This is a genomic window from Microbacterium sp. GXS0129 (assembly GCF_044769785.1).
Lineage (GTDB): Bacteria > Actinomycetota > Actinomycetes > Actinomycetales > Microbacteriaceae > Microbacterium > Microbacterium nymphoidis.
In genome coordinates this window covers 56980-167532 of sequence record NZ_JBIZVZ010000003.1, presented here as the reverse complement: position 1 = coordinate 167532, position 110553 = coordinate 56980, and the positions used below count along the sequence as shown (strand labels likewise).

At 67.2% G+C, this 110553-nt stretch carries 115 protein-coding genes, 2 tRNA genes and 1 pseudogene (2 of these 118 cut by a window edge); 44 read left to right on the top strand and 74 right to left on the bottom strand.

Translation table 11 applies throughout. The features are described 5' to 3' along the window. The 21 genes from ACIQJ5_RS11025 to ACIQJ5_RS10925 form a co-directional block, all read right to left on the bottom strand. Positions 1-283: the 5' end (the start) of a DUF859 family phage minor structural protein gene (locus tag ACIQJ5_RS11025; RefSeq protein WP_402843808.1), read on the bottom strand. It extends 1742 nt beyond the left edge of the window; the window shows 283 of its 2025 coding nt (coding positions 1-283); it begins with the start codon at positions 281-283; the stop codon falls past the left edge of the window. Further along, positions 276-2822, bottom strand: coding sequence for a hypothetical protein (locus ACIQJ5_RS11020; protein ID WP_402843805.1), 2547 nt, complete (start codon positions 2820-2822; stop codon positions 276-278). Before ACIQJ5_RS11020 ends, ACIQJ5_RS11025 begins: the two co-directional genes overlap by 8 nt. Positions 2823-2863: 41 nt before the next feature. Continuing rightward, positions 2864-3658 (bottom strand): hypothetical protein, encoded by a 795-nt coding sequence (locus ACIQJ5_RS11015; protein ID WP_402843802.1) that lies wholly within the window; start codon positions 3656-3658, stop codon positions 2864-2866. After that, positions 3658-6591, bottom strand: a complete 2934-nt coding sequence (locus ACIQJ5_RS11010; RefSeq protein ID WP_402843799.1) for a phage tail tape measure protein — start codon at positions 6589-6591, stop codon at positions 3658-3660. The genes ACIQJ5_RS11015 and ACIQJ5_RS11010 overlap by 1 nt, the downstream gene beginning before the upstream one ends. Before the next feature lie 285 nt (positions 6592-6876). After that, entirely contained in the window at positions 6877-7332 is a 456-nt protein-coding gene (locus ACIQJ5_RS11005; protein ID WP_402843797.1) for a hypothetical protein, read from the bottom strand. Next, positions 7329-7790, bottom strand: coding sequence for an HNH endonuclease signature motif containing protein (locus ACIQJ5_RS11000; RefSeq protein ID WP_402844370.1), 462 nt, complete (start codon positions 7788-7790; stop codon positions 7329-7331). Before ACIQJ5_RS11000 ends, ACIQJ5_RS11005 begins: the two co-directional genes overlap by 4 nt. 77 nt (positions 7791-7867) lie before the next feature. Continuing rightward, positions 7868-8623, bottom strand: a complete 756-nt coding sequence (locus ACIQJ5_RS10995; protein ID WP_402843794.1) for an IPT/TIG domain-containing protein — start codon at positions 8621-8623, stop codon at positions 7868-7870. Between the two features lie 83 nt (positions 8624-8706). Continuing rightward, on the bottom strand, positions 8707-9126 hold the full coding sequence (locus tag ACIQJ5_RS10990) for a hypothetical protein (protein WP_402843791.1): 420 nt from the start codon (positions 9124-9126) through the stop codon (positions 8707-8709). Further along, entirely contained in the window at positions 9116-9301 is a 186-nt protein-coding gene (locus ACIQJ5_RS10985) for a hypothetical protein (protein WP_402843788.1), read from the bottom strand. The genes ACIQJ5_RS10990 and ACIQJ5_RS10985 overlap by 11 nt, the downstream gene beginning before the upstream one ends. Then, positions 9294-9644, bottom strand: coding sequence for a hypothetical protein (locus tag ACIQJ5_RS10980; protein ID WP_402843785.1), 351 nt, complete (start codon positions 9642-9644; stop codon positions 9294-9296). Before ACIQJ5_RS10980 ends, ACIQJ5_RS10985 begins: the two co-directional genes overlap by 8 nt. A gap of 121 nt (positions 9645-9765) precedes the next feature. Then, positions 9766-10110, bottom strand: a complete 345-nt coding sequence (locus tag ACIQJ5_RS10975) for a hypothetical protein (protein WP_402843783.1) — start codon at positions 10108-10110, stop codon at positions 9766-9768. Positions 10111-10124: 14 nt separating this feature from the next. Next, a complete protein-coding gene (locus ACIQJ5_RS10970; protein WP_402843780.1) occupies positions 10125-10538 on the bottom strand; it encodes a hypothetical protein in 414 nt (137 codons plus the stop codon). Between the two features lie 2 nt (positions 10539-10540). Then, a complete protein-coding gene (locus tag ACIQJ5_RS10965; RefSeq protein ID WP_402843777.1) occupies positions 10541-10837 on the bottom strand; it encodes a hypothetical protein in 297 nt (98 codons plus the stop codon). Positions 10838-10906: 69 nt separating this feature from the next. Continuing rightward, positions 10907-11269 carry a hypothetical protein gene (locus ACIQJ5_RS10960; RefSeq protein WP_402843774.1) on the bottom strand — a complete coding sequence of 121 codons (363 nt, stop codon included), beginning with the start codon at positions 11267-11269 and terminating at the stop codon, positions 10907-10909. A gap of 3 nt (positions 11270-11272) precedes the next feature. Beyond that, entirely contained in the window at positions 11273-12250 is a 978-nt protein-coding gene (locus ACIQJ5_RS10955; protein WP_402843771.1) for a major capsid protein, read from the bottom strand. Between the two features lie 20 nt (positions 12251-12270). Then, positions 12271-12939 carry a hypothetical protein gene (locus ACIQJ5_RS10950; RefSeq protein WP_402843768.1) on the bottom strand — a complete coding sequence of 223 codons (669 nt, stop codon included), beginning with the start codon at positions 12937-12939 and terminating at the stop codon, positions 12271-12273. A 306-nt stretch (positions 12940-13245) separates the two neighbouring features. Beyond that, the gene (locus tag ACIQJ5_RS10945) at positions 13246-14985 is read right to left on the bottom strand and encodes a phage minor capsid protein (protein ID WP_402843765.1); all 1740 of its coding nucleotides are present in this window, start codon (positions 14983-14985) and stop codon (positions 13246-13248) included. Positions 14986-14995: 10 nt separating this feature from the next. Continuing rightward, positions 14996-15130: a hypothetical protein gene (locus ACIQJ5_RS10940; protein WP_402843762.1), complete on the bottom strand. Its 135-nt coding sequence runs from the start codon at positions 15128-15130 to the stop codon at positions 14996-14998. After that, positions 15130-16686 (bottom strand): hypothetical protein, encoded by a 1557-nt coding sequence (locus ACIQJ5_RS10935; RefSeq protein WP_402843759.1) that lies wholly within the window; start codon positions 16684-16686, stop codon positions 15130-15132. Before ACIQJ5_RS10935 ends, ACIQJ5_RS10940 begins: the two co-directional genes overlap by 1 nt. A 10-nt stretch (positions 16687-16696) precedes the next feature. Continuing rightward, entirely contained in the window at positions 16697-17992 is a 1296-nt protein-coding gene (locus ACIQJ5_RS10930) for a PBSX family phage terminase large subunit (RefSeq protein WP_402843756.1), read from the bottom strand. Beyond that, positions 17979-18503, bottom strand: a complete 525-nt coding sequence (locus ACIQJ5_RS10925; protein ID WP_402843753.1) for a hypothetical protein — start codon at positions 18501-18503, stop codon at positions 17979-17981. The genes ACIQJ5_RS10930 and ACIQJ5_RS10925 overlap by 14 nt, the downstream gene beginning before the upstream one ends. 403 nt (positions 18504-18906) lie before the next feature. On the opposite strand from ACIQJ5_RS10925, the gene ACIQJ5_RS10920 reads away from it, so the two are divergent. From ACIQJ5_RS10920 to ACIQJ5_RS10910, 3 genes are all read left to right on the top strand, one after another. Further along, positions 18907-19533, top strand: coding sequence for a hypothetical protein (locus ACIQJ5_RS10920; RefSeq protein WP_402843750.1), 627 nt, complete (start codon positions 18907-18909; stop codon positions 19531-19533). Between the two features lie 96 nt (positions 19534-19629). Beyond that, positions 19630-20328 (top strand): hypothetical protein, encoded by a 699-nt coding sequence (locus ACIQJ5_RS10915; RefSeq protein WP_402843747.1) that lies wholly within the window; start codon positions 19630-19632, stop codon positions 20326-20328. 56 nt (positions 20329-20384) lie between these two features. Next, a complete protein-coding gene (locus tag ACIQJ5_RS10910; protein WP_402843744.1) occupies positions 20385-20915 on the top strand; it encodes a hypothetical protein in 531 nt (176 codons plus the stop codon). 350 nt (positions 20916-21265) lie between these two features. Here ACIQJ5_RS10910 and ACIQJ5_RS10905 read toward each other — a convergent pair whose 3' ends face one another. From ACIQJ5_RS10905 to ACIQJ5_RS10875, 7 genes are all read right to left on the bottom strand, one after another. Further along, the gene (locus ACIQJ5_RS10905) at positions 21266-21733 is read right to left on the bottom strand and encodes a hypothetical protein (protein WP_402843741.1); all 468 of its coding nucleotides are present in this window, start codon (positions 21731-21733) and stop codon (positions 21266-21268) included. After that, complete coding sequence (locus tag ACIQJ5_RS10900; protein ID WP_402843738.1) at positions 21730-21939, bottom strand: hypothetical protein; 210 nt, start codon at positions 21937-21939, stop codon at positions 21730-21732. The genes ACIQJ5_RS10905 and ACIQJ5_RS10900 overlap by 4 nt, the downstream gene beginning before the upstream one ends. 62 nt (positions 21940-22001) lie before the next feature. Further along, complete coding sequence (locus ACIQJ5_RS10895) at positions 22002-22433, bottom strand: hypothetical protein (protein WP_402843735.1); 432 nt, start codon at positions 22431-22433, stop codon at positions 22002-22004. After that, positions 22430-23203 carry a hypothetical protein gene (locus ACIQJ5_RS10890; RefSeq protein WP_402843733.1) on the bottom strand — a complete coding sequence of 258 codons (774 nt, stop codon included), beginning with the start codon at positions 23201-23203 and terminating at the stop codon, positions 22430-22432. Before ACIQJ5_RS10890 ends, ACIQJ5_RS10895 begins: the two co-directional genes overlap by 4 nt. After that, positions 23200-23604, bottom strand: a complete 405-nt coding sequence (locus tag ACIQJ5_RS10885; RefSeq protein ID WP_402843730.1) for a helix-turn-helix domain-containing protein — start codon at positions 23602-23604, stop codon at positions 23200-23202. Before ACIQJ5_RS10885 ends, ACIQJ5_RS10890 begins: the two co-directional genes overlap by 4 nt. 238 nt (positions 23605-23842) lie before the next feature. Continuing rightward, the gene (locus tag ACIQJ5_RS10880; RefSeq protein ID WP_402843727.1) at positions 23843-24094 is read right to left on the bottom strand and encodes a DUF3039 domain-containing protein; all 252 of its coding nucleotides are present in this window, start codon (positions 24092-24094) and stop codon (positions 23843-23845) included. Between the two features lie 77 nt (positions 24095-24171). Continuing rightward, positions 24172-24366: a helix-turn-helix domain-containing protein gene (locus ACIQJ5_RS10875; protein ID WP_402843724.1), complete on the bottom strand. Its 195-nt coding sequence runs from the start codon at positions 24364-24366 to the stop codon at positions 24172-24174. 89 nt (positions 24367-24455) lie between these two features. Between ACIQJ5_RS10875 and ACIQJ5_RS10870 the strand changes: the two genes are divergently transcribed. Both ACIQJ5_RS10870 and ACIQJ5_RS10865 read left to right on the top strand, forming a co-directional pair. Beyond that, the gene (locus ACIQJ5_RS10870; protein WP_402843721.1) at positions 24456-25076 is read left to right on the top strand and encodes a helix-turn-helix domain-containing protein; all 621 of its coding nucleotides are present in this window, start codon (positions 24456-24458) and stop codon (positions 25074-25076) included. Then, entirely contained in the window at positions 25063-26151 is a 1089-nt protein-coding gene (locus ACIQJ5_RS10865; protein ID WP_402843719.1) for a tyrosine-type recombinase/integrase, read from the top strand. The genes ACIQJ5_RS10870 and ACIQJ5_RS10865 overlap by 14 nt, the downstream gene beginning before the upstream one ends. Positions 26152-26355: 204 nt before the next feature. Here ACIQJ5_RS10865 and ACIQJ5_RS10860 read toward each other — a convergent pair whose 3' ends face one another. The 5 genes from ACIQJ5_RS10860 to ACIQJ5_RS10840 form a co-directional block, all read right to left on the bottom strand. Further along, positions 26356-28041 carry a cell wall metabolism sensor histidine kinase WalK gene (locus ACIQJ5_RS10860; RefSeq protein WP_231092196.1) on the bottom strand — a complete coding sequence of 562 codons (1686 nt, stop codon included), beginning with the start codon at positions 28039-28041 and terminating at the stop codon, positions 26356-26358. Positions 28042-28171: 130 nt separating this feature from the next. Then, positions 28172-28858: a response regulator transcription factor gene (locus ACIQJ5_RS10855; protein ID WP_231092197.1), complete on the bottom strand. Its 687-nt coding sequence runs from the start codon at positions 28856-28858 to the stop codon at positions 28172-28174. Between the two features lie 107 nt (positions 28859-28965). Continuing rightward, the gene (locus ACIQJ5_RS10850; protein ID WP_402843715.1) at positions 28966-30609 is read right to left on the bottom strand and encodes a DNA repair helicase XPB; all 1644 of its coding nucleotides are present in this window, start codon (positions 30607-30609) and stop codon (positions 28966-28968) included. A gap of 51 nt (positions 30610-30660) precedes the next feature. After that, positions 30661-32349: a helicase-associated domain-containing protein gene (locus tag ACIQJ5_RS10845; RefSeq protein ID WP_402843713.1), complete on the bottom strand. Its 1689-nt coding sequence runs from the start codon at positions 32347-32349 to the stop codon at positions 30661-30663. Between the two features lie 8 nt (positions 32350-32357). Further along, on the bottom strand, positions 32358-32633 hold the full coding sequence (locus tag ACIQJ5_RS10840) for a multidrug ABC transporter ATPase (protein ID WP_231092200.1): 276 nt from the start codon (positions 32631-32633) through the stop codon (positions 32358-32360). Positions 32634-32749: 116 nt separating this feature from the next. Between ACIQJ5_RS10840 and ACIQJ5_RS10835 the strand changes: the two genes are divergently transcribed. Together ACIQJ5_RS10835 and ACIQJ5_RS10830 are read left to right on the top strand one after the other, a co-directional pair. Beyond that, positions 32750-33133: a cold-shock protein gene (locus ACIQJ5_RS10835; protein WP_231092201.1), complete on the top strand. Its 384-nt coding sequence runs from the start codon at positions 32750-32752 to the stop codon at positions 33131-33133. Further along, a complete protein-coding gene (locus ACIQJ5_RS10830; RefSeq protein ID WP_402843709.1) occupies positions 33126-33974 on the top strand; it encodes a DUF3027 domain-containing protein in 849 nt (282 codons plus the stop codon). The genes ACIQJ5_RS10835 and ACIQJ5_RS10830 overlap by 8 nt, the downstream gene beginning before the upstream one ends. Positions 33975-34040: 66 nt before the next feature. Here ACIQJ5_RS10830 and serC read toward each other — a convergent pair whose 3' ends face one another. After that, positions 34041-35153: a phosphoserine transaminase gene (serC, locus tag ACIQJ5_RS10825; RefSeq protein ID WP_231092202.1), complete on the bottom strand. Its 1113-nt coding sequence runs from the start codon at positions 35151-35153 to the stop codon at positions 34041-34043. Between the two features lie 97 nt (positions 35154-35250). Here serC and ACIQJ5_RS10820 point away from each other — a divergent pair, with 97 nt between their 5' ends. From ACIQJ5_RS10820 to ACIQJ5_RS10805, 4 genes are all read left to right on the top strand, one after another. Further along, positions 35251-35952 (top strand): metal-dependent transcriptional regulator, encoded by a 702-nt coding sequence (locus ACIQJ5_RS10820; protein WP_231092203.1) that lies wholly within the window; start codon positions 35251-35253, stop codon positions 35950-35952. Positions 35953-35996: 44 nt separating this feature from the next. After that, positions 35997-37214 (top strand): hypothetical protein, encoded by a 1218-nt coding sequence (locus ACIQJ5_RS10815; protein WP_402843705.1) that lies wholly within the window; start codon positions 35997-35999, stop codon positions 37212-37214. Positions 37215-37464: 250 nt separating this feature from the next. Next, positions 37465-38331: a M23 family metallopeptidase gene (locus ACIQJ5_RS10810; RefSeq protein WP_231092363.1), complete on the top strand. Its 867-nt coding sequence runs from the start codon at positions 37465-37467 to the stop codon at positions 38329-38331. 356 nt (positions 38332-38687) lie between these two features. Continuing rightward, positions 38688-39185, top strand: coding sequence for an HNH endonuclease (locus ACIQJ5_RS10805; RefSeq protein ID WP_231092205.1), 498 nt, complete (start codon positions 38688-38690; stop codon positions 39183-39185). A gap of 6 nt (positions 39186-39191) precedes the next feature. Here ACIQJ5_RS10805 and ACIQJ5_RS10800 read toward each other — a convergent pair whose 3' ends face one another. Beyond that, positions 39192-39698 (bottom strand): MarR family winged helix-turn-helix transcriptional regulator, encoded by a 507-nt coding sequence (locus ACIQJ5_RS10800; protein WP_231092206.1) that lies wholly within the window; start codon positions 39696-39698, stop codon positions 39192-39194. 41 nt (positions 39699-39739) lie between these two features. Between ACIQJ5_RS10800 and ACIQJ5_RS10795 the strand changes: the two genes are divergently transcribed. The 3 genes from ACIQJ5_RS10795 to ACIQJ5_RS10785 all read left to right on the top strand — a co-directional run bounded on the left by ACIQJ5_RS10795 (position 39740) and on the right by ACIQJ5_RS10785 (position 42261). Next, the gene (locus ACIQJ5_RS10795; protein WP_231092207.1) at positions 39740-40621 is read left to right on the top strand and encodes an EamA family transporter; all 882 of its coding nucleotides are present in this window, start codon (positions 39740-39742) and stop codon (positions 40619-40621) included. A gap of 119 nt (positions 40622-40740) precedes the next feature. After that, entirely contained in the window at positions 40741-41643 is a 903-nt protein-coding gene (locus ACIQJ5_RS10790) for a formylglycine-generating enzyme family protein (protein ID WP_231092208.1), read from the top strand. A gap of 21 nt (positions 41644-41664) precedes the next feature. Continuing rightward, positions 41665-42261: a hypothetical protein gene (locus tag ACIQJ5_RS10785; protein ID WP_231092209.1), complete on the top strand. Its 597-nt coding sequence runs from the start codon at positions 41665-41667 to the stop codon at positions 42259-42261. 36 nt (positions 42262-42297) lie between these two features. Here ACIQJ5_RS10785 and ACIQJ5_RS10780 read toward each other — a convergent pair. After that, a tRNA-Arg gene (locus tag ACIQJ5_RS10780) sits at positions 42298-42370 on the bottom strand. A 170-nt stretch (positions 42371-42540) separates the two neighbouring features. Between ACIQJ5_RS10780 and ACIQJ5_RS10775 the strand changes: the two genes are divergently transcribed. Further along, complete coding sequence (locus ACIQJ5_RS10775) at positions 42541-43803, top strand: ammonium transporter (protein ID WP_231092210.1); 1263 nt, start codon at positions 42541-42543, stop codon at positions 43801-43803. Between the two features lie 77 nt (positions 43804-43880). Further along, positions 43881-44438, top strand: a complete 558-nt coding sequence (locus tag ACIQJ5_RS10770; protein WP_231092211.1) for a hypothetical protein — start codon at positions 43881-43883, stop codon at positions 44436-44438. Positions 44439-44494: 56 nt separating this feature from the next. Here ACIQJ5_RS10770 and ACIQJ5_RS10765 read toward each other — a convergent pair whose 3' ends face one another. From ACIQJ5_RS10765 to ACIQJ5_RS10755, 3 genes are all read right to left on the bottom strand, one after another. After that, complete coding sequence (locus tag ACIQJ5_RS10765; RefSeq protein WP_231092212.1) at positions 44495-44836, bottom strand: Lsr2 family protein; 342 nt, start codon at positions 44834-44836, stop codon at positions 44495-44497. Between the two features lie 102 nt (positions 44837-44938). Next, the gene (locus ACIQJ5_RS10760) at positions 44939-45766 is read right to left on the bottom strand and encodes a LuxR C-terminal-related transcriptional regulator (RefSeq protein ID WP_402843696.1); all 828 of its coding nucleotides are present in this window, start codon (positions 45764-45766) and stop codon (positions 44939-44941) included. 117 nt (positions 45767-45883) lie between these two features. Beyond that, on the bottom strand, positions 45884-46465 hold the full coding sequence (locus ACIQJ5_RS10755) for a methylated-DNA--[protein]-cysteine S-methyltransferase (RefSeq protein WP_402843693.1): 582 nt from the start codon (positions 46463-46465) through the stop codon (positions 45884-45886). 158 nt (positions 46466-46623) lie between these two features. On the opposite strand from ACIQJ5_RS10755, the gene ACIQJ5_RS10750 reads away from it, so the two are divergent. After that, positions 46624-50346 carry an AAA family ATPase gene (locus ACIQJ5_RS10750; protein ID WP_402843690.1) on the top strand — a complete coding sequence of 1241 codons (3723 nt, stop codon included), beginning with the start codon at positions 46624-46626 and terminating at the stop codon, positions 50344-50346. Beyond that, entirely contained in the window at positions 50336-50524 is a 189-nt protein-coding gene (locus ACIQJ5_RS10745; RefSeq protein WP_402843687.1) for a hypothetical protein, read from the top strand. The genes ACIQJ5_RS10750 and ACIQJ5_RS10745 overlap by 11 nt, the downstream gene beginning before the upstream one ends. Positions 50525-50573: 49 nt before the next feature. Here the strand turns inward: ACIQJ5_RS10745 and mscL are convergent, their stop codons facing one another. The 3 genes from mscL to ACIQJ5_RS10730 are packed head-to-tail and all read right to left on the bottom strand — an operon-like array spanning position 50574 to position 51905. Further along, on the bottom strand, positions 50574-50984 hold the full coding sequence (gene mscL / locus ACIQJ5_RS10740; RefSeq protein ID WP_402843684.1) for a large conductance mechanosensitive channel protein MscL: 411 nt from the start codon (positions 50982-50984) through the stop codon (positions 50574-50576). Positions 50985-51018: 34 nt separating this feature from the next. Next, on the bottom strand, positions 51019-51273 hold the full coding sequence (locus ACIQJ5_RS10735) for an FmdB family zinc ribbon protein (protein WP_402843681.1): 255 nt from the start codon (positions 51271-51273) through the stop codon (positions 51019-51021). A 35-nt stretch (positions 51274-51308) separates the two neighbouring features. Continuing rightward, positions 51309-51905, bottom strand: a complete 597-nt coding sequence (locus ACIQJ5_RS10730; protein WP_402843678.1) for a 5-formyltetrahydrofolate cyclo-ligase — start codon at positions 51903-51905, stop codon at positions 51309-51311. 47 nt (positions 51906-51952) lie between these two features. Here ACIQJ5_RS10730 and galU point away from each other — a divergent pair, with 47 nt between their 5' ends. Genes galU through ACIQJ5_RS10715 form a run of 3 tightly spaced genes read left to right on the top strand, consistent with a single transcriptional unit; the run spans position 51953 to position 54572 of the window. Next, positions 51953-52840, top strand: coding sequence for a UTP--glucose-1-phosphate uridylyltransferase GalU (gene galU / locus ACIQJ5_RS10725; protein ID WP_231092219.1), 888 nt, complete (start codon positions 51953-51955; stop codon positions 52838-52840). 17 nt (positions 52841-52857) lie between these two features. Beyond that, positions 52858-53490 carry a GNAT family N-acetyltransferase gene (locus ACIQJ5_RS10720; RefSeq protein WP_402843675.1) on the top strand — a complete coding sequence of 211 codons (633 nt, stop codon included), beginning with the start codon at positions 52858-52860 and terminating at the stop codon, positions 53488-53490. Between the two features lie 56 nt (positions 53491-53546). Beyond that, complete coding sequence (locus ACIQJ5_RS10715; protein ID WP_402843672.1) at positions 53547-54572, top strand: large exoprotein; 1026 nt, start codon at positions 53547-53549, stop codon at positions 54570-54572. A 231-nt stretch (positions 54573-54803) separates the two neighbouring features. On the opposite strand, the gene ACIQJ5_RS10710 is transcribed toward ACIQJ5_RS10715, so the two are convergent. Then, positions 54804-55994: an amidohydrolase family protein gene (locus ACIQJ5_RS10710; protein WP_402843669.1), complete on the bottom strand. Its 1191-nt coding sequence runs from the start codon at positions 55992-55994 to the stop codon at positions 54804-54806. Between the two features lie 59 nt (positions 55995-56053). On the opposite strand from ACIQJ5_RS10710, the gene ACIQJ5_RS10705 reads away from it, so the two are divergent. Next, a tRNA-Ala gene (locus tag ACIQJ5_RS10705) sits at positions 56054-56129 on the top strand. 688 nt (positions 56130-56817) lie between these two features. Here the strand turns inward: ACIQJ5_RS10705 and ACIQJ5_RS10700 are convergent. From ACIQJ5_RS10700 to ACIQJ5_RS10665, 8 genes and pseudogenes are all read right to left on the bottom strand, one after another. Further along, positions 56818-57876: pseudogene (locus ACIQJ5_RS10700) on the bottom strand (recombinase family protein); the annotation flags it as partial. Between the two features lie 97 nt (positions 57877-57973). After that, positions 57974-58204: a hypothetical protein gene (locus ACIQJ5_RS10695; RefSeq protein WP_402843667.1), complete on the bottom strand. Its 231-nt coding sequence runs from the start codon at positions 58202-58204 to the stop codon at positions 57974-57976. Positions 58205-58394: 190 nt separating this feature from the next. Beyond that, positions 58395-59207 carry a replication-relaxation family protein gene (locus ACIQJ5_RS10690; RefSeq protein ID WP_402843664.1) on the bottom strand — a complete coding sequence of 271 codons (813 nt, stop codon included), beginning with the start codon at positions 59205-59207 and terminating at the stop codon, positions 58395-58397. A gap of 157 nt (positions 59208-59364) precedes the next feature. Then, on the bottom strand, positions 59365-61494 hold the full coding sequence (locus tag ACIQJ5_RS10685) for a type IV secretory system conjugative DNA transfer family protein (RefSeq protein WP_402843662.1): 2130 nt from the start codon (positions 61492-61494) through the stop codon (positions 59365-59367). Beyond that, positions 61484-61681, bottom strand: coding sequence for a hypothetical protein (locus tag ACIQJ5_RS10680; protein WP_402843659.1), 198 nt, complete (start codon positions 61679-61681; stop codon positions 61484-61486). Before ACIQJ5_RS10680 ends, ACIQJ5_RS10685 begins: the two co-directional genes overlap by 11 nt. Beyond that, entirely contained in the window at positions 61678-62565 is an 888-nt protein-coding gene (locus tag ACIQJ5_RS10675; RefSeq protein ID WP_402843658.1) for an MT-A70 family methyltransferase, read from the bottom strand. Before ACIQJ5_RS10675 ends, ACIQJ5_RS10680 begins: the two co-directional genes overlap by 4 nt. 229 nt (positions 62566-62794) lie before the next feature. Next, complete coding sequence (locus ACIQJ5_RS10670; protein ID WP_402843655.1) at positions 62795-63082, bottom strand: hypothetical protein; 288 nt, start codon at positions 63080-63082, stop codon at positions 62795-62797. Continuing rightward, positions 63082-63387 carry a hypothetical protein gene (locus ACIQJ5_RS10665; protein ID WP_188589013.1) on the bottom strand — a complete coding sequence of 102 codons (306 nt, stop codon included), beginning with the start codon at positions 63385-63387 and terminating at the stop codon, positions 63082-63084. The genes ACIQJ5_RS10670 and ACIQJ5_RS10665 overlap by 1 nt, the downstream gene beginning before the upstream one ends. Before the next feature lie 134 nt (positions 63388-63521). On the opposite strand from ACIQJ5_RS10665, the gene ACIQJ5_RS10660 reads away from it, so the two are divergent. The 5 genes from ACIQJ5_RS10660 (at position 63522) to ACIQJ5_RS10640 (ending at position 71836) form a co-directional block, all read left to right on the top strand. Further along, positions 63522-64493: a hypothetical protein gene (locus tag ACIQJ5_RS10660; protein WP_402843654.1), complete on the top strand. Its 972-nt coding sequence runs from the start codon at positions 63522-63524 to the stop codon at positions 64491-64493. 212 nt (positions 64494-64705) lie between these two features. Then, positions 64706-66274, top strand: coding sequence for a type I restriction-modification system subunit M (locus tag ACIQJ5_RS10655; RefSeq protein ID WP_402843651.1), 1569 nt, complete (start codon positions 64706-64708; stop codon positions 66272-66274). Further along, on the top strand, positions 66271-67461 hold the full coding sequence (locus ACIQJ5_RS10650) for a restriction endonuclease subunit S (RefSeq protein ID WP_402843648.1): 1191 nt from the start codon (positions 66271-66273) through the stop codon (positions 67459-67461). Before ACIQJ5_RS10655 ends, ACIQJ5_RS10650 begins: the two co-directional genes overlap by 4 nt. Continuing rightward, a complete protein-coding gene (locus ACIQJ5_RS10645; RefSeq protein ID WP_402843645.1) occupies positions 67458-70499 on the top strand; it encodes a type I restriction endonuclease subunit R in 3042 nt (1013 codons plus the stop codon). Before ACIQJ5_RS10650 ends, ACIQJ5_RS10645 begins: the two co-directional genes overlap by 4 nt. Next, positions 70499-71836 carry an ATP-binding protein gene (locus ACIQJ5_RS10640; protein ID WP_402843642.1) on the top strand — a complete coding sequence of 446 codons (1338 nt, stop codon included), beginning with the start codon at positions 70499-70501 and terminating at the stop codon, positions 71834-71836. The genes ACIQJ5_RS10645 and ACIQJ5_RS10640 overlap by 1 nt, the downstream gene beginning before the upstream one ends. Before the next feature lie 27 nt (positions 71837-71863). On the opposite strand, the gene ACIQJ5_RS10635 is transcribed toward ACIQJ5_RS10640, so the two are convergent. After that, positions 71864-72610: a hypothetical protein gene (locus ACIQJ5_RS10635; RefSeq protein WP_402843639.1), complete on the bottom strand. Its 747-nt coding sequence runs from the start codon at positions 72608-72610 to the stop codon at positions 71864-71866. A gap of 149 nt (positions 72611-72759) precedes the next feature. Between ACIQJ5_RS10635 and ACIQJ5_RS10630 the strand changes: the two genes are divergently transcribed. After that, positions 72760-73356, top strand: coding sequence for a DUF3846 domain-containing protein (locus tag ACIQJ5_RS10630; protein WP_402843636.1), 597 nt, complete (start codon positions 72760-72762; stop codon positions 73354-73356). A gap of 210 nt (positions 73357-73566) precedes the next feature. Next, positions 73567-74874: a hypothetical protein gene (locus tag ACIQJ5_RS10625; RefSeq protein ID WP_402843634.1), complete on the top strand. Its 1308-nt coding sequence runs from the start codon at positions 73567-73569 to the stop codon at positions 74872-74874. A gap of 55 nt (positions 74875-74929) precedes the next feature. Here ACIQJ5_RS10625 and ACIQJ5_RS10620 read toward each other — a convergent pair whose 3' ends face one another. The 5 genes from ACIQJ5_RS10620 to ACIQJ5_RS10600 all read right to left on the bottom strand — a co-directional run bounded on the left by ACIQJ5_RS10620 (position 74930) and on the right by ACIQJ5_RS10600 (position 80545). Further along, the gene (locus ACIQJ5_RS10620; RefSeq protein WP_402843631.1) at positions 74930-75607 is read right to left on the bottom strand and encodes a hypothetical protein; all 678 of its coding nucleotides are present in this window, start codon (positions 75605-75607) and stop codon (positions 74930-74932) included. A gap of 296 nt (positions 75608-75903) precedes the next feature. Then, the gene (locus ACIQJ5_RS10615) at positions 75904-78033 is read right to left on the bottom strand and encodes an FtsX-like permease family protein (RefSeq protein WP_402843628.1); all 2130 of its coding nucleotides are present in this window, start codon (positions 78031-78033) and stop codon (positions 75904-75906) included. 8 nt (positions 78034-78041) lie between these two features. Next, the gene (locus ACIQJ5_RS10610; RefSeq protein WP_402843625.1) at positions 78042-78752 is read right to left on the bottom strand and encodes an ABC transporter ATP-binding protein; all 711 of its coding nucleotides are present in this window, start codon (positions 78750-78752) and stop codon (positions 78042-78044) included. Then, complete coding sequence (locus ACIQJ5_RS10605) at positions 78749-79267, bottom strand: PadR family transcriptional regulator (protein ID WP_402843622.1); 519 nt, start codon at positions 79265-79267, stop codon at positions 78749-78751. The genes ACIQJ5_RS10610 and ACIQJ5_RS10605 overlap by 4 nt, the downstream gene beginning before the upstream one ends. Before the next feature lie 66 nt (positions 79268-79333). Beyond that, complete coding sequence (locus tag ACIQJ5_RS10600; protein ID WP_402843619.1) at positions 79334-80545, bottom strand: MFS transporter; 1212 nt, start codon at positions 80543-80545, stop codon at positions 79334-79336. 82 nt (positions 80546-80627) lie between these two features. Here ACIQJ5_RS10600 and ACIQJ5_RS10595 point away from each other — a divergent pair, with 82 nt between their 5' ends. Further along, positions 80628-81509 (top strand): LysR family transcriptional regulator, encoded by an 882-nt coding sequence (locus tag ACIQJ5_RS10595; RefSeq protein ID WP_402843616.1) that lies wholly within the window; start codon positions 80628-80630, stop codon positions 81507-81509. Positions 81510-81513: 4 nt separating this feature from the next. Here ACIQJ5_RS10595 and ACIQJ5_RS10590 read toward each other — a convergent pair whose 3' ends face one another. Further along, complete coding sequence (locus ACIQJ5_RS10590) at positions 81514-82938, bottom strand: MFS transporter (protein WP_402843613.1); 1425 nt, start codon at positions 82936-82938, stop codon at positions 81514-81516. Between the two features lie 81 nt (positions 82939-83019). Between ACIQJ5_RS10590 and ACIQJ5_RS10585 the strand changes: the two genes are divergently transcribed. After that, complete coding sequence (locus tag ACIQJ5_RS10585) at positions 83020-83658, top strand: TetR/AcrR family transcriptional regulator (protein WP_402843610.1); 639 nt, start codon at positions 83020-83022, stop codon at positions 83656-83658. After that, positions 83655-84554, top strand: coding sequence for an alpha/beta fold hydrolase (locus ACIQJ5_RS10580; protein WP_231092232.1), 900 nt, complete (start codon positions 83655-83657; stop codon positions 84552-84554). The genes ACIQJ5_RS10585 and ACIQJ5_RS10580 overlap by 4 nt, the downstream gene beginning before the upstream one ends. A gap of 52 nt (positions 84555-84606) precedes the next feature. Here ACIQJ5_RS10580 and ACIQJ5_RS10575 read toward each other — a convergent pair whose 3' ends face one another. Next, positions 84607-84960 (bottom strand): zinc ribbon domain-containing protein YjdM, encoded by a 354-nt coding sequence (locus ACIQJ5_RS10575; RefSeq protein ID WP_231092233.1) that lies wholly within the window; start codon positions 84958-84960, stop codon positions 84607-84609. Between the two features lie 53 nt (positions 84961-85013). Between ACIQJ5_RS10575 and ACIQJ5_RS10570 the strand changes: the two genes are divergently transcribed. Together ACIQJ5_RS10570 and ACIQJ5_RS10565 are read left to right on the top strand one after the other, a co-directional pair. Further along, positions 85014-85391, top strand: a complete 378-nt coding sequence (locus ACIQJ5_RS10570; RefSeq protein ID WP_402843605.1) for an ArsR/SmtB family transcription factor — start codon at positions 85014-85016, stop codon at positions 85389-85391. Further along, a complete protein-coding gene (locus tag ACIQJ5_RS10565; RefSeq protein WP_402843602.1) occupies positions 85391-87022 on the top strand; it encodes a SulP family inorganic anion transporter in 1632 nt (543 codons plus the stop codon). The genes ACIQJ5_RS10570 and ACIQJ5_RS10565 overlap by 1 nt, the downstream gene beginning before the upstream one ends. On the opposite strand, the gene ACIQJ5_RS10560 is transcribed toward ACIQJ5_RS10565, so the two are convergent. Continuing rightward, positions 87019-87303 (bottom strand): helix-turn-helix domain-containing protein, encoded by a 285-nt coding sequence (locus ACIQJ5_RS10560; RefSeq protein WP_231092236.1) that lies wholly within the window; start codon positions 87301-87303, stop codon positions 87019-87021. The genes ACIQJ5_RS10565 and ACIQJ5_RS10560 overlap by 4 nt on opposite strands. Before the next feature lie 188 nt (positions 87304-87491). On the opposite strand from ACIQJ5_RS10560, the gene ACIQJ5_RS10555 reads away from it, so the two are divergent. Beyond that, positions 87492-87836 carry a DUF6907 domain-containing protein gene (locus ACIQJ5_RS10555; RefSeq protein ID WP_402843598.1) on the top strand — a complete coding sequence of 115 codons (345 nt, stop codon included), beginning with the start codon at positions 87492-87494 and terminating at the stop codon, positions 87834-87836. Positions 87837-87864: 28 nt separating this feature from the next. Here the strand turns inward: ACIQJ5_RS10555 and ACIQJ5_RS10550 are convergent, their stop codons facing one another. Further along, a complete protein-coding gene (locus tag ACIQJ5_RS10550; protein WP_402843595.1) occupies positions 87865-89070 on the bottom strand; it encodes an MFS transporter in 1206 nt (401 codons plus the stop codon). A gap of 111 nt (positions 89071-89181) precedes the next feature. Here ACIQJ5_RS10550 and ACIQJ5_RS10545 point away from each other — a divergent pair, with 111 nt between their 5' ends. Together ACIQJ5_RS10545 and ACIQJ5_RS10540 are read left to right on the top strand one after the other, a co-directional pair. Then, entirely contained in the window at positions 89182-89751 is a 570-nt protein-coding gene (locus ACIQJ5_RS10545; protein ID WP_231092239.1) for a TetR/AcrR family transcriptional regulator, read from the top strand. 39 nt (positions 89752-89790) lie between these two features. Next, complete coding sequence (locus tag ACIQJ5_RS10540; RefSeq protein ID WP_402843591.1) at positions 89791-90285, top strand: YbaK/EbsC family protein; 495 nt, start codon at positions 89791-89793, stop codon at positions 90283-90285. Positions 90286-90344: 59 nt separating this feature from the next. Here ACIQJ5_RS10540 and ACIQJ5_RS10535 read toward each other — a convergent pair whose 3' ends face one another. Both ACIQJ5_RS10535 and ACIQJ5_RS10530 read right to left on the bottom strand, forming a co-directional pair. Continuing rightward, on the bottom strand, positions 90345-91025 hold the full coding sequence (locus tag ACIQJ5_RS10535) for a hypothetical protein (RefSeq protein WP_402843589.1): 681 nt from the start codon (positions 91023-91025) through the stop codon (positions 90345-90347). A gap of 52 nt (positions 91026-91077) precedes the next feature. Further along, positions 91078-91833 carry an IclR family transcriptional regulator gene (locus ACIQJ5_RS10530; protein ID WP_231092242.1) on the bottom strand — a complete coding sequence of 252 codons (756 nt, stop codon included), beginning with the start codon at positions 91831-91833 and terminating at the stop codon, positions 91078-91080. A gap of 62 nt (positions 91834-91895) precedes the next feature. Here ACIQJ5_RS10530 and hutH point away from each other — a divergent pair, with 62 nt between their 5' ends. The 3 genes from hutH to hutI are packed head-to-tail and all read left to right on the top strand — an operon-like array spanning position 91896 to position 96284. Continuing rightward, entirely contained in the window at positions 91896-93437 is a 1542-nt protein-coding gene (gene hutH / locus ACIQJ5_RS10525; protein ID WP_402843584.1) for a histidine ammonia-lyase, read from the top strand. A 31-nt stretch (positions 93438-93468) separates the two neighbouring features. Next, entirely contained in the window at positions 93469-95133 is a 1665-nt protein-coding gene (locus ACIQJ5_RS10520; protein WP_402843581.1) for a urocanate hydratase, read from the top strand. Continuing rightward, positions 95130-96284: an imidazolonepropionase gene (gene hutI, locus ACIQJ5_RS10515; RefSeq protein WP_402843578.1), complete on the top strand. Its 1155-nt coding sequence runs from the start codon at positions 95130-95132 to the stop codon at positions 96282-96284. The genes ACIQJ5_RS10520 and hutI overlap by 4 nt, the downstream gene beginning before the upstream one ends. A 68-nt stretch (positions 96285-96352) precedes the next feature. Here hutI and ACIQJ5_RS10510 read toward each other — a convergent pair whose 3' ends face one another. From ACIQJ5_RS10510 to ACIQJ5_RS10475, 8 genes are all read right to left on the bottom strand, one after another. Next, positions 96353-96733 (bottom strand): MerR family transcriptional regulator, encoded by a 381-nt coding sequence (locus ACIQJ5_RS10510; RefSeq protein ID WP_402843575.1) that lies wholly within the window; start codon positions 96731-96733, stop codon positions 96353-96355. Then, positions 96730-97692: an aldo/keto reductase gene (locus ACIQJ5_RS10505; RefSeq protein ID WP_402843572.1), complete on the bottom strand. Its 963-nt coding sequence runs from the start codon at positions 97690-97692 to the stop codon at positions 96730-96732. Before ACIQJ5_RS10505 ends, ACIQJ5_RS10510 begins: the two co-directional genes overlap by 4 nt. Before the next feature lie 65 nt (positions 97693-97757). Then, the gene (locus ACIQJ5_RS10500) at positions 97758-98234 is read right to left on the bottom strand and encodes a SixA phosphatase family protein (protein ID WP_402843569.1); all 477 of its coding nucleotides are present in this window, start codon (positions 98232-98234) and stop codon (positions 97758-97760) included. A gap of 75 nt (positions 98235-98309) precedes the next feature. Continuing rightward, positions 98310-99182, bottom strand: a complete 873-nt coding sequence (locus ACIQJ5_RS10495) for an arginase family protein (RefSeq protein WP_402843566.1) — start codon at positions 99180-99182, stop codon at positions 98310-98312. Positions 99183-99290: 108 nt separating this feature from the next. Beyond that, positions 99291-101195 carry a glycogen debranching N-terminal domain-containing protein gene (locus ACIQJ5_RS10490; protein ID WP_402843563.1) on the bottom strand — a complete coding sequence of 635 codons (1905 nt, stop codon included), beginning with the start codon at positions 101193-101195 and terminating at the stop codon, positions 99291-99293. 43 nt (positions 101196-101238) lie between these two features. Continuing rightward, positions 101239-102072: a carbohydrate ABC transporter permease gene (locus tag ACIQJ5_RS10485; protein WP_402844366.1), complete on the bottom strand. Its 834-nt coding sequence runs from the start codon at positions 102070-102072 to the stop codon at positions 101239-101241. Between the two features lie 47 nt (positions 102073-102119). Further along, positions 102120-103229 (bottom strand): carbohydrate ABC transporter permease, encoded by a 1110-nt coding sequence (locus ACIQJ5_RS10480; RefSeq protein WP_231092251.1) that lies wholly within the window; start codon positions 103227-103229, stop codon positions 102120-102122. 5 nt (positions 103230-103234) lie between these two features. After that, positions 103235-104503, bottom strand: coding sequence for an extracellular solute-binding protein (locus tag ACIQJ5_RS10475; protein ID WP_402843560.1), 1269 nt, complete (start codon positions 104501-104503; stop codon positions 103235-103237). Between the two features lie 182 nt (positions 104504-104685). Here ACIQJ5_RS10475 and ACIQJ5_RS10470 point away from each other — a divergent pair, with 182 nt between their 5' ends. From ACIQJ5_RS10470 to ACIQJ5_RS10460, 3 genes are read left to right on the top strand one after another with little or no spacing between them, the layout of a single operon-like run. Beyond that, complete coding sequence (locus tag ACIQJ5_RS10470) at positions 104686-105684, top strand: LacI family DNA-binding transcriptional regulator (RefSeq protein WP_402843557.1); 999 nt, start codon at positions 104686-104688, stop codon at positions 105682-105684. A gap of 34 nt (positions 105685-105718) precedes the next feature. Next, the gene (locus ACIQJ5_RS10465) at positions 105719-106525 is read left to right on the top strand and encodes a thymidylate synthase (RefSeq protein ID WP_402843554.1); all 807 of its coding nucleotides are present in this window, start codon (positions 105719-105721) and stop codon (positions 106523-106525) included. Between the two features lies 1 nt (position 106526). Then, positions 106527-107057, top strand: a complete 531-nt coding sequence (locus tag ACIQJ5_RS10460) for a dihydrofolate reductase (RefSeq protein ID WP_402843551.1) — start codon at positions 106527-106529, stop codon at positions 107055-107057. Here ACIQJ5_RS10460 and ACIQJ5_RS10455 read toward each other — a convergent pair whose 3' ends face one another. Then, positions 107058-108338 carry a DUF445 domain-containing protein gene (locus ACIQJ5_RS10455; protein ID WP_402843549.1) on the bottom strand — a complete coding sequence of 427 codons (1281 nt, stop codon included), beginning with the start codon at positions 108336-108338 and terminating at the stop codon, positions 107058-107060. A 62-nt stretch (positions 108339-108400) separates the two neighbouring features. On the opposite strand from ACIQJ5_RS10455, the gene ACIQJ5_RS10450 reads away from it, so the two are divergent. After that, positions 108401-108673, top strand: a complete 273-nt coding sequence (locus ACIQJ5_RS10450) for a metal-sensitive transcriptional regulator (protein WP_231092257.1) — start codon at positions 108401-108403, stop codon at positions 108671-108673. Between the two features lie 73 nt (positions 108674-108746). Here the strand turns inward: ACIQJ5_RS10450 and ACIQJ5_RS10445 are convergent, their stop codons facing one another. Further along, positions 108747-109331 (bottom strand): DUF1992 domain-containing protein, encoded by a 585-nt coding sequence (locus ACIQJ5_RS10445; protein WP_231092258.1) that lies wholly within the window; start codon positions 109329-109331, stop codon positions 108747-108749. 109 nt (positions 109332-109440) lie between these two features. After that, a protein-coding gene (locus ACIQJ5_RS10440; protein ID WP_231092259.1) for an acyl-CoA dehydrogenase family protein crosses the window boundary here: on the bottom strand, positions 109441-110553 show its 3' portion. The gene runs 48 nt beyond the window's last position; the window shows 1113 of its 1161 coding nt (coding positions 49-1161); its start codon lies off the right edge, out of view; its stop codon occupies positions 109441-109443.

Here is a 110553-nt window from a genome sequence, read left to right as displayed (position 1 = left end):
CGACACCATCGCTGGCGTGGGTGAGGGTCGAATCCACCTGGAGGATCAGCCACGGCCCGTCACCGGTGAAGTTGAAGCCGCTCGCGTTGGTCTGCCCGATGACGGTGCCGTTGACCCGGATCTCCCGGTTCGCGACGCCGTCCGACATGGTGGGCGAGTAGCTCAGCTTGTCGATGTACAGCCAGAACCGCATCTTGGACTGGTTCGCCGCGATGTTCTGGCTGAGGAGCTGCCATTCGAGCCGAAGCCTGAATGGCCGGTTGGGGAATGCTGCTTCAACCAACTGCCCGCACCACCGTTCCTGTTCCGTACGCCTCGACCTTGTGGTTGGCGAGGACGATCGTGTCTACGACCATCGAGGGGACGACCATCTGCCCGGCCGACCAGTAGGAGACCTCGACTCCGTTCTCCGTGATGGAGAACCGGTCGTTGAGGACGTGGGACTGGAATGGGGAGTCGGACCGGCCGACATGCGCGCCGGCTTGATCGACTCGGAACCATGTCTGGATCCGGTCGACGTCTCCCTTGGTTGCGTCAGCGGCGTCGATGATCTGCGTGATGCTGCTGTTCGCGGTCAGGTCGAGCGCGCCGCCGATGCCCGCTTCCAGGTGGGACACATTGACCACGCCTGCACCGATGTGGTTCGCTTCGACGCTGTTCGCCTCGATGTCAGGGCCAGTGATTCCGACGACCACGATCCGTTCGACGTCGGAGTATTGCCCGGGCCGCCCGAGCGTATCGAGCGCCCGGAAACGCACCGCGACCTCGGATCCGATCTCCGCGAGGATGCTCGTAGATCCACCAGATGCGAGGGGCACCCCGACCCGATACCAGTCCGATCCATCCGTGGACGACTCCACAATCACGAACTGGAACCCCGCCGCCGGCACGCCCGTGACGAGCTGCCCGTCCCACGTGGCCGCGACGATGCCGCGGGCAGAGTCCAGAATCGGCGCGGAAGGGGGAGTCGTGACCTGCGGGGCCAGCGCTGTTCGCACCGACACCAGCACGGAGAAATCGGACCACACGCGAAGGTCGGACTGCGCCCGTACCCGGAGCACATGGTCCGTGTTCGACGGCCACGTATACCTGGCCTCCGGGGCAGTGCTCGCGGCGATCATGATGCCCGGATCAGTGGTCGTACCCTCCCAGAGCTCGTAACCGCGGATCTCAATGAGAGCCCCGGTCGTGTCCTGCGTGACCGCGTCCCACGCGAAGCCGACGGTCGCCGCCGATGACCCGTCCTGCAAGAACTGGCCCACATTCGACACGACGCGCAGGTTCGCGGGTGGCTTCGGCACGATGTTCAACGGTGCCGCCGGCGTCACACTGATTTCTGCGGACAGCTCCGACCATTTCCCGCCCACCGACCGCACGCGCGCGCTCACCAGTCGCGGCACGCCAGGGCGCCATGTCCGGATCGTGGCTTGCAGGTCCTTCGTTGCCGTCACCAGCGATGCGAGCTCCCACGGCTCCCGGGACCACACCTCGTACAGATCCACGTCCAGCGGTGTGAGGTCCGTGGAGGTGGTGACCGCGTTCCAGCCGATCCCGACTGTCGATCGTGCCGATCCGTCCCGGTTCCACTCACCTGTGTTCGACAGCACCCGCACGTTCTCCGGAGCGGACGGCGTGAGTGCCGGCATGCCCGGGTTCGAGGGGAGCGGGGATCCGGTGCCGCCGATGATGGTGCCCGACGAGCCGCCGCTGACCTGCTTGCGCAGCCGCGCGGCTGAACCGATGAGCTTCGTCCCGACGACGGTGCGGACCTTCACTTCGTCGTTGTCCTTCGTGACGATGACGCCCACGACGCGCTGCGGCTGCTTCCCAGAGCGGCGGACAGCGGAGACCGTGTCACCGATCGTGAAGTCCAGGTACGGGCGGGGGAGCCCGGCGTCCGGAGTCCAGTCGTACGACATCTCGCGCTGCTTCGCGCGGCCGGCGGTGAGGATGGGCTGCGCGTTGCGTTCCGCGACCGCCCGCTTGTCCACACCCGACTGGGACATCGACGTTTCCAGCGACCCGAACCGGGCGTCCGCGCCGGGGTTCTGGAGACCGAACGCCACCATGCCGTCGGGGATGACCACCAGGCGTGTGAACACGTTCGAGAAGTCCGACTTGGCGGGGGACCGGTCGAAGCGGGGGCCGCCGAGCGTCACGTTCCGCCGGTCGTCACCGACCGTTGAGCGTGCGATCCGGAACTTGGTGCCCTCGGTCCACCACTCGAAGTAACCCTGCTCCGACCACGTCGCGACGAGGTTCGAGTACGGCTTCCACAGGTCCACGACCATGTCGATGTTGTCGTCCGCGGTCCAGGCGTTCCCGTACGAGTCCTTGGCGGCGCTGAAGTCCCAGGTAACCAGCGGTCCCCACCCGCGCGGTACGGGCGGGGTAGTGGCGGGCACGTTGCCGTGCGCCTCCGCCAGTAGCCCGCCGAGCACCTTGCCAGGGGATCCGGCCCACCGCCGCGTCCGGTTGTCCTTCGAGTCGGTGTTCCACCAGTGAAGCGCCCATTGCATCAGCCACGGCACGAACCCCGCCGCGGTGAAAGCGACCGTCTCCGAGAAGTCGGAGGAGTCGGAGTCATCCACCACGGCGATGAACAGGTCGTTGCGGGGGCTGATCCACCGCTTCGTGTCGTCGTTGTATACCTCGACGCCCACGAGGAACGGGGAGTCGAGGTAGCCGGCGACGCGCTGCGACACAGCGAACGTGAGTCGCGCGGTGGCGGATTCCGCGTCCGTGAGCGAGATCGTCGTGGTCTTGAGGACACGGCCACGGACCGCGTTCTCCGAGTACAGGCGCAGACGAATATCGAACACCCGTCACCTCCTGGTGGTTGGCCCGGGTGGGCGATGGGGGGTTAGAGCTGGTGGGCGGAGCGGCCGCGAACCTCGATGGTCGCGCCAGGCCAGGTGACAGCGGTCACGGTGATGCGGGCTTCCCGGTCGGACGGGTCACCAGAAGCGAGCCGGGGTGTGAACTCGAACCCGCCGCGGATGCCGCCGAAGTCCACGAGCCCGGACGCGTCGGTGCCGCCCGTCCAGGTGTTCGAGGTGGTGATGAAGCACTCGCCCGTGTCGAGGTGGAATCGGCCGTACTGTGACGCGGTGAGTGCAGGCATCGACACCCAGGAGCCACCAGAGTCCACGATGCGAACACCGGAGGACTCACCCTTCACCCGCACGATCGCATCCGTGACGGGCGCCGACAGTCCCGGGAACAGGCCCGTCACCGTCACGGAAGCATCGAGCGGGGTCGCAGGAGAAGTGACCGTGCCCGTCGCACGCCAGAACGCGCGCGGCAACTGGATCATGTACTGCATATCCACGATCTCGTCGCCGTCAACGTTCAACGGCAACGGCGTCGAAGACAGCGTCTCGTACGCCACGCTCCGGTTCGCGAGACCCACCTGCGTGAGAGTGCCGGCATCCCCGAACAGGGCATTCAGCGTCTCCAGGTTCTCCCGCGGAGTCTGCACCACGAACCGCAGCACCACCGCTTCCATCGTGGAACCGAGCCCCGGCACCACACCGTCCACACCGGACACCTGCATCGTCCGCCGACGACGCACCAGCGCCGACAGCGGCTCAGTCGGAGCACGCTCGATCCACCCGAAAGTCGCGTTCTGCAACGGCACGTTGTTGATCGCGTACATCACTCCACCTCCCCGGCATCGAGGATCTGCGCCGCACGCCACGCGTCCGACATCAGGTCACGAACGACCGGATTCACGAGAACAACCTGGCTGCCACCACGCGGAACCGGAGGAATCGAATGCGCGATCGTCGGCTCCCCGACGGACCCGCCATCAGCGAAGCTTCGTGAGCCCCGCGGGACGAGGTCGTACCCGAATCGACCCGCGACGTTCTCCAGAATCGCGGTCGAGCGGGCCCGCTTCGACTCAGCCAGAGGGATGTATGCCTCACCACCGGTCTCGGGCTCGGCCCACACCCGCCACGACCCCGCGCGAGCAATCTGCGCGACATGGTGCTCACGGGTGCCACCCTGCGCGTAGTAGTCCACGACCGCGCCATTCGCATATCTGCCGCCCGGATCCTCGATGTTCAGTCCGGCATAGAGCATGAGCGATCGACCGTTGTTGAGGTAGATGAATCGGTCGATGTTCGACTGCGCTGACGACGTGTCCGCGAGCACGGTCACCTCTCGCTCGGTCGGGATCGAGTAGATCGCATCCGCGAGTGCTGTCGCCTGCTCGCTGGTGTACCCCAGATCCATCGCCCTCTGGATCAACGCCTCCCGGCCGGCCTGCAACGTACCGATGTATGACTGGGTGTTGCTGTCCAGCTCGAACTGCTTTTCCGCGGCAATCTGTGACTTGCCAGCGAGGTCGAGCAGCATCTTCATGTTGTCGCTGCCCACCTGTGTATTGGTGTCGAGGCTGATCGAGTAGCCCTCGACCCCCTCGCGGGCCTTGGCGATGTACTCGTCCACTTCACGCAGCGTGTCCGTGTAGGTGAGGTTCGCACCGATCGCGGTCTGGTTCGCGACGTTGCTCTCCTGGATACTGTCGATCAGGTCCCGGAGCTGCCGGTTCAGATCCTCGACCCGACTCGCCTCCTCGAGGTAGGCGTCCGCGGCGGACTTCGATGCGTCCGCCGAAGCCTGGGACGATGCGGCGCTCTCCGCGTTGGCCTTGTCCTTGAGTCGCTGCGACTCGATGGCCTTCTCGATCGACTCAGACTCGCCCGCGACGGCCTGCTTCACGTCATGGATCTTCACCGCGAGGTCTGCGCTGCCGATACCGAGCTCTTCGGCCTTCTTCCTCGCGCCTTCGGACCCGTACTCGAACTTCGCGAGCTCGGTCTGGAGCTCCTCGAGCTTGCCGGGCACCCGAGCGGCAGCGTCGGCGACCAGCCCAAGATTGAGGCCGAGCTGGTCCGCAACTTCGAGCGCGGAGTCCATCTCGCCGAAGCCCATGAAGGAGCGCTTGGCGGCGAGGTTCTCTCGTGCCATGTCCTTCGTGGCCTGGGTGATGCGGAACGTCCCGGACTCCAGCGTGTCGGCGTACGCCTTGGCCTTGGCCGCGGCTTCGGCTTGCGCAGACGCCACGAGCGTGACGACCGTGAGAATCCCGGTGAGTGCGAGACCGACCGCGCCACCAATGAGCGCGGTCGAGCGCATCGAAGTGTTCGTGAGATCCATCTGGACCTTCAGCTCAGCGAACTTCGCTCGCGCGACGACAGCACCGCCCGCGAGCAGCGCCACAGCGCCGGCCGCAATGCCGATCAGAAGCCCGAACTGCTGAACACCGTCGGGTGCGTCTGCGAACAGGTCCACCAAGCCGGTGAGCCCCTGCACCATCGTGCGAAGCACCTCATTCGCGCCGGATCCGGTCTTGATCAGCGCGGTGTCGAACGCCCCGCCGAGCTTCTCGATGTCGCCAGCGAGGTTGTTCTGCCGTTCAGCGGCCTGGAGCGCTGCATACCCAGAGTCGTTGACCTCGTCGGTCCACTCCCGAACGGCCTTCGCGCCGCCCTCCATGAGGACGTTGGCAGCCGTGATCTGCTCGTTCCCGAAGATGCGACCGAGAGCGGCCTGGCGTTCCGCATCGGTCAGACCACCCAGCTTGGTGCGCAGAATCTCGGAGATCTGCGCCATCGACTTCATCTTGCCGTCGGCATCGAAGATCTCGATGCCGTACTGGTTCATCGTCTTGGCGGCGAGCTGCGACGGTGCGGTGAGCGACATGAGAACGCCGCGGAGGCCCGTGCCCGCTCGCTCTCCGAGCTGGCCCTTCGACGCGAACAGCGCGAGCGTGCCGGTCGTTTCCTCCAGGGTGAGCCCTAGTCCGGCTGCAACGGGACCGACGTACTGGAGCGCGAGCGCAAGGTCATCAACGGAGCCTTGCGCCTTGCCCGCGCCAGCCGCGAGAAGGTCCGACACGTGTGCAGACTTGTCACCCGTGAGGTTGAACTGCTTCAGGGTGGTCGCCATGATCTCGGCGGATCGTGCGACCTGGAGCTGTCCGGCGGCGGCGAGCGAGAGGGCGCCGTTGAGGGAACCACCCACGATCTCCGAGACCGAGAGACCGGCCTTCGCCAGCTCCTCCTCGGCATCCGCGGCTTCACGCGCCGAGTACGCGGTGTCGGCACCGGCGTCCATGGCTGCCTCGGCGAGCTTCTTCTGCTCGCTCGTGGTTGCCATGGTCGCCGCGGACACGTTCGACATGGCCTGGTCGAAGTCCGCATATTTGGCGACGGCGAGACCGACCATCGCGCCGACCGCGACACCAGCGGCGAGGAGTGCGGTGCCCAGCTTGGTTGCTGCGGCCCGCTGCTCCTCGATGCTGGCGGTCGCCTTCTTGACCTTCGGCGCGGCGTTGTCGTTCTCGTTGCCGGTCTGGCGAGTCGCGTCGCCCTGCTCCCGGATCTTCGGGGCAGCGTCCTTGGCCTTCTTCCCGGCCTGCTCGGTCGCATCTCCGGACTTCGCGACCTTCTCGCCGCTCGCCTGCGCCGCGGCACCGGTCTTCCCGAGCTCAGCCTGCGCCGAAGCGAGGTCACGGGTGAGGAGTTCCCGCCCGACCGTCTTGATCTGGAAGACCAGCGCGCCCGCGTTGAAGTCGCTCATCGGTCACCGCCTTACGCACCCATGTGCTGTCGATGTCGAGGAGCCGGAGAACAGCGGCTCGAATGAAGTGCCATGGGCGTGTGCGAAGCGCATGATCGAGATCCGGGATGAGCCCGTACTGCGCTAGGTCGAGTTCGACCTCGCCGAATATCTCCGGGAGAATCCGGGACCAGAGCTCGTTTGCTGTCAGGGGGTGCCGGGTGGGGGCGGTGTCACCGCGTGCGGCGGCGCGTGCCGCGGCCCACCCGGCAGGGAAGACGTACTCGTCGTAGTAGCCGTTCGGATTCAGCCGGCCGATGCCGTACTCGGCGATGTCCGCCGCGCCAAGGTCCCCAAGCGGGATGTCAGCGCGGCCGACGCTTTTAGGGTGCCGGCGAGTCCTTCACCGCCCTCGATGTAGGCAGTGACGCCGTCGATGCCGAGGATCGTCTGCCAGAAGAACGCGGGCATGAGGACGGTCTCTGCCTCAGACTGCGACAGTTCCCGGCCCATGCGTCGGTAATTCGACTGCTCGGCTTCCGGCAGCGGTTCCCAACGCCCGGTGATCGCGTTTTCGCGAGCACCGTCGAACGCGATCTGCAACGCCTCGGCCATGCCGATCGTGTCGCCGCCCATGCTGTTCAGGTATGTGTCGGTGATCTGGAGCCCCGCCGCACCAGGCAGGGGACGGACGACGTACGGTTCGTCGATGCCCTCCACGGTGAGGTGCAGATTCCGGCCGACCTTCTCTGCGGTGATCATGAGGCCTTCCTTCGGTGACGTGCGGCGATGACTTCGCGGTGGCATGTCTTGCACCGTCGACTGATGGTCCCGCCTGAGTTGGTGAATGAGTAGGTGTTGCTGGCGGTCAGCTCATGGCCTCGCTTGCAGTGGGTTCGGTATCTACCGGTGAACGTTCCGGCGCCTCCGCCGAAGCGTCCTTTGTCGATCGCGTCTGCCACGTTGTCTCGCTGGGTGCCGGCGCGCAGATGGTCGGGGTTGCAGCATGGTGGGTTGTCGCAGGTGTGCATGACCACTGCGCCATCGGGTATGGGGCCGTGCGCGAGCTCGTAGGCCACTCGGTGAGTTCGTGCGTGTCGACCGGCGTGCTTGAAGTAGCCGTAGCCGTCCCAATGGCGTGGCCCGATCCAGACGAGACAGTCGTTCTCCGTGCGCACTAGGCGCGACTCGAGGCGCTCGCGCAAACTGCTGTAGTTCATTCGAGGGGGCATGTCATCTTCTCGCCATCGGAGCGAAGGGCATCGGACGCAGCATGTGGCCCGATGCCCTCCTGATCTCAGGCCGCGGTGTACGCGAACGCGGTGGATGCGCCCTTGGCGTTGGTGACGACGACAGGCGCGGCGCCCGCGGTCACCCCGGTCGGGATCTGGATCACGAGCGTCGAGTCATCGACCACGCGCGCGAGCGTCACGGGCTTCGCCTGGACGGTCGCGGACACGTACGAGGCGAGACCGGAACCGCGGACCGCGACCATCACACCCGCGGCCTGCGCCGTGGGCTGCACGGTCTCGATCGTCGCGACACCCGTACCGGCGACCGGGGACGTGATGCGACGCACGACGCCGTCGTTGTTGAGCGTGAAGCGGATCACGGCCTTATCGGCGTATCCGGACGTGCCGCGCGCGAATGCGACCGAGAAGCTGCCCTCGAACGCCGGCATGCGCGGGTCGAGAGCGTCCGTGATGATCTGGAACTCGCGCTTGTTCAGCCCACCCTCGGACACGGCGGCGGACATGAGGTCGATGAGCCACGACTGCGCTGCGACGATCTGCTGCGTGACGGGGTCACGGATCACCTCGACATCGAACGTCGGCGCGAAGTTGTAGCCCGTGATGTCCTGCGACGTGCGGCCCTTCGTGCCGTACGCCTCACGCTGCACCGTGATCGGGGACGGGGCCGGGTCGAGGTTGTTCACGTCGCCCGTGATGTTGATCCACGCGCCAGCGACCTTCTGGCGGATGAGCCACTGGTGGGCGAGGGCGAGAGAGCCCTGGCTGATCGTGGTGGTCTCGTAGAGAGTGGGGTCCGGCATGATGTTCTCCTTGTTCTGGATGGGGATGTCGGCGCACGCCGACGACCCCTTCACTCACGAAGGGGTGGCTTTGGTGGGAGCGGTTACCGCTGGCGGCGACCGCGGAAGTGGTAGGTGAGCGCGGTCGATACACGCCCCTGGGTGTCGGCGTCGAAGTCGGTGCCGCTGAACTCGGTGGCGTAGCTGATGCCGAGGATGTTCGGCGTGTACTCGGCCTGATCGAGCACGGCGCGCAGGTCTGCCGCCCAGGCGCGGATCGTCGCGGGCGAGCCCTTCCGGGCGGTGTAGAACTGCGTCCGGTAGGTCATGTTCGCGCGGCCGTCCGGGATCGGGCGCAGCGGCGTGAGCAGCGTGAACTCAGTCACGCTGGTCGGCATCTTCCCGTCCAACCGGATGCCGCGCTCAGAGAGCGGCTGGCCGGGGTCGTACACGGCGAGGTCGTGATCGTGGAGGAACTGAGCGAGCGCCCGGTTCAGGATCATCTCGGGGGCATCAGCAGTCATCGTCCGTTTCCCCTTCCTGCGCGAGGCCGAGCCGCATAGCCGTCTCGCGCAGGAGCGCGCGGTTACGCGCCGTCACGGACGGATGGAGCGGGATGTACGAGCCACGCAAGTCGAGTTCTGCGAACCGTCTGATCGAGCCGTCGCTGGGGATGATGCCGCCCCGGATGTCAGGCACGGTTCACCTCCGCGGCGATGATCGCGCCGAGCTCGTCGGCATGCGTGAGCAGGGGCTCCTCGACGTACTTGCCCTGCCGACCGTTCTGGAAGTTGTACTCGGGGTGCTCGTGCAGGCGCACGGCATACGGCGTGTTGTAGGTGATCGCCGCACCGTCCTCGGGGCTGCTGGCGGGCTCCACCGCGCCGGACCCGACGAGCGTGCCCAGATCAAGCGGGACACGTTCAGCGGTGAGGGCGAGGCCACGCTCAGCCGCCAGGTTCAGCCCTTGAACTGTCGCCGCGCTGATCTCACCGTCGAGGCCGGGATTCACATCGACCGTGACGGTGACGGTTACTCCCATGACAGCTCCCTTCGGTACACGCGGCCGGCGTTGCGGTCGCGTTCGTCAGAGGTGTCCTGGTCAGCGCACGCCGCGGCGGCGAGCGGGGACGGCCACAGGGCGCCGCACTTCTCGCACTCGGTCATTCGAGGAACGCCTCAATGTGGTTCGGGGTGCGCTTGTAGTCGAACTTCGCGGAGTCGATGACTTCGGATGTGCGCTCGCGCGGGGTTCCCGGCCACACGGTGATGCGGTAGCGGGGGAGGACATCGTGCTCGGGCAGGAGCACCACGAACGTCGATGAGGTGATCTCCTGCCCCGACGTGGGGGAGGATGCGCGCCGGTCGACCCGGAGGCGCGCCTTCTGCTCGACGTACGCCGGGACGTCCGGGATCGGGGTGCCGGTGCTGTCGCCCTCGTCGGTGTCCGCGGTGAACGGGGTGATGATCACCCGGTGCGGGAGGTGCTTCTTCCGGAGCCGCGGCATGACCTACCCCCTTGTCAGGTGTGCGCGATCGCGGAACCCATGAGGCCCGCGTTGCGAAGGATCGTGACGGCGAGCTCACCGATACGACGGGTGAGGCGTTGCAGGTCGGTGAGGTTCTCCTGCGACGCGGACGTGGTGCCGAGTGACACGGATCCGATCTTCACGGCACCGGCGGCGATGTCTGCACCGTTCGGGTCGTCGGTCTCACCCCAGTAGGACACGATCGCCATGGTCGCGTCGCGGAACGCCTCACGGATCACGGGGTCCGTCGGCATGCCGTCTACGTCCGTGGCGTACACAGCGGTGCGGGTGAGGCCCTCGACCTCGTGCGACGCGTCCCGCAGCCGTTTCACGATGACATCGGACTCGTTCTCGTCGCTCTTGTCGTAGTCCTTGTACTCGGCCTCGGTGGCGTACACGCGCGCCATGGTCACGCCTCCGGGACCTCGGTGAGCACCGGGACGGGCGCCGCGTTGATGGCGTCGATGATCTGTGCCTTCGTGGCCTTCGCCGGCAAGTCGATGCCCTCGGTCTCCGCGATGTCGAGGAGCACGGCCTTCGTGAGGTCTTCGAGCCGTGTGCCTTCGGCCACGACCGTCGCGCCGTGCTGGATGAGCGCCGCGACCCGCTCGGGGTGAACGTCGTCCACGATGGCGGTGCCGTCCTGGAACTCGATCCCAAGGAACTCGACACGGCCGGGTTCCGGGGCGGGGTGGTTGATCTTCATGATGATGCTCCCTGCTGTGTGGTGGCGTGCCCGCGACCGGGTGAGGGTCGCGGGCACGCCGGTCACGGCCTACTGCGCCGGGGTGGCTCCGGCAGCCGCGGCAGCCTTCTCATCCGCGATGCGCTTCTGTTCTGCCTCGGCGGTCGCCGTACGCTCGGCGAGCGCGTCGGTGATCGCCTTGAGGACGTCGGCCTTCTTGCCGTCGGTGACGGTAATCTCCTTCGCCGCGGCGAACGCCTTGAGCTGGTCGCCGGTCCACTTCTCCGTCGGGTCACCGTCGGGGAACGCGGGAGCCGTGTCCTCGATGGTGTAGCCCTGGCGGGCGAAGTAGGCCAGCGCGGCGGGGTTGTCGGTCTCGCCGTGGCCGTCCACGAACGAGACACCGACGACGACGCCGGTGTAGCCCTCCACGGGTGTGGTGATGCCGGCCATGGGTCAGCGCACCTTGATCTGGCGGAAGACGGCGGCGGCCTTCGTGGCGCGCAGCTCGACGCCGACCGGGCCGAGCTCGACCTCGCCGCGCTTCACAGCGCCCGCGGTGTCGAACTTCGGCAGCCATGCCTTCGCGATGCTGCCGCCGATGGTGGAGACACCGCAGAAGCCGTCGAGGCCGACGCGGTAGGCGTACAGGCTCGTGGTGCCGTCCGCCGCAACCGGGATGATCTCGTCGTTCGATCCGGCCTTCGCGCCGGCATCGCCGAACACGATGCCGCCGTACATCTCACGCTCGATCGGGCGGCCGTTCGCGCCGATCAGGCCCTCGACGGGGTCCTTCGTGTACATGCCAGCGCGGCGAGCCGCGGCGCGCACGCGTGCGAGGGAGAACTTGTTGCCGAGGATGATCGTCGGCGCCCCGTCGAGCAGCGACAGGAACTCGTCGATCGCGTCGAGCGCCTTGTGCTCGGCGCGCGGATTCGTGTCGAAGTCGGTCCAGTCAGTGACTGCGCCGGTGCCGTACTCGGTGCTCGTGCCGACGAGTGCCTTGTCCAGACCGTCGAAGCTGTTCGCATCGGTCGCGACGTCGCCGTTGACCACGAGGTCCGCGAACTTCGCGTTCGTAGCCTTGATCTTCTGCGTCATGTTGAGCGCGATGCCACCGGACGCGGACGGGCCGAGCTCGGCGGTGACGCGGTCGATGGAGAACGAGCCACCCATGACGGCGAGCTGGCTGTACTTCAGCTCGGTCGTCACATTCTGGTCGGTGTACTCCTTGTTGATCTCGCGGGTGGCGGCGGTCGCCTGGGTCACCAGACGGCGGTAGCCGTGCGCGAGGACACCGCCGCCAGCGGCGGAAACGATGTCGTCGTAGATGAGCGTGTCGGGGATGACGCCGGTCTTCCGGTACTCGTCGATCACCTGCACGTCGAGAGGGGTCGGGGCGTTCTTCTTCGCCTCGTCCAGAGTGATGGGCATGATGCCTCCTTGGTTCGAGTTCAGCCAGCGAGGGCCGCGGCGATCGCGCCCTCAAGGGTTGTGGGTGTGGCGGTGCTGCCGCCCCGTGCGCCGCCGCCATTCGTGGCGGGCAGCGTGGGTGCGGCCTTGAGCGCCGAGTTCTTCTCGAGCGCGTCCGTGATCGCGGCCTTGACGGCGTCCTCGTTCTGGAGGTCGACGTTGGCAATTGCGGTCAGGAAGGTGGTGGAGTCGAGCAGCGCGGCGGGGTTCGCACCGACGGCGGGCGCGATGCGCAGCACCGCGAGCTCGCGGCGGGCGGCGTCACGCTCGGACTCCGCCGTGGCGAGTGCCGTCTTCGACGCTTCGTGCGCCTGCCGCTCCGTGGTGAGCGCCTCGCGGCGTTCCTTGTTCTCGTCGCGGAGCTGGCGCACGTATGCGTCGGGGTCGCCGTGGTACGCGACCGGCGCGGATGACTGCGCCGCGGGGGGCGGGGCCGGTGCGCTGGGGGCAGCAGGCGCCGGGGGTGTGGGCGCCGCAGCGGCGGGAGCCGCAGGCGCGGACGGCGCTGCGGGGGCCAAGGGCGCAGCCGGGGCCGAACCAGCTTCGCCCTCCACAAGACGAATGCCGCGCATCTGGAAGCGAGACGGGCCGATCTGCGCCAAGCCGCCCGGGTCGATGGCGACGGCGGGGCGCTTCTGGGTGGTGGACATGCGTGAGCCTCCTGCTCATTGGTGGATCCGCACCCTGCGTGCGGGTCGTGTAGGCCGCGCCGCCGCCGTGCAGGGCCGTCGGCGGCGCGGAGTGTGAGGGGAGCGGCGGCGGTGTTCCAGGTCGCCGCCGCTCCAGGGGTGCAGGTCTGCCTCGCGCGGAAAGGTGCGCGCGTCGTGAGCAGCCTTCGCGGGTAGCAAGAGACCGCGTTGACACCCGGCTTGTGGACGCCGCGACACGCGCGGCGGTATGATGGGCGGTGAGAGCGCGGCAGTCGGTTCACTCGGACCTTCCAGCCGCGCTTTCACTCATTCCCGCGTGTAGAGAGTCACCGAGCCGTCACGGCCGATGAACAGCACCGCGTCCAGCCACCCACTCGCGGCGAACCGGCGACGTACCTCGGCGCGCACGGTCTCCTCATCGAGGGGTGTGCGGGCCATGTCGAACACGAAGTGCCGGACGCCCTGTTCTTTCGCGGCTCGGAACTGGTTCGAGACCGTGCTGCCGCCGCTGCCTCGGGGGCTCTTGATGTCCCAAGGGGCGGGGTCGCCGTTCAGGAACACGTCGGGGTTCTTCACCCGGTGCCCGTGGGTGAGCTCGCGCCACACGACGCTGTACCCGCCGGCGGCGAGACGTTCGCCCGCCGTGATCTCGTGCGGTTCGATGCGTAGCCCTGGCGGGATGTACTGGGGCGTGCGCTCGCTGGCCGGAATGGTCGGGACACGCGTTGTCGTGACGCCGTCCGTGCGGATCGCGGGCGGGGCGGCCGGTGTCGGCGGCTGCGGTCCGGGGCGAGCTGCGGTGCCGCGTCCGTCTGCGAAGTGCAGCTGTTCACGGTAGGACTGGCGGTGCCGGCCGGTGTCGCGGATGAAGTCACGCATCGTGGCCTGAGCGTCACGGACATCGGCGCGGGCGCGGGCCCGGTCGGTGTCGTTCATCGCGGACGCCTCACGGCGCTTCGCCGCCCGGATGTCACGTTCGAGTTCGCGCTGCTTGGCACGTTCCTTCTCGGCGGCCTCGTCGTACGTGGTGTCTTCCTGCGGGATCGTGAGCCCGGGGGAGTACGCGACGAGCCGGCACCGGCAGTTCGGATGTCCCCACCCGGCGGCGCGCGCCTGATCTACGGTCGCTCGTACGAAGACGGGCACGGATTCGCCGTTGATGGTCGCGTGCGGGAGGTTCACCCATCCGGTGGTGCCGTCGGTGGAGAGGATCGCACCGGCCCAGTCCGCGCACTTTCGGCACGAGTCGAGACCACGCACGACGGTGACGAGGTTGATACCCGCCTGTTGCATGCGCCAGATCCCGGCGTCCGTGAACGCCCGGTTGACGGACGTGCGTCCGGCCATCTCGGCGTAGGCGCCGATCGTCCACCGGCGCCCGGCACGGTCCACGAACCCGGGGATTCCTTCAGCGAGGAACCGCTGCACGGCGCGCGCCTGCTGCACCCGCGAGGTGGTGACACCGAGGAGCGTGCCCGGGGTGTAGATCGACACGATCCGCTGGTACGCGTCCTGCGGGTAGCGGGTGATGCGCTGCTCAAGTGCTTCGAGCCGCGACTGGAGCGACAGGGCCACCATGGCGACGGCCTGCGCGGAGCCGGGGACCGCGGCAACCGTGCGGATCATGCCCGCACCGTCACGGACCGGGACGACACCGGGGCCGGACCCGAAGCCCATCGCCGCAGCCGCCGCGGCCTCGCCCTGCTCGGCAGCGATGCGGATGACCTCTTGCACGAGATCCGCGGTCCGCAGCCGCTCCACGAGCCCAGCGGCGATGCCCTGGAGCTCCTGCACCATGCGGCGGCGCTCGATCGCGAGCAGCGCCAGGATCCGGTTCTGCTCGGCACGCTGCGCCGCAGTGAGCCCACCACCCACCGGAGTGTCCGGCAGCATCGCGAGAAGCCGCTGCTGACGCACGAACCGCTCCGCGACCTCCTGGATCAGCGTGTCCTCGACATCACGGAACCGGGCCGCGAGCTCACGGGACAGCTCCTCGATGATGTCCTCAGGGGATGGGCTGTCGGGGTCGAGAGCGAACAGCGCCACAGCGTCCCCCCTACTCGTCGGAGTCGTTGATGTCCTCGGCGCGTGCCAGCATCCGAAGGACGATGACCGCGAACGTCACGCAGGCCACGCCGTACAGCGCCAGCGCCGACAGGATGCCGACCAGCACCACGACGAGGGGATTCATCACACCTCGGAGTCAGGCTCGGCGGGGTCGGCGACAGGGCCACCGTCGAACGTGGTCGGGTCTACGAGGGTGCCGCGGTCCTTGCGGATCTTCGCGACTTCTTGCTTCACCTGCTCGTCGTCCCAGTCGGGGTTGACGCGGCGGACCTTCTGCTCGGTGCTGATCGCGTCGGCAGCTTCGAGGAGCGACAGGGTTTGCGCGAGCACGAGCGGATCCTCCTGCGAGACGTCCACGAACGTGACCGTCGGCGCGTCGTACAGTCCGCCGCCCTTCCCTGGGAACACCTTCCCGTCGAGTTCGAGCGCGACGGACGACTGGCGGGCGATCGCGCCACGGTCGTGGAGCAGCTTCTTGTCACGGGTGCGCTCGGACGCGGACTTCCGGTCGGTGACTTCCGTTGCGGTCATCGCGCCCTGCTGCCCGTCGTAGTCGCCCCAGGATGAGGACGACAGACCCGACTTCCGGAGGATCTCCTTGTAGATGCCGCTCATCGTGCGCTCGTGCTCTTCGACACGGATCGCGAACTGCACCTGATCCAGCGGGCGGTCGGGATTGCCCGGGATGTTCAGCCCCGCGAAAAGCTCCCGGTTCATGTCGAACGATGCGCCCTGACCGCGTGCACCGAGGTTCAACGCGGCCTCGGGGACGATCAGGCGGCCCGCGCCCTGACGCAGGTCACGAATCCAGGAGGAAAACGTCTCATCGAGCGCGTCGAACAGTTGGTGGAGCTGCGCGAAGTCGGATCGGCCCGTCGCGGACAGCGTGCCCTTCTTGCGCCAAGCGGTCGTGGGGACGTTCGGGTTGTACGTCGCGGTGAGGCGAGTGATACCCGTCTCGATCACCGATGCGGAGTTCACAAGCCCGGCGTACTGACGAGTCTCGGGGTGCGCGTCGAGGGGAACGCGGCGGCCGAGGTTCGCGGCGGTGCCCTCGAACAGGGCGTGCTCGATGTACCCGGGTGCGTGGTGCTCAAGGTGGCGGAAGTAGGTCGAGTTCTCCACATACTCGGTCCACAGGGTGACTTCGGTCATCCGGCCGCTGACGAACGTGGGGATGATGACATCCGCGCCGGACGCTTCGAGCCACACGTGATCTTCGACGGCCGTGTTCCAGCGGGACACGAGCACGGTCGCGCCGAGAGCGGACTTCATCTCGCCCATCTGGTTGAACGTGACGTGCGCCATGTCGCTGTTCGCGATGAGGTCGAGACGCGCCTGCGCCTTCTCGTTGCTCTGGGTCAGGCGCACCTCGGGGGGCTCCGCGAACACCAGATCGGACGCCAGTGTGGCGAGATCAGCCGGTGCCGGGACATGCAGGCGGGTGCGGTTCTCGTTCGCCACGACGGGGCGGCCCCAGAATCCCCGGTACAGGGCGCCCACAACGCCGCCGCGGTGCGGGATACCGGCGTGCATGTGCGTAGCCTGCTGTTCGCCGCCGTACATGGCTTGCAGCTTCGCGACGTCCCCGAGCCACCATGCTTCGTTCTCGGCGTATGCGGCGTAGGCGGTGTCCCAGGGCTTCGGCAGCCACGGGGTGTTCGCTTCGGGAATCGGCATGGCGCTCCCTTCAAGCGGCGGCGAGCTCGTGCTGCCAGTAGTGGCGTGTGCTGTGGGTGATGTACCGGCCGGCGTCGAGGTAGTGATCGGCTTCCTTCATGGGCTTGTCCTCGCCCTTGTCGGTCGCTTTCTCGTCCCACTGGTATTCGGTGACCTCGGCCATCCAGCCTTCGCACCGGTCGGTGACGATCATCCGGTCTGTGTCGAGCAGGTTCGCGACGGTCGCGATGCCCTTGAGGACGTCGTGATCCGCAGGCCATGGGGCGATGCCCTCGCCGATCAGGTCGTTGCGCAGTTGCTCGTGGAAGGACGCAGCGGCCGGGTCGAGCATGATGAAGTTCGGGTGCCGGGTGAGCGGGAACGGTGCGTGCTGGCCCCTATGCCACGTGATGAACCGGCGCGACAGCTCGGAGTCGGTGAGCCGCTGGCCGTTGTTCTTCTCGGCTTTCGAGTCGTAGCCCCACTCATCCATGAACACGAGCCGTGGCTTCGGTTCCTCGGTGAGCCCGAGCAGCAGTGCCGTGGTTGCGTTCGTGGTGCCGTAGTCCATCCCGTACCCGTAGACCTCACGGATCGGGGGCATCGACGCGAACGGGATCACGTGCCGGTCGGGATCCCACATCGGGTAGATCGCGCCGGCCGCGTTCGTCCACTCGCCCTTGATCATGCGCTGGTAGAAGACGCCGCTGAACGACCGCTCCATGTCGGCGATGTAGTCGGCATCGAGACCGGGGTTGTCGCGCATCGTGAAGTGGAACGAGATGAGGTTCTTCGCCGCGCCCGGGACGATCCACTTCTTCCGGAGCCAGTGGTTCCGTGACGCGGGGTTCATCGTCGCGAGGAGCCGGGCGCCGGGAAGCCGGAGACGGCTGATCAGCATGTTCCAGAACTCCTCGGGCAGCAGCGCCGCCTCGTCCACGTAGGCGAGCGCAACAGTGGAGCCCTGGATGCGTCCGACGGCTTTCGCATCGTTCGCGCCGACGATCATGACCTCACGGCCCAGGATCCGCGCCGACGACGCCCCAGGCGTGTACGCGACCTGAGCGGCAATCTTCGACCCGAACAGGTCTGTGCGCTGAAACTGCACGAACACGTTCTGGTACACCGTCGTCATCGTGCGGCCCACGATCAGGATGATCCCGCCACGCGGCGCGAGAGGGATCGCGAGCAGCAACGCGAACAGTGTGATGATCGTCTTCCCCGACGACACCGCCCCGTACCAGAGCGCCAGCTTGAACCGCATCGCATCCACAAGCGACAGGATCTGAGCCCGGGACGCCAGCTTCTCGACGTCACTCAGGATCATCGGCCAGCGTCTCGTCAGCACGGTACTGAGCCGCGGCAGCCTTGAACCCGGCCGCGAGCTGATCCAGCATGCCGATCGCTTCCTCAGTGCCCGTGTTGGCACGCTCCACGATCCGCGTCAGCTTGTCGAACGTGATGCCCGCCGTGACGATTATGTTGCGGCGCACCTCGACCGGGGCCGACTCCAACGTGTGCTCGTTGTAGTCGTTGTCCTTGCCGCCGAAGTTGTACACCAGGTACTCGTCATCGATCCGGTCCAGCATGTCCTCGGACGCCGCGAGCATCTTCTCCGCGAGACGGACTCGGCCCGCGGCGAGATCCACCGTCCGCGCCTCGGTCGCCTGTTTCGTCTCTGACCGGTCAAACGAGCGGTCGGCGGCGCGGCAGATATTGGTGACGGATCCGGCGCTGATCCCGAGGGTGCGTGCGATGTGGTTTCGGGAGTGACCTTCGGCGTGGAGGCGAAGGACTTCGGCTTTCACGTCGTCGCTGATGGGTGTGGTGTTCGCCATGGGGGATCACCTCGCGTGTGGGCCTCTTGCCCGTGCGTGGCGCTGTGCGCGCTGTCGATGTCGAACGGGGTGTGTAGGGTTGCCAGTTCCGGGGCAGGGTGCTCCGGGTTACTCGATGGGAGATCGGTTATGGCAACTCGGGATGAGGCGCAGGTGGCGCTCTACAGTGCGGCGGCGACGTTGTCGGAATTCGCGCAGCGGGCGAACCCGTCCCATGCGGCGCAGCTGTTGATTGCCGCGTCGGTTGCTTATCGTGCGGCCGAGGGGGGCCCGCAGGTAGGGAATATCACGCTCGGGTAGTAGTCGAAGCGCAGCGGCCCCGGTGCTCATGGTGAGGTCCGGGGCCGCCGTGTAGGCGCTCCGCTCCCTTCGGCCGGCAGCGGTCATTGCTAGGCTCCCCGGCATGCGTGTCAGGGGGCTCAGCGGGTACGTGCAGGCAGCGACGATCGGCGCTCTCGCGTTCGCGAAGGGATCTCGTCTGAAGGCTGTGATGCTGTGGCTGGGGATGTTTCTCAGCACTGTGATGATCGCGACGCACGGCAAGGTCTACGTCTCGGAGGACGGGAACGGGACTGTTGCGATCCGACGTCTCGGGCTCTGGGCCTACCTGATCATGCTGTCCGTTGTCCCGATGGTTCTTGTCGTCGTGTTCGGCGTGACGTTCTTCATCGCGCTGGTGTGGCCTATCGGCGCGATCTATGTCCCTCTGGTCGCGTCCGCGATGCTCCTGCTACTCACCGCATGGGTGCTCGCGGGACTCATCATCACACTGCAAGGGCGGCCAACGGGGGCCAGCATTCGCGAAGTCGGGCGGGAGACCCCGAAGGGATGCAGGTACGGAATCGGTAACCTCGCGCAGCGCCCGGGTACCAGGTGGTCCGCGCTCTTCCTCGTGCGCGACGCGATCGCCGAAATGCCGGCAGGATCGGTGCTGTGCGCAGTCGCCGGATCGGCGGAGCTCCAAGACGTGTACGTGCGGCGTGGTGGCCTTAGCGCGGGGAAGCGGCTGCGGGTCTACCGCGTGATCTGAGCCAAGATCACAGGTCGTGATGGACGCGTTCACGCCGTGCTCTGGCTCGGTTGATGTGAGAGCAGGTCTGTCCGTGGGCGTGGATAGCATGAGCGCATGGGAAACTCTGCGGAGGAGCTTCATGCCCTCTACACGGAATGGCGCGGCCGGATGCCGGCGCGCCAGGGCAGCACTGTCAACGACGCACTCAAACCGAACACGGCGGAGGGAATCGCTGAGATCATCCGTGCGTATGGCTTGCTGTCCACGATTGATCAGCAGCTTAAGTACCTAGCGTCGCGGAAACACCGGGTCAGCGTGTATCAGCGCCAACTTGGAAGGTGGGCGCGCGTGCCGTTGTCGTTGAACGCGGGTTGGGGCAACTCAACCATGCCCGAGATGCTGGTGTCAGACGAGATCCTCGAGCAGATTGAAGGGCTGTCGTACTACCTAGACGGCAAGGTGCTTGCCTACGACGAGCATGACGTTGAGCAGTTGCGCCCGTTGATCGATCGGGCGGATTCGCTTCTGACTGATGACGACGACATGGACCCGCGCCTCAAGATGTACTTGCGCCGACTAATCGGCGAGATCCGCCTGGCGCTCGATGACGAGCACGCCGGACGAGTGTTCGACTTCACGACTGCGACGGAACGACTGTGGGTGGCGTTCACTGCCGCGGCCGACCAAGCGAAGCCAGAAGCGAAGGGATTCTGGCGGGAACTTGCCGGCCAGATTGTCCCGACCGTCGTTGGAGGGGCCGCCGTCGAAGCGGCCCGGATCGCGCTGGAGATCACCACAGGACTCGGGGCATAACGACGATGCGATACGCGATCCCGGTCACGTTTGGTCCACACGAAGCAGATTGGTGGATGGTCGGGGTGACGGCGGCGTCGGTTCTTGTCTCCGGCGTGCTTGCGTACTTGGCGTACCGCAACGGTGTGAAAGCAACCATGATTGCCGAGGAAGCGGCGGCGAGGGACGCTGACCAGCGGACGCGCGAGTCGAATCGGCTCGCGCGGGAAGAGCGCTCTACGGTTGCACTCGCGATGATGCGCGCGGTCGCCGCGGCTGATCAAATGGTACGGGTGCGGGACGAGGACACGGCTACCTACGCATTGACACTCTCCGACGTGGAGACGGAGATGAACATCCGGCGCGCTGAGGCCTTGGCGCATGTGGACCTCTATGCGATAGCACCGGAGGACGATGAACTGCGCGTTTGGCTCGAAAGCACCCTTGACCGTCTTACTGAACTTCCCACAGACGGGATGGATCGGCTCGAGCGGTTGAGCTTCGTGTACGATGCTCGCCGTGGAATCGCCCTATGGAACCAACGGGCCGTGACCTCGGGCCAACTGATGGTTGGGGAGCTGCCGCCGGAGTTTCCGGAGAGAGGCTGATGATGGTGGAAGCCCCGGTCCTCGCGTGAGGTCCGGGGCTTCCACCTGGGGGCTCCGCGTTGCTTCGCATCTGGGGACACATGTCCACCTGTTATCACTCTATGGCGGACACATTGGCCACATTCAAATCGGATCTTCGTGTCCGACGTTCGCGCGTCCGAATGTCGGCGTCATACGGTACTTGGTTTTCTCAGCTTCGACGCGACGGAGGTCGGTGTAGCTGATCGTGAGGCCCTGGTTGTCGCTGTAGCGGACGCCGATGTTGTTCCGTGGGTCGTGTACCCAACGACGGATGGTCCGTTTCGAGCGTCCGCAGGCCATGGCCGCCTGCGCGTATGTCAGCCAAGCGTTCACCTCACTTCCAGACCCAGCAGGCGGCGCTTGACGGCTCGGGTAGCGGACCGCGTGGCGTCGTTCGGGTACTCCATGGCGGCTCGAAGCTGACGGATCCACGTCTTGAGCTCTTGGTCGCTGCGTTCCAACCAGGTGACGGTGATGCGGGCTCCGGAGAACTGTGCCCGGCGCTGTCGTGCGAGATGGTAACCGCCGAACTCGAACGCTACGAACTCGTCGTACGGGAGTGCCTTCATACGGCCGGCGAGGTCGGTCGTGGTGCCAATCCTGATTCGGTTGCCGAACGCGACGTAGTACACGACAGCGCAGTCCCGCATCATCTGTTCGCGAGTGATGACCTCGCGGGGGTTGCGGATTCGCTCGGCGTCTTCGGCGCAGGTGTCGTTGTGGCATTGGAACGCCGCTCCGTCGGGCACCGAGGACTTCTGGTTGCAGAGTGGGCATCTAGCGACGACATGGCTCATGCTGCCTCCGGACGATCAGGCGAGTCCACGAATGCCTCAGCGATCGTGTCGTAGATCTCGTCAACGAGGTCCTCAACCGTCGTGTGCGGCTGACCGATGAGGGTGACGATCACGGCGAGCACGTGGTGGTTCCCGAGGTCGTCGCCCCCGAGCGCGTCCGTTTTGGCGTCGATGAGTGCTTCCAGAACGTCGAACTTGGTTGCCATTTGGTGCCTCCTAGGCCTGGATGTTTCCGACTTGCGTGGTTGGTGACTGGCCGGACGCGCGCTCATTGCTCGGCTCTCAGCGGGCCGTGCAGCTCGCCGTCGCGCCACGGGTACGAGGCTTCGATCCGCTTCTCCTCGGCGCGCACACCGGCACGGTGAGCGGAGAGACGGCCCGCAGCCTCCACCGGCAGCGGCTCCCGCGCGGGCCAATCGCGGCGGATGAACCCGAGCGCCTTCGCGACCCGCACATCCGCTTCCACATCCGCGAACCGTGCCCGATTGATCGACTCGACTCGGTCCAGCACGTGCGCGACGGTCAGGTACTCGTGACGAGTCGCCGGGTCGCGGTGGTGCGCGATGATCGCGGCCTCCACCTCCGGGTAGTGATACCCGTCGAGTGCTGCCGCCCAAGCGGTCGCGGTGAGCTCGTCAACCTGGCGGCGGTCGAATCCGGACGCGACCGCCAGGGCCTTCGCAGCCTCCGTGCGGTTCATGATGTGATCCCTCTCTGCTCTGCGGCCTCACGTGCCGCGATCTCGGCCACGACAGCCAGGTTCTGTTCAGTGCGAGTTGGCACCCGCTGCGGGCTGGTGCGGGCGGGTGCCTCCTCGCGCCGGAGCCAGTTCCGCCACGCGGCCACCCAGTCGCGCTTCGAAGCACGAGACCCGGACTCAGCGCGCCAGTAGTCCACGAACTGCCGGGTGCACGCATCGACGTCCGCGTGGGGTGTCTCGCTCGCCGCCCATTCCCTCATCGCTGATGTCACGATGAACGGTTCCGGGATGCGGGTGCCGCGCTTGCGCGCACCACCACCGTTAGGTGGTGTATTTGTCTCTGTCTCTGTCTCTGTCTCTGCCTCTGTCTCTGCTTTTGTTTCGGTTTCGTTCTGGGATGCCGAGTCGGTAACCGAATGGGTTTTGCGAGGCCTCCCACCCTTACGTCCGTTTTCACTGTTGACCTGGCGTTTCTTCTCGACTTCCGCCTTCGTCTCCTGCATGTCGGCGAAGTCGTGGATTTCGTAGTCTCCGCCCGGCAAAATCACCAGCGATGGGTGCGTTTCGTCGTTGCTTGTGAGCTCTTCGAGCACGTCGATACCGAACCGGTTGGCGATTCGCACAGGGATTCGACCATCGGTCAGGTATCTCCGCGAGTACAGGATCATTTCCACGTGAGCCCGAAAAGCACCGTCCGAGAGCCCCGCGATCTTCGGGTGATCGGCGTAGTCGAGATCGAGCCGCGCGAACAGGCGGTTGTCCTTCTTCACCGCGCGACCTCGGGCACTCCCACGAGGGCCTTCGTGACTCGTGCCACGTATGACCGTGACGAGATGAAGGTCCCCGCCTCCACCTTTCGCAGATAGCTCGGCGTGGTGTCAGCGGCGGCAGCCGCCGCCTCCAGCGACAGCCCCACATCCTCTCGGAGATGCCCCAGGATGGCCCCTGTGACGCCGCCAGAGGCGTGCCGCCGTCGGATCAGGTTGCAGAGCTCACCGGTCAGGTTCGCGAGCTGCTTCTCGCTCACGAAAGGCAGCGTGCCAGCCTCGAGCGCGATCAACCACTCCACGGATCTCCCCGTCATGCTGGCGAACTCGCTGACCGTCACGCCGGCCATCAGCCGCAGCGTCCGAACGCCGGAGGCGACTGCGGCCTGTTCGCCGCGGATCACGGCTCCAGCTCCTTCAACTGCGCGTCCACGGATACCGCGCGGCGAAGCTCCCGCGGTTGCGGGGACGCACACTCAACGAGCGCGGCGGCGAGCTGAGTCGCCTCGTGAGGGAACAGCGTCAGGACACCCAACGGCAGACTCACTGTGACGCCGTGACGATCACTCGCGCCATCGATCATCGTGTCCTCCACAGTGATGAGCCCGCCAGCGAACCGGGCGTCGACCAACCGCGCCCGGGTCACGCCGCCACCGCCTTGATTACGGCCGTGCACTCCGGGCAGATGATCGTCTGCGGTCCGTGCGCCGCCACGTCCCCGCCGCGTGCGCGCAAGACGAACATCGCGCCACACGGCGCAGTTACCGGTGTGCCATGCACGATGCCGGCCGTGATGTCGGCCTTCTTGACGTAGTGGTTCACCGTGGTGGGGCGGTTGAACATCTCCTCCAGCGCGTCGATCGTGTTCTGGGGGATAATCGGGGTGGTACTCATTGGGATTCCTTCACTGGGTGTCATGCCCTCGCACGGTTGCCGCCGTGGCGAGGGCTTCTTGGTTGTTGAGGCGCAGGTCATTCGCCGAACGCCTTGGCGAAGAACTCGTCGAGCTGCTGCTGAGAGACCACTCGTCGGCCGCCGAGCTTGGATGAGGCGAGCTTTCCTGTCTGCATGAGCCAACGCACCGCGGCCTCTGAGCGGCGCAATTCTGTCGCAACCTCATCCACGAAGTAGAAGCGGTGGCGTGGGGTTGTGTCTGTAGTACGCATGAACACTCCTTGTGTGTGATGGCTAGTGAAAATCAGCATAATGCTGTCACGTGTTGTGGGTCAATGCCGTTATGTGGGATCGTGCTTGTATGACGGAGAACGGCGGGCTTGACCTGGCATCGGAGATTGACCAGAACATCGGGCGCAACATGAGGGCGCAGCGCGAACAGCTGGGAATCTCGCAGTCCGAACTCGCGCGCCAGCTCACCGACATCGGGATTGCCGGGATGCACCAGACGACCATCGCTCGTATCGAGTCAGGCAGTAGGTCGTTGCGTGCTGCTGAAGCGATTGCGGTCGCTCGAGTGCTCAACGTGTCCATCGATCAGCTCGCCCAAAGCAAGGAACTTGTCCGCATGCGGTGGTGGGTCACCATACTCATGGAGCGTGTCGCGCGCTTCCACGAGAGTGCAAGACAGCTCGTTCAGGAGCGAGTTTTGGTGGCTTCTCAGATGGACATCCGGTTCCCGCTCGACGCCGACCGCATCTTCATACGAGAGCAACTCGCGAAGGCGGGTGTCGACATGGCCGCGTATGAGGCTGTCGAAGGGGCGTTGAATCGATCGGATCCCCTGGAAATCTTGCGCAATGTCTACGCAGCGGAGGCAGCGCAAACGTCGCCAACAGCTCGTGAGGCTCTGACGCATAGCCCGAGTCGCACAGAGGATGCGACAAGGCTGGAGGTGAGGTTGCACGATGCCGACCTATAACGTCAAGCAGCGCCCCAACGGGAAGTGGCGCGTACGGTGGCGCGACCACTCCGGACGGGAATCCTCGAGGCACTTCGACCTGAAGCGGGAAGCGGATGCGTACGGCTCAGCCCAGGTCGCTGCGCTCAACGCCGGAACGTACATCTCGCCGAAGGACCGCAAGACGACCGTCGCCGCGTGGTGTGACACGTGGCTCGCGGGGTACTCGAAGCGCGAGAGCACCATGCAGCTCGCCGCGAACCACATCAAGATCATCAAGGCGGACCTGGGCGACCGGCAGATGTCGAGCCTCAAGGCATCCGACATTCGGGCCTGGGTCGTTCAGCTCCAGGGCCGCGGCTACGCAGCCTCCTACGTACACGCCGTCTACCGTCGGCTCTCACAGATCCTGGACGACGCCGTCCATGATGAGCTGCTGGTGAAGTCACCCTGCTCTCGAAAGACCTCGCCGCCGAAGGGTGAGCAACGCGCGTATGTGGCGACCACGGAACAAGTCTGGGCGCTCTACGACGCACTGCCGGAGCCCACGCGGCCGGCGATCCTGCTCGGCGCCTTCGTAGGCTTGCGGGCCGGTGAGGCAGTGGTGGTCCGTGCGACCGATGTCGACTTCATGCGCGGCATTGTCAAGCCACTGATCCAGTACCCCGAACGAGAGTTGAAGACCGACGAGTCGAAGACCCCGATCCCGATTCCCCCAGAGCTATCGATGCTCCTTGGCATGAACGTCAGGACGTGGAACAGCAAGACGATCGTCCTCGGCGCGCTGGGCCGGCCGATCGGGCCGCGTCAGCTCGACTACGCGTTCGCGAAGGCTCGCGCGACAGTGCCGGGGCTCCCGGAGGACTTCAGGTTCCATGACCTGCGCCACTACTTCGCGTCGCTGCTGATCGCGGCCGGCCTGGATATCAAGACGGTGCAGAAGCGCCTTCGGCACAAGACCGCGCAGCAGACTCTGGACGTCTACGGACACCTCTGGCCCGACAAGGACGAGTCCTCGAAGATGGTCGTTGCGAACGTGCTCCGTGAGCGGTTCTCTGACGACCAGTTCGCCGCGGTGGCAGTTCTTGCGGACTGAATGCGGACTGATCACCCGGATTCAGCCCCGGATCCCCTGAATTCCAGGGGACAACGGGCGTGCTTCACTGTCAACCGAGAACACAGCCATGGTCCCGTTCCTTTCTCTCTGCCGACAACGGTAGGAACCGGCGGCTCGAGGCGGGCGGACGCACGCGTCGATGGGGACGAGGCGGGGAGAACGGGGCGCTGGGGAGGACGAGCGTCAGTTGCGCGACGGAGCGACCGGCGGCAGGGGATCGCCGTTCTCATCCAGGGCAAGACGCTCCAGCGGCTGCGTTTCGATGAGCAGATGCTCCTCGGGGGTGCGCTGACGCACCAGCGGGATGCTGACCCGGAAGGTCGCGCCGCCACCGGGGGTGTCCTCGACCGTGATTGCGCCGTGCAGGGCCTCCACGATGGATGCCACGATCGACAGACCCAGTCCGCTGCCGCCGGTCTCGCGCGTACGTGACGTGTCCGCGCGCCAGAAGCGTTCGAAGATCTGGCCCTTGAGCTCGTCCGGGATGCCGTCTCCGTGGTCGATCACGGCGATCCAGCCGAACTCGCGCGCGTCGTCCACGCCGACAGCGATCTCGATGGGGGAGTCGTCGGGCGTGTACCGGCGCGCATTGCCGACCAGGTTCGTGACCACCTGACGGATCTTGTCCTCCTGGCCGAGCACGATGGGCTCCGCGTCGGGGATCACCGGGGCGGGGTAGGTGATGGCGGGAAGCGGCGCCACCTCGCCGGTGGGCGTGCGCTCGAGCTCGGTGCCGTCCGCGGCGCGGCGGCGCCCCAGGCGGCGACCGATCGTCGCGCCGACCTGCAGGATGGCGGTGGTCGTCGGGGTGCGCCGCTTCGACGTTTCGCCCGTGTCTGTGGGGAGGGGGACCGGTGGCGTGGCGTTCGCCTGCTGCGCGGTGGCATCGATGAACGTGCCGGTGCGCTCCGGTGCCGCCGCACGGATGTCCATCGCGGCGTCGCGGCCGACGGGGCGCAGATCCACAGCGGAGAACACCAGTTCGCGCCGCTCGTCGAGGCGCGCCAGGGCGAGGAGATCCTCCACGAGGGTGCCCATGCGGATCGCCTCCTTCTCGATGCGATCCATGGCTGCTGCCGTGTCTTCTTCGCCGCGGATCGCTCCCATGCGGTACAGCTCCGCATAGCCGCGTACCGTGACGAGAGGCGTCCGCAACTCATGGCTGGCGTCACCCACGAACCGGCGCATCTGCTTGACCGTCGTATCCCGCTGCGCGATGGCCGCATCGAGCCGGCCGAGCATCGTGTTGATAGCCAGCTTCAGCCGGCCCACCTCGGTGTGCGGCTCCGCTCCGGGCATGCGCTGGCTGAAGTTTCCCGCGGCGATCGCCATCGCCGTGGTCTCCACCTGACCGAGCCTGCGGAACGCGAGCGTGACGATCCACCGCGTCGCCAGCGCGGCCACGACGACCGTGATCGCGGCGAGCACCAGGAAGATCGAGAGGTAGGTTCCGATCGACGCGTCGACCTGGTTCGTGGGCAGCGCGACCACGAGCGTGATCATGGTCTGAGCATCACCCACGGTGATGGTGACGTTGCTCATCAGGGCACGGAACGCGTGCGCCTGCCCGTCGTCGCTGGAGAGGTCCACCGGACTGCCGGTCTGGTTGAGCGATTGGTCGAGCGTGATCGAATCCCAGTAGGCCGGTTGCAGTTCGCCCTCGGGCCCGCCGCTGGCGTAGCGGGTGCCGTCGGGGCCGTAGATCACGACGTACGGCGGATTGGCGACCGCCATCGAGGCCTTGGGGCTGACCTGCAGTCGCGAACCGTCCGTCGACACGTCGAACAGCTGGTCGACCAGTTCATTACTGGACCACTGCCGCAGCTGCTCGTCGATCTGGGTGACGAAGGCGGATCGCAGCAGCGGCACCGAGCCCAGGCCTGCCGAGAGCAGGCCGATGGCCAGAATGGTGACCGTGACACCGGTGATCTTGGCGCGCAGGCTGATCCCGCGCCACCACCGGGTCAGGGCGTCGTCGTGTTCTTCCAGGAGGTGTCCGTCACTTGGCGGTCTTCAGCATGTAGCCGAAGCCGCGCTTGGTCTGGATGAGCGACTCCTCGGTGTGAGGGTCGATCTTGCGTCGCAGGTAGGAGATGTAGCTCTCCACGATTCCGGCATCGCCGTTGAAGTCGTACTCCCACACGTGGTCCAGGATCTGCGCCTTGCTGAGCACGCGGTTGGGGTTGAGCATCAGGTAGCGCAGCAGCTTGAACTCGGTGGGGCTGAGGTCGATGGCGGCGTCGCCGACGAAGACGTCGTGCGTGTCCTGGTCCATCGTCAGCTCGCCGGCCCGGATCACCGACTCCTCATCGGCCTGCATGGTGCGGCGGAGGATGGCCTGGATGCGCGCGACGATCTCATCGAGCGCGAACGGCTTGGTGACGTAGTCGTCGCCGCCCGCGTTCAGGCCGGCGATCTTGTCCTCGGTGTCGTCCTTGGCGGTCAGGAACAGGATGGGCGCCGTGTAGCCGGCCTCACGCAGCCGCTTCGTGACGCTGAATCCGTTCATGTCCGGAAGCATCACGTCCAGGACGATCAGGTCGGGCTCTTCTTCCAGAACGGCGGAGATCGTCTGCGCGCCGTTGGAGACCGAACGGGTCTGGAAACCCGCGAAGCGCAGACCTGTGGTCAGCAGGTCGCGGATGTTCGGTTCGTCGTCCACGATGAGGATGCGCGGTGCTGTCATGCCCCCCATTATGTCCACCCGCGCCTATGAATCGGCAGTGGAGCGCGGGAAATCGCTCACGCCGAGGGCGAAAGACAGTGTGCACACAGCACACGGCCAGGCGAGTGTCAGGCGGGCGTCAGCGAATCCGCATCCAGGATGGTGTAGCTGTAGCCCTGTTCCGCCAGGAAGCGCTGTCGGTTCTGCGCGAAGTCCTGATCGACGGTGTCGCGGGCGATGAGCGTGTAGAAACTCGCCGTGGCGTCGGTCGATTTCGGACGGAGCAGACGCCCGAGGCGCTGTGCCTCCTCCTGGCGGGAGCCGAACGAGCCCGACACCTGGATGGCGACGGATGCATCGGGCAGATCGATCGAGAAGTTGGCCACCTTGGACACCACCAGCACCGAGATCTCCCCGGTGCGGAAGGCGTTGAAGAGCTTCTCCCGCTCGTCGACGGGCGTCGCCCCCGTGATCTGCGGAGCATCGAGCGCCTGTGCGAGGGTGTCGATCTGATCCAGGTACTGCCCGATCACGAGGATCTGCTCACCGGCGTGCTTGGCGACGAGGTCCTTCACGGTGCGGATCTTCGCCGGGGCGGTCGCCGCCATGCGGTACCGCTCGTCGTCTGCCGCTGCGGCGTACTCCAGCCGATCATCATCCGGAAGGTCCACCCGCACCTCGTAACAGGCGGCGGGGGCGATGAACCCCTGCGCTTCGATCTCCTTCCAGGGGGCGTCGAAGCGCTTCGGCCCGATGAGGCTGAACACGTCGCCCTCGCGCCCGTCTTCGCGCACCAGCGTGGCGGTGAGGCCCAGCCGACGGCGCGCCTGCAGGTCGGCGGTCAGCTTGAACACCGGCGCCGGCAGCAGATGCACCTCGTCATAGACGATGAGTCCCCAGTCGAGGGCGTCGAGAAGGGCGAGGTGCGCGTAGTCGCCCTTCCGCTTGGCGGTGAGGATCTGATAGGTGGCGATGGTGACCGGCTTGACCTCCTTGGTCTGGCCGGAGTACTCGCCGATCTCCTCGGGCGTGAGGGTGGTGCGCTTGAGCAGCTCGTCGCGCCACTGGCGTGCGCTGACCGTGTTGGTCACGAGGATCAGCGTGTTGGTCTGGGTCGCGCTCATCGCCCCGGCGCCGACCAGGGTCTTTCCCGCGCCACAGGGGAGGACCACCACTCCGGAGCCGCCCTCGGAGAACGTGTCGACGGCCTGGCGCTGGTACGGGCGCAACTCCCAGCCGTCCTCCACAAGGCCGATCGGATGCGGAGTGCCCGGCGTGTAGCCGGCGAAATCCTCCGCGGGCCAGCCGATCTTCAGCAGCTCCTGCTTGATCTGCCCGCGCGCCCAGGTGTCGATCACGTAGGTGTCGGGGGAGGGGTGGGAGATCAGCAGCGGCTGGATGCGCTTGTTGCGCGTCACCTCGGCGAGCACCGGCACATCGCCGGAACGCAGGATCAGCTGGCCTTCGTCGTCGCGCTCGATGACGAGCCGGCCGTAGCGGTTCACGGTCTCGCGGATGTCGACGGACACCGACGGCGGCACGGGGAAGCGCGAGTAGCGATCCAGAGTCGCCAGCATGTCCTCGGCGGAGTGGCCGGCGGCGCGTGCGTTCCAGAGCCCCAGACGGGTGATGCGGTAGGTGTGGATGTGCTCGGGAGCACGCTCCAGTTCGGCGAAGACCGCGAGGTCGTGGCGCGCGGATTCGGCGTCCGGGTGCGCCACCTCCAGGAGCACGGTGCGATCGCTCTGCACGATGAGGGGTCCGTCAGCCATAGCGATCCAGTCTAGCCGCCCCTGCACGCGCGGGCGCCGGGAGTCGGCGGATCAGCTCGCGACCGCGAGGTGCGTGATGTGGGAGATCGGCAGCACCCGCTCGACGTCGGCCGCGCGGTCCAGGCCCCGCAGGCGCCCTCCGCCGATTCCCGAAGCCTCGAGCGTGAAGGTGCGCTCGGCACCGTCCGGGAGCGAGACCGTGACGTGCAGGAGTGCTCGGGCGTGCACCGCTGCCTCGAGCTCGCGCTGCATCCACGCCGATTCGAGGTCTGCGGCATCGGCGGAGCGCAGCCGTGCGACCAGGGGATCCAGATCCGGCGTGATCAGGTCCGTCGCGTCGTCCGGTGCGAGTCTCCCGGCCTGCAAGGGCTCGGGCTCTCCTGCCGCGTTGACCGCGGCTACGGGATAGTGCGCGTCGGCGAGAGCACGCGCCACGCTGTCGCGTCCCACCCGCGAGACCAGGTCGTCTCCGTCGCGCAGCAGTCCCAGGGGGCGCAGCGTCTGGTCGATGCTCAGCATCTCGCGCAGGGCGTCGGAGCTGACCCGCACCCGCGTGCGACCGCTGACCGGATCGGCGCCCACCGTGATCGCGCCGTGCCGGCGCACTGTCTCGGTGATGAGGTAGGACAGCGGCTGCGGGATGCCGGTGAGGGAGAGATCCCCGAGGAAATCGCGCACGCTGTCCTCGGTCTCGCCCTGCGCCAGGGCGCGCTGCAGAGAGTCCGGCGTGAAGCGGTAGGTCGAGGCCTGTGCGTGCGACTCACGGTCGGACATCGTGCGAAGCCGGATGTCCAGCGCCGGCGCGAGCGGGCCCGGCGCGATGACGCTCAGATCGTTCTGCAGATAGACGCGGTCCACCTCGTGCGGCAGATGCGCGGCGAGCAGCTCGCGCGATGCTTCGTCGTCGTTCAGTGCCCACGGCGTCGGAGCGAGCGTGCGGGCATCGATGAGGCCGAGAATGCTCGCACGGTGAAGCCACGTGCTCGCGTGCCAGTCGGCGTTCCACGGATATGCCTGCTGCCAGTCCTCCGGCGGCGCCCAGCCCTGGCCGCGGCGGAGCCCCAGCGGCAGCCGATCCCGGAAGGTGGTTGCGAGGTGGTGCCACCGTTCGGCGGTGCCGGCCCGCAACCACCCCGCGGCTGCGGTGGAGACCAGCCATTCGCGCTCCACCAGTCGTAGCAGGCCGGCCCGGGAGGCGATCCAGACCAGGTCGTCGATGTCGTCGGGATCACGCACCAGGCCGTCCTCCACCACCCGCTTGCGGTCACCGGCGGCGATCGAGCCCGTTCCGATCACCGCGAGCGGGCGGACATAGGAGGTGAGGAGGAGGTCGGCGAGCTGCCCGGCCGCGGTGAACGCGTGTTCGGCAGCAGACGGGGAGTCCTTCGCAACAGCGACGGCGTCGCTCGGAGCAGGCACGTCGGGCAGAGAGCGCACGACCTCGGCGACGCTCGGGTACGGCGCGCCCCCGTCCACGAGAGCGAGCGCGCGCAGGGTGCCGGAAACATCGGTCGCTGCGGTGCCGTCCATGACCGCCGAGTGCAGGTCCGACGCCTCGGCCGCGGTGAGTGTGGCCAGCGCGGCGCGCACCGATGACGGCTCCAGCAGTGCCTCTGCCGCATCGAACGGATCGCGCCAGGATGCGGTCGGGGAGGCGCCACGAGCACGGAGAACGGCGCGCAGCTCGGTGTCGCTCAGTGCGGCGAGCGCACCGGCCAGACCCCGTGCGTCCAGGGACATCGCCCGGGTCAGCCCTTCCGGGACTGCTTGGCGGCCCGCGAACGCCGCACCAGGTTCATGATCAGGAGCACGAAGAAGAGGAGCACACCCACGGGCAGAGCCACGTTGATGAACGTGAAGATCACGCCCCAGATCGGAACACCGAAGTCGGCATGCACGGCCGTGGCCACGATGATGGCGATGAAGCACAGGATGGACAGACCGATGAGGACCACGGAGCTGAACGCGAGGATGCGATCGATCCGCTTCACGGGGAGGTCGTCGGTCTGATTCTGGGTGTTCATCAGTCCCAGCGTAGTCGCCCCGTGGACCGCTAGGCTGAAGGTGCGGCCCCGCACAAACTGTCGGGCCGTGATTTCCATCAGCACGCCGCGCCGTGCACCAGTTCGAAGGGGTCAGCATGCCCAGCGGCAAGGTCAGGTTCTACGACGAGGACCGGGGCTTCGGATTCATCACGTCGGAGGACGGCCAGGACGTCTTCCTGCACGCCACAGCTCTTCCGGCGGGCGCCCCCGCGCCCAAGCCGGGTACGCGCGTCGAGTTCGGCGTCGCGGAGGGCAAGCGCGGGCCCCAGGCCCTCTCCGTGCGTGTCATCGACGCACCGGTCAGCCTCGCGAAGAAGAACCGGAAGCCCGCCGATGACATGGCGGTCATCATCGAGGACCTGGTGGGTCTGCTCGACGGCATCGGCGGCGATCTGCGCCACGGTCGCTACCCCTCGTCCTCGCACGCCCGCAAGGTGGCCACCGTGCTGCGCAAGGTTGCGGATGAGCTGGATGCCTGAAACCGACGCGCCCGAGCCCGGCTCGCCGACGCCGTCCTCCGCTGCCGAGGTGCCCACGGACGCGATCAGCACGTCTGCGGATGCCGTCGACGCGCCTGCGGATGCTGTCGACGCGCCTGCAGAGTCGGCAGAGCGGCCCGCTGAGGTCGCGGACCCGGTACTGCTGGCAGCACACGACATCGCCCTGGCGGCACTGCGCGAGATCACTCCCGCGGCCTCGATCGGTGCTCCCGTGGGTCACCGGGTGGAGGCGGACGGGGTGGTCTCGCTGCTGTTCGAGAACAATCTGCTGGGTTATCCCGGCTGGTTCTGGACCGTTTCGGTCGCACGGGTGGCCGGCGCGGAACCGACGGTCCTCGAAGCAGAGCTGCTGCCCGGGGAGGACGCACTCCTCGCCCCGGACTGGGTCCCGTGGGCCGTTCGGCTGGCGGAGTATCAGGCCGCACAGGTGGCCCTCGCCGAGGCCGCGGAGACCGCCGGTGACGATGAGGATGTCGACCTCGCCGACGACGACGCCCCGTCGGCGGACATCGACGATGACGATGACGATGACGACCTGGACGAGGCGGATTTCGACTCCGACGGCTCGCCGATCCTGCACTCCGGCGATGTGGACGGCGTCGACATCGACGAACTCGACCCGCAGCGTGGTGACGCGGATGTCGACGATGACTCGGACGATGATGACTCGGACGACGACTCGGGCGATGATGACGACGACGAATCGGATGACGACGAGTCCGATGACTCGGACGACGAGGATCCCGAGGACGACGACGATGACGACTCGGACGATGACGACGAGTCCGATGACTCGGATGAGGATGACGACGAGGAGTGACGACCTCCCCTCAGCGGAATACGACGGGGGCCGGACGATGAGATCGTCCGGCCCCCGTCGTATTCGTCAGGAGTTCGCGAGCACGTAGTCGATCGAGCGGAGCAGCTGACGGACATCCTCGGGCTCGATGGCGACGAAGGTCGCGATGCGGAGCTGGTTACGGCCGAGCTTGCGGTACGGCTCGGTGTCGACGATGCCGTTCGCGCGCAGAGTCGCGGCGATGGCGGCGGCATCGACGCTCTCGTCGAAGTCGATGGTGGCGACGACTCCGGAGCGGTATGCCGGATCAGCGACGAAGGGCGAGGCGACATCCGACGCCTCCGCCCAGGCGTAGATCGCTCCGGAGCTCTCCGCCGTGCGCGATGCCGCCCAGCTCAGGCCGCCGTTGTCCAGCATCCAGTGAAGCTGGCTGTCCAAGAGGTGGAGTGTGGACAGAGCCGGGGTGTTGAGGGTCTGATTGAGGCGCGAGTTGTCGACCGCGGTCTGGAGATTCAGGAACTCGGGGATGTAACGGTCACCGGCATTGATCCGCGCGATCCGCTCCAGTGCTGCGGGGGACACCGCTGCGAACCAGAGTCCGCCGTCGGAGGCGAAGTTCTTCTGGGGTGCGAAGTAGTAGACGTCCGTCTGGGCGATGTCGACGTTCAGCCCACCGGCCGCGCTGGTGGCGTCGATGACGGTGAGGGTGCCTTCACCGCCGTCCACACGGGTGACGGGAGCCGCAGCACCCGTCGACGTCTCGTTGTGGGGCCAGGCGTACACGTCCACGCCATCCACGACCTCCGCGAATGCCACCGAGCCCGGCTCCGCCGTGCGGACGTCCGGCGCCTGGAGCCACGGAGCCTTCGCAGCCGCGGCGAACTTGCCGCCGAACTCACCGAACACGAGGTTCTGAGCACGGTTCTCGATCAGGCCGAACGCGGCGGCATCCCAGAAGGCCGTGGATCCGCCGTTGCCGAGGATGATCTCGTAGCCCTCGGGGAGCTGGAACAGCTCAGCGAGCTGAGAACGCACCGAACCCACGAGGTTCTTCACGGGCGCCTGACGGTGACTGGTGCCGAGCAGCGACGATCCCACTCCTGCGAGGGCGGACACCGCCTCAGGGCGGATCTTGGACGGACCACAGCCGAAGCGTCCGTCGGAGGGGAGAAGGTCACGGGGGATCTCAACGCTCGCCATGAACAGATTCTAGGGCGGGTGAACGGGCGCCCCTGACCGCGTGACGCTCGGTGACGGATAGGCTGGAGGGGACAATCGTCGCGATCGTGAGGGGCACATGACTGATCTCATCGACACCACCGAGATGTACCTGCGCACCATCCTCGAGCTGGAAGAGGAGAACATCACTCCGCTGCGCGCGCGGATCTCCGAGCGGCTGGGGCACTCCGGGCCGACGGTGTCACAGACGATCGGGCGCATGGAGCGTGACGGCCTCGTGGTCGTGTCGGACGATCGCCGTCTGCAGCTGACCGAGAGCGGCCGGGCCAAGGCCGTGGACGTGATGCGCAAGCATCGCCTCGCCGAGCGGCTGCTCTCCGATGTCATCGGCCTCGACTGGGCCTATGTGCACGATGAGGCATGCCGCTGGGAGCATGTGATGAGCGAGCAGGTCGAGCGCCGGCTCATCGAGCTGCTCGGGCACCCGACCGAGTCTCCGTACGGCAACCCGATCCCTGGACTCGACGTGCTGGGCAGCGAGGTGGCCACGGAGTTCGAACAGGGCGTGATCGGGCTGGTGAACCGGCTCACCGATGCGGGAACGCCGATCGAGGGTACGGTGCGACGCCTCGCCGAACCGGCACAGGTGGACCCGGAGCTGCTCGAGCAGCTCCGCGACGCCGGCGTTCTCCCGGGCGCGCACGGCAGCTTCCGCTTCAACGAGGGCTACGTGCTGGTGGAGATGGACGGTCACGCTGACGGTCTGGAGCTTCCGGTGGAGATCGCCGGCCACATCTTCCTGGTCGACGACCGGCGCTGATCCCGGGCCGCACGACAGCACACGGCCAGTCCAAGGGGGACGACATGGCGGGTGAACAGAACACGGGCGGTACGCCGCCCGACTCCGGCGGGTTCGACGGCTTCGCCCCGATGCCGCTCGGACAGCGCAGCTCCGAGGAGCTCGGGCTCGGACCTTCCGCTGCGCGCACCTGGCCGAACGGGAGGCCGGAGTATGGCGGTCTGCCTCCCTACGGCACACCGTACGTTCCGCCCGTCTATCCGCCGGCACCGACCGCGGGAGCGCCCGCGGGGCCGCCCTCGGCTCCCGCCGGAATCCCGTACACCGGAATCCCGTACACCGGAACGCCGTATGCCGGGACACCGTACACCGGAACGCCGTATGCCGGGACACCGTACACCGGGAGCCCGTACGCCGGGACACCGTACGCCGGGACACCGTACGCCGGGACACCGCACGCCAGTGCGTCACATGCGGGTGCGCCTCATGCCGGGGCCCCGTACGCCGGGGCGCAGCACCCCGCCAGCTCGTATCCCGTACCGGCACCGGACAGCACGTCGCTGCCAGCCCCTGCGCCGCCTCTCGCCGTGCCGCCCGGATATGCGGCTGCCCCTCGGGCGAACGGACTTCCCAGCTGGGGCTGGGCTGTCCTCGTCCTGATTGCGCTGGCGATCATCGTCGTCGTCGGTGGTGCTGCAGCACGCATCCTCACGGCGGCACCCGAAACCGGGCCAGCGACACCGGTGGCGGGAGCGAGCAACCCGGGTGCTCCCACGGCGGGCGCACCTGCTCCCGAGGGGACGGTGACGCTGGACATGTCGGCGAATCTGCCGGCGGGGACGGTGCTCGCGATGGCCGAGTCGGCCGACTGGGCCCCCTACGACACGACGGATCCCGAGCATCTTCTCGGGCCCGCCGCTCCCGCGGGCGATGACGCGTGGCGCAGCCCGTGCTACTTCGCGCTGCACTCCAACGAGGGAGCCTTCGGCGACGACGACCGGGACGGGAGTGAGTACTGGGGGGAGCTGGCGCAGAAGTACGCGGCACCGGGAACGACGGCCTCGCCGATTGCCCCGCTGCTGGTTCCGGGACCCGACGGGACCCTGTACGAGTTCTCCGGATACTCCGAGGTCAGCACGGGGGACTACGAGAAGGCCTCCGTCAGCTATGCGCGTGTGGACGTTGCGGGCGATCGCACCTACGAGATCGCGGTTCGCTGCGATGGGACCGAGGTGCCGCAGGAGGTTCTCGACGCGGTCGCCTCGCAGTTCCAGCTGAAGTGATCAGAGGAAAGGCCTGATCGGTGACCGATCCGTGAGGCTCATCCTGAGAGTTTGGGATTCAGAGTGACAGAATCGTTACATTCCCGTACTCTGGAATTGTCCGTCGGCGCAAGCTGGCCGAAGGACACCCCGGAATTGCCTCGACGGCTCGTCACCTCCGTGGGTCCCGATGCACAAAGTGCCCTGAACCGAGTGCCGACGAGCCGGACGCCATGGGCGTGGAGGCGACGGAGGAACCAGCTTGAGTGCAGTGAACGAGTCGAACCCGCCCGAGTCTGAGGGGACGCCGGAGTCGACCGGAGAGGTGGTGCGCCGTGCGCGCCGCCAGGTACGCCCCGCGAGCGGGGGACGGGCGCGACCCGCGCGCGTTCTCGGCAGCCTGGTGATCGTCGCCGGTCTGATCGGCACCGTCGGCCTGTCGGCCTACGGCGCATACAACGGCGCCAACAGCGCCGCCGCCGACAACCAGGGCCTGACCCTGCAGCAGGCTGCGTCCAACGGTGCCCAGGCGCTGGTGGTCGCATCCGATGTCACCGGCGACGCCGTGCAGCGCGATGCCTATGCGGCAACGACCGCCGCGGAGATCGCCCAGAAGAAGGCGGAAGAAGAGGCTCTACGTCGCGCGCAGGAGGCTGCTGCGGCAGCCGAGGCGGCGAAGAAGGCGGCGGCCGACAAGAAGGTCTCGATCGACTTCTCCAACGTCCCCACCTTCTCCGGCGCCACGGGCACGTTCGTGTGGCCGGTGACGGGCTTCGTCCTGGGCGACACTCTCGGCGCCGGCCGTGGACACGAGGGCTCCGACCTGCTGATCGCCGCCGGCACTCCGATCTACGCGATGAACGCGGGCACGGTCACCATCTCCGCGGAGAGCTACGGCGGATACGGCAACTTCGTCGAGATCACCGGTGACGTCAACGGCACCTCCGTCGAATCCCGCTACGGTCACATGACGTCCGGATCCCGCGTGGTCTCCGAGGGCGACCACGTCGAGGCCGGCCAGCTGATCGGTCTCGTCGGCAGCACCGGCCGATCGACCGCCAACCACCTTCACCTCGAGGTTCGCCTGGACGGCTCCCTCGTGGACTCCTACGCCTTCCTGGTCGCGAACGCCGGCTGACGCTACCAGTACGAGAGAGGGGCATCGCACGCGTGCGATGCCCCTCTCTCGTACGCTTCGGACGTGGGATGTTCACCTGCGCGTCGTATGCCTCCCGGGCGTGTCGGGGTTACGCTGTGTCCTGACGCCGGTCGAAAGCGGAGGGCGCACATGTATACGACGACGAGCATCCGAACCACGGGTGTGGGTCAGTCGCGCGTGCATGAGCATCACCTGCCGCAATCGAGCATGTCCGCGAGCTCTCGCAGGGCGCCATCCGCACGGGTGGCGCCCTGTGTCGTTCCGGGATGATCCGACCGCGTCGCAACGCATCGTGAAACCCGGCAACCAGCCGGGGCGAATCGAGAGGATGACGGATGCGCACGCTGGTGTTGAACGCAGGATACGAACCGCTCGCGGTGGTCTCATTTAAGAGAGCACTGCTGCTGGTCATGAACGACCGGGCGACGATCATCGAGCGGGTGGAGGACTCGCCGGTCTGGGGCACGAGTAGCGTGTACGACCGCCCGGCGGTGATTCTGCTCTCGCGCTATGTGCGCGTGCCCGCCACATACAACGTCCCCGTCACACGGCGGGGCGTGCTGCGGCGGGACGGATACCGGTGCGCCTACTGCGCCAAACCCGCAGCCACCATCGACCACGTGATGCCGCGCTCGCGTGGGGGAGCGGACTCGTGGGAGAACCTCGTCGCCTGCTGCCTGCGCTGCAACAACGTGAAGAGCGACCGGACGCCGCACGAGATGGGCTGGGAGCTGCGGTTCATCCCGCAGCCGCCGCGGGGCTCGCAGTGGACCGTGCGCGGCACGGAGCGGGCGGAGCCGGCCTGGGCTCCATATCTCAGCGCGGCCGCCTGACCCGCGTCAGTCGACGTCGAGGGCGCGCAGCCAGCGGCTGAGCAGGCCCGCCAGAGTCGAGGCGTCGGCGCCGAGGGCGCTGATCAGCCGGTGCTCGTTCGCGGTGTGGGCTTCGACGGCGCGTTCGACCAGGTCGAACCCCGCGGGGGTGAGGCGGATGTGGCGGCGACGTCGGTCGTCTGCGTCGCCTTCGCGCTCGACGAGGCCGCGTGCGGCCAGGCGGTCGACACGCTTCGTGAGCCCGCCCGTTGAGATCATGGTGCGTTCCGCCAGCTCTCCGGCGCTCCGGCGATACGGGGCGCCGGCCCGGCGGAGCGTCGCGAGGACATCGAACTCGCCCTGTGAGATGCCGAACTTCGCGAACTCCTCGTCCAGGGCACGATCCAGAATCGCCGCCAGCCGGTGCAGGCGGCCGATGACGGCCTGCGGCGTGGTGTCGAGATCCGGTCGCTCCCGGTGCCACTCGGCGAGGATCAGGTCGACGCGGTCTTCGTCACGGGGATCTCCAGCCATGGGGACAATCTATCTTCCATGGAAGGTGTAATTTATCTTCTATGGAAGATAATGGGCGTCTGAAGTGGATCCTCATCGCGGCGATCGCACCGATCGCATGGGGGAGCGTGTACTTCGTGACTCGGAACTTCCTGCCCGCGGGCATCCCGCTCTGGGGTGGCGTCTACCGTGCGCTGCCGGCCGGGATCGTCCTGCTGCTGATCGCCCGGCGGCTGCCGCACGGCGCGTGGTGGTGGCGGTCGATCGTCCTCGGCGTGCTGAACGTCGGCGGCTTCTTCGCGCTGATCTACCTCGCCGGAACCCTGCTGCCATCCAGCCTGGCCGCCACCCTGATGTCCGCATCGGCCGGGGCGATGCTCCTGTTCGGCTGGGCTTTCCTTGCGCAGCGTCCCACGCTGATGGCGGTCGCGGGAGCGGTGATCGGCGTCGTCGGCGTTGTGGTGATGCTCGGGGTGGGCACGTCCGACGTCAGCGGCTGGGGAGTGCTGGCATCGCTGGCTGCGATGATCTCCTCGAACATCGGATTCGTCCTCACCGCCAAGTGGGGAGCGGGCATCCCGCCCGTGACCCTGGCGTCGTGGCAGCTGATCGCCGGCGCCGTGATGCTCATTCCGGTGGCCGCCGCGGTCGAGGGTGCACCGCCCGTACCGGCGGGCGCGACGCAGTGGCTCGGCTTCCTCTACGTGTCGCTGGTGGCCACCGCTCTCGCCTACGTGGTGTGGTTCACCGGCCTGCAGCGGCTGCCTGCTGCGGCGATCGGTGCGATCGGCCTGCTCAACCCGGTCTCCGGCGTGCTGCTGGGCGTCGCGTTCGCCGGAGAGCTGTTCGGCCCGGCGCAGGCGATCGGCATGGCGCTCGTGGTCGCGGGGGTCGTCATCGGCACACGCAGCCGCCGCGGCCGAGGCGCCACGCTCTCCCGATAGGCTCGCAAGCAGGCGCGTCGTCGAGCCGGCGACGTGCGGCAGAGCCGAACGGAGATGAACGCGTGGACCAGGAGAGCGGTTGTGGTTGCGGGTGCGGTGCTCCGTCTCGGTCCTCGCTGATGCAGATCGGCACCGCCAGCCCGCCGCCGCCGTCCTCTGCGCGAGGGACGCATGCCATCGAGCAGGTCGCCATCGCGGCAGGCTCGTTCACCATGGGCGACTCCTCAGGCGATGAGAACCCCGCGGACGGGGAGACCCCGCGCCATCGGGTGCGGCTGTCGGCGTTCTCGATCGACGCCACGTCGGTGACCAATGACGCGTTCGCGGCGTTCGTCGACGCCACCGGCTATCGCACCGAGGCCGAGGTCTTCGGGTACTCGGCGGTCTTCCACCTCGCCGTCACGGCACCCGAACAGGACATCGTGGGAGTGCCGCCCCAGACCCCGTGGTGGCGCGGTGTGCGGGGTGCGGACTGGCGCCATCCCGGCGGGGCGGGCTCCGACATCGTGGACCGTGGCGATCATCCCGTGGTGCACGTGAGCTGGAACGACGCTCAGGCGTACTGCGCGTGGGCGGGGCGTCGGCTTCCGACGGAGGCGGAGTGGGAGTACGCCTCTCGTGGCGGCCTCGACGCAGCGAAGTACCCGTGGGGCGACGAGGAGGTGGATGACGGCGGCTGGCGCGCGAACATCTTCCAGGGCGAGTTCCCCGCGCGCAACACCGCCGAGGACGGATGGAGCACGACGGCACCCGTGCGGAGCTTCGCTCCCAACGGATTCGGGCTGTGGCAGACGGTGGGCAATGTCTGGGAGTGGTGCGAGGACCGCTTCGACCCCGGCTACTACGCGCAGTCACCGGAAACGGACCCTCAAGGTCCGCGCAGCGGAGACGTGCGCGTTCTTCGCGGCGGCAGTTACCTCTGCCACATCTCGTACTGCAACCGGTACCGTAACTCCGCCCGTTCGCAGAACACACCGGACTCGTCGATGGGAAATGCCGGCTTCCGCACCGTCGCGCGCTGATCCGGTCGCTAGATTCATCCCATGGGGATCTTCGACTTCTTCTCACGCAAGCCGCGAGCAGCCTCGCCCGCCGCGGCTCCGGAGCCGGCACCGCCCGTCGACTACGCCGCGCTGGTGCCGATGGCTGCGATCATCAGCAACGATGACGCCCAGGTCGCCGCGGACATCGCCCTCCTCGCCACGGGATACGAGACGTTCCAAGCGGCGTATCCGGGCTGGTGCGAGACCATGAGCTTCGGTGAGGTCGCACCCGAGCATGAAGACGCGACGGTGCGCGACGTCTTCGTCTACTGGCTCGCCGGCTACGAGACCCCGTTTCACTACGGCGCCTACATCGACTGGAAGGCGGCCCCCGAGGACATCGTGTGGCAGCTGGAGCGGGCGGCGGCTTCGCTTCATGCCCCGCTGGACTTCGCCGACATCCCCTTCGCCGCCGACGAGGACACGGAGGCCGCACTGGAGCGCATCGCGCAGCATGTGCGGGCGCGCGGGTACGCTCTCACCGTCATCGACACGGAGAGCGACAGCTACCACCTGTACCTGGTTCCCGAGACCGAGTACGACCGCCTCGTCACGCTCGGTGCGTCGGTCGGGTTCAGGATCTTCAGCCCGGCGTGAGGGTCCGCCGCGCCGTCGTGGTCGATGCGTCTACGGTGCCCCTGACTGGACTCGAACCAGCGACGCACGGTTTAGGAAACCGACGCTCTATCCACTGAGCTACAGGGGCGCGACTACCCAGCTTAGTTGACCGCTGAACGGTTCACCGGAGCGCACAGCCGCGGAAATCGTCACGCGATGGAAACAATCGCGTGACGGCTGGGAAATTCATGTGCGCCAGATTGGGCGGTGTCGCAGCGCGCCCGCGCAGATCGCGACCTCTCGGAAAGGTGGACTCGGATGGACCAGGGAAATACAGCGTTCATTCTCATCGCGGCGGCGCTCGTGCTTCTGATGACTCCCGGCCTCGCGTTCTTCTACGGCGGACTCGTGAAGGCGAAGAGCGTCATCAGCATGATGATGCTGAGTTTCGGTGCGCTCGGTCTCATCGGCGTGCTGTGGGTGCTCTACGGCTACGCCATCGCATTCCCGGGCGCAGAGGGCACTCTCGCACCCTGGGCCATCGACTGGTCGGCGGTCGGGCTGGAAAGCCTGATCGAGGTGCCGGAGGGTGCGGCCTATCCGCCGCTCGCCTTCGTGGCCTTCCAGGCGACGTTCGCCATCATCACGGTCGCGCTGGTGTCCGGTGCCATCGCCGACCGTGCCAAGTTCGGGTCGTGGATGATCTTCGCCGCTATCTGGGCGACGGTCGTGTACTTCCCGGTGGCCAGCTGGGTGTTCAATTTCGGCCTCGCCGATGACGGCAGCTTCGCTTACGGCGGATGGATCACCCACGGACTTCAGGAGGCGTTCGGCGTCGGTGCCATCGACTTCGCCGGCGGCACGGCGGTCCACATCAACGCGGGTGCCGCAGCTCTCGCCCTCGCTCTCGTCCTGGGCAAGCGTCAGGGATTCCAGAAGGGCGCCCACGTGCCCCACAACCCGCCGTTCGTGCTGCTGGGTGCGGGACTGCTGTGGTTCGGCTGGTTCGGCTTCAACGCCGGTTCGGAGCTCGCGGCCGACGGCACCGCGGCGCTCGCCTTCGTGAACACGATCGCGGCTCCCGCCGCCGCCCTGCTGGCGTGGCTGGTCGTTGAGAAGATCAAGGACAAGAAGCCCACCTCGGTGGGTGCGGCATCCGGTGCCGTGGCAGGCCTCGTGGCCATCACGCCGGCCTGTGGTTCGCTGCAGCCCATCTGGGCGATCCTGCTCGGCCTCATCGCCGGCGCGGTGTGCGCGATCGCGATCGAGCTGAAGTTCAAGCTCGGCTTCGACGACTCGCTGGATGTGGTGGGCATCCACCTGATCGGCGGGCTCATCGGAACCCTCTACCTGGGCTTCTTCGCCAACGGCACCGGCCTGTTCCTGGGCGGCGACGGAACGCAGTTGCTGGTCCAGGCGATCGCAGCGCTCGCGGTGCTCGTCTACTCCTTCGTCCTGGCCTACGGCATCGGCTTCGTCATCGATCGGACGCTGGGCTTCCGCATCAAGGACGAGGACGAGATCGCGGGCATCGACAAGGTCATCCACGGAGAGGCCGGCTACGTGCTCGCTGATCGCTGAGCTGGGCCAGACGGGGCGGGAGCGCACACAACGCGCCTTCCCGCCCCGACACTCTTCAAGACCGCAGAGGCAGGGACATGTTCACTCCGATCAACCAAGCGGTCGCTGTACGGCCACTCGACGCCGGCGACGGACGTATTCGCCACCTCACCGCACTCGCAGACGACGAGCGCTGGTCCGATGCCGGTCTGCACGTGATCGAGCTGCGCTCGCGCACCGGGACCTTCGTGCTCCCCGAGCGCCATGCCAGTTATCAGGTGGTCGGGCTCTCGGGGGCGCAGATCGCGATCGGGGAGCGGGGCTCGTATCGGCCGCTGCGCTCCGGTGAGGTGCTGCGTTCCGCGGGCGACACGATGGAGCTGCGCCGGTGGGCCTCCCGCGGGATCAGCCGTCTCCTCTGCCTCAGTCTCGACCAGCGCGAGGCCATCGCCACGCTGTCGACGGTGACCGTCACCGAACCGACCGGCCTCACCGGGGATGTCACCTCCGTGACCGTGATCGCCGGTGCCGCATCGCTGGAGGCTCAGGATCTGGAGCCGACAATGACGATGCTGGTCGGCGGCGGAAACGACGGCATCGTCACCGGCCATGGCCGCCTCGCGTTGACGCGATTCCTCACCCGGGTGGCGTCCTGATCAGAGCACTCGGGCCGCTGCGCAACAACTGCGCAGCGGCCCGAGTGCGGTGAAGATCAGTGAGCGGCGTCGTAGGCCTCCAGGACGCTGGCCGGGACGCGGCCGCGATCGGAGACCGAGTGGCCATTGTCGTTCGCCCACGCGCGAACGGCGGCGAGGTCCGTGCGGCCGGAGCCGCGCTTGGGGGCGGCGGCGGAAACGGAAGCGGTGCGCGCAAGGCGGCGACCGGCGGCAATGAACGGTGCCACGGCGGCGCGAAGTGCCGCGGCATTGTCATCCGTCAGGTCGATCTCATAGGCGACGCCATCGAGCGAGAAATGAACGGTCTCGCCGTCCCCGACTTCGAGGACAGTGCCATCGAGGTCGTCAATGATCTGGTGAACGATCTTCTTTGCCATAGGGATAACAATAGAAGATGCGGGACCATTCATGCATGAGGAATTTCACAGAATGCCGCGTGGCGCACATCCGAGCGATGAGAATGATCGCAGCGCGGATGTTCAGGGAATGATTCCCGCCCGCCGCGCTTCCGTCACGGCGGCGAGGCGGGTGGATACACCCAATTTCGACATGGCAGTGGCCAGATAAGCCTTGACCGTTCCCGGCTTGAGCCCGAGCTGCCGCGCGATATCCGCATTCGTTCCGCCGAGCGCGGCCCACGCGAGAACATCCACCTCGCGCGGCGCGAGCCGCGGGGTTTCCGCTCCGGGCACGGGAAGCTGATCGCCGGCGAGTGACGCCAACCGTGCGGACAGCACGCGCAATTGCTGTGCATCCGATTCTGATGCGCGATTAATGAGGGGGCGAAGAGATGCGTAGATGGAGCGCAATTCTTCGCGATGAGCGACGGGAAGAGGGTCGGTGACCACCGGTAAGGGGGCGGTGGTGCCGAGCATGCGAACTCTGCGCTCCACTTCATCGCGAACCCGCAGCTCGGATGCGAGAGCTTCCGCCACCTGGAATGCGGGAGCGGCGTTCACCTCGCCGACCGGCTGACCGCTCCAGGATCCGCCGTACAGGATGCCGCGCGCGATTCCCTCCACAATGATCGGCACCGCGAGAAGAGTGGATATTCCTTCACCGAGGATCGCTCGATCATAATCGTGGGTGATAGAGCGGCTCGCGCCGTAGTCGCTGGTCATCCGAGGGCGAAGCTCGACCACCGCGCGGCCGCCGAGACCGCGCTCCGGGTGCACACGCAAACCGTCCAGGCTGCGGGTGCGCGCGCCGTGCACCGCGGTGATGGACACCTCGCCGTCCCGGAACAGCCCTCCGAACGCCACCGGAAATCCCGTCCGGCGGGAAAGCTCGCTCACCGCGTGCGCCACCAGTTCCGCCTCACTGGGCGGTGCTGTGCGAGCGTTCACCGTGCCTCCGGGATGCTGCGTGGTGCCTGCGTGGCGCCTGTGCTGGTGAGGGATCGAGCATTTGAGGATATCGCCGGATCAGGGGCGAAGCGCTCCTTCGAACGCGTCTTCCGCTGCGGCGTCATCCGCGCGTGCCGCCCGACGAGTCACCGGGCGCGGAGCGATCGCTCCTTCGAGTTCCAGCAGGGCACGCTTGGTCTCGGGATGCGCGCCGTACTCGCCAACGGAGCCATCGGAGCGGACGACCCGGTGCACGGGCACGATCAGGGAGAACGGGGTGAGCCGGCAGGCCGTGCCCACGGCCCGCGCCGCGCGCGGCCGCCCGGCGACCAGCGCGATCTCGCCATACGACGCGGTCGTGCCGTAGGGGATCTGGGTCACCGCTCGCAGCGCGTCCAGTGCGAAACCGTCGATCAGACGCCAGTCGAGCTCGACATCGAACTCCTGTCGCCGGCCGTCGGCATACTCATCGATCTGCTCGCACAGCTCAGCGAGGGAGCCCGGACTGCTCTCCGGAACGGTACCGAGCTGAGCCGAGACGCGCTCGATCTCCCACTGCGGGTCTCCGTCGATCAGGTGGAACCAGACGAGTCCGTGCTCGCCGGCGACTCCCACGGCCGCGCCGAAGGGTGTGGATATGACGTCCCAGGTGTATTCCATGACCACATCATCATCGCCGTTGTGCGCCTGTCTTCTGACATGGGCGCCGATGCGGACAAGTTCCCGAGCCGGGCCATCGGGGGAGGAGGAGGTGAGGGATCGCCCTCTCGCGGCGCGGAATACGGCGAATCTGCGGGCTGTCGACCTAGTCTGGTCGTGTGCGGCACGACAACACCGAAGACGACGAGCGTGCGGGCGCGACGGTGAGGCCGATCGTTCCCGGCGACATCGACTCGCTCGCGCCCGGAGTGCATGTCACCCACGCCGCGCAGCCGACACGGGACGCCATCGTCCGCCAGGCGGCGGACCTCGGCGGTCCCTCTCCGCTGCTGCGGTACCACGACATCCCGGAAGCGGGAATTGAGATCACCAAGGCCCATCCCGGCAGCCTCCCGCAGTTCATCACGGGCCGCTCCACGCTGCTGTCCGGACTGTTCCGCGACGAGGTGGCCCTCCGCACAGCCCGCATCGCGGCCGAGCGGATCACCACCAAGAACCTGGAACTGCGCGCAGTGCGGGGCCTGGATCCGGTGCATCTGGCCGTGGGGCTGGCCTCGTGGCGGATCGGCGGCGTCTCCTATACCGCGCCCGTGCTGTTGCGCCCGCTCGCCATCCGCCGTCATCAGCACGACTTCGAGCTCAAACTCCACGGCAACTTCCAGATCAACCCTGAGCTCGTACGCGCAGCGCAGGAGCACTTCGGCATCACGATCGACGGCCCGAGACTCGCGGCGCTCGCCTACGACGGCGGGGTGTTCAAGCCGCAGCCCGTGATCGATCACCTCCGTCGTGCCACCGCCCGCATCGACACGTTCTCCGTGCACCCTCGTCTGGTGGTGTCGGTGTTCGCCGACGTCGCCAGCGCGATGTCCCGGGACGGTTCGCTGGATCACCCGGTGCTGAACGCGCTCGGCGGCCACCAGGACGATCGGGCCCGGCTGCGGGCGGCGCGAGGGGATGTGGTGCCGACCAACCCGGACACCCGGGCGCCGGCTGCCGACACGCTGCTGCTGGACGCCGACTCCGAGCAGGAGCGGGTGCTCGCGCGCATCATGGCGGGGCAGTCCCTCGCCATCACCACGCTTCCGGGAACCGGCGGCACCCAGACGATCATCAACGCCGTCGGCTCGCTGGTCGACTCGGGCAAACGTGTGCTTGTGGTGAGCGCGCGTCGCTCGACGCTCGACGGCATCCGTCATCGCCTCGCGGGTGTCGGTCTGGACGCGCTCGCCATCGCACCCGCCGCGGTGCGCAAGGACCTGATCCGCGCCATCGGCCGCAACGAGAAGGCGGAGCAGCCGCAGGTGGCCGATGTGGACGAGGCGCTGGTGCGCCTGCGTGCGATCCTCACCGACTATCGTGCCGCGCTGTCCGCGCCGCATCCCGTCTTCGGCGTGTCCGCGCTCGACGCCACCCGTGCGCTGTCGGCGCTCGCGCAGAAACCCACCGCTCCGAACACCGCAGCGCGTCTGGACACACGCGCCCTGCAGGCTCTCGCCAGCGGACGTCGGGAGGCCGCGGAGAAGCTCACCCTCGCCGCACGCCTGGGCGAGTTCCGCTTCGGGCCCGACGATTCGCCCTGGTACGGCGTCAGCTTCAGCACGACGGCATCGGCCACGGACGCACACGCCCTGGCCGCGCGTCTTCACAAGAGCGATGTGTCGAGCCTCCTGGAGCGCGGCTACGAGCTGATCGCACAGACGCGCATGCGTCCGTTCCTCACCGTCGACGAGCTGGGGGAGTACCTCCGGCTGCTGCAGGGCATCGGCGAGTCCCTCGACAAGTTCCTGCCCACCGCGTTCGAGCGTCCGCTGGGCGAGATGATCGATGCACACGGCCCGCGGCGCGGTACGGCGGAGATGAGCAACGCCAACCGGCGGCGCCTGAAGAACCTGTCGCGGGATCTCGTGCGCCCCGGCGTCCACGTCGCCGATATGCACGCCGGGCTGCTGCGCATCCAGCAGCAGCGCACGCAGTGGCAGCGCTACGTCGAGCAGGGCGCCGTGCCCGAGGTCCCGGTGGGCCTGCACGACGTCACGGTGGCATGGCAGCGCGTGCACGCCGATCTCGCCTCACTCGACACAGTGCTCGGCCGCGCCGGCACCGCGCGGTTGTCGGCCATGCCCGTCGCACAGCTCGTGCGCACGCTCGCGGGCCTGGCCGCGGAATCCAAGTACTTCGACAACCTCGTGGAGCGGGCGAGCCTGCGCACCGAGCTCGCGCGCCTGGGCCTGGAACCCCTGCTGGAAGAGCTCTCTGTTCGCCACGTCGACGAGGAGCGGGTCAGCGACGAGCTCGAGTTCACCTGGTGGCAGTCGGTGCTGGAACACCTGCTGCAGAACGACCGGCGCCTCCTCGGTGCGAACACCTCCATCGTGGATCGGCTGGAGCGCGATTTCCGCCTGGTCGACGAGGCGCACAACGCCGCCTCCGGTCCGCTGCTGGCTGCGCGCCTCGCGACCGACTGGCGCATCGGCATCGTGGATCACCCCGACGAAGCGATCGGCCTGAAGCACACGCTGACGCGAGGCACACCGAGCCCGGGAGAGCTGGTGCGGGTCGCGCCCCACCTCGCCGACATCGTCGCCCCGGTGTGGATCGCCTCGCCCTACGAGGTCCCCTCGCTGGGCGATGACGTCCGCTTCGATGTGGCGATCATCGCCGACGCTGGTGCCATCAACCTGGCCGAAGCGGCCCCGGCCATCCGTCGCGCACACCAGATTGTCGCTCTCGGCGACCCGGCCACCCAGGCTCCGACGCCGTTCCGCATCGCCACATCGGATGACGGCGAGTGGGAGCCCGAAGACCCCTTCGACGTCACCAGCGTGTTCGAACGGCTCGCGGAGGTCGTCCCGGTGGAGACGCTCACGCGCAGTTACCGCGCCGGCGGCGAGGACCTCGCCGAGCTGGTGAACGACGCGTTCTACGGCGGTGAGATCGTGTCGCTGCCGTGGGCGGGGTCGTACCTCGGTCGTGGCAGCCTCAGCGTCGACTACGTGGAGGGCGGCTTCGGCGCGCCCGATCCCGACTCCGGTGCGGTGGAGAGCACCGATGCGGAGGTGTCCCGTGTCGTCGCCCTGGTGGTGCAGCACGCGGTGAAGCGTCCGCGCGAGTCGCTGATGGTGGTCACCGCGAGCAGGCGGCACGCCGAGCGGGTCCGTCGCTCCGTGGCTGCGGCGTTCGCCGGTCGCTCGGATGTCGCGGACTTCGTCTCGCGCGACGCCGGCGAGCCGTTCGCGGTGCTGACCCTCGAAGAGTCGGTGGCGGAGAGCCGCGACCGCGTGATCTTCTCGCTCGGCTTCGGTCTCACCAAGCACGGCCGTGTGCTCAGTGATTTCGGCGATCTGTCCACGCCCGACGGAGAACGCCTCCTGACGGTCGGGATGACGCGGGCGCGGCGCTCGATGGTGATCGTGTCCTGCATTCAGCCGTCCGCCTTCGATGACGGCCGCCTCGAGCACGGTGCCGCCACGCTGATGGGCATTCTCGCCGGCGTCGACGAGCGAGCCGCCGAGGTGTATCCGGAAGAGGACGTCGATGTGCTCACCCGCGGGCTGGCGCGCGAGCTGCGACAGCTCGGAGCGGATGTCGAGCTCAACTACCGTGGCATCCTCCCGCTCGTGGCACGCCACGGCGACAAGGCCGTGGTGGTGGAGAGCGATCCGGACGTGGCCGACCAGTCGCTCCGCGAGAGCGTCCGGCTGCGCCCGCAGGCGCTGCGCAAGCTCGGCTGGCACTACGTGCGCGTGCACGCCTTCGACCTGTACAGCGACCCCGCCGGTGTCGCTCAGCGCATCGCGGTGCTCCTCGGTGTGGAGCCGGCGCCTTCGCGTGGTGACGAGACGCAGCCGATCGATGTTCAGCCGGTCGATGGGAACTGATCCGGCGAACCCGCGGCAGCGCGTGGTCCGGGTCGGCCCGCGCCGCGCGAAGCTGACGGCAGCGCCCGGCACCTTTGCCGAACCGGCGGTCACGCAGGACGAGGCCGCGGCGCCCGTGTCCGCGGGTGAGGGGCCCAACGATGCGCGACTGCGCCAGGACGTCCCGCCGCACTACTGATGGCACGAGAAAGGGCGCCGACCGACGTCGGCGCCCTTTCTCAGACGTGTTACGCGCGGTCCTTGGCGAGCAGGTCGCGGATCTCCGAGAGCAGCTCCTGTTCGCTGGGCAGGGCGATCTCCTCTTCGACGGAGGTGCCGGCCTTCGCGGCCTGACGCTCCTTCCACTTGTTCATCGGCAGCACCAGGCAGAGGTAGACCACCAGGGCGACGGCGAGGAAGTTGATGATCGCGCCGATCACCGATCCGATCCCGAAGTCGGTGGTACCGCCCTGGAGGTTGGGAACGGTCCACACCAGGCTGTCCAGGCTCTTCACCGAGAAGAAGAAGGCGATCAGGGGATTGATGATCCCCTCGACCAGCTTCGTGACGATCGCGCCGAACGCGGCGCCGATGACGACCGCCACCGCGAGATCGATGACGTTTCCCTGCAGGATGAACTGCCGGAATCCCTTGATCATGTTCTTTCCCCTACCCAATCTCCGTGCGAGACCGCTACGCGGAGGCCGTAGCGGAAGACGAACCCGTCTCAGCCTTCGATGATGACGCAGCGCTTCCGCCGCCGCCAGAGGACGCGCGGGAGTCCGTGCGATAGAAGCCGCCGCCGTTGAAGGTCACCCCGATCGATCCGTACTGCTTGCGCAGCGCTCCGCCGCATTCCGGGCAGACCGTGAGGGCGTCGTCGCTGAAGGACTGGACGGCATCGAAGCGGTGGCCGCACTGCGTGCAGGCATAGGCGTAGGTGGGCATCTGAGTGTTCTTTCGTGAATGGCGCCGCGACGAGGTCAGCGGGCGCTGGAGGTGAGGGCGATGATGGTGGTGGGAGTGACGATGCCGTCGACCGGCTGGTCGTGCGGCTCGCGGGGAACCGCGTCGAGAACCTCGTTGTCGTACACGACCGCGTACACCGGCGGGCACTTCTGCATGGAGCCGAGCGTCTTATCGAAGTAGCCGCGTCCCCACCCGAGGCGTGTGCCGTCGGACCCGACCGCTGCAGCCGGCACGATCATCAGGTCCGCATCGTCCACGGCCATGGGCCCGAGCAGCTCGCCCTCCGGCTCGGAGAGCCCGAACAGGCCCTCGTACTCGCCGCCGTCCGGTGTGGCCACCGTCCAGTCGAGGAGACCGTCCGCTCGCGTGACGGGTAGCAGCACGCGGATGCCGCGCTCCATCGCGTCGTTGATGAAGGTCCGGGTGCCGGGCTCAGCGGGGGAGGAGAGGTAGCAGGACACCGTCCGGGCCCCGACGCGCTCGACCAGCTCGTCCAGCCGCCCGGCGATGTCGGCAGTGGCCTGATCGCGCTGGGACTCCGACAGCGACTGCCGCCGCGTCCGGATGTCCGCGCGCAGGGCCTGCTTCTCGTCCGCGATGTGTCTCACCATACCCCCGAGTCTACGGCGCACGACGGCGCATCCTTTAGAGTGGTTGAATGTCTCAGTCTCGTATGAAGGCGGTCATCCCTGCCGCCGGTCTTGGAACGCGCTTCCTTCCCGCCACCAAGGCGATGCCGAAGGAAATGCTTCCGGTCGTCGACAAGCCCGCCATCCAGTACGTGGTGGAAGAGGCGGTCAACGCCGGGATCGATGACGTCCTGGTCATCATCGGGCGCAACAAGAACGCGATCTCGGACCACTTCGACGCTGTCCCCGAGCTCGAGAGCAAGCTCGTGGAGAAGGGCGACGACAAGAAGCTGCAGCAGGTGCTGGCCTCCAGCGACCTCGCGGACATCCACTTCGTGCGCCAGGGTGAGCCCAAGGGGCTCGGCCACGCCGTCCTGCGCGCGAAGGCGCACGTGGGCGACTCCTCGTTCGCGGTCATGCTCGGCGATGACCTCATCGACGAGCGCGATCCGCTGCTTCCCCAGATGATTGAGCAGCACGCCAAGCGCGGCGCCGCGGTCGTCGCGCTCATGGAGGTCCCGCGCGAGCACATCCACCTGTACGGCGTCGCCGCCGTCGAGCCGACCGAGGATGAGGGCGTCGTCCGCATCACCGGCATGGTGGAGAAGCCCTCCGCAGAGGACGCTCCCTCCAACCTCGCCGTCATCGGACGGTATGTGCTGGGTCCGGACATCTTCGATGTCCTCGAGCACACCGAGCCGGGCAAGGGCGGCGAGATCCAGCTCACCGACGCGCTTCAGGAGCAGGCCGCCGATGCCGAGGGCAATGGCGTGTTCGGCGTTGTGTTCCGCGGTCGTCGCTACGACACGGGCGCCAAGATCGACTACATCCAGGCCATCGTCCAGCTGGCCGTCGCCCGGCCCGACCTCGGTCCGGAGCTGCGCGACTGGCTGAAGGACTTCGCCGAGACCCTCTGAGTCTGACCCGTCGCCCCGTGGAACCGCAGATCGCGAGCAGGCACGGGTCCGTCTCGCTGCGGCTGGTGAACCCGCGCGACGCACGGATCCTGCAGCACGAGCTCCTCTCGAACCGCTCCTGGCTGAGTCCGTGGGAGGCGACGCTTCCGGGCGGTCCGGTGTCCTTCGACATGCGCAGCGGCGTGCGCCGGCTCCTCCAGCAGTACCGGGAGGGAGCCGGCGTCCCGTTCGTCATGGAGTACGACGGGGAGATCGCCGGCCAGCTGAACATCTGGGGGATCGCGCGCGGATCCCTGGCGTCGGCGACGATCGGGTACTGGGTGTCGGAGCGTTTCGCGGGGCGGGGGATCACCACCATCGGGGTCGCACTCGCCACCGACATCGCCTTCACCCAGTTGCGCCTGCACCGCATGGAGATCTGCATCCGGCCGGAGAACCACCCGTCCCGGCGCGTCGTGGAAAAGCTCGGCTTCCGCTACGAGGGCCTGCGGCGGCGCTACATCCACATCGACGGTGACTGGCGGGACCACTACGCCTACGCGCTCACGACGGAAGACGTGCCCCGCGGAGTCCTGAACCGCTATCTCCTCGGCGCGGTTCCGCGCGATGCCGCTGCCGTGCCTCCCGCCGATCGGATCGGTCCGGCGTAGTCCGACACGCCCAAAGCATCACCGGGAGCGTTGTCCGGCTCCCATATCGTGGACGCATGGGCGGAACGGTACTCGGCGGCGGTGTGATCCTGGCGATCGCACTCGTCCTCTGGTTCGTGTACCTCGTGCCCGTCTGGCAGTCGCGCAGCCGCTTCAATGCCACCGAGCGGAATGCCGTGCGACTGAACCAAGCGCTTCGGGTGCTGGCGGAGACCGCGGAGAACCCGGAAGAGCTCCAGCTCGAGCTGAACGCCCGCACCGCGCACGAACAGGCCCGACTGGCGCGCGCCGTGGAGGCGGAGCGTCTGCGGTCGGAGCGCGAGCGCGTCCGCGCCGCGGCTGCGGCCGTTCGTGAGCAGCAGCGCGCCGAGGCCCTTGTGCAGAAGGAGCGTGACCGGGTCGCAGCCGAGCAGGCACGCATCGACAAGGAACGTCAGCGGTCGGAGCTCGCCGCCGCGCGGGCGAAGCTCATCGCCGAGCGTCGTGCTTCGGCTGAGCGTCGTGCCCGGGCCCGGCGCACCACGCGTCTCGTCGCCACGCTTCTCACCGTCGCCGGGCTCGGTGGGCTTGTCGCCGGCGTCTGGCAGATCGTCGTCTCGGCGGGCACGGGATTCGGTGGTCTGGTGATTGCCGGAGGCGTGGTGGCCGTTGTGGCGGGAATCTCGGTGCTGCAGCGCATGAACCGGGTCGCACGCCGTGCGGTGGTCCGCTCGGCGGCAGTGGACACGGTCGAGGCCGTGCCGGTGGCCACCCCGCGTCCGGCCGTGGTCGTGCCGGTCGTCGAGCGGGTGCCGGAGTGGCAGCCGCGCGTTCTTCCTCGCCCGCTCAGCACCGTGACCGGCACGTCGGCCGCCGCGGCCCAGGACGCTCGCGACGCCCGGGAAGCACTGCGCCGCGCCGCGATGGAAGAGGCGGCACGTCAGCGCGCAGCCGAGGCGGCTCCCGTGCCGATTCGTCCCGTACGCCCCGAGGCTCCGCAGCGACCTGCCGCGGCCTCACCGTACGCCCGCATGGGCGTCGTCAGCGACGAGGAGATCGAGGCGCACGTGCGCTCGCTCCTCGCCCGCCGCGCTGCGGGCTGAGTATCGCGCTGCGGGTTCAGCCTCCGCGTGGCGGGTTGAATGTCGTGTTGCGGCTTGAACGTCGTTGAATGTCGCGTTGCGGGTTGGATGTCGTGTTGCGGCCTGGGTGCCGCGTTGCGGGGTCAGGCCGCGCTGGTGGCCGGATGTCGCGCCGTGGGCCGGGCGCCGCTGCGCTCGTCAGTGCTGCCATGCCGGCGGATGCTCACGCCGGAGTGGACACCGACCGACGCGTCAGGCATGCAGGAGGCGTCCGCCGCCGATCACGATCTCGCGCGCGGGGGTGCGCACGAGGGTGTCCATCGGGTTCTCCGCGTCGATGAGGACGATGTCTGCTCGCGAGCCGACGACCAGATCGTGGACCTCGCGACCGACGAAGCGCGCTGCGCGAGAGCTGGCGATCTCGACGACGCGCAGCAGGTCCTCATCCCGGACCACGCCGCCCGCGCGAGCGTACTGCCAGGCGATGCCGAGCAGATCGCCGGTGCCGTAGGGGCTCCAGAGGTCGCGGATGCCGTCGGTTCCGAAGGCGAAGTCGACGCGCGCCTCGGCGAACTCGTGCAGCGGCAGCTGGGGTAGCCGCAGCGGTGCGACGGTGCTCCACGTGATGTCGAGCTGGCCGAAGGTCTGCAGCAGGTCGCGTCGGCGGGTCTCCGGGATCTGCGCGATGGCGAACCCGTGCGCGACGTTCACCCTGCCCTGCAGGCCATACCTCTCGGTGCGCTCCGCGATCAGCTCCAGCTCGAACGCGCCGAGCTCGCCGCCGTCGTGGAGATGGATGTCGATGCCGCAGCCGTGCTCGGCGGCGATGTCGAACAGCGCGTCCAACTGTCCCACCGGGTCCCGGTCGATCGCCGCGGGATCCAGCCCGCCGATGAACTCGACCCCGGCTGCTGCGGCCTGGGCGAGCAGGTCCACGACGCCCGGGCGGCGCAGCACGCCGTCCTGGGGGAAGGCGACGATCTGGAGCCCCAGAGCCCCGTCGAACTGAGCGAACGCGTCCCGGACGATGCTGATGCCGTCCAGACCCAGACCGAGGTCCACGTCCACGTGCGTGCGAAACGCGGTGGTTCCGGTGCGGACGGACTCATCGAGCACGGCGCGGGTGATGTCGATGCTGGGGATCCCCAGCTCGCCGCGGCGCTCTCGTTCGTGCCGGATGCGGCCCTCGGTGCTCTGCTCGCCGCCGTAGGACTGCCAGGGGTGTCCCCACCACGACTTGTCGACGTGGGCGTGTGCATTGATGAGGCCCGGAATCGCCAGCAGGCCGCGACCATCCACCGTACCCGGCGCGCTCTCCTGCTCGGCGGCCGGCGTGATCTCGGTGACCACGCCGTTCTCGTCGATCCGGATGTCGGATGCCTCGCCGCCCCAGGGGCGGACGTTGCGCACGAGGCGGACGGGAGGGAACGGCGTTGTCGTCATGGTTCGATTCTCGTCGGTCGGGAGCACCCGTGCGAGCGTGCTAGGCTGAATCTGTTCACGGGCCTATGGCGCAGTTGGTAGCGCGCCTCGTTCGCATCGAGGAGGTCAGGGGTTCGAATCCCCTTAGGTCCACCATGATGCTCTTACTCGAACCCTCGACAAGAGCAATGAGATTATCGGACAGTACGTCCAGGGAGAGCCCGCCGGTATCGGCGGGCTTTTTCGTTTGCCCCGTGCCGTCGGGGGTGGCGTCGTGCTGCTCGCGTCGCGCCCCGTGAACGAGTGCTCGGGCGTCTGGGCTGTAGATGACGTCGAATGGTGCCCGGGAGATCGCGTCGACGTGGTGTTGGCCGTTGTCGTCGGTGGTGACGAGGAGTTTGTCGAAGAGGAGCTGGTTGAACATGCGGCGGATGTGCTCGGGGGCTTGCCGGTAGGTGTTTCCGGCGTGCTGGGCGATGTCGAGCGCGATCGCGATGAGTTCGTCGGCTTCGGCGAGGTCGGCGGTGAGGTTGCTGAGGCTGCGGTTGGTGGCGGCCAGTTCGGTGTCGAGTCGCTTCTGTTCGGCGCGGAGCATCTCGATCGGGATCGCGTCGTTGTAGTGGGCTTCGAGGAGTTTGCGTTGGCGACGTTCGATGGTCTGCTTCGTGTTCTCGAGCTGCTCCCTTTCGGCGTCCGTGTCGGCGCGAAGCTGCTTCAGTCCGTGCCGGAGGAGTGTTTCGAGGTCGCGGCGGAAGTCGGGTGTGAGGCTGATGCGGTCGTAGAGGTCCTGGATGAGGTCTTCGGCGTGTTCGATCTGGATGGAGCGGAGGGTGCAGTCGGTGCGCTTGGAGTGTCTGCCGAGGCAGGAGTAGTACGGGTAGGTCTCACCGTGCCTGTTCTTCACCACCTGGACAACCATGCGGAAGCCGCAGTGCCCGCAGTACATCGTGGATTTGAGGTAGTGGTCGTGCTTGATCGACCGTTCGCCGTTGATCTTCTCTTTCAGGATCGTCTGGACCTTCTCGAAGGTTTCGCGGTCGATGAGCGGGGTGTGGCTGCCGGGGTACTCGACGCCTTTGAACGTGGTGATGCCGGTGTAGTAAATGTTGGTGAGCATCGAGTGCACATGACGGATCTCGACCGGCTTCTCCACCAGCCGCGCGGTGGGCACCGTTGTCAGCCCTCGCCGGACGAGTTCCTTGGTGAGGGTGCGCACGGAGTGCTCACCGGTGGCGTAGGCGTTGAACGCCCAGGTGACCAGTGGTGCGCGCCTGTCGTCGACGGTGACGGTACGGTTCTCGCGGCCGTTCTCGATGGTGCGGGTGTTGAGGTAGCCGATCGGTGCACGGCTGACGGAGCCGCCGTTCTTGACCTTCTCGCTCATGCCCTTGATGACTTCGTTGGCGAGGTTACGGGAGTAGAACTCGGCGATCGAACTCATGATGCCGTGCAGGAGGACCCCACCGGGGGTCTGGTCGATGTTCTCGCTGGTGGAGACGAGCCGGACGCCGAGTTCGTTGAAGCGCTGATTGAGGGTGACGTCGTCGGCGCGGTTGCGTGCGAGACGGTCCAGCTTGTGCACGATGACGTAATCGATGTTGCTCTGCTCGGCTTCGAGGTAGCGCAGCATTTCTTGGAGCGCGGGCCGGTTGGTGGATGTGCCGGAGACGCCACGCTCGACGAACTCTTTGACGACCATCGCGCCGACGGCTTGAGCCTTCTTCTTGTTCGCGTCGCGCTGCGCGGGGATCGAGAAGCCTTCCTCCCTGCCGCCGCGTTCCGCTTGCTCGCGCGTCGAGACGCGCAGGTATGAGACGGCTCGCTTCGGGGTGAAGCTCTGAGTGAGCGCAGCGAAGGGGTCTGCGGCGGTGAGCGGGCTGGTGGTGTATGGAGTTGTGGTCATGTTTCCATTGACGCTCTCTTGCCCGTGTGAGTCCAGCGCGAAATCATCCGCCTGGTCAGGGTTTTCCACAGGACGCTGATGTGCACCGGGGTCAGGGCTATCGGATGAAGACATACACTTCACCTCCTCGCTCGTGGAACTCGAAGTCGCCGCGCAGATGCTCGAGCATCGCGGCGCGGTCGAAGACGAGGATGTTGTTCGGGATCGCCCATTCGCGGAGGGCGTGGTCGCGGGCATCAGCCCAGCCGAGGCTGTCGATGAAGTCGTCGATGAACTGGTCGATGCGTTCGTACGAGCCCCAGTGCAGGTTGGTGAAGTCCGACTCCATATCGCTGATGGTCTCGACGCCGTTCCAAACCGAATCGAGGTAGACGTCGAACGCTGTGCCGTGTTCACGGCGGAGCCGGTCGAGCTCGCGGGCTTCGTGCCGTGTCGTCGGCTCGGGCGGTGCGCGTCGTTCGGGGGTCGTCGGCGGAGTTGTTCTGTTTTCGGCGTCAGCGGGTGGGTAGAAATTGTGTTCAGGTTTCATAGGGGGTGTTCTCCTTCCTGGTGTTGTTCTGTTTCGTGAGCGGCGGGCCGTCACGGATGATCTCGGGCAGTTCATCGAGGGTGAGCACGGTGAACATGTCCTGCGGGAGCTCGGCAGCTTCGAGGTGTGCACGCAGTTGTGTTCGACGTTTCGCGGTCGGGACGATCCACAGCACTGCGGGGAACGCGCCGCTGGATCGCTGCTCTGCTCCGCTGCGGCGGTAGCGCACGTATTGTCGGCATTTCGCGATCACCCGGGCGGGGTTCTCCGTGGCGCGGTCGACCTCGATGAAGTAGCGATCCAGATACTCGGTCGTGGTCACGCTCATCAAGAGGTCGGGTCGCAGTGTGAGGCGTTCGCCGTGCGGCCCGAGGTAGTTCCTCCAGCAGGCGGGCTCGGTCTCGACCCGTAGCTCTGCGCCCGGGATCTGCTGGATGGTCTCGTTCGCGATGATCCGGGTTTCGGCGATCGCGAGGAGGTGTTCTAGGAACGTCGTGGAGATGAGGTTCGGTCGCTGTCTCGTGCCGCTGTGTCCGGTGGCCTGCCGGTGGCCGGTGGTGGTGAGCGCCCAGATGGATGGTGTGGAGCCGTGCTGCCATCCACCGATACGACGCTCCAAGCGCAGCAGCTGGCCGTGCTGCTCGAGCTTGGACAGGTGCCGCATCGTCTGCCGTCGCGCAGACCGGGAACTTCCGTAGTGTTCCCTCGTGAGTCTGGCGAGTTGCTCCGTCGTCGCGAAGCGCAGCTCGAGCAGATGAGCGAGAAGCTCCTGATAGATCGGATGGTCAAGTGAAGCGGTCATGACTGGAGTCCTCCGCCGTTGGGGACGGCCGGGTGACCTGGGATGACCGGGTCAGTCACGTCCCGCTGCCAGCACCCTGCCCCGCGACGTCCGGCAAGCCCGTGTCTGTTGGGCGCGGTGATACGTCTCCCGGTGCGTCTCGGTCGAGGACGGCCATTCATCGTCGACTCCTTCCCACTGGGCCGTCGTCGGCGTCTGTGAAGTCGGGTGTGGTCGGGGCGATGAGCTCACGGATTTGTTGCTCGGTGATAGTGGCGGCGACGCCGTAGCGTTCGTGCGCGGCGGCGTAGATGGCTGCTGGGTCGCTGATACCTGCCGGTGGCGGCGCGGTTGCGATGCTGATCCAGCCGGTGGCTTGACCGTGCTGCATTACGTTGACGTACGCGTGGTATTTCGGCAGCAGCAGAAGATCCTGGGCGTCGAGACCGGTGGCGTGCTTGGCGATGGTGGCCGCGTCGGTGCCGCCGAGGCCGAAGTAGATCTTGCTGCGCGTGTTGGTCTCGACCGAGGCTTGCATGGCCGGGGTGAACTGCTTCAGGTATTGGTTCGCGACGGTGAACGCGGCACCGAGGGAGCGGGCCTGGGCGAGGGCGTCGGAGAGGTCACCGGGGATGCCTGCGAGGAAGTCGTGGATCTCGTCGATGTAGATGCTGACGATGTGCCGGTGTTGGAGGCCGTAACGTTGCCTGGCGAGGATCTTTGTCCACAGCTGCCCGATGAGGAGCGTGCCGAGCAGTCTTGCGGCGTCGGCACCGAGCAGGCCCTTGTTGAGGTTCACGACGACGATGCGTCGCTTGCTGAACAGGTCGGTGAGGTCGAAGCGGGGATCGCTCTGCCCGAGCATCGCCCGCAGCCCAGGTCGCAGGATCAGTTGGCGGAGCTTGTTCAGCACCGGGCCGATCTCTTCGGCCTGCTGCGCAGGTGACTTCGCCTCGTACTGCTCCCAGAACCCTCCGAGCCCGATCGGATCGTCGATGTTCTTCAGCACCTTGCGTCGGAACGCGGGGTTCGTGAGCAGCGGGGCTACCCAGAGCAGGTTGGTCCCGTCGATCTGCGCGAGCGTGTTGAACACCGCCGTGAAGATGTCCGCAGAGCGGATGCCCCAGTGCTTCGCGAAGACCGCTTCGAAGGTCGCCAGCAGTGTGTCGGCCGTAACCGAGGCCTGACGTCGGTGACCGGCGAGCGGGTTGAACCCGACCGGAGCGGCGTTCGTCGGGTCGATGACAACGACGTCGTGTTCTCGGTTCTTCGGAACGTGTGCGAGGACGCGATCAGCAAGGTCTCCCTTCGGATCAAGGACCAGCACACCGCGCCCCGCTGTGATGTCGGCGGCGATGAGGCCCAGCATCACAGTCGACTTTGCCGAGCCGGTCGGCCCGAGCAGATGAGTGTGGAACGCGGCGTCCCGGATCGGGATGCCAACCGACTCACTATGTCCCGGTGCGCTGGCAGTGCCGATGATCCGGTCTGTTCGCACAAGCGCTTCGGGCGGTGGGAGCTGGCGTGGGTGGAGTGTCCCGAGTAGTGGCAGTGGCGGTTCGCCGATCGGCCAGCCGGTCAAGCCGATGACTTCCCCGCTGGTCAACGTGAGTGGCCATCGCCAGGGCAGCGCGGCTCTGTTGAGGTGCGTCGCAGAACCGGTCATGGCGCTGATGCGGCTGGTGGCGGATTCGAGGACACGCAGCGCACCGATCACGTCACCGACGAGCTGCTTCGCTCGCGGGGCGGCTGCGCCGGTGATGCCGACGCGTACGCTGAGAGAGAAGCCGTGCTGACCGTCTCGTCGTTTCGACGTCATCCCGGTTCGTGGTGGAACCGCAAGCACACGGAGCCAAGCGCCGAGCGATTCTCGCGGCCGTACGGGCGGTGTGTGACGTCGACCGAGCAGCAGCTGCAGGACGACTTCTTCCTCCCCGTGGAGGCGCGACAGTGCCCCGTAGAGGCCACGAATACTTGCGGTGACCTTGGCGGCCTCGAGGCTGAGGTCGGTGCCGGTGACGCGCAGGTCGGCCGCGTACAGCACCTCGCCTCGGTGCCGGCGGGGAGTATGCGCACGGACCGTGAGGTGTGCGCGGAGCGAGTCAAGTACCGTGTCGATGCGGGTCGGCTTGACCGCGATCAGCCACCGCAGCCCCGTCTTCGTTGCGCGGGCCTCGAGCACGATCGGGCCGAGCATGGACGAGGCGGCCAGGTGTTCCAGTGTGGCGTGGACCGCGTCGGGGGTGAGCGTGTCGGGCCACGTGAGTTCTTGCCACTCCCACTCCTCGTGTTTAGTGTTACTCGTCATGCCCGCCCCCTTTCTGCTCGGTCGTTGGTGCCGAATTCTGCTTCCGTGTATGAGCCGCTCGACGGGTTTCGTCAAGATGCATCGCGAGTAGCAGCAGAACCCTGGCCAGGCCTTCCCGGTCGACCTTGTCCTTCCAGATCGGGGTGAGACGGTGGCGCCCACCGGCCCGGTTCTTCTTGCGGTTCATCGTTGACCTCCTGTCCGAGAGCTCAGGGCCAGGTGTTTCGGCGTCGCCACCACCACAGCAGCCCGCCGACGATGACGACCGTGAGAGCGATCAGGGCGAGGATCCACCAGATGCTCTTGATCAGCTCGATTGTGAGGACGAGCAGGATCACGCCGCCGAACAGCAACAGGCAGGTCCTCCAGAACTTCTCCGCGAGCGAGCGCGGCCCGGTATCGCCCTGCATGCTTCACGCCCCTCATTCCTGAGTCTCCGCCACCGCTGCCGGGGCGTCGTTGGGTTGGTGGTCGGCAGGTACGGGGTATCCCCATTTCGCGAGCGAGATCGTGGCGTCGCACTCGTTTCCCCAGATGTCCCAGTGCTTGCTCGACGGTGCGGGACGACGAGCGAACAGTTCGAGGAATGGCCCGTCCCCCGCCGACGAGCCGTTCGACGATGAGGTGGATTTCCTCGGGCTTCCGGCTGTGGGCCTGCAGGGCATGCATGCCCCAGTTCGGCTGACCTTTGAACGCGACTTTCGTGCCCTTCCCGCGTACGCCGAGGAGCAGCAGCTCCCCGGAGTTGCGGAAGGTGTTGCCGAGCATGAGACGGGGCTTGGCCCAGAAATAGAAGCTCGTGTACCGGTATCCCCAGGCTTCGAGGACCTTGATGCCCAGGGGGACGGTCGCGGTGGTGACCCACAGGAAGCAGAACGAGTTCTCCGCCATGATCTCCTGCATGGCCTCACCCATCCCAAGGATGCGCTCATCGGTCATGAGGTCGTAGTGATTGGCCGCGCCGAGGTCGCCCTTCTGCTGCAGCGACCACGGCGGATCGCACAGCGCCGCACGGAATGTCCCCGGCAGCGGCGTCTTGTCCGGCAGGTTGTGATTGATGTGAATGCTCATACGCAGACTCCTCCTTTCGAGAGGTAAAAGTTGATGGATCGGCCCGCCAGCAGCGGTCGAGCTGGGCGGTGTCAGCGCCCATTACGCACCTTGGCGACCGGACCGTGAAGACCACGCCGCGGCGCACCTCATCTCGATCCGACACAGCGGTGACCGAGGTAAGCCACGGCGGGCGGTGCGGTGAAAGCCGTCGTTGTGAAATAGGCAACGATGCGCTCTCGCTGAGGGGCTACGAGCGAGGGAGATCGGTGCGCCCGGTCGTCAGGAACATCGCTCGCGTCAACGCCTTGGATGCCTCATCACGGTCGGTCGCGAGGTCGTCGGCGAGGGAGAGGATCGTCTGCCGGAGCTGCTCGGACTTCGCGTCCAGTTCCGCCTCGATCCGTGTACGACGACGCTCCTGCCACGCCTCGTACTCGTCCCACAACACTTCGACCACACACAATGCGACGAAGGCGGTAATCGCGACCAGGAGAACGAGTCCCGCGGCAACCGCGATCGCGGCAAGGGATTCCATCACAGGCCCCGAGCGATGCGCTGGCCCGCGCCGATGGCGTATCCGGCGATGATCGCCTCGTAGAACTGCGCACCAGCCGGGGCGATCTTCATCTGCGCCTCCGCCTGCGCCACCAGCGTCGCGACGTTCGTCATCGCCTGCGACGCCAGGAACGCGTGCCCCTGCTCCCGCACCGCCGCGATCTCCGTGGACGCAGCAACCTGCTCCACCTCACGTTTGGTCTGGCGCACCAGGCTCCCTGTGATCTTCTGCCCCTGCTGGGTTGTGTGCCCACCGAACAGCGGCACCACCTGATTGCTCGACATGTTGCATGTCCTTCCGGTTGAAGAGAACCGCCCCGGATTTCCGGGACACTTCGACCGTAGAAACTCGCCCGAGGGCACTCTGAAACTCGGAATAAAGTTGGAAGCGAACACGGGTGCGAGGCGGAGGTGATGGCGTGAGACTCGATGAAGACGATGTCGCCACCCTTCACCAGCAGCTCGCCTGGTTGAGCAAACGCGAGGGCTTCGTCCAACGTCGCCTCGCCCAGGCTGGGATCGTCGACGAACTCCTCCGCGACTCCCTCGAGGACAGTTTCGAGCGCCTCCGGCACCGCTTCATCTCCGCCATCCACACCCTGCCCGGTGAACAAGCAGACCTGCTGCTCGACGTGTTCGCGCTCACCCCCGACACACACCAGGTGCCCGAGCTGATGCACCGGCGACAGATCCACGGCGACAAGATCGGACGGAAAGTCGACACCGTTCGCACGCGAGAGACCGCCGCCCTGAAGGCACTGCACTCGCGTCTCGTCACCGGCCGCTACGCGCAGGCCCCGCTCGTGCTCGACGTGCCCGAGATGCACGGCGGCATCATCTATGAAGAGACCAGCACCCTCATCGTCGTCGAGAACCGACGCTGGCAAGCCACCTACGAGCACTACCGGTTCGCGAACATGGCAGGCGAACTCGACTACGTCACGATCGGCCGCTCCTATCCCGGCGTCGTGACCCCCAGCAACAAGGGCGACTTCAAGGTCAACACCCGCCCGGTCGACGGCGCGGGCTGGAACGACCACTTCTGGCACCTCAACACCGCCCGCACGGCGACCGAGCCGATGCAAGACCGGACACGCTACGACCTGCGCGTCCGCATCACCCCGCCCGAAGACGTCAGCGAACCGGAGCCGATGACTCTCGCCAGCCGGGCTCTCCACCACCGGTCACTGCTGTTCACCATCCGCGTCGGGTTCATCGGGGACCAGCCCGCCAGCATCTGGAAGTTCGAGGGAGCAAGCCCGTTCGCCCGACCGCACGCCGCCAACGAGTACAACCGCGTCCAGCTCGACGCCCGCGGCACCGCGACCCTCACCCTGCGTGACGTCCACGGTGGCCTCTTCAACGGCTTCGCCTGGAACTGGGACACCTGACCGAAGCGGCAAGGTCTTCTCGAAAACCGCCGGTCATGAGATAATCACAGGTAGATCGCAGCGCCCGGTCGACGCGACACATGCTCCCGGCTGCATCACACCTCAAGCCCATGCAGGGCATGGCATCCGAACAGTGTCAATGCCTGGCGCTACGGTGAGATTAACCCGCAAGCACAACTTAAGACGCGCCCCAGGCGCAGGAGACGAACCACATGGCACCGACCACCAAAGAAGGACAACGCGCCGAACTGCACAAGACCATCTGGCGCATCGCGAACGACCTCCGCGGCTCCGTCGACGGCTGGGACTTCAAGTCCTACGTGCTCGGCATGCTGTTCTACCGGTTCATCTCCGAAAACCTCACCGCCTACATCAACAAGAGCGAACGCGAAGCAGGCGACCCGAGCTTCGACTACGCCCGGCTCGGCGATGCGCAAGCCGAGTTCGGCCGCAAAGAGACCGTGGAGGAGAAGGGCTTCTACATCCTCCCGTCTGAGCTGTTCCAGAACGTCCGTAAGCGTGCTGCGAACGACGCGAACCTCAACGAAACCCTCGCTCGCGTCTTCAAGAACATTGAAGGCTCCGCTGTCGGCACCGACGCCGAGGACGACCTCAAAGGCTTGTTCGACGACCTCGACGTGAACAGTTCTAAGCTCGGCAACACCGTCGCGAAGCGGAACGAGAAGCTCGTGAAGCTGCTCGATGCGATTGGTGACCTGCCGCTGGGGAACTTCGAAGACAACTCGATCGACCTCTTCGGCGACGCGTACGAGTACCTCATGCAGATGTACGCCTCGAGTGCGGGCAAGTCTGGTGGCGAGTACTACACGCCGCAGGAAGTCTCTGAACTGCTCGCCCGTATCACCGTGGTCGGCAAGACCCAGGTGAACAAGGTCTACGACCCCGCTGTCGGATCCGGATCGCTGCTGTTGAAGTTCGCGAAAGTCCTCGGCAAAGACAACGTGCGACAGGGCTTCTACGGCCAGGAGATCAACCTGACCACGTACAACCTCGCCAGGATCAACATGTTCCTGCACGACGTGAACTACGAGAAGTTCAACATCGCCCATGGTGACACCCTGACCGACCCCGCTCACTGGGATGACGAACCGTTCGAGGCCATCGTCTCCAACCCGCCGTACTCCATCAAGTGGGACGGTGATGCGAACCCGCTGTTGATCAACGACCCGCGCTTCGCACCAGCTGGTGTGCTCGCACCGAAGTCGAAGGCCGACCTCGCGTTCACGATGCACATCCTGTCGTGGCTCGCCGTCAACGGCACCGCCGCGATCGTCGAGTTCCCCGGCGTGCTCTACCGAGGCGGCGCGGAACGGAAGATCCGCAAGTACCTCATCGACAACAACTATGTGGATGCCGTCATCCAGCTGCCGCCGGACCTGTTCTTCGGTACGACGATCGCGACCTGCATCATCGTGCTCAAGAAATCCAAGACCGACAACTCAGTACTCTTCATCGACGCATCCGCCGAGTTCAAACGCCTCGGGAACAAGAACAAACTCACCGAAGCCAACCAGCAGCACATCCTCGACACATTCACCACCCGCGAAAGCGTCGACCATCTCGCCGCACTCGTGTCGAACGAAGACATTGCCGCGAACGACTACAACATCGCCGTCTCCTCCTACGTCGAACAGAAACACACCCGCGAGACAGTCGACATCACGGAACTGAACGCCGAGATCGCACGCATCGTCGCCCGCCAGCAAGAACTCCGCACCTCCATCGACGAGATCGTCGCCGACCTGGAGGACACAAAGTGAGCCGCATCGACGAGCTGATTGTGGAACTCGCGCCAGGGGGAGTTGAGGTCAAGGCCTTAGGCGAGGTTGGCGAGTTCATCCGTGGCAACGGCCTGCAGAAGGCTGATCTTCGTGATGCTGGATTTCCTGCAGTCCACTACGGACAGATTCACACGCACTACGGCGTGTGGGCGACGGAAACGAAGTCGTTCACCGATGAGAACATCGCAGTGAAGCTACGCCATGCGCGGCCAGGGGACCTGCTTATCGCGACGACCAGTGAGGACGACGACGCTGTCGCAAAGGCCACGGCGTGGCTCGGTAACACCGATGTTGCGCTGAGCGGCGACGCGTACATTTACCGACACGAACTGGAACCAAAATACGTGTCCTACTTCTTCCAGTCGACCTCATTCCAGGACCAGAAGCGTCGGTATATCTCGGGCACCAAGGTTCGTCGTGTCTCAGGTGATTCCTTGGCGAAGATCCGAATCCCCGTGCCGCCTCTCGAGGTGCAGCGGGAGATCGTGCGAATATTGGATCAGTTCACTCAGCTGGAAGCGGAGCTGGAAGCGGAGCTGGAAGCCCGCCGCCGCCAATATGAGCATTACAAAGACGTACTGTTGACTTTTCCCGAAGAAACTCAATGGGGATGTGTGGGGGACGTTTGCCGGGTATTTGGCGGTGCCCCGTTCAAGTCTGAGTACTTCAACGATCTCGGTGATGGCCTGCCTGTCGTGCGTATCCGGGACATCAACAGCGGGTTCAGCGGAACATTCTATTCCGGGCCTTTCGACGAGAAATATTTGGTTCACAATGGCGACGTCTTGATAGGAATGGACGGGGACTTCAAGACAGTTCGCTGGGCACATGGAGACGCTGTCCTCAATCAGCGCGTCTCCCGCTTACAAGATTTCGACGACGAGAATGATCCTTCTTTCATCTTCTACCTCGTCCGTGACGCCATCAAGCGCATCCAGGATGCGACCCAGGCGTCGACCGTGAAGCACTTGTCGACTAAGCAGATTGCAGGTATCCGGATACCACTCCTTCCGCTTGACGAACAACGGGAACGTTCAGCGGTTCTCGATGATTTCGATGCTCTCGTGAACGACTTGAGTATCGGCCTCCCCGCCGAGCTTGCTGCGCGTCGGAAGCAGTATGAGCACTACCGTGACAAGCTGCTGACCTTCAAGGAGGCAGCATGAGTGACGCAGCCCCGCGAAAGTATGATCCGATTGCTGTCTCGTCTGAGAGCACGGTCGTTGCTGAGTACGTCCCTGACGTAGCTGGTGCGTCGTCCTATCAGTCTGAGGCGGATCTTGAGCGTGAGCTGATCCGGTTGTTGCAGTCTCAGGCGTACGAGTATCTGCCGATCACGTCGGAGGCGCAGCTGGTGGCGAATCTGCGTACCCAGCTCGAGGCGTTGAACACGATGACGTTCTCCGACCCGGAGTGGGAGCAGTTCTTCTCTGAGCGGATAGCGGGCGCGAACGACGGCATCGTCGAGAAGACGGTACGGATCCAGGAGGACCACGTTCAGCTGCTGAAGCGGGATGACGGTTCGGTGAAGAACATCCTGCTGATCGACAAGCAGAACATCCACAACAATCGTCTGCAGGTCATCAACCAGTACGAGATCGGTCAGGGCGACGGCGGTTCGGCGCGTTCCAACCGGTACGACGTGACCGTGCTGGTGAACGGTTTGCCGATGGTGCACATCGAGTTGAAGCGTCGCGGCGTTGATATTCGTGAAGCGTTCAATCAGATCGATCGCTACCAGCGCGACAGCTTCTGGGCGGGCAGTGGCCTCTTCGAATATGTCCAGTTGTTCGTGATCAGCAACGGCACGCTCACGAAGTACTACTCCAACACCACACGTCGTCAGCATCTCAGTGAAGCGGCTGGGTCGAAGCGGGTGCGGAAGACGTCGAACAGTTTCGAGTTCACGTCGTGGTGGGCGGATGCGCAGAACAAGCCGATCCAGGACCTGTCTGCGTTTGCGAAGACGTTCTTCGCCAAGCACGCCCTGCTGAACATCCTGACGAAGTACTGCGTGCTGACGGCTGACCGGATGTTGCTCGTGATGCGCCCCTACCAGATCGTCGCGACGGAGCGAATTCTGCAGAAGATCGACATCTCCACCAACTACAAGACCCTCGGCACCGTCGCCGCGGGCGGCTACGTGTGGCACACCACCGGCTCCGGTAAGACCCTGACATCGTTCAAGGCTGCGCAGCTCGCGTCGAAGCTGCCGAGCGTCGACAAAGTGCTCTTCGTCGTGGACCGTAAAGACCTCGACTACCAGACGATGCGTGAGTATGACCGGTTCGAGAAGGGCGCGGCGAACTCCAACACCTCGACGGCGGTGCTCAAGAAGCAACTTGAGGATCCGGGTGCGCGGATCATCATCACCACGATCCAGAAGCTCTCGACGTTCATCGCCGCGAACAAGGGGCATGCGATCTACGACGGGCATGTCGTGATCATCTTCGACGAGTGCCACCGGTCGCAGTTCGGTGACATGCATACCGCCATCACGAAGGCGTTCAAGCGGTACAACCTCTTCGGGTTCACGGGAACGCCGATCTTCTCCGCCAACTCCGGTAGCGGCGGGAACCCGCAGCTGAAGACGACTGAGCAGGCGTTCGGCGAGAAGCTGCACACGTACACGATCGTCGATGCGATCACCGACAAAAACGTGCTGCCCTTCCGGATCGACTACGTCAACACCATCAAGGTTGGCAACGTCGCCGACAAGCAGGTCTCGGCGATCGACACCGAGAAGGCGCTCCTCGCACCGGAGCGCATCAGTCAGATCGTGAAGTACACGCTCGAACACTTCGACCAGAAGACCAAGCGCGCGGAGCACTACACGCTCGGGGAACGTCGCGTGCGTGGTTTCAACGCTCTGTTCGCAACTGCATCGATCGAGGCCGCCCGAACGTACTACAACCACTTCCAGTTGCAGCAGGAAGGCCTGCCATCAGACAAGCGGTTGAAGGTCGGTCTTATCTACTCGTACGGTGCGAACGATGCTGTTGAGGATGGCGCGCTTGACGAGGAGGGCTTCGACACTGGTGCACTGAGCATGGATGCGCGGTCGTTCCTCGAGGATGCGATCCAGGACTACAACGACATGTTCGGCACGTCCTTCGACACCTCCGCCGACCGGTTCCAGAACTACTACAAAGACCTCTCGCTCAAACTCAAGACCCGCGAGATCGACCTGGTCATCGTCGTGAACATGTTCCTCACCGGCTTTGATGCGACCACGCTGAACACGCTGTTCGTCGACAAGAACCTGCGCGCGCACGGGCTCATCCAGGCGTACTCACGCACCAACCGCATCCTCAACTCGGTGAAGACCTATGGCAACATCGTCAGCTTCCGCGACCTCGAAGACGAGACCAACGACGCAATCGCGTTGTTCGGAAACAAGGACGCTCGCGGTGTGGTGCTTCTCAAGCCGTACAGCGAGTACTACAACGACTACGCCGAGAAGGTCACCGAACTGTTCAGTACCTTCCCGCTCGGCCAGCCGATCATTGGTGAAGCCGCTCAGAAGGAGTTCATCAAGCTGTTCGGTGCGATCCTGCGCCTGCAGAACATCCTCACCTCGTTCGACGAGTTCACCGGCAACGCCATCCTCACTGACCGGCAGAGTCAGGACTACCGCAGCGTCTACCTCGACCTGTATGCGGAGTTCCGCAAGGACAAGGACGCCGACAAGGAACAGATCAACGACGATGTGGTCTTCGAGATCGAGCTGATCAAGCAGGTCGAGATCAACGTCGACTACATCCTCATGCTCGTGCAGAAGTACCGGGATGAACGTGGTGACGGCGACGACAAGGAGATCCGCGCGGAGATCTCTCGCGCCGTGGACGCCAGCCCGACCCTGCGCAACAAAAAGGACCTCATCGAAGACTTCGTCGACTCGCTCTCGGTGGACGGTGAGATCGACCAGGAATGGCGCGCCTTCATCGCCGCCAAGCGCGAGGCCGAACTCGACACGATAATCACAGAAGAGAACCTCCGCCCCGACGAGACCCGCGTCTTCGTCGAGACCGCGTTCCGCGACGGACAGATCCGCACCAGCGGCACAGCAATCACGAAGGTACTGCCGCCGGTATCACGCTTCTCCGCCGACGGCGGCCACGGCGAGAAGAAGCAACGGGTCATCCAGAAGCTGGGCGCGTTCTTCGAGCGATTCTTCGGGCTGAGTGCAGGATCGGATGGCTGATGAGCGCGTACGACCCGTTCTCCGCGAGCAATATCAGTGACCTCGTGCGGGCTAACCTTATAGACGGTCAGGTTCGGGTCGTCACTCATGAGGGTGTCCAGAAGGAGTTCAAAGAGTCCTTTACCTGGGGATCAATCGGCCTCTATGCGCGGACTATGGCCGCATTTGCGAACGCACGTGGAGGTTACCTTATCTTCGGCGTTACAGATCGGCCCAGGATCGCCACCGGTCTCAGCGTTCGGAGTCAGACTGCCTTTGATGAACTAGATCGCGCGAGGTTGACGAGTGGCCTCAATGAGTTGTTTTCCCCTGAAATCCACTGGGATAGCAGTCTTTATCGGATTCATGGAGTTACACTCGGCCTCATTTATGTTTTTGAAAGCGATAACAAGCCTGTAATCGCACGCAAGGCTTCGCAGGCACAGAACGCGAATCTCCTCGAAGGTGACATTCTCTATCGATACAATTCAAGAACCGAGCGCGCGAAGTTTCCTGAACTTAAACGCATAATTGACGATGCGAAGTCGCGCGAACAGAAGTCGATGATGAGGCACATCGAGGAGTTGGTTAAGGCAGGCGCATCTAATGCCGCAGTGCTTGATTTTAGCTCAAGCACCCTACAGGGGCCAACTGGCGAACGAGTTCTCGTTTCGCAGGAGCTGCTCGACAAGATTTCGTTCATCAGGGAGGGCGAGTTCACGGAAGTCGAAGGAGCACCGACGCTCCGCCTGATTGGTGATGTGGTGCCTACCAACACGATCACTCTTGGGAACGAGCGAGTTGTCATGCACGCCATGACGACTGAAGACGTGATTTCCGACTTTCTCGACCAGACACATGGGGGAGATCCGCGAGAATATATTCGTCAAGCGGCATCTGGTAGTACATCATTTGTGCCGATGCATTTTTACCGTGTCGCCGCGCAGATGACTGTCGCTGGACTTATAGATTATGTTTCGGATATCAATACTCGTTCGCAAGCAAAGGCCAAGTTGCTTAGTCGTCTCCGAGCGGGTGAAACGATGAAGGTCCCGGCTCCATCACGATCGCAACAACATCTATCAACCGTTATGCGTAGGAGCTTCTACGAACGGCTCCTAAATGGCGACATTCCTTCCGTTCCGTTCGCCGATGCAAGTGAAGCCAAGAGCTTTATGGACGCGATTCGGTCGCTCGATGATGCGCTCATTGTGGACCAACACGAGCAGTTGATCGAAATCCTCAAACACTGCTTCGAGCAGTACTATGGTTCTGCCGGACCGATCGCCGACTCGATCCGCCGTGCGGCTTGCCGTATAGATGAAGCCCTGTATGGAGCCACTGAACCATCAGAATGATGGGATTCAATCTTCTCCCTTTGGGTGTCAGCGCTCCCTCTGATGATGCGCGCGCGTTTTGACGCCTGTATTTCTCAGATGAGCGAGGACGGTGCTTGCGTGGAAGCCAAAATGCTCACCAACCTTAGTCAACGAAAGTCCCGATTCATAGAGGCGGGCCATCTCGCCGATCTGCGTTGGCGTTGGTGATCGGTGCCGAATGGGCACGCCCTGCCGTTTCAAGACAGCGCTGATCGTGACGCGATGACAGCCGTACTCGGCGGCAAGTTCGTAGACGGTCTTCCCTGTCTCATAGGCGGTGACGATCTGGCTAACCTTCTCGTCCGAGAGTCGCGGCTGCGTCGAGCGCTTACGATGTCTGTTCTCCTGCGGAAGCTCGCGGACTGGATCGGTTGAGAGGTGACGGTGTGCCTTCCGCAATTCGTTTGCATGCGAGGAGAACAGTCCCACCAGAAGAGGCTTACTGCAATCGGCGCCCTCGTAAACGCCGCCAGGCAGATCAAGCCACAGGTTTGCTGCTTTGGCCAGGCCGCCCTTCGGGGCGGCGTTTGGCGTTTCTGGGCCGCTGTGGTGCGCTGTCGCGGCTTGGGTGGCGGCGCGGGCCGCCTCGGGCGTTGCGCCCGCTGTGAGGCCCTCCCAGCCGCGTTCGGCGGCGAGAAGTTCCCGTAGCGGCGAGCGGATGTCGTCTCCAACGACTTCGTCGTAGGACACCAAGGCGTCGGCCCGCACTCCCAAGCAGGCGCAGTCGTCAAGCATGGCCAGCACCTGACCCACCAATGCAGCGATGGCCGCCCGGGGTCGAGAGCATCCGTGCTCTCCTCCGGGCTGGCCATCGCGAGTCTTTCCCCTTACCTCGTCCGTGTCATGCGGCCGCAGCAGGAACCATTTCGGTTCCCGGTCGCTCGCACAGGAGGAGGCGAATCATGGTCGAGGGACTCTATATCCCAGCAGATGACAGTGAAGCCGTGGAGATCCGCGAGCTGGAGAAGCTCGAGGACTATCAGGCGGCCGTGGGCGGCTGGATCGAGGCGGTCGATGTGCCGAGCCTTGGCGTCACCATCTACGTGAACGAGGAGGGGCTGCGGCGGCGGCTGCCGTTCAACCCCAGGGCTTCGTTCCTGTGGTGGTTCCATGGTCCCGGCGCGCATCAGGCGATGCTCGTCGGTGACGCGATCATCGTCGGCATCCCGGACGAGAACGGCGACGGTACCGATGTACCGGAGGAGGTTGTCGGTCTGCTCACGGTCGCTCGGGAGTACGCCATTGCCATTCAGATCGGCGGTGTCTCAGGGCCGAGTGAGTTGGGCGGCAAGCTGTCGAGCATCCTATTGCCGCTCACGCGTGGTGATCCGAGCGGGTGCGTCAGCGTGACCCGATACGAGGACTACTTCTCGGCGGCGGCGTGGGCGGTGGTGTTCCGCGTGCGGTGGGCTGATGCGGTCAACGTGAGGGCGGTTTCCGCCGTGGAGCTTCCTCGGCGCATGCAGTTCCCCATGGACACGCTACCCCCTGTGGAGTGATCGGCACGTTACCGGCCCACCTTGGCGGCATCCGACCGAGTTTGAGAGCTATGCGCTCTCGCTCGGCGGATGCTGCTCTTTTCATTTGCTCGCATCGTACGGTCACGCTGCGGCGCTGTGCATAAGGGAGTGTCGGTGCCTCCGCCTAGAATTGTCACTATTGAGATGCGCGTCACCCGGGCGTGGGACTCACGGCGGCGGGGAGACAACATGGCAGACGAGAACGCGCTCGTGCCAGTGTGGACGCTTGCCACCGAGACCGTGGCAGTGCCCGATCTCGTGGGTGATGCGGACATGACTCCCGAACGGCTTGCCGACTTGCGTACTGCGCTCGCGACGTTCGCGCAGGCTCCCATCGCGACGTTGGAGATGCACCCGATCGAGCGGCGCCGTGACCCGGCTGGCGGCATCGCGCTGAACGCCAGCAGCCCTCTCGCCCAGCAGCTCTCACAGCTAGTGACTCAGACCGCGCGATCTGCACCGGCCAAGGTCGACGTGGGGGCTACCGGTGAAGTGCTCTACCGCATGGTGGTGCCCGCGAAGGTCGCCTCCCAGGTGAGTAAGGGGCTTGTGAAGCCGATGGCGTCCAAAGCCGTATCGGGCGGCGTCTACAGTGCGCTCCGCGACTCGACGGGAATCGTCTCCAAGGCGACATTCGTCCCCGTGGCTGGCACGGGCGCGACAACCGGCGCTGCAGCAACTGCAGGCGTCGGCATTGCGGGCGCAGGAGCGCTGACCGTCGCCGCCCCGCTCGTTCTGATGGCTGTCGCCGTGGGAGCGAGCGCTTATGCCGACCATCAGCGGCAGAAAGCCATCGAACGGATCACTGACCTGCTTGAGCAGCTGCACGACGACAAGGTGGAGCAGGAACGCAACCGGCTCGACGGCTGCCGGGACGCGATCGACAAGGCCACCTCGGTGCTGCTCGATCAGGGCAAGATCGGGCAGTCGCTGGGACTGGACTCCGCGTCACACGAGATCAGCACCGCGATCGCCGCTATCCGCACCAGGCTCAAGAAGTGGGAGGACGCACTCGCAGAACTCCCCGAGGGGCCGGTGGAGCTGACGGCTCTGACGGAGGCATTCCCTGGCATCACCGACGAGAACGGTGCCTTCAGCGCGCACCTGGAGACCGCGAGGCTGGCCATCGCCCTGAAGCGTCGTGTCCTGGTGCTGCAAGCTGTCGAGCACGCGCAGCTCGACGGCACTGGCAATCCGTTCAAGTCGTTCCTGAGCGAGCTGCGCAGCGACGAGCAGCGGCTGAACGATCTCGAATCGAGCATCAATGGTGTGCTGTTGCGTCTGTCCTCGCTTGAGCTCAAGCGTCCGAGCGGTCTGCTGAAGAAGGTGCACTATGCGCCATCCGACGTCGACAAGTTGCTCACTGCCGCGTACAGGCTCAAGGGCCTCAGCAGCAGTCTCGACTCGGTTGGGAGCCATGCTGACGTGGTAATCGAGATCGAGCGGGGCCGTGACGGCTCCGTCGTGGTGTTTCCAGCTGAAGCAATCGAAGCGTGAGCTGACCTGATCCGTTGAGCGTCCCTGACCGTGCAGGCTCTTCTACAGACGCGGACTACTTCTTCGCGGCTTCGGCGAGTTTCTGGTTGCTGACGATGTAGACGTTGCGGCTCCAGTGCCAGTCGGTGATGAGGGCTGAGCCGTCGAACCATTCGCGGTCGCCTTCTGCGAGGTAGACGCCTGCGGCGTCGTCGGGGATGGCGTCGGCGTCGTCGACGCTGGCGATGAGGGCGAACTTGGTGCCGTTGGAGAAATAGAGGTAGTGCTTCGCGCCGTACATGGTGTCGCAGTCCTCGGTGCTTGTTGCATCCGTGTCCTGCGCTGTCTTGGCGGTCTTGGCGATACCTGCGGGGTCACGTGGGATGGCGTCGATGACGGCTTCGCGCTCGAGATCGGCAAGGAAGCCGAGATTGGCGTCGCTGTCGAAGCTACCGCCCGCGCAAGTGCCAGTGCTGATCGGATAGTCACCGTGCTGCTCTTTGTAGGTCTTGAGTGCTGCGGCGAGACGGTCGAGGTCGGCCACGCGCTTGGCGTCACCGCGAGGGAGATCCTTCTCCTCGTGCTGCTTCTCGGCAGTCTGGGAGCTGGAGTCATTGGCGGTCGGGGTCTGGTCGGTGAGGCTTGGGAGGGTGAGTCGGATGAGGCCGTAGGTGATGCCGACGGTGACGGCAATGATCAGGACGGTGAAGATGATCCGGCTGCGGGTTTCTCGTTGCTGGTGGTAACTGCTCATGCTGCTTTTTCTCCTGCTGCTACTTTGGCGGCAGCGACGCGCTTAGGTTGCTGTTTCGGCTCCACGGCGAGCTTCGGGGTCGGCTTCCACGCCACCTCGCGGATGCCCGCGAGCCATTTCAGGACGGCCACGAGGGGGCCGGCGGTGTCGATGTGTCCCGCGTCAACGCAGCCGCCCGCACCTCCCACACCACAACACGCCGCACAACAAACCCCTCTCAAACGAGGTGTTGCGCTAACACCCTGAAACCGCCACCGTCCGCGGTGCGCTTTCCGTCTTTCACCGAGCGTCCGGCGTCACTCGTAGCGCACCTGCTCCGTGCGCAGCAGGCGACGGCCGGCCGCCGTGGCGATCCCGATCGCGATCACGGCCATGACGGCCGTGGCGATGAGGGCGATCGGCATCAGGGGATCAGGCCAGCCGACCGTCCGGTCGGCCGACAGCGACGTGACCAGCAGCCAGGCGGTGAGGGAGCCGGTGCCGGCAGAGATGACCGTGACGCCGATCAGCGGCACGAGAGTCTCCCGCGTGATGAGGCCCCGCAGGGTGCCGTTCGGCATGCCGATCAGGCGCAGCAGCGCCAGCGTCCGGCGGCGGTCGTACAGCGCAGCGATGGTTGCCATGACGAGGACCGAAGCGGCGAGCAGCGTCGCGATCCCGATGGCGAAACGGCCGATCTCCGCGAACTGGATGGCCAGGTTCGTGTCGGCGTTCGAGACGAACTCGTCGCGCGTCCACGCGCCGGTGCTCGGATCCACCTGGGGCAGCGCGAGCAGGATGGTGCGGGCCCGCTCGACGGCTGCGGGGGTGTCGTCGGTCCGGATGATCACCGCGGCGATCGGCAGCGAGGACACTTCGGTGACGTCGGCACCCGTCAGCGCGGGCGTGTCTGGCGCGAGGGAGAAGATGCCGCCGACAACGGACAGCACCGGGCTCGGGGGCAAACTCGTCGCGCCCAGGCGAGCGGCGTCGTCCGCGGTGAGGAAGACGCCGTCGACGTTGCCGTGAACGACGATGACGTCGCGTACGCCGGGCTCGTCGCGGGCGGCCTGCAGCGCATCCGTCAGCAGCGATTCGTCCACCGGATGATCGCCTGCGGCGGCGAACTCCACGGCTACGGCATCCGTGGGCAGCAGCACATCGCTGCCGAAGGAGTCGGCGTCCGCTCGTGCGGTGACAGCGGTGGCGAACAGGGACACCAGGAACGTCGCCGCTACGAGGCCCGCGACCGAGCGGAACACCGCCGCGGGGGTTCGCAGAATCCGTCGGGATGCGAGGACCCCGGTACCGCTCGTCGCCATCGTCGCATACGCCCGTCCCGTGAGGTAGGTGATGTAGGGGCCCGCGATGACGAGCCCGACCGCGAGTACCGCGAAGCAGGCGATCACGGCGATGGTGGTGGGGACGGGGAGTGCGGAGCCGGCGAAGCGCACGACGCCCAGGGCGAGCAGCCCCGCCAGGAAAGGCATGACGCGCCAGAGCCTCGGAGCGCGCTCGAACACGGCCTGCGTGGTGGTGGCGTGCGAGTCGGAACGGATCGCCGACCAGGTCGCCGCGATCACCGACCCCACGACCACGACGACCACCACCAACGCCAGGGTGCCGGGGTCGACAGTGAGATCGGCGAGGGCCAGTCGCTCGCCCGCGACCCGCAGCAGCGCCAGCAGCGGGCGGGTGGCGGAGAACAGCCCGATCCCGACCAGCGCGCCGATCGCAGCGCTGAAACCGGCCTCCACCGCTGCGGTCCGCACCAGGAATCGTCCCGATGCGCCGATGGTGCGCAGCGTCTGATTCCGCTCGGACCGTGCGGCTGCCCCCAGCGACGTCGCCACGGCGACGAGCAGGAACGCCGGCATGAGGAGCGCGATCGCGCCCACAGCCGCCAGCGCCTGATAGTTCTCGTTGCCGCCGAAGCTCTGGCCGTCGAACGGCATCATCTCCAGCGCCGACCTCTCGGCTGCGACCGACTCCGGCGTCGCGCCGACGATCACGGCGAGGGTGTCCGGGCTGGGCAGCAGATCGGCCGGGATCTCCCCGACGAAGGTGCCGTAGCGTTCACCCAGCCGGTCGGCGGGATTCGCCTCGATCATGGCGACCAGGGCCGGGGAAGCGAGGTAGCTGCCGGGCGCGGGCGGCTCGGCGATGCCGGGCAGCGGCATCCCCGACGCGGGAACGGACGCATCCATCCGGCTGATGCGCTGTCCCTGGAAGGTGTCGGTGCCGGTGGCGACGACCGTGGCATCGGTGACGGGCCCGGAGACGGCGGTGCCGGAGGGGTGCAACCAGGCCCCGCGCAGATCGCGCGTCTCCATGGCGCCGGCCCCGGCGATGAGCATGAGCACGACGAGCACACCGGCGGCCACCCCGGAGGCGATGGCGGCCAATCGCCCCCAGTTCCCGCGACTGCCGAACGTCAGCAGACGCATCGCGCCGATCATCGCGCGCCCGCAGCCGCCGGGTCGAGCACGAGACCGTCCCGGATGAAGATCTCGCGGTCGCTGTACGACGCCACCCGGCCATCGTGAGTCACGAGGATCAGGGTCGTGCCGGTGGTCCGGACGACCTCCGTGAGGGTCTGCATGACCTTCTCCGCCGTCAGGGAGTCGAGGGCTCCCGTCGGTTCATCCGCGAAGAGCACCTCGGGGCTCGTGACGAGCGCGCGCGAGAGGGCGACGCGCTGCGCCTGGCCGCCGGAGAGCTCAGCGGGAAGACGCTTCGCGAACCCACCGAGCTCCAGCCGGTCCAGCCACTCGTGTGCCTGCACCAGCGCGCTCTTGCGCTTCATCCCCGCGAGCATCAGGGGTAGTGCGACATTGTCTTCGGCGGTCAGTTCGGGCAGGAGCTGGCCGAACTGGAACATGAACCCGAGGCGGGTGAGGCGGAACCGGGCGCGGCCGGCCTCGTCCAGAGCGCTGATGACGGTGTCTCCCACCCGCACCTCGCCGGCATCCGGCGCGATCACGCCGGCCAAGCTGTGCAGCAGGGTCGATTTGCCGGAGCCGGACGGTCCCATGATTGCGACGATCTCGCCGCGCGTGATCTCCACGTCGACGCCGCGGAGGGCGTGGGCGGTGCCGTAGTGCTTGTGGAGGCCGCGCGCCACGATGGCGGGCGGCCGGGCCTCCGAGGGGGTGACGATGCTCATCGCAGGGACTCCTTCAGGTCGTTCAGGCGGGCTTCGGTGGTGTCGATCCAGCGGAGGTCCGCCTCGACGCGGAAGAGGGACTGGTCATAGGCGAGGACGTCGAGCAGATCGGCACCATGCTTGGCCCGTGTGAGGCCGCGCATCGTGTCCAGGAGCATGCTGCGGTGCAGAGCAAGCAGGCGTACGGCGTCCTCATCGAGCAGCAGCGACACCACCACCTTCGCGAAGAGGTTGCTGCGCCCGGTCGCCTCCTCGTCCGGCTGGGTGAGCCACTGCATCACGCGCTCGCGCCCGGCCGGGAGGCCGCGGTACCGCTTGCGAGTGGGGCCTCCGCCTTCCTCCACGCCGTCCATCACGATGAGCTCGTCACGCTCGAGCCGCGCGAGCATGGCGTAGACCTGCCCGAACTTGAGCGCGCGTTCCGCGCCGAAGTAGTCGTCGTAGCGCTGCTTGAGCTCATAGCCGTACCCCGGCCGAGCCTCGATCAGTCCGAGGAATGCCTGTGATGTGTCCACGCCAGCGACTATACACTCAGTGTGTAGTGCCGTTTCTGGCAGAGCGCTGAACCTGGCTGCCCGTTCTCAGACCGTCCGCACCACGCGCGCCAGGCCTGCCGCTGCGGCCGTGGACAGCGCCATGGTCGCGAGGGCGAACACGACGAGCACCGGGATCATCGGCAACCACAGCAGGGCGAAGCCGATGAGGACCGGGGGGAGGGTCATGCCGGCGTAGGCCATGAGGAACACGCCTGCCAGTACCTCTCCGCGACGGGCCGCGTCGCCCAGCGCGGCACCGGTGATCAGGGCGCTGCGGAAGAGGAACCCCACGCCGAACCCTGCGATCACGCCGCCCCCGATGAACAACGCGGTCGAGGCGATCAGTGCCGCGAGTGCGAACGTCGTCATCCCGGCGAGGACGGCGATCGCGCCCGCCATGATCTGTGCGCGCGCGACCAGTCGCCCGGAGATGAGCTGGGCGGCGGCTGCGGCCCCGAACACGGCGAAGGCCGTGGATCCGACCGCGAGCGGGTCGTGGACGCCGCCGATCTCGGCGAGGAACGCCGGGGACACGGAGCCGAAGAATCCGGTGATCGCGAATGCGGCGAAGGCTGCGGCGCCGGCGAGCAGGAATGCGGAGCGGCGCTCCCGCGGTACCGCGACGCGCTGGCGTCGGTAGCTCGTGCGCAGGGGCACCGTCGCCACGGTCTCCGGGATCCGGGAGAGCAGGATGGCGGCGGCGATCAGTCCGCCCAGGAAGACGAGGTACGGCGCGAACAGTGGCCACGCCGACCACTCGCCGAAGAGCCCGCCGATGAGCGGGCCGAGCGCGAGGCCGCCGAGGTTGGCGACGGTCGCCACGGTGGCGGCGATCCCGGCCTCGCCCGAATGATGGATGCGGAGCTCGCTCAGCCCGGCCGTCGCCGCTGCCGTGAGGAGACCGACGGCGAGTCCGGAGACGAAGCGCGCGGCCAGCAGGGTGGGAATCCCTCCCGAGAGCAGGAAGATGATGCTGGAGACGGCCTCCACGAGCGCGGCCATGACCAGCATGCGCCGACGGCCGACCCAGTCGCTGATATGGCCACCGAAGCTCAGTGCGACGATGACGCCCACGGCGTACGCGGCGAAGATGAGCGTCACGGTGAACGTGGGGAACCCCTCGCGCTGCTGGTAGATCGCGTACAGGGGAGTGGGAACGGTCGCGAACGCCATCATGAGCAGGAAGGATGCGGCGACCACCCAGAAGGCGGCGCCGGGGGTGAGCAGGCGGCGCCGCTCGAGCAGGATCGTGGACATGACTCCATGGTCGATCCGTCGATTGATCGTGTCCAACGCAGAGAATGGATATCATCTATCGCTTTACTCGATAACATGAACCGTGGATATCCGGCTGATCGAGTACTTCGTGATCGTCGCGGACGAGCGCAGCGTGACTCGCGCGGCGCAGCGGCTCTATGCCGCGCAGTCCACGGTTTCCGCCGGCTTGCGAAGTCTGGAGCAGGAACTCGGCGTCTCCCTGCTCGAGCGCACCACACGCAGCGTCGGCTTGACACCGGCGGGCGAGGATCTGCTCGCAGCGGCGAGGTCGATCATCGACGGATGGGAGAGCATGCGCGAAGCTGCGTCGGAGTCGACGGCAGGCGTCCGAGGCCGCGTTTCGATCGGCACGTTCACAGCGATGCCGTTGATGGACCTGCCGCGTGTGCTGGGGCAGTTCCGCCGTGATTTCCCGCTGGTCGACGTACACCTGATGGCCTCGCCGTCGGGCTCGACCGGGCTGGTCGACGACGTCATGCAGGGCCGGCTGGACCTCGCCTTCACCACGGTGCCGCCGCCCGTGGGACTCATCGCTCACGAGCTGGCACAGGTGCCGTACGTCGCTCTGGTTCCGCACGGCCACGAACTGGTGGATGCCGGCACGGTCGATCTGGCCGCTCTGGCGGATCTGCCCTGGGTCGACGTGCTGCCCGGCTACGGAAACCGTGTCCAGATCGATCGGGCGCTCGCTCAGCGGGGGCTCTCGCGTCGCATCGTGGCCGAGATCGAGGCCATGCCGAGCATCCCGGAGTATGTCGCGGCGGGGCTCGGCATCGCCGCGATCCCGGACGGGATGCCCGCACCGGGGTGCGTGAGCCTGCCGATCGTGGACATGCCGGAGCCGTGGATCCTGTCCCTGGTGGCGGGAGCGAGTGCGGCACGGCGTCGTCCCGTGGATGCGCTGCGACGTGCGATCGCGGCAGCGCCACTGCGATTGGTGTGATCCCTCACACCACCTGAGCCGGGTCCACGATCGGAGCCGGGGTGCCGGGGGCTCCCCGGCTGAGCAGCAGCGCGGCTGTGACGGCGCCGGCAAGGCTGACCGATGCCGCCACGAGGAACCCGAGCCGGAAGTCGGCGAGAGCGGGCGGAGTGGTCGAGATGATCCCCGCCACTGTCTGGGTGGCGAGGGCTCCTCCAATCGCCCGGGAGATCGTGATGAGGGCCGTGGAGACGCCCACCTGATCGGCCGCCGCGCCCGCAGCCGCCGAGGCGAACACGACAGTGGAGGCGGCCCCGGCACCGATGCCCGCGAGGATGAGCGATGTGGCGATACCCGCAGGGGTCGGTGCGAGGATGCCGGTCAGCGCTCCGCAGGCCATCAGCAGCAGTGCCAGGGTCGCCGGCCCTCGAACGCCGAGTGGTCGCGACAGCGGTCCCATGGCGAGAGAGGCCGCGATCCCGGCGCCGTACGCCGCGGCGAGCATCGCGCTGGTCTGACTGGGTGAGGCGCCCCAGCCGAATCCGGAAGACGGGGGCTGGGCGATGAACTGCGGAACCAGGAAGACCAGGGACGCGTAGCCGCCACCGATCGCGACCCCGACCAGGACCGCCCCGCCCACGCTTCGCGACCGCAGTGCCGTCACGTCGACCATCGGTGTGGGGACCCGGCTCTCCACGCGCACCCAGACGGTCCCGGCCGCGGCGGTGAGCACGAGAAGCGTCAGCGTCAGGGGTGAGAACCACCCGCCAGCGGACGAACTCGTCAGCGTCGCCACGAGGAGAAGCAGTGTGGTGGACAGGAGGGCTGCGCCACGCCAATCGAGGCGAGCCGCGTGGCGCGCTTCCCGACGCCCGCGGCGACGTGCGGCGAAAGCCCCGATCGCCCCGATACTCACCAGCGCGGTGGGCACACCGTAGAGTGCTGCGCGCGAACTCGCCTCAAGGATCGGCCCGGCGAGCAGAACGCCGAATCCCGCACCGGCGACGCTCATCGCGATGAGCACTCCCGAGGCAGTGCGCACCCCGTCCGGCGGAAGGAGACCGCGCAGCATCACGAAGCCCACGGGGATGATCCCCAGGGCGAAGCCCTGAAGAGCCTGGCCCGCGATGAAGGCCCAGAACGCCGGCGCGAACGCGCTCAGCAGGCCCCCGCACGCGGTGATGCAGATCAGCCATCCCAGCGTTCGTTCCGCGCCATGCACATCGGCCAGACTCCCCGCGATCGGGGTGATGATGACGGTCACGACGGTGGGGATGACCGTGGCCAGCGCTCCCACTGCCGCGGTGACGGCGAAATCCTGCTGCAGGCGGGGCAGCACCGGGACGATGAACCCCTCGAGCGAAGCTGCGGAGAGCACGATGATGGCGAGGCTGCAGATCACGAGCCAGCGGCGGGAGGTCGCTGCGGCGAGTGGAGGTGAGGGGGTCATCGGGCTCCTCGGATCATGGCGCTGATCGTCGCTGATGCAGGCCGGCTTCTATTTCGTTACGCGTAACGATATGGTGGGCTCATGGTAGCGGATTCGCACAGGCGCGCAAGAGCGGGGCGGCCGGCATCCCTGGATCCTGCGGCGCTGCTCGAAGCGGCCACCGTGCTCGCCGACGAGGAAGGCCTGGAGGCCGTCACCTTCCGAGCGCTGGCTGAGCGCCTCGGGGTATCGCCCATGGCCGTTCACCGTGCGAGCGGCGGCATCGAGGCGCTGCGGCACCGGCTGATCGCGCGCGTGGTGGATGAGGGGATCGCCGCTCTGGAGTGGGCTGAGCCCGGCTGGCGAGCGCGCGTGGAGATGTTCGCCCTCGCGCTGCGCGATCTGCTGATGCGTCACCCCCTCGTGCTGGAGGCTCATCGGCGTGCCTCGCTGGACACTCCCGACGCCGACGACATTGCCCATCGGGTCGTGGCGACGCTGCGGGATGCCGGACTCGATGAGGAGGCGGCGGTGTACTCCTACGCCGCTGTGCATGACTTCGTCACCGGACACGCGGCCATTCGTCTGGGGCGGGGCGATGCCGAGCTGTCGGAGATCCCGGCGACGCGGCGCGCCGCATCCGTCTTCGACAGGTATCACGATCCCGAGCGCCGGTTCCGTATCGGGCTGGATCTGCTTCTGGACGGGATCGCGCAGCGGCTGAGCGGGGGTGCGGAGTGACCGATCCGGCGGAGAATCCGCCTCCCGTCACGCACCGGTTGCGGGTGGGTGCGCGCACGATCGCGTACTGCGAATACGGCGACCCCGCCGGCGTGCCGGTCCTCGCCGCACACGGCTCACCGGGGTCGCGGTATCAGCTCGCACCACTCGCAGCCGCCGCAACGCGAGCACGCGTGCGCATCATCAGTCCGGATCGCCCGGGTTTCGGGGAGACGACTCGTGAGCGGCGTCGCGGATTCGCGACCGGGTCCGGGGATGCGATCGCCCTGCTCGACGAGCTGGGCATCGACTCGGCGGTGGCGCTCGGCTTCTCCGGCGGTGCGGGGTACTCCCTGGCTCTTGCGCGCGAGCACCCCGACCGCATCGAGCGCGTCGTCCTGGTCTGCGGCATGCTTCCCGGGGCTCCGCCGCGGACACTGCGCGCGCGAATCCCGATCGTGACGGCGCTCTACCGGGTTGCCCGGTTCCTGCCGGGCCTGGCCGTTGCCATGCTCGACGGGCGCGGTCCGTTCGGGGCGACGCGGGAGCGCAACCTCTCCGCATGGCCGAGCGCCGATCGCGAGGTCATGGTCGATGCTGCGATGGCGCCGATGATGGCGCGTGATGCTCGCGCGGGCGCCCGTCAGGGCTCGCGCGCCGCCATCGATGACCTTCGCGAGTACTTCCGGCGGTTTCCGCTGGAAGATGTGCTCCAGCCCGTCGACCTGCTGCACGGCACCGCGGATGGGAACGTCCCGATCGCGGTGGCACAGTGGGGTGCGACACGGTTCCCGGACGCGCTGGTGCGCGAGTTTGAGCAGCAGGGGCACTACTTCGCGGTGACGCACGCCGACGAGGTGGCCGAGGCGCTGCGAGAGCCGCGGCCGCGGGTCCGCCGGAGCGCCCCCGCGGAATGACGTGACCCGTCCCGCGCCTGAGACTCCGCGGGATCCCGCGTCCGCCAGCCGGTCAGGCGCGTTTGACGACACTCGATTTCAGCAGCATGGCTCCGAATCCGTCGACGCGGCAGTCGATGTCGTGGCCGTTCACCGGCTCGATCAGCCGGATGTTGCGCACCTTGGTCCCGGCCTTGATGGGCCGGGCTGCGCCGGCGACCTTGATCGACGTCGTCACAATCACCGAATCGCCGTCGGCGAGGATGTTGCCGACCGCGTCGAGCACGCTGCGTGGATGCGGATCCACGGCCTCAGTCGCACCGGCCTGACTCCATTCGTGGCCGCAGAGGGCGCAGGCGACGAGTGCGCCCAGCTCGTAGGTGTGCTCACTGCCGCAATCCGGGCACGAGGGAAGGGGATCGACCATGGGGTCATGATATCGCGATATGATCAATTCATCATATCGCGTGAAGGAGAGCCATGCTCAGCGACCCCAGCCGACCGCTGTATGAGGTGAAGGCCGGACTGTTCAAGGGGCTGGCTCACCCCATTCGCATCCGCATCCTGGAGATCCTCTCCGGAGCCGATGAGGTCTCGGTTTCGGACCTGCTGAGGGACATCGAACTAGAGCCGTCCCATGTCTCCCAGCACCTGGCGGTGCTGCGCGGTCATCGTCTGGTGGTGTCCGAGCGGCGGGGGAGCCTGGTGTTCTACCGGCTGGCGTATCCGCAGGTAGCGGACCTGCTTCGGGTGGCGCGTGCGCTCCTCGGAGAGATCCTGGAGACCACGCATCAGCAGCTCGCCGAGCAAGGCGCTCTTCCCGCGATCCCGGACACGTCTCGGAGTATCGACCGCTGATGAGGCGTCACAGCTCGCTCCTGCCCTCGATCGCCGACTACCGCGAGGTGCCGCGAACGTGGCGCGGAGATCTCCTGGCAGGGCTCACCGTGGGAATCGTCGCGCTCCCTCTCGCGCTCGCCTTCGGCGTCAGCTCCGGTGCCGGGGCGGCGAGCGGGCTGGTCACCGCGATCATCGCGGGCGTCATCGCCGCCGTCTTCGGGGGCTCGAACGTGCAGGTTTCCGGACCGACGGGCGCGATGGTCGTGGTTCTGGGGCCCATCATCGCCTCGCACGGCCTGTCCGCGCTGGCCACAGTATGCGCTCTCGCAGGTGGCATCGTGCTGCTGTGCGGTGTGATGCGGCTGGGGCGGACGATCGCATACATCCCCTGGCCGGTGATCGAGGGGTTCACTCTCGGCATCGCCGTGATCATCTTCCTCCAGCAGGTTCCGCTCGCGATCGGATCGGAGGGTGCGCATAGCGCGAACGCCGTGATCGCGGCAGGGGAGTCCGTGGGGTCGATGGCATGGCCCGGTGCGGGGTGGTCCCTCATGCTTGCGACGATCGTGGCGGTGGTGATGGCCGTCGGGGATCGGATGGCTCCCCGCTTTCCGGCATCGCTTGTGGGAATTGCACTGGCCACTGCCGTCGCGATCGGTTTCGAGCTCCCCGTCGCGACCATCGGCGCCTTGCCGCCCGGCCTGCCCAGCCCGACCCCTCCCTCCTTCGACCCGTCGCTGGTCGTGCAGCTGCTGATGCCCGCTGCGGCGGTCGCCGCACTCGCGGCGATCGAGTCGCTCCTGTCCGCACGGGTCGCGTCCACGCTCGCGGACACAGGCCCGTACGATCCGGATCGGGAACTCGTCGGCCAGGGACTGGCCTCCATCGCAGCCGGTTTCTTCGGAGGGATGCCCGCCACCGGTGCTATCGCACGCACCGCCGTGGGCGTTCGGGCCGGCGCGCGCAGTCGCCTCGCTGCCATCACCCACGCGCTGCTGCTTCTGCTGATCGTGCTGGTCGGGGCTGCTGCTGTCTCCCGTATCCCGCTCGCGGCGCTGGCCGGCGTGCTGATGGTGACGGCGACGCGGATGGTCTCGCGGCGTACCGCGACGATGATCCTGCGGGCGTCGCGCCCCGATGCTCTGCTCTTCTGCCTCACCGCGGCGATCACCGTGAGCGTGGACCTCATCTACGCCGTGGTCGCGGGAATCGCGGTGGCAGGGGTTCTCGCGTTGCGACAGGTCGCGCGTGCGAGCGGTGTGCATCGTGAGGAGATTCCGGGTGCCTCACAACCGGGAGACGAACGGATCGCCGTGTTCCGCGTGGAGGGGGCGTTGATCTTCGCAGCCGCGGAGCGGATGATCGACCGGATCTCCCGTCTGGAGAACGTAGAGGTGGTCGTCCTGCGTATGTCTCAGGTGCAGCTGCTCGATGCCACCGGTGCGCGCGTCGTCGCGGAGATGATCGAAGCGCTGGAGAGGCGCGGCGTCGTCGTGCTGCTCAAGGGCATTCGCGCGGATCAGCGTGGCCTTGCGGAGAGGGTCGGTGTCCTCGCATCACTGCGGCATGCCGACCACCAGTTCTCCGACCTTGCCGGAGCCATCGAGCATGCCCGCAGCCACGTGGCTCGCGGGCGACCGGGCGTCTAAACGCCGCCGGCGCGCAGGTCGGGCCAGGGCTGGGGGAGGAGTTCTTCCAGCGTGACGTCGAGGACCTGTGCGATCGCCATGATGTTGTGAAGGGCGGGGTTTGCCGGGGTGCCCGGCATGGACTCGCCCTTCTCGAACTTCTGAAAGGTGTACCGGGTCAGTCCGGCGGCGTAGGCCACCTGCTCCTGTGTGAGCCCGCGCGCGATGCGAAGACGGTGGATGCTCGCGCCGAGCTCGCGCGCGTACTGGGTCCACTCGCCGCTGGGTCGTCGTTTTGCCACCCATCCACACTCGGTGCTCGACCTCTCCTATATAGCCTCCTTCATCTGGCAGACTTTGCGTGCTACTCTCGCGGCCCGTGGTGAAGAGATCCCTTCGCCGCGATGCGACAGGCTCGGCGGGAATGTCCGAAGCGGGTGATGTACTTCCAGGAACGGCGTGTGCCCCGCCAGATCGGAGGGAGTCTCACGTGCAATCCGAACGACCCGCCTGGCTCGCGCAATGGTGTCCTGTCTGGTGCAGCGGCGACCATGACGGCCAGGAGCTGCTCGATGACCGCCGTCATCAGTCCGTCGCCCACTGGTGGCCGGAGCTGGTCCGGCGCCGGCAGGTTCTGCCCTCCGGGGAGGTCCACCGCGTGGTCGTGCCCACCGAGATGTCCGTGATCGCGGTGCAGCAGATCGGCGAGCGACAACCGTGGGTGGCTCTGACGACGGACAGCGAGCTCGTGGAGCTGACCCCGGAGGGTGCCCGGCGGCTTCTCCACGAGCTCGCAGACGTGCTTACGCGGATGGAAGACGCGGACGACGGCTGAATGCGGCCATGGTCGTCCTCGCCCGTCGTCACGCTGCGACGGTGCTGCCGTCGCCCCGGGTGGACAGGAGCTCGATCACGCCGACGGTGGCGGCGAGGGCGGCCACAACCGCAGTGAAGACCAGCCCGGCGGGGCGCAAGCCGATGGCTCCGGCAAGGAGGCCGACGCCGATCGCCGGGATCGCGAGCATCGCATAGAGCCCGGCGAAGAAGGAGGAGGAGACCTCGCCGCGATGCGCCGGCGGAACCTGCCCCACGGTGGTGGCGAGCGCGGCATGCAGACAGAGCCCGCCGGAGAGTCCGAGGATCGCGGCGGCAGCGAGCAGGGGTGCCAGTGCGGATGCGCCCAGCGCCCAGGCCAGCGTGGCGGCTGCCAGGACGAGTCCGGAGCATCCGGACGGGAGCGCGACGCGCGGCGCGAGTCGGCCGGCGATCACCTGCCCCAGTGCCATGCCCGCGAACGCCAGGAAGACGACGAAGCCTGCCAGCGCGTGACTGTCCAGGTGCAGTTCGCGGGCCAGGAACAGCGCGGACACGGCGGTGAGTACCCCGGTGACGGCGAAACCCGATCCTGCTGCGAGGACGGCGCGGACGAATGCCCCACGCAGATACGGCGGGATGCGCAGGCCGTTCAGGCGCAACCGGGCGCGGCGGAGGCGGGATGGCCGGGGTGTCCAGATCCACAGCCCGGCAAGCGCGACGGCGCACAGTGCGAGGTGGACGAGGTAAGGGGTCTGCAGTGGAGACGGGGCGGCATCGGCGAGCATGCCGGCGACCAGGGTTCCGAGGGCGAGCCCTCCCGTGTTGGAGATCACGGCGACGGTGCCGGCGAGCGCCCTCCGCTGGGCCGGGAAGAGGTCCATGATGGCGGCGGTTCCGGTGCCGCTCATGAGGCCCGCTCCGAGCCCCGAGACGATCCGGGCCGAGATGAGGGCGGGCAGGGACGGCGGGAGGAGGAACAGCAGCGCGCTCGCGGCTGCCAGCAGGACGGCGAGCACCATGACCGGCCGCCGTCCGATGTCGTCGGAGAGCCGACCGAAGGCGAGAAGTGCGCCCACCACGCCGACGGCGTAGACGGCGAACAGGATCGTGATCGTGAGCGGTGTGAAATCCAGCTCGGCGGAATAGAGCGCGTAGAGGGGCGTCGGGAGCGTGGTCCCCATCATCGTGACGAGAAACGCCAGGGCGGTGGCGGGGATCGCGCGACGAACCCGCGCGGGGGTCGGAGTGGTCATATGGCCTTCAGTTTCAATACAAGGTGTCTCGAAAGCGTAGCAGGTATCGAGACAATATGTCTCGTAAGACCGTTCCGGTGCACGCCGTATCGAAATCGATAGGATGCGGGGATGACCGCGAGCACTCGATCCCACGGCCGTCCGCGTAGCGAGGACGCCCGTCTTGCAGTGCTGCACGCCGCGGATGATCTGCTCGTGGAGCAGGGATACGCGGCCATGACGATGAAGGGGATCGCCGAGCGCGCCGGAGTCGGGCGCCAGACCGTCTACCGGTGGTGGTCCTCGAAGGCGGAGATCCTGCTGGAAGCGAGCGCGGCCGACGCGCGCCGTGAGCTCACCCGTCCACCCGCCCCCACGGTGGAGGATGAGATCGTCGGCTTTCTGACGGGTCTGGCGTCCTTCCTGACCGAAGCGGACGCGGGACTCGCCTACCGGGCCCTGCTCGGGGAAGCTCAGCACGACCGCCGGGTCGCCGATCTGCTTGCCGGGACCGACGTGCTCACGGAGGCAGCCGCAGAGGTGATCGCCCGGGCGCGGGCCGGTGGTATCGCCCTAGACGGGGAGGAGCGATCTCTCACGGCTGAGCTGGTCGGCCCGCTCGTCTTCCGGATCCTCTCCCAGGGGTGGCAGCCCTCCGCTGCCGAGATCGAGTCGATGACCCGGCGTTTTCTCCAGCGCTGAGCATCAGCGTGGGCACATGTACAGCGAAAGGAACCGCGGATGAACGTGGATGCGATCGACGATGAAGAGCGGACGCGCCTGGTGTCGGCCGGGCTCACGGCGGCCGGAATCGAGTCGCGCATCGTGACGCTGCCCGACTCCGCTGCCACCGCCGCACTTGCCGCCGAGGCGCTCGGGGTGACGGTGGGGGCGATTGCGAACAGCCTGGTCTTCCTCGCGGACGACGAGCCCCTGCTCGTGATGACGTCGGGCGCGCACCGGGTCGATACCGCTGCGCTCGCGGATCGGATCGGAGTTCGGCGCATACGCCGGGCCAGTGCCGAGCAGGTGCTCATTGCGACGGGGCAACGGGTGGGCGGGGTATCGCCGACAGGTCACCCGGCGCCGTTGCGCACCATCGTCGATGAATCGCTTGCCGATTTTGACCAGCTCTGGGCCGCCGGCGGCACCCCGCACGCGGTCTTCCCGCTCACTTTCGCCGAGCTGGTACGCCTGACCGGAGGGACGGTGTGCTCGGTCGAGCCCGCCGCCTGATGGCCGGCGCCTCCGCCGCGTGATGCCTCGGCCGCGTGATGCCTCGGCCGCGTGATGTCTCAGCCGGCGCTGTAGATGCTCAGGAAGCTCACGATGGCCGACGCGATCCACGACGCGATGACGCCGGCGATCGCCAGCCAGAGCGGGCCGAATGAACTGCGGCCCTGCCGCCGGAGCACGACCGTGCGCCCGATGAGGTAGAGGAGGGGCTGCAGCAGGAAGTTCCACCCCCAGGGGAACGGCTTCACGACGCCGAGGCGGGTGAGGGCGCGCTGATCCAGGTATGCGCACACGATGCTGGCGGCATAGCAGGCGAGGGAGATCCCGCCGGCGAGTGCGATGCTCGGCACGACCGCCGCAACGTAGGAGGAGAGTTCCGACCTCACCGGCCCTCCCACGCCGAAGGAGATGATCGCGAGGTTGAGGCGGAGGACCGCGCCCCAGTCGACCACGAAGTACGCGCAGATCTGCACGAAGGCGAGCGCGCTGATCACCCACGCCCACGGCGTGTTCACCGCGACCGTCGCCGCAGTGCCGCTGTGCGCTGACGGTGGCCACGGCTGCGCCGGAGGCTGACCGGGATGCCCCAGCGGCCCACCGGAGTATCCCTGCTGTCCGCTGGCGGGGCCCGGTGGGGATCCCTCGTACCGAGGGTCCGGTGATGCCGGCCACAACTGCTGCGCCGGCGGCTGAGGCGCGGGCACTGCGGGTTGCTGCGGAGCGTTCTGCGGTTCGGTCACGGCGTTCCCTTCCCGGCGATGGCGCGGATGACTGGCAGTCTAGGCAATTCCGTCAGCCGATGCGGCGTGCCAGCCGGTCGGCGGCGTCGTGCACGGCGGCGATCAGGGTGTCCATGTCGCGCGCGGCATCCTCCGACCACGTCACGGCCACCGCGGCGATGGGCCAGCCGGTGTGATCGTGGACCGCCACCGCCACGGATCGCATGCCGAGGGTCACCTCACCGTCCTCGAACGCGTACCCGGCGCGGCGCACTTCACGCAGAACGTCCCTCAGCTCGCGGGGTGTCGTGGGACCACGCTCCGTGCGCGTACTGAAGGATGCCGCGTCCGGATAGAGCGCGCGCAGCTGGGCTGCGCCGACGCCTGCCAGCATCGCGCGGCCGGTCGCGGTCAGGTGCGCGGGCAGCCGCACGCCCACGTCCGTCACGAGTGCGGGGCGACGTGGGGCGCGCTCCTCGACGATGTAGATCACGTCCCGCCCAGTGAGCATCGCGATGTGCGTGCTCTCGCCCGTGCGGTCGGCGAGCGCGGCCGCCACCGGCCCGCCGAGCCGTGCGAGCGGCTGCTGGCGGTTGAAGCCGCCGGCGAGCTCGGCGGCTGCCGTTCCGAGCCCCCATCGGCGCTGCTCGGGAAGATGCACGACAAAGCCGTGCTCCTGCATCGTAGCGAGCAGGTGATAGACGCTCGAGCGCGGCAGCCCGAGCGTCGTGGCGATCGAGCTGGCAGCCACCGGGCCCCGGGAGCGACCGAGCAGAGCGAGGATGCGCAGCGTCTGATCGGCGGCGGGCACCTGGGGCTTGTCTGGCATACCAGACAGCATATCGAGCACCCGCCTGGTCCGGTGGCGGCCGCCGGTGTGGAATCGGAACCATGAGCACTTCCGCCCCCGTTCTCGTCGGCCTGCACCCCCTCACCATCGACGAGGTGGTTGCCGTCGCACGCCATCATGCGCGGGTCGAGGTGACGGCTGAGGCGCGTGCCGCCGTGGCTGCATCGCGTGCCCGTATCGATGCGCTCGCCGATGACCCGCACCCCCACTACGGCGTCTCCACCGGATTCGGCGCTCTGGCCACGACCTTCATCACCCCGGATCGCCGTCTTCAGCTGCAGGCATCCCTCATCCGTTCGCATGCGGCGGGCACCGGCGCTGAGGTCGAGGAGGAGGTGGTGCGTGCGCTGCAGTTGCTGCGGCTGCGCACCCTCGCCTCGGGGCACACGGGAGTGCGCCCCGAGGTGGTCGACACCTACGCGGCGATGCTGAACGCCCGTATCACGCCGATCGTGCGGGAATACGGCTCGCTCGGCTGTTCGGGAGACCTCGCGCCGCTCTCGCATGTCGCGCTCGCCGCGATGGGCGAGGGGCGTGTGCGCGTCGACGGCGTGGAGCAGGACTCCGCGGACGCGCTGCAGGCGGCGGGGATCGAGCCGATCGTGCTTCGTGAGAAGGAGGGCCTGGCTCTCGTCAACGGCACGGACGGGATGCTGGGCATGCTGTCGCTCGCCCTCGCGGACCTCGCGGACCTTTTCGACACCGCCGATCTCGCCGCTGCGATGTCGGTGGAGTCCCAGCTCGGCACCGACCGGGTGTTCGACGCGGACCTGATGTCGCTGCGTCCCCAGGTGGGACAGGCGGCCTCGGCCGCTCGCATGAGCGCGATCCTCGCGGGCTCGCCGATCGTGGCCAGCCACGCCGGCCCGGAAGACGGACGTGTGCAGGATGCGTACTCGCTGCGCTGCTCCCCGCAGGTGCATGGCGCTGGTCGCGACACCGCGGCCCACGCCCGCCTCATCGCGGACCGGGAGCTGGCGAGCGTCGTCGACAACCCGATCCTCACCGGGGATGGCCGTCTGGAATCCAACGGCAACTTCCACGGTGCCCCGGTCGCCTATGTGCTCGACTTCCTCGCCATCGCGGTCGCTGATCTGGCCTCCATCTCCGAGCGGCGCACGGACCGGGCGCTCGATGTGGCGCGCAATCGCGATCTGCCGCCCTTCCTCGCGCACGAGGTCGGTGTCGATTCCGGGCTGATGATCGCCCAGTACGCCGCCGCCGGCATCGTCTCCGAGCTCAAGCGTCTCGCTGTCCCGGCGTCCGTCGACTCCATCCCGTCGTCGGCGATGCAGGAGGATCACGTGTCGATGGGCTGGGCTGCGGCCCGCAAGCTCCGCCGTGCAATCGACGGGCTCGGCCGTGTGCTGGCCGTGGAGCTGATCACCGGATCGCGAGCGCTCGACCTGCGCGCGCCCCTGCAGCCCGGCGCCGCCACCGGGGCCGCGCGCGACCTCGTGCGCACCCGCGTGGCCGGTCCCGGCCCCGACCACTTCGTCTCGCCCGATATCGAGGCCGTCACCGCGATGGTCCAGGACGGGTCGTTCGCGCGCATCGTGCGCGAACACGCCACCACGATCTGATCCGCACCGGATCCATACGAAGGAGCTGTCGATGTCGACGCACGAACCCCGCACCGTCCGCGCCGCCCGCGGAGCCGAGCGCACCGCGAAGTCCTGGGGTGCCGAGGCCGCCAAGCGCATGCTGATGAACAACCTGGATCCCGAGGTGGCCGAACATCCGGAAGAGCTCGTCGTGTACGGCGGCACCGGCCGGGCGGCCCGCAGCTGGGAGGCCTTCGACGCGATCGTTCGCACGCTCGACGAGATGGACGCTGACGAGACGCTGCTGGTGCAGTCGGGCAAGCCCGTGGGCGTGTTCCGCACGCACGAGTGGGCGCCGCGGGTTCTCATCGCGAACTCGAACCTCGTGGGCGACTGGGCGACCTGGCCCGAGTTCCGGCGCCTCGAGTCGCTGGGGCTGACGATGTACGGGCAGATGACCGCGGGCTCCTGGATCTACATCGGCACGCAGGGCATTCTGCAGGGCACCTATGAGACCTTCGCGGCCGTCGCCGCATCGCTCGGACGCGACTCGCTGGCCGGCACCCTCACCCTCACCGGTGGCGCCGGCGGGATGGGCGGTGCCCAGCCGCTCGCCGTGACCCTCAACGGCGGTGCCGTGCTCATCGTCGACGTCGACGAGACGCGCCTGGCCCGCCGCGTGGAGCACGGCTACCTCGATGAGTACACCGCCGACCTGGATGCCGCGATCGACCGCGTCGTGGCGGCCAAGGACGCAGCGGAGGCGCTGTCGGTCGGCGTGGTGGGCAACGCAGCCGAGATCTTCCCGGAGCTCCTGCGTCGCGGGGTGCCGATCGACATCGTCACCGACCAGACCAGCGCGCACGATCCGCTCGCCTATCTGCCCATCGGCGTCAGCACCGCCGAGTGGAAGGCGCAGGCGGAGGCGGACCCGGAGGACTTCACGCGTCGTTCGCGGGAGTCCATGGCGGCGCACGTGAAGGCCATGGTGGAGTTCCAGGACGCGGGGGCCGCGGTCTTCGACTACGGGAACTCGATCCGCCGCGAGGCCGAGCTCGGGGGCTACGAGCGGGCCTTCGCCTTCCCCGGGTTCGTGCCGGCATACATCCGCCCGCTGTTCGAAGAGGGCAAGGGCCCGTTCCGGTGGGTGGCGCTCTCGGGCGATCCGGAGGACATCGCCAAGACGGACCGCGCGGTCGCCGAGCTGTTTCCCGAGGACGCCCACCTGCAGCGCTGGCTGCGCCAGGCGGGGGAGAAGGTCCACTTCGAGGGGCTGCCCGCTCGCATCTGCTGGCTGGGCTACAAGGAGCGCCACCTCGCCGGTCTGAAGTTCAACGAGATGGTCGCCTCGGGCGAGCTGTCCGGGCCAATCGTCATCGGGCGCGACCACCTGGATTCCGGCTCGGTGGCGAGCCCGTACCGGGAGACCGAGTCCATGAAGGATGGCTCCGACGCGATCGCCGACTGGCCGCTGCTGAACGCCCTGCTCAACACGGCGTCGGGGGCGTCCTGGGTCTCGCTGCATCACGGCGGTGGCGTGGGCATCGGCCGGTCCATCCACGCCGGTCAGGTGACCGTCGCCGACGGCACGGCGCTCGCGGCCGAGAAGATCGAGCGCGTGCTCACCAACGACCCGGGCACCGGAGTGATGCGCCACGTGGATGCCGGCTACGAGCACGCCGCCGACGTCGCGCGGGAGCGCGGCCTCACGATTCCGATGCTGGACGCCGAATGACGTCGCTGCTCATCACCGGCATCGGGGAGCTCACCACCAACGACCCCGACGCCGGACACGATGCGCTCGGCACGGTGCACGGGGCGGCCGTCGTCGTCGAGGACGGCCGGGTGGCCTGGATCGGGGAGGCGAGTGCCGCTCCGGAGGCAGACGCCGCTCGAGACGTGGCGGGAGCGGCGGTGATCCCCGGATTCGTGGACAGTCACACTCACACCGTGTTCGCCGGTGATCGCTCCGCGGAGTTCGCCGCGCGGATGACCGGGACCCCGTATGCCGCAGGCGGCATACGCACGACCGTGGCCGCGACGCGAGCAGCGAGCGACGATGATCTGCGCGCTCGCCTGCATGCGCTGCGTGCCGAGAGTCGTGCCCAGGGCACCACCACGCAGGAGGTGAAGACCGGGTACGGGCTGGATGTCGACACGGAGGCCCGCCTCGCGCGCATCGCCGCCGAAGTCACGTCGGAGGTCACGTATCTCGGTGCCCATGTGGTACCCGCCGAGTTCGTCGACGATCGAGCCGCCTACGTCGCACTGGTGACCGGAGAGATGCTGAGGGCAGTGCGCCCGTTCGTGCGATGGATCGACGTTTTCTGCGAGCGTGGGGCGTTCGACCCCGATGAGTCGCGTGCGGTGCTGCAGGCGGGGATCGCGGCGGGGCTGCTTCCGCGCGTCCACGGCAACCAGCTCGGCGAGGGAGCGGGAGTCGCGCTCGCGGTGGAAGTCGGCGCTGCAAGCGTGGATCACTGCACGTACCTCAGCGATTCCGATGTCGCGGCGCTGGCCGGCTCGGACACCGTGGCTACGCTGCTGCCCGGTGTGGAGTTCTCGACGAAGCACCCCTACCCGTCCGCGCGCCGGCTGCTGGATGCGGGCGTGACCGTGGCACTGGCGAGCGACTGCAATCCCGGGACGAGCTTCACCACCTCGATGCCGCTGATGGTGGCGCTTGCCGTGCGGGAGATGGGGATGAGCCCGGACGAAGCCGTATGGGCGGCCACCGCGGGCGGTGCCCGCGCGCTCCGCCGCGACGATGTGGGCGTGCTGCGGGTGGGTGCGCGCGCGGACCTGGCGGTGCTCGACGCTCCCAGCCGAATTCACCTGGCCTACCGCCCCGGCGTCCCCCTGGTGTCCGAGGTCTGTGGCGGCTGATCCCGTTTCGTTGCGCTCACCTGGCTGCAATTCCTCGGGAATGGGAGCCAGGTGAGCGCGATGAAAGGTCAGCTCGGCCGCGACGGCTGAGCGCGCGCCTCGTAGTCGCCGATCTTCCGGTCGATGAGGGCGAGAGCCGCATCCAGCGCGGCTCGGTTCGCCAGCACGCGCTCCCGGTGCGCCCGCAACAACTGCAGCCGCTCGGGCACGCCGTGCGGATCCTGCTGCACCAGCCGGGTGAAGGCCGCGACATCGGCCAGCGGCATGCCGGTCTCCTTCAACCGGAGCAGGACCTCGAGCAGATGGACGTGATCATCCAGGTACTGGCGTCGGCCTGCCGGATCGCGAGGCGCGGGAGGGAGCACGCCGACGCGCTCGTAGTAGCGGATCGTGTCGGGATCGAGGCCGAGCTCTGCCGCCACCTCGCCGATGGAGCGGTTGCCGTTCACGCGCTGATTCTCGCACTCTCCAGCAGGCCGAGTTCCTCCTCGCTCAGGATGAGAGCGCTCGCCTCTACCGCGGAACGCAGGTGATCCGGCGAGGAGACGCCGACCACGGGGCGGACCGGAAGCCGCCTGTGCATCATCCACCCGAGGACGACCTGGCCGGCGTCGGCCCCATGTGCCTCTCCGATCCGGTGCAACAGCGGGAGTGCCGTCCGATTGGCCTTGGTGTCATATGCGGCCGGCAGCGGGCGGTCGGCACGCGTGTAGGCGCCGGACAGCAGAGGAGCGTAACCGTGCACCGCCCATCCGGCAGCCATGCAGTCGGCGATCATCTCGTCCGTGAGCAGCACGTGCGGATGCAGGTGCGCGCGTGGCGCGGGGGTCAGGAACGTGAAGCGTTGCTGGAGGTGCCGATACCCACCGCTCGGTCCCGTGGCGGCCTCGATCGCCGAATGCAGCCGATCGGAGGTGAGGTTGCTCGCGCCGAATTGCCCGATGACGCCCTCGTCGCGCAGCTCACCGAGTACACCGAGTGTCTCTGCCAGCGGCACCTCCCGGTCGTCGATGTGCGCGTAGAGCAGATCGATGCGGTCCGTGCGCAGTCGGCGCAGGCTCTCGTCCACCTGCGCACGCACCATCGGCCCGCTCAGTCCGAGGACGTGGTCGAGATCCCGGTAGCCCGGCCTCGGCCGAGCACCGACCTTGGTGGTGAGGAAGACAGCGTCACGCTGCCCGGGGTGGCGCGCCAGCCACTCGCCGACGCAGGTCTCGGACTCGTCGCCGGTGGCACCCGGCATCCAGAAGGCGTAGTTGTTGGCGGTGTCCCAGTGCCGTGCTCCGAGATCGAGCGCGCAGTCGAGGATCCGATGCGCCTCCCGCGTCGTGGTCCGCGTACCGAAGTGCATGGTGCCGATGGCGAATGCTCCGCCATCCTGGGGGTGATCGTTGAGGTTTCCGGTCATGCTGCCATGCTCCGACCTGGACCGCGGTCCAGGTCAAACGACGGCAATGGCGCGACGGGCGAGGGTCAGCTCTCGCCTCGGGGGATGTCGTACTGTACGTCGTCGGGAACCCGCATGGCCGCCTCCGACCAGTCCGCATCATGCCAGGTGAACACCGCCACCGCACAGGTCGGCATCAGCGGCGCCTTCTCCGACAGCTGCCGGGCGAGGATGCTGATGCCCGGGTCGTGCGCCACCACGACGACGTCCGTGGCGCCGGAGCCGGAGGCCGCGGCCCACAGGGTGCTCGACGATGCGCCGTACAGTTCGTCCCGCAGCTCCAGCGGCACCTCCAGCGCGGTGGCGAACTCCTCCGCCGTCGTCCGCGCGCGCACCGCGGTGCTGGCGAGGATCAGCTGCGGCCGCCAGTCGCGCGCCGCCACGAGTGCCGCCATGCGCGGCCCATCCCGGCGTCCTCGATGGTTGAGGGGCCGGTCATGATCGCTGAGCGCCGGATCGTCCCAGTCCGACTTCGCGTGCCGGATCAGCGCGAGTGTGACCATCGGTCCTCCGTTTCATCGAGCGCGAATGGCTCCATTCTCGGCCGAATAGGAGCAAACTGCGCGCAATGAACGGGGTCAGCGCCGGGCGACCCCGGCCAGCATCTCGAGGACGCACAGCGCGGCCAGGCGCACGGTCCGGCCGTCGGGGGCATCCGCGGTGGCGTCCACCTCGGTGATATCAGCCGACGCCACCGTCGGGTGCACGGCGAGCCCCCGGACCAGCGATCGCAACTCCCAGGCGGCGAGACCGCCGGGCATGCTCGCCGGGCAGCCCGGGGCAACGGAGCGGTCGCAGACGTCCACGTCGACATCCAGGTGGGTGCGGGCGGTTCCCACGATGTCGCGTGCCTCGGCGATCACATCGTCGATGCCGCGCCGGCGCACCTCGTCGACGCCGATGACGGTGATCCCGTAGTCGCGAGCGCGCTGGGCGTAGGCGACCGAGTTCGCGAAGTCGGCGATCCCGATCTGCACGACCTGGGTGCCGGCCAGACCAGCCTCGATCAGCCGCTGCACGGGGGAGCCATTGGAGACGCCGTCGCGCAGGTCGTGATGCGCGTCGAGGGTGATCAGCGCCTCGGCACCCGCACCCTGGGCGGTGGCGTAGGTCACCGAGTTGTCGCCGCCCAGGGCGACCAGCAGATCCGTGCGGGTGACCAGGTCGGCGACGCGCGCACGGGTGCGGTCCTCGCCCTCGCTGGAATCCGGATCGGTGATGTCACCGGCGTCGGAGACGAGCAGCGCGCCGAGATCCGCGATCGCATCGGTGACCAGCGCGGGGGAGTACCGCTGCAGCGCCTCGCGGATCGCCGCGGGGGTCTGGTCCGCTCCGGTCGGCGACAGCGACGTCAGATGCGCGGGAACGCCGAGCAGAGTGAGAGCCGAGTGATGTGATTCCAGCGGCCAGGAGCCGGCGCGGGGCCACAGCGGATCGTGCGAGAGAGCCATATCGCCACGCTAGCCCTGCGGGTCGCGACGAGCCACGACGTGAGCGGGGTAGTGTCTGACATCTCAGACACCACCCCGCGATGCATCGCCGCCCCGCGGCGGATCGCCTCAGGACGCCGCGTACGCCTCGGCGCAGACGATCGCGGCGGCGGCGGACCACGCCTGCGGACGGCACGACGCGGGGTAGGGCGTCGGGAACGGAACGATATCGCGGCCGTCGCCCGAATGCAGTTCCGGCATCCGATAGGCGAAGCCCTCGGCGGCGTCCACCAGCTGGCCGGCGATGAGCCGTGCCTCGGTGACGAGCCCGCTGCGGAGCATGCCGTGGACCGTCACGGCGGTGTCGTGAGCCCACACGCTTCCGCCGTGGTAGCTGAGCGGCCAGAACCCGGCGGCCCCCGTGGACAGGGTCCGGATGCCGAAGCCGCTGGACATCGACGCACCGAGGAGAAGCTCTGCACAGGCACGTTCCTCGTCCGCGTCGAGGATCCCGGTGCCGATGAGATGACCGATGTTGCTGGTCAGCGAGTCGACAGCGGCACCGTGGGCGTCGAGCGCGATGGCGGGGTAGCGCCCCTCCGGCGTGGTGACCCAGAACGCCTCGCGGAAGCGGGTGCGCAGCGCAGTCGCCCATTCCCGCAGCTTCGCACCGCCGTCTTCGCCGAGATCGTCGAGCAGCTGTGCACCGCGCACCGCCGCCTCATAGGCGTACGCCTGCACCTCGCACAGCGCGATCGGGCCTTCGGCCAGCCGTCCGTCGCGCCACTGGATGGAGTCCCCGGAGTCCTTCCAGCCCTGATTTGCCAGACCGTGCCCGGTCTCGTCGACGTAGTCAAGGAAGCCCGATCCGGTCCCGGAGCCGAAATCGGTGATCCAGGTCAGCGCCGCGCGGAGCGCGGGTACCAGCTCCCGAACCTCCGCCTCTGGCATTCCGGCGTCGCGCGCATCGGCCAGCAGACACACCCACAGCGGTGTGGCGTCGACCGTGCCGTAGTACAGCGGGGGGAGATGGACGCCCTCGTTCGGCAGGCTGAGCGGTGCACTGCGCAGCTCGTGCGGGATCTTCCCGGGCTGCTCCGCTGTAGCGGGATCCGACTTCGTGCCCTGCAGGCGCGCGAGCACGCGAAGCGTGGAGGCGGCGATACCCGGGTCGGCCGCCAGCGCGAGCCGCGCGGCCCAGATCGAGTCGCGACCGAACAGCGTGAAGAACCACGGCGCCCCCGCGGCATAGAACGCATCCTCGGGATCGGCCGGCAGCACGAGACGCAGCGCGGCCAGGTCCTGCGTCGCCTGCCGGATCCATCGCGCCAGCCGCGGGTCGTCTGCCGATGGAACGGCGAGCTCCGCATTCGAGGCCGCCCCCACGACCAGCGTGTCGTCGTCAAGCGTCGCACTCCAGCCGATGTCCGTCACGGAATGCGGTTCCAGCTCGACCTCCCAACGCAGCACGATGGCTTCTGCAATCGTGGCGGCAGCCCCTGCCGCCTCTAGCTGGAATGACCGGTGTCCGTCGGCGGAGATCACCTCGACGCGCCCGGGGGCGGTGCCCGAAGCGGCCACCGCCTCTGCGCGCCAGGGCATGGCAGTGGCGAGCCCCGCCTTCACGTCCTGCATCGGCGCGAACTCCGGGGCGAGCTCCACGGTCACGGCGAACCGCAGCGGGACGTCGCGATGCGAGTGCAGTCGGAGGCTCTCGCTCACGACCCCCGCGCTGACCTCGCGGCGGCGGATGAGGCGCACCTTCGGATCGGCGGCGTCGTCGTCGAGCCCGCGCAGCACGCTGCCGAACTCGGCCGTGCCGGCATCGATGATCGAGCGCGAGATGGTCTCGATGCCCGAACCGGCCACGCTCACCCGCACGGAGCGGAGATGGCGCACATCGCCGTGATAGACGCCGTCGATCGCGGCGTCGCCGATATCACCGTCGCGTCCCGACCACGCCTGGGTGGGCGCGTGCAGAAGGATGACGGCGTCATCGAGCAGGGGCTGACGGGGAACTGCAGGGGAAGTCATTCGTGCCTCGGGGATCGTGCGGGAGACGGAACGGAGCGAAAGATCACTCCTTCACCGCGCCCTCGCTGGAGTTCATGATGTGACGCTGGAACACGAAGAACATGACGGCCACGGGGATCGTCATGATCAGCGCTGCGGCCAGCTTGATCGGGTACTGGGTTCCCTGGCTCAGCTGTCCGCTGGCGAGGGAGGCGACACCCTTGGTGAGGGTGGTCAGCTCGGGGGACTGCGTCGACACGATGAAGTGGCTCAGCTCGTTCCACGAGCCCTGGAAGGACAGGATGATGATCGTGATCAGCGCGGGACGTGCCATCGGCAGCACCACCGACCAGAACAGGCGGAAGGAGCCCGCCCCGTCGATGCGCGCCTGTTCTTCGACGGACGCGGGGATCGACTCGAAGAAGTTCTTCATGATGAACACTCCTGCGGCGTCCACCAGAAGCGGCAGGATCATTCCCGCGTAGGAGTCGTACATGCCGAGCTGGTTGATCACGAGGAACTTCGGGATCAGGAGCACCACCGCCGGCACCGACATCACAGCGACCAGCGCGCCGTACACCACGGCGCGGCCCCGGAACTGGAGGCGGGCGAGCGCGTAACCGGCGAGCGAGTCGAAGAACACGCGGCCGAGGGTGACGAACACGGTGACGATCGCGCTGTTGGCGAACCACAGCGGAAAGTCCGAGTTGGCGAACAGCCGCTCGTAGGCCGCCCACGTGAACACCGAGGGGACGAGCGACACGGGATTCTGCGCCGCTTCGCCGTCGGTCTTGAACGAGGTCGAGATCTCCACCAGGAACGGGAAGATGTAGACCAGCGCCATGAGCACCAGCAGCACGTAGAGCAGCACCTGCGCGATGATGCGGCGGGGCGGCAGATGGCGCAGCCGTGCGCCCGGGGCCGCGGTGATGACGGAGGTGGCGGTCACTTCGATCCTCCCTTCGTGGAATCCGGGCGAACCTGGTAGGCCCGAATCCGGCGCTTCGAGACCGGGCGGTCGCGGAGCACCCAGCGCTGGATCAGCGTGAAGATCACGATGATGCCGAACAGGATGAACGCGATGGCCGCGCCCTGGCCCCACTCCTGGTTCTTGAACGCGGCCTGGTAGGAGAGGAATGCGGGCGTCAGCGTGGTCTTGCTCGGCGACCCCTGCGTGCCCGTGTAGATCTGGTCGAACACCTGCCAGCAGCCGATGAGTCCCAGCGTGAGCACGGTGAACAGGGTGGGGCGCAGCTGCGGGAGGGTGATCCGCCAGAAGCGCTGCCAGCCGTTCGCGCCGTCCATCATCGCCGCCTCGTCCACATCGCCGCCGATGTTCTGCAGGCCCGCGAGGAACAGCAGCATGAACGTCCCGCTGGTGGTGAACACCGCCATGAGGATGTAGGCGGACATCGCCACCGAGGGGCCGGCCAGCCAGTCCCACCACGTGATGCCGAGGAATCCGCCGCCGGTGAGAGCCTCCGGGCCCTGCTCCACACCGAACAGCCGCAGGAAGTTCTGCAGAATGCCGGACGGGTCGTTGAACCAGTTCGGTCCGTTCACCCCGAACCAGCCGAGCACCGCGTTCACGGCGCCGGAGGCGTTGAACAGGAACAGCCAGAGCACCGTGATGGCCACCGAGCTGGTCACAGACGGAAAATAGAACGCAGTGCGGAAGAAACCGCGACCCCGCAGCACGGCCCGGTTGACGAGCACCGCAAGAAAGAGCGAGAGCGCCGTTTGCAGCGGCACGACGAGCAGCACGTACCACGCGTTGTTGCGCACCGCGGTGCCGAAGTCCTTGGTGGCCAGTCCGCCGTCGGTGGTGATGGCCGCGTAGTTGGCCCCGCCCACGAAGCGGACGCTGCTGGAGAGCGGGCTGCCGCGGCCGCCCCAGTCGGAGACGCTCACCCAGACGGCCATGAGCACCGGGATGAGCATGAACACGCCGAGGATGACGATCACCGGAGCAGTGAACAGCCACCCGGCGGCGGCCTCGCCGCGCCGGAGCCCACGGGCTCCCGCGCGACGAGGCGCTGTGGTCGGGGTCGCCATCGTGCTTACTTGAGGATGGCTTCGAGGTTCGACTGGGTCGCGTCGAGGATCGCCTTCGGCTCGGTGGTCTTCAGCGACTCCAGCTGGGAGTTGAAGTCGCTGACCACGTCCGCGGCACCGGCCTCGTTGGGCACGAAGCCCGCGTAGTCCGCGCCGGCGAGGAAGGGGACCAGGCCGGGGTTGGCACTCTTCCAGGCGTCAGCAGCCGAGATGATGGACGGCATCGGGCCGAAGGCCTTCGAGAACGCGAGCTGGCTGTCGGCGCTGGTGAGGTACTGGACGAGATCCAGGGCCGCCTTCTGGTTGGGGCTGTCGGCCGCCATTCCCCAGCAGTTGGTGAACTGCAGCGTGCCCTTGCCCGCGGGGCCCTCGGGGAGCTCCGCCACCTGGTACGCCACGTCGGCGAAGTCGTTGCTCATTGCGCCGGTGATCCAGTTGCCCTCGATCACCATCGCGGCGGCCTTCTTGCCGAGCGCCTCGCCGCCCCAGCCCGCCCCGACATCCTTCGCGAACGCGAACGTGCCATCGGCGAGATGCGTCTTCACGTAGTCGAGTGCGGTCACATTCGCCTCGTCGGAGGCGATGGCCTTGCCGTCCTTCACCAGCCCACCGCCCGCCTCGGCCATGAACGCCCCGACACGCGCGTACTCGCCGCCGAACGCGAGACCGACGTGTTCCGGAGTCGTCAGCTTCTTCGCCACCGCCGCCAGGTCGTCCCAGGTCTTCGGGAGATCGGCATCGGTGAGTCCGGCGGCCTTCCACATGTCGGTGTTGATGACGAGCTGCAGTGTGGAGAAGTCCTTCGGGGCGCAGTAGAACTGGCCGTCGACGGTGAAGTTCTGTACCAGCGAAGGATAGAAGTCGCTCTTGTTGGAGAGCTCGTCGCCGTACGCCTGCAGGGAGCCGTTCTGCGCGAAACCGGCGATCTGGTCGGTGGAAAGGTAGAAGAGGTCGGCGGGCTTACCCGCGGCGAAGCCCTGCGACAGCTGCTGGTTCAGGTCGCTGGCCACCTGCACGGTGGCCTCCGTGCCCGACTCCTTCGACCAGGCCGCGACGGCATCGGTGACCGCCTTCGTCTCGGCGTCACCGGAGGATCCGATGAGCACGGTGAGGGCGCTGTCCGAGCTGGTCAGACCGCCCGCGGCGCCGGCCGACGAGCCGGCGTCGGCCGTGGATTCGCCGGACGAGAATCCGGAACCGCAGGCGGTGAGGGTGAGGGCGCTCACCGCGATCAGGGCACCGGCGCCCACCCGGGTGCGTGCGTTGTTCGTCATGACTCTCTCCTTCGGGAGCTCAAGGTGCAGGACCGCTCATCGCCGCGCATGTGGACACGGTCAATTTGAACGATCAAATTCAGGTTGGAGACACATTAAGCAGACCGATCCGGCCGTGTCAAGCCCGTCCGGATGACGCATATGATGTGCAGGCAGGCGCCGGATCGGAGAGGAGGGATGCGATGGGTCGTGCTCCCACGGTGGAGGATGTCGCTCGCCGTGCGGGTGTGTCGCGACAGACCGTCTCCAACGTCCTCAACTCGCCGGATATCGTGCGTCCCGCCACCCGGGAACGCGTCGCCGCGGCCATCGAGGAGCTCGGCTACCGCACGCACGCGGCCGCACGGATGCTGCGCACGCAGCGCAGCTCCACCATCGGCATCCACCTGGACCCGTACGTCGGCGGGGTCTCCGGCGTGGTGCTCGACCGGTTCGTGCACGCGCTCGCCGAGCGCGCGAGTGATCGCGGCATGCGCATCCTCGTCTACGCTGCGCGCACGCCGGAGGAGGAGGTCGCCCGGCTCACGGAGATCACCGATGGTGGCGAGATCGACGCCGCGGTCCTCACCGGCACCTTCCGGGGCGATCCGCGCGCGTCCTTCCTGGCGTCGCGCCGGCTGCCGTTCGTGGCGTTCGGGCGGCCCTGGGACGACGGCGCCGAACCCGCGCACCCGTGGGTCGACGTCGATGGTGCTGCGGGCACGCGGCAGGCCACCGAGCACGCGCTCACGCACGGCAGCAGGGTGGCGTTCCTCGGCTGGCCCGAGGGCTCGGGCACCGGAGATGACCGCGAACGCGGGTGGCGCGAAGCGATGGCCGCGGCCTCAGCCACCGGACCGCGATGGAGCAGCGTCGATGACGTGGCAGCTGCCCGCGACGTCGCCGCTGCGGGTATCGGCGACGTCGATGCGGTGGTGTGCGCCAGCGATTCGCTCGCCATCGGCGCGCTGCTCGCGGCGGCTGCGGCCGGGCGGGGCGCCCTGCCGATCATCGGCTTCGACAACACCCCGGCCGCGGAGGCGCTGGGTCTGTCCAGCGTCGAGCAGCGTCCCGAGAAGGTGGCCGGTGCCGTGCTGCGCCTGCTCATGGGACCCGATGGCCGTCACGTCCTGCCAGCGTCCGCGGGCCCGCAGCCGGCGGAGAAGCTCGTCACGCCGGAACTCGTGATCCGTACGCGCTGAGCCCGTGCGGCATCTGCCGAACTAGGATCGGAGCATGAGCATCCCGACCCCGTACGAGGACCTGCTGCGCGACGTGCTGGACAACGGCACGCACAAGACGGATCGCACCGGAACGGGCACCACCAGTGTTTTCGGGCGTCAGCTGCGTTTCGATCTCGCAGATGACGCATTCCCGCTCATCACGACCAAGCGCGTCCATTTCAAATCCGTCGCCCTGGAGCTGCTGTGGTTCCTGCGTGGTGACTCCAACGTCCGCTGGCTCCAGGAGAACGGCGTTCGCATCTGGAACGAGTGGGCCGACGACGACGGCGAACTGGGCCCGGTCTACGGGGTGCAGTGGCGCTCCTGGCCCACCCCCGGCGGCGGTCACATCGACCAGATCAGCCAGGTCATGGACCAGCTGAAGAACAACCCCGACTCTCGTCGCATCATCGTCTCGGCCTGGAACGTGGCGGAGATCGAGAACATGGCGCTGCCCCCGTGCCACGCCTTCTTCCAGTTCTACGTGGCGGACGGCCGGCTCTCCTGCCAGCTCTATCAGCGCTCGGCCGACATGTTCCTCGGAGTGCCGTTCAACATCGCCTCCTACGCACTGCTCACGCGGATGATCGCGCAGCAGACGGGGCTGGAGCCCGGGGAGTTCGTCTGGACCGGCGGCGACTGCCACATCTACGACAATCACCTCGAGCAGGTCCGCACGCAGCTGGAGCGGGAGCCCTACCCGTCGCCTACACTCACCTTCACGCGGCGGCCGGACAGCATCTTCGACTACGCGTTCGAGGACTTTGCCGTGCATGACTACCAGCACCACCCGCAGATCAGCGCTCCGGTGGCGGTGTGAGATGGCACGCATCGGACTGATCTGGGCGCAGACCATCGACGGCGTCATCGGCCGTGACGGTGACATGCCGTGGCGCGCACCCGAGGACATGGCGTACTTCAAGCGCACCACCCTCGGCCACCCGGTGATCATGGGACGACGCACCTGGGAGTCCATCCCGCCGCGCTTTCGCCCGTTCTCCGAGCGGACCAACATCGTGCTGACGCACGATGACGCGTTCGCCGCCGAGGTGCGGGAAGCAGGCGGGCTGGTGGCGGCGGACGTGCACGAGGCGCTGGCGCTCGCGGGGGACGCCGAGGGCGGCGACGAGATCTGGGTGGTGGGAGGAGGCTCGATCTACGAGCAGTTCCTGCCCGAGGCCGATCAGATCCTCGTGACGGTGCTCGACCTCGACATCAGTGATGGCGACACGCATGCGCCGCAGCTGCCGTCGGAGTTCGTGCTGACGGCGGCATCGCCCGGCGTGCCGGATTTCGCGCCGTCGGATCGCGGGCCGGCCTACCGCTTCGAGACCTGGACCCGGCGGGCCTGATCAGCCCACGAGCTGAATCGCGGCGTGCGCAACCGCGAAGATCGTGACGCCGGCGAGCGCGCCGACGACCGTGCCGTTGAGGCGGATGTACTGCAGATCGCGTCCCACCATCAGCTCGATCTTCTCCGTCGTCTCACTGGCGTCCCAGCGCTCGACCGTGTCCGTGATGATGCTCGCGATGTCATGACGGTACCGGTCCACGAGGAACACCGCGGCGTTGGTCACCCAGCCGTCGACGCGGCCCTGTAGCGCTGCGTCGTCCGCGAGCCGGGCACCGATGTCGCCGAGGGCGGCGTCGATGCGTGCGCGCAGGGCACTGTCCTCGTCCTCGAGGGCGGTGATGAGCCCGCTCTTGACCGTCTGCCACGCATCGCTTGCCAGCTGGCGCACCTTCGGGCTGTCGAACACCCCGCTCTTGGCGCCCTCCAGCTTGGCTCGCGTTGCCGGATCGTGCTGGAGGTTGTCCGCCAACCGCGTGAGGTAGCCGTCGATGGCGTGACGGGCAGGGTGGTCCCGGTCCGCGCGGACAGCGTCGACGAACTTGACTGCTTCGTTGTAGGCGGTGTCATCGACGAAGCGGTGCGCGAGCTTGGGCACCCAGCCGGGCAGGCGCCGGGAGATCAGCCCCTGGAAGGCTTCGTGGTTGCTGCTCAGCCAGGTCGCGATGGTGTCGGCGGCGAGATCCACGGCCGGACGCTGGGCGTCCGTCTCCACGATCCGTCCGAGCCATGTCCCCGCCGGAGTCGCCCAGTCCTGTTCGATGAGGTGGCGGCGGGCGAGATCGCTGATGAGGTCCTGCACGTCATCGTCGCTCAGCGCCCGCAGCACCCCCGCTGCTGCGGTGGCGAGCTCGCTTCCCACTCGCTTCGCATTCGGCTCCTCGCGCAGCCAGGAGCCGAGCCGAGCCGCGATCGGGGTGGTGTCCAGCTTCTGACGGACGACGTCGCCGGCGAGGAAGTTGGTCTCCACGAACTCGCCCAGCGTCCGCCCGATCTCATCCTTCCGGCTCGGGATGATGGCGGTGTGCGGGATGGGCAGTCCCATCGGGCGGCGAAAGAGCGCCGTGACGGCGAACCAGTCGGCGAGGGCTCCCACCATGCCGCCCTCACCCGCTGCGCGCAGGTACCCCCATGCCGGGTAGCGCTCCTGCAGCACGAAGCCGATGCAGAACAGCACGGCCATCGCGATCAGCGCGCCGAGGGCGATCGTCTTCATCCGGGAGAGGGCGCGACGACGCTCCTGATCGGCCGGAGAGAGCAGTTCGGTGGGTGTGCGCGCCATGGCCACATCCTCGCATCGGTCGAGGCGGTCGGCGTGGTGCGCCTCGGCGGTACGCTGAAGACGTGATCGAGGACATCAAGAAGCGCGCACTGCACCGCACCGCCATCCTGGAGGGTCAGCTGCGCGGCGTCGCGAAGATGATCGACAACGAGGAGTACTGCATGGACATCATCACGCAGTCGCGTGCGATCCAGCGCTCCCTCGAATCCCTCAACCGACTCCTCCTCGAGAACCACCTCCGCACCCACGTCAGCCACATGATGGAATCGGGTGGCGACGAGCGCGAGCAGGCCATCGAGGAGATGCTCAAGGCCTTCGAAGTCACCGGCAAGTAGACTCCGGCAGCTGTCCCCGCGGTGTGGCCTTGTGGGGAGGGCTCCCGCGGGTCTCGGCATCGCCGGCGTGCGCTCAGCGGCTGCGGCGGAACCAGCGCCGTGGGGGATCGGCCGGTGGCGGTGCATCGACGATGCGCTGCGCGCGCCGTTGCCGCCATGAATCGACCTCGGCGTCGGCATCCCGCAGCGGCGTCACCACCGGCGGCCCGCCGAGAAGCTGAAGCCGGGCGTGCTTCACGCGACGGTTGAAGTCCTCGACCGCCTCACGGACGTCAGCCTCGCGGGTGAAAGCGTCCATCCGCTGTTCGAACTCGCGGTCCTCCACCCGCAGGGTCAGGGCGGCGGGGCCGAGCCCGCGCAGGTCCTCGGCCTGGATCTTGCGGCGGATCCACCAGTCCGGATCGTGCGTGGTTCCCAGATCCTCGATCGGCTTGCCCGCGCCCGGCAGATCGTCGAACGCGCCCTCGCGGATCGCCCGCTGGATCGCGGATTCCACGTAGGCCGCACGGTCGGCCGACGTCCAGGTGCGCGCCGTCTCGGCACGCGGCTCGCTCGCCGGCGTCGCGGGCCCACGGCCGTCGGAGTCCGTCCCCTGCTCCGTCGTCTCGGCGTGCGCCGCGCGATACTCCGCCGCGGCTTCTCGGGGATCGATGGTCATCGTCGTACCTCCTCTCGTTACGCGCGTTCCCGGCACTCCCGCGAGACTTCCGTCTGTGGGCGAGAATCACCGCAACGCGCCGATCCTCGCCCACCGGCGGACGTCTCACTCATGATTCGACCGGGCCGAGGAGTGCGGCAGCGGCTGTGGCGTGCGCGGACTCCGGGTCGGACGGATGGAACATCCCGGCCAGCACGTCGCGGTAGAGGCGGGAGAGCTCGTTGCGGGTGAAGAAGCTGGATCCGCCGGCGACGAGCATCGCGTTGTCGACCACGTCCTTGGCCATGACCACGGCCCGATGCTTCACGCCGGAGAGCATCGCGAACCAGCGCGCACCGTTGTCGGCGAGCTCATCGACATCACGAGCGATCGCGGCGATCTGCGGTGGCAGGGCATCGTAGGCGAGAGCCATGTCGGCGATGCGCCAGCGGATGTCGGGGTCCTGGGCGTAGGACCTGCCGGTCTTCTTCGAGCGGCGCTTTCCCGCGGTTTCCACCGCGAGTTCGATCGCTCGACGGGCGATGCCGGTGTAGACGGACGCCAGCAGCACCTCGAACACGCTGAAGATGCCGAACACGATCGGATCCGGGTGGGGGCCGGGCGCGACGATGCGCGCCACGCGGTCGGCGGGGGAGATCGCGCCGTGCAGCTCGGTGGTGCGCGACTGCGAGCCGCGCATTCCGAGCGTGTCCCAGTCGTCGCGGGTGACGACCTCCTCCGAACGCGGTACGAACGCGTAGACGAGCTTCGGGTTCTCGGGATCGGAGGCGTCGAGACCGTGCAGGCCCAGCTGGTCCCAGACCGGGCCGAGCGAGGTGAAGATCTTGGTGCCCGTGAAGGCGTATCCGCCGTCCGGCTGCGGAACGGCCATGGTGTCGGATCCGAACAGCACCAGGTCGTTGCCCGCCTCACTGATGCCGAAGGCGAACACCTCACCGCGGGCGGCCCCCTCCTGCACGAAAGACAGCGCGTCGATGCCGCGATCCCGCATCACGCGGGCGACACCCGTCCAGACCAGATGCATGTTGATCGACAGCGCGGTCGCGGGCGCAGCACCGGCGAGCCGCTGCTGCAACACGGCGGCCTGCTCCAGCGTGAGTCCCGCGCCACCGCGATCGGCGGGAACCAGGATCCGCAGGTAACCGGCCTCCCGCAGCTCATCCAGGTCCTGCTGCGGGAACACGTTGTCCGCGTCCACCTGCGCGGCGCGGGATCTGATGCG

Coding starts and splice junctions, on each gene's coding strand:
- ACIQJ5_RS11015 (WP_402843802.1), bottom strand. CDS start 3,658: ATGTACGCGATCAACAACGTGCCGTTGCAGAACGCGACTTTCGGGTGG.
- ACIQJ5_RS11010 (WP_402843799.1), bottom strand. CDS start 6,591: ATGAGCGACTTCAACGCGGGCGCGCTGGTCTTCCAGATCAAGACGGTC.
- ACIQJ5_RS11005 (WP_402843797.1), bottom strand. CDS start 7,332: ATGATCACCGCAGAGAAGGTCGGCCGGAATCTGCACCTCACCGTGGAG.
- ACIQJ5_RS11000 (WP_402844370.1), bottom strand. CDS start 7,790: ATGAACTACAGCAGTTTGCGCGAGCGCCTCGAGTCGCGCCTAGTGCGC.
- ACIQJ5_RS10995 (WP_402843794.1), bottom strand. CDS start 8,623: ATGCCGGACCCCACTCTCTACGAGACCACCACGATCAGCCAGGGCTCT.
- ACIQJ5_RS10990 (WP_402843791.1), bottom strand. CDS start 9,126: ATGACTGCTGATGCCCCCGAGATGATCCTGAACCGGGCGCTCGCTCAG.
- ACIQJ5_RS10980 (WP_402843785.1), bottom strand. CDS start 9,644: ATGGGAGTAACCGTCACCGTCACGGTCGATGTGAATCCCGGCCTCGAC.
- ACIQJ5_RS10975 (WP_402843783.1), bottom strand. CDS start 10,110: ATGCCGCGGCTCCGGAAGAAGCACCTCCCGCACCGGGTGATCATCACC.
- ACIQJ5_RS10970 (WP_402843780.1), bottom strand. CDS start 10,538: ATGGCGCGCGTGTACGCCACCGAGGCCGAGTACAAGGACTACGACAAG.
- ACIQJ5_RS10965 (WP_402843777.1), bottom strand. CDS start 10,837: ATGAAGATCAACCACCCCGCCCCGGAACCCGGCCGTGTCGAGTTCCTT.
- ACIQJ5_RS10960 (WP_402843774.1), bottom strand. CDS start 11,269: ATGGCCGGCATCACCACACCCGTGGAGGGCTACACCGGCGTCGTCGTC.
- ACIQJ5_RS10955 (WP_402843771.1), bottom strand. CDS start 12,250: ATGCCCATCACTCTGGACGAGGCGAAGAAGAACGCCCCGACCCCTCTC.
- ACIQJ5_RS10950 (WP_402843768.1), bottom strand. CDS start 12,939: ATGTCCACCACCCAGAAGCGCCCCGCCGTCGCCATCGACCCGGGCGGC.
- ACIQJ5_RS10940 (WP_402843762.1), bottom strand. CDS start 15,130: ATGAATCCCCTCGTCGTGGTGCTGGTCGGCATCCTGTCGGCGCTGGCG.
- ACIQJ5_RS10935 (WP_402843759.1), bottom strand. CDS start 16,686: ATGCCGATTCCCGAAGCGAACACCCCGTGGCTGCCGAAGCCCTGGGAC.
- ACIQJ5_RS10930 (WP_402843756.1), bottom strand. CDS start 17,992: ATGATCCTGAGTGACGTCGAGAAGCTGGCGTCCCGGGCTCAGATCCTG.
- ACIQJ5_RS10925 (WP_402843753.1), bottom strand. CDS start 18,503: ATGGCGAACACCACACCCATCAGCGACGACGTGAAAGCCGAAGTCCTT.
- ACIQJ5_RS10920 (WP_402843750.1), top strand. CDS start 18,907: ATGCGTGTCAGGGGGCTCAGCGGGTACGTGCAGGCAGCGACGATCGGC.
- ACIQJ5_RS10915 (WP_402843747.1), top strand. CDS start 19,630: ATGGGAAACTCTGCGGAGGAGCTTCATGCCCTCTACACGGAATGGCGC.
- ACIQJ5_RS10910 (WP_402843744.1), top strand. CDS start 20,385: ATGGTCGGGGTGACGGCGGCGTCGGTTCTTGTCTCCGGCGTGCTTGCG.
- ACIQJ5_RS10905 (WP_402843741.1), bottom strand. CDS start 21,733: ATGAGCCATGTCGTCGCTAGATGCCCACTCTGCAACCAGAAGTCCTCG.
- ACIQJ5_RS10900 (WP_402843738.1), bottom strand. CDS start 21,939: ATGGCAACCAAGTTCGACGTTCTGGAAGCACTCATCGACGCCAAAACG.
- ACIQJ5_RS10895 (WP_402843735.1), bottom strand. CDS start 22,433: ATGAACCGCACGGAGGCTGCGAAGGCCCTGGCGGTCGCGTCCGGATTC.
- ACIQJ5_RS10880 (WP_402843727.1), bottom strand. CDS start 24,094: ATGAGTACCACCCCGATTATCCCCCAGAACACGATCGACGCGCTGGAG.
- ACIQJ5_RS10875 (WP_402843724.1), bottom strand. CDS start 24,366: ATGCGTACTACAGACACAACCCCACGCCACCGCTTCTACTTCGTGGAT.
- ACIQJ5_RS10870 (WP_402843721.1), top strand. CDS start 24,456: ATGACGGAGAACGGCGGGCTTGACCTGGCATCGGAGATTGACCAGAAC.
- ACIQJ5_RS10865 (WP_402843719.1), top strand. CDS start 25,063: ATGCCGACCTATAACGTCAAGCAGCGCCCCAACGGGAAGTGGCGCGTA.
- ACIQJ5_RS10855 (WP_231092197.1), bottom strand. CDS start 28,858: ATGACAGCACCGCGCATCCTCATCGTGGACGACGAACCGAACATCCGC.
- ACIQJ5_RS10850 (WP_402843715.1), bottom strand. CDS start 30,609: ATGGCTGACGGACCCCTCATCGTGCAGAGCGATCGCACCGTGCTCCTG.
- ACIQJ5_RS10845 (WP_402843713.1), bottom strand. CDS start 32,349: ATGTCCCTGGACGCACGGGGTCTGGCCGGTGCGCTCGCCGCACTGAGC.
- ACIQJ5_RS10840 (WP_231092200.1), bottom strand. CDS start 32,633: ATGAACACCCAGAATCAGACCGACGACCTCCCCGTGAAGCGGATCGAT.
- ACIQJ5_RS10835 (WP_231092201.1), top strand. CDS start 32,750: ATGCCCAGCGGCAAGGTCAGGTTCTACGACGAGGACCGGGGCTTCGGA.
- ACIQJ5_RS10830 (WP_402843709.1), top strand. CDS start 33,126: ATGCCTGAAACCGACGCGCCCGAGCCCGGCTCGCCGACGCCGTCCTCC.
- serC (WP_231092202.1), bottom strand. CDS start 35,153: ATGGCGAGCGTTGAGATCCCCCGTGACCTTCTCCCCTCCGACGGACGC.
- ACIQJ5_RS10820 (WP_231092203.1), top strand. CDS start 35,251: ATGACTGATCTCATCGACACCACCGAGATGTACCTGCGCACCATCCTC.
- ACIQJ5_RS10815 (WP_402843705.1), top strand. CDS start 35,997: ATGGCGGGTGAACAGAACACGGGCGGTACGCCGCCCGACTCCGGCGGG.
- ACIQJ5_RS10805 (WP_231092205.1), top strand. CDS start 38,688: ATGCGCACGCTGGTGTTGAACGCAGGATACGAACCGCTCGCGGTGGTC.
- ACIQJ5_RS10800 (WP_231092206.1), bottom strand. CDS start 39,698: ATGGCTGGAGATCCCCGTGACGAAGACCGCGTCGACCTGATCCTCGCC.
- ACIQJ5_RS10795 (WP_231092207.1), top strand. CDS start 39,740: ATGGAAGATAATGGGCGTCTGAAGTGGATCCTCATCGCGGCGATCGCA.
- ACIQJ5_RS10790 (WP_231092208.1), top strand. CDS start 40,741: ATGCAGATCGGCACCGCCAGCCCGCCGCCGCCGTCCTCTGCGCGAGGG.
- ACIQJ5_RS10785 (WP_231092209.1), top strand. CDS start 41,665: ATGGGGATCTTCGACTTCTTCTCACGCAAGCCGCGAGCAGCCTCGCCC.
- ACIQJ5_RS10775 (WP_231092210.1), top strand. CDS start 42,541: ATGGACCAGGGAAATACAGCGTTCATTCTCATCGCGGCGGCGCTCGTG.
- ACIQJ5_RS10770 (WP_231092211.1), top strand. CDS start 43,881: ATGTTCACTCCGATCAACCAAGCGGTCGCTGTACGGCCACTCGACGCC.
- ACIQJ5_RS10765 (WP_231092212.1), bottom strand. CDS start 44,836: ATGGCAAAGAAGATCGTTCACCAGATCATTGACGACCTCGATGGCACT.
- ACIQJ5_RS10755 (WP_402843693.1), bottom strand. CDS start 46,465: ATGGAATACACCTGGGACGTCATATCCACACCCTTCGGCGCGGCCGTG.
- ACIQJ5_RS10745 (WP_402843687.1), top strand. CDS start 50,336: ATGGGAACTGATCCGGCGAACCCGCGGCAGCGCGTGGTCCGGGTCGGC.
- mscL (WP_402843684.1), bottom strand. CDS start 50,984: ATGATCAAGGGATTCCGGCAGTTCATCCTGCAGGGAAACGTCATCGAT.
- ACIQJ5_RS10735 (WP_402843681.1), bottom strand. CDS start 51,273: ATGCCCACCTACGCCTATGCCTGCACGCAGTGCGGCCACCGCTTCGAT.
- ACIQJ5_RS10730 (WP_402843678.1), bottom strand. CDS start 51,905: ATGGTGAGACACATCGCGGACGAGAAGCAGGCCCTGCGCGCGGACATC.
- galU (WP_231092219.1), top strand. CDS start 51,953: ATGTCTCAGTCTCGTATGAAGGCGGTCATCCCTGCCGCCGGTCTTGGA.
- ACIQJ5_RS10715 (WP_402843672.1), top strand. CDS start 53,547: ATGGGCGGAACGGTACTCGGCGGCGGTGTGATCCTGGCGATCGCACTC.
- ACIQJ5_RS10710 (WP_402843669.1), bottom strand. CDS start 55,994: ATGACGACAACGCCGTTCCCTCCCGTCCGCCTCGTGCGCAACGTCCGC.
- ACIQJ5_RS10695 (WP_402843667.1), bottom strand. CDS start 58,204: ATGGAGTCGGACTTCACCAACCTGCACTGGGGCTCGTACGAACGCATC.
- ACIQJ5_RS10690 (WP_402843664.1), bottom strand. CDS start 59,207: ATGACCGCTTCACTTGACCATCCGATCTATCAGGAGCTTCTCGCTCAT.
- ACIQJ5_RS10685 (WP_402843662.1), bottom strand. CDS start 61,494: ATGACGAGTAACACTAAACACGAGGAGTGGGAGTGGCAAGAACTCACG.
- ACIQJ5_RS10680 (WP_402843659.1), bottom strand. CDS start 61,681: ATGAACCGCAAGAAGAACCGGGCCGGTGGGCGCCACCGTCTCACCCCG.
- ACIQJ5_RS10675 (WP_402843658.1), bottom strand. CDS start 62,565: ATGAGCATTCACATCAATCACAACCTGCCGGACAAGACGCCGCTGCCG.
- ACIQJ5_RS10670 (WP_402843655.1), bottom strand. CDS start 63,082: ATGGAATCCCTTGCCGCGATCGCGGTTGCCGCGGGACTCGTTCTCCTG.
- ACIQJ5_RS10665 (WP_188589013.1), bottom strand. CDS start 63,387: ATGTCGAGCAATCAGGTGGTGCCGCTGTTCGGTGGGCACACAACCCAG.
- ACIQJ5_RS10655 (WP_402843651.1), top strand. CDS start 64,706: ATGGCACCGACCACCAAAGAAGGACAACGCGCCGAACTGCACAAGACC.
- ACIQJ5_RS10645 (WP_402843645.1), top strand. CDS start 67,458: ATGAGTGACGCAGCCCCGCGAAAGTATGATCCGATTGCTGTCTCGTCT.
- ACIQJ5_RS10640 (WP_402843642.1), top strand. CDS start 70,499: ATGAGCGCGTACGACCCGTTCTCCGCGAGCAATATCAGTGACCTCGTG.
- ACIQJ5_RS10630 (WP_402843636.1), top strand. CDS start 72,760: ATGGTCGAGGGACTCTATATCCCAGCAGATGACAGTGAAGCCGTGGAG.
- ACIQJ5_RS10625 (WP_402843634.1), top strand. CDS start 73,567: ATGGCAGACGAGAACGCGCTCGTGCCAGTGTGGACGCTTGCCACCGAG.
- ACIQJ5_RS10620 (WP_402843631.1), bottom strand. CDS start 75,607: ATGAGCAGTTACCACCAGCAACGAGAAACCCGCAGCCGGATCATCTTC.
- ACIQJ5_RS10615 (WP_402843628.1), bottom strand. CDS start 78,033: ATGCGTCTGCTGACGTTCGGCAGTCGCGGGAACTGGGGGCGATTGGCC.
- ACIQJ5_RS10610 (WP_402843625.1), bottom strand. CDS start 78,752: ATGAGCATCGTCACCCCCTCGGAGGCCCGGCCGCCCGCCATCGTGGCG.
- ACIQJ5_RS10600 (WP_402843619.1), bottom strand. CDS start 80,545: ATGTCCACGATCCTGCTCGAGCGGCGCCGCCTGCTCACCCCCGGCGCC.
- ACIQJ5_RS10590 (WP_402843613.1), bottom strand. CDS start 82,938: ATGACCCCCTCACCTCCACTCGCCGCAGCGACCTCCCGCCGCTGGCTC.
- ACIQJ5_RS10585 (WP_402843610.1), top strand. CDS start 83,020: ATGGTAGCGGATTCGCACAGGCGCGCAAGAGCGGGGCGGCCGGCATCC.
- ACIQJ5_RS10575 (WP_231092233.1), bottom strand. CDS start 84,960: ATGGTCGATCCCCTTCCCTCGTGCCCGGATTGCGGCAGTGAGCACACC.
- ACIQJ5_RS10570 (WP_402843605.1), top strand. CDS start 85,014: ATGCTCAGCGACCCCAGCCGACCGCTGTATGAGGTGAAGGCCGGACTG.
- ACIQJ5_RS10565 (WP_402843602.1), top strand. CDS start 85,391: ATGAGGCGTCACAGCTCGCTCCTGCCCTCGATCGCCGACTACCGCGAG.
- ACIQJ5_RS10550 (WP_402843595.1), bottom strand. CDS start 89,070: ATGACCACTCCGACCCCCGCGCGGGTTCGTCGCGCGATCCCCGCCACC.
- ACIQJ5_RS10545 (WP_231092239.1), top strand. CDS start 89,182: ATGACCGCGAGCACTCGATCCCACGGCCGTCCGCGTAGCGAGGACGCC.
- ACIQJ5_RS10540 (WP_402843591.1), top strand. CDS start 89,791: ATGAACGTGGATGCGATCGACGATGAAGAGCGGACGCGCCTGGTGTCG.
- ACIQJ5_RS10530 (WP_231092242.1), bottom strand. CDS start 91,833: ATGCCAGACAAGCCCCAGGTGCCCGCCGCCGATCAGACGCTGCGCATC.
- hutH (WP_402843584.1), top strand. CDS start 91,896: ATGAGCACTTCCGCCCCCGTTCTCGTCGGCCTGCACCCCCTCACCATC.
- ACIQJ5_RS10520 (WP_402843581.1), top strand. CDS start 93,469: ATGTCGACGCACGAACCCCGCACCGTCCGCGCCGCCCGCGGAGCCGAG.
- hutI (WP_402843578.1), top strand. CDS start 95,130: ATGACGTCGCTGCTCATCACCGGCATCGGGGAGCTCACCACCAACGAC.
- ACIQJ5_RS10505 (WP_402843572.1), bottom strand. CDS start 97,692: ATGACCGGAAACCTCAACGATCACCCCCAGGATGGCGGAGCATTCGCC.
- ACIQJ5_RS10500 (WP_402843569.1), bottom strand. CDS start 98,234: ATGGTCACACTCGCGCTGATCCGGCACGCGAAGTCGGACTGGGACGAT.
- ACIQJ5_RS10495 (WP_402843566.1), bottom strand. CDS start 99,182: ATGGCTCTCTCGCACGATCCGCTGTGGCCCCGCGCCGGCTCCTGGCCG.
- ACIQJ5_RS10490 (WP_402843563.1), bottom strand. CDS start 101,195: ATGACTTCCCCTGCAGTTCCCCGTCAGCCCCTGCTCGATGACGCCGTC.
- ACIQJ5_RS10480 (WP_231092251.1), bottom strand. CDS start 103,229: ATGGCGACCCCGACCACAGCGCCTCGTCGCGCGGGAGCCCGTGGGCTC.
- ACIQJ5_RS10475 (WP_402843560.1), bottom strand. CDS start 104,503: ATGACGAACAACGCACGCACCCGGGTGGGCGCCGGTGCCCTGATCGCG.
- ACIQJ5_RS10470 (WP_402843557.1), top strand. CDS start 104,686: ATGGGTCGTGCTCCCACGGTGGAGGATGTCGCTCGCCGTGCGGGTGTG.
- ACIQJ5_RS10465 (WP_402843554.1), top strand. CDS start 105,719: ATGAGCATCCCGACCCCGTACGAGGACCTGCTGCGCGACGTGCTGGAC.
- ACIQJ5_RS10460 (WP_402843551.1), top strand. CDS start 106,527: ATGGCACGCATCGGACTGATCTGGGCGCAGACCATCGACGGCGTCATC.
- ACIQJ5_RS10455 (WP_402843549.1), bottom strand. CDS start 108,338: ATGGCGCGCACACCCACCGAACTGCTCTCTCCGGCCGATCAGGAGCGT.
- ACIQJ5_RS10445 (WP_231092258.1), bottom strand. CDS start 109,331: ATGACCATCGATCCCCGAGAAGCCGCGGCGGAGTATCGCGCGGCGCAC.